At 65.5% G+C, this 111,148-nt stretch carries 109 protein-coding genes, 2 tRNA genes and 1 pseudogene (2 of these 112 only partly in view); 76 read left to right on the plus strand and 36 right to left on the minus strand.

Annotation, left to right across the window (positions count from 1 at the left end; genetic code table 11):
• The 4 genes in view from RM463_RS05520 to RM463_RS05535 are tightly spaced (each overlapping or abutting the next) and all read right to left on the minus strand, a layout consistent with a single transcriptional unit that may run on beyond the window.
• On the minus strand, positions 1-370 hold the 5' end (the start) of the coding sequence (locus RM463_RS05520) for an ABC transporter substrate-binding protein (RefSeq protein WP_311429294.1). The gene continues 731 nt to the left of window position 1, outside the view; 370 of the gene's 1,101 nt are visible here — the first part of the coding sequence; it begins with the start codon at positions 368-370; its stop codon lies beyond the left edge, outside the window.
• On the minus strand, positions 367-1,740 hold the full coding sequence (locus tag RM463_RS05525) for a sensor histidine kinase (protein ID WP_311429295.1): 1,374 nt from the start codon (positions 1,738-1,740) through the stop codon (positions 367-369). Before RM463_RS05525 ends, RM463_RS05520 begins: the two co-directional genes overlap by 4 nt.
• On the minus strand, positions 1,737-2,402 hold the full coding sequence (locus RM463_RS05530) for a response regulator transcription factor (RefSeq protein ID WP_195689385.1): 666 nt from the start codon (positions 2,400-2,402) through the stop codon (positions 1,737-1,739). The genes RM463_RS05525 and RM463_RS05530 overlap by 4 nt, the downstream gene beginning before the upstream one ends.
• The gene (locus RM463_RS05535; RefSeq protein ID WP_195689384.1) at positions 2,399-3,013 is read right to left on the minus strand and encodes a helix-turn-helix domain-containing protein; all 615 of its coding nucleotides are present in this window, start codon (positions 3,011-3,013) and stop codon (positions 2,399-2,401) included. The genes RM463_RS05530 and RM463_RS05535 overlap by 4 nt, the downstream gene beginning before the upstream one ends.
• Positions 3,014-3,257: 244 nt before the next feature.
• Here RM463_RS05535 and RM463_RS05540 point away from each other — a divergent pair, with 244 nt between their 5' ends.
• The 4 genes from RM463_RS05540 to RM463_RS05555 all read left to right on the plus strand — a co-directional run bounded on the left by RM463_RS05540 (position 3,258) and on the right by RM463_RS05555 (position 7,828).
• On the plus strand, positions 3,258-4,244 hold the full coding sequence (locus RM463_RS05540) for a tripartite tricarboxylate transporter substrate-binding protein (protein ID WP_311429296.1): 987 nt from the start codon (positions 3,258-3,260) through the stop codon (positions 4,242-4,244).
• A gap of 5 nt (positions 4,245-4,249) precedes the next feature.
• Positions 4,250-4,696 carry a tripartite tricarboxylate transporter TctB family protein gene (locus RM463_RS05545; protein ID WP_195689382.1) on the plus strand — a complete coding sequence of 149 codons (447 nt, stop codon included), beginning with the start codon at positions 4,250-4,252 and terminating at the stop codon, positions 4,694-4,696.
• On the plus strand, positions 4,696-6,225 hold the full coding sequence (locus RM463_RS05550; RefSeq protein ID WP_311429595.1) for a tripartite tricarboxylate transporter permease: 1,530 nt from the start codon (positions 4,696-4,698) through the stop codon (positions 6,223-6,225). Before RM463_RS05545 ends, RM463_RS05550 begins: the two co-directional genes overlap by 1 nt.
• A 175-nt stretch (positions 6,226-6,400) precedes the next feature.
• Positions 6,401-7,828, plus strand: a complete 1,428-nt coding sequence (locus tag RM463_RS05555; RefSeq protein WP_311429297.1) for a phospholipase D family protein — start codon at positions 6,401-6,403, stop codon at positions 7,826-7,828.
• Between the two features lie 30 nt (positions 7,829-7,858).
• Here RM463_RS05555 and RM463_RS05560 read toward each other — a convergent pair whose 3' ends face one another.
• Complete coding sequence (locus RM463_RS05560; RefSeq protein ID WP_311429596.1) at positions 7,859-8,785, minus strand: YihY/virulence factor BrkB family protein; 927 nt, start codon at positions 8,783-8,785, stop codon at positions 7,859-7,861.
• A gap of 205 nt (positions 8,786-8,990) precedes the next feature.
• Between RM463_RS05560 and RM463_RS05565 the strand changes: the two genes are divergently transcribed.
• The 5 genes from RM463_RS05565 (at position 8,991) to dcd (ending at position 13,468) form a co-directional block, all read left to right on the plus strand.
• Positions 8,991-9,665, plus strand: a complete 675-nt coding sequence (locus RM463_RS05565; RefSeq protein ID WP_195689380.1) for a hypothetical protein — start codon at positions 8,991-8,993, stop codon at positions 9,663-9,665.
• 87 nt (positions 9,666-9,752) lie between these two features.
• Positions 9,753-10,484: an RNA pseudouridine synthase gene (locus tag RM463_RS05570; protein WP_311429298.1), complete on the plus strand. Its 732-nt coding sequence runs from the start codon at positions 9,753-9,755 to the stop codon at positions 10,482-10,484.
• Positions 10,485-10,632: 148 nt separating this feature from the next.
• On the plus strand, positions 10,633-11,838 hold the full coding sequence (locus RM463_RS05575; RefSeq protein WP_311429299.1) for a hypothetical protein: 1,206 nt from the start codon (positions 10,633-10,635) through the stop codon (positions 11,836-11,838).
• 158 nt (positions 11,839-11,996) lie between these two features.
• A complete protein-coding gene (apbC, locus tag RM463_RS05580; RefSeq protein WP_409228418.1) occupies positions 11,997-12,797 on the plus strand; it encodes an iron-sulfur cluster carrier protein ApbC in 801 nt (266 codons plus the stop codon).
• A 104-nt stretch (positions 12,798-12,901) separates the two neighbouring features.
• A complete protein-coding gene (dcd, locus tag RM463_RS05585) occupies positions 12,902-13,468 on the plus strand; it encodes a dCTP deaminase (RefSeq protein WP_132042428.1) in 567 nt (188 codons plus the stop codon).
• Between the two features lie 111 nt (positions 13,469-13,579).
• Here the strand turns inward: dcd and purN are convergent, their stop codons facing one another.
• Entirely contained in the window at positions 13,580-14,317 is a 738-nt protein-coding gene (gene purN / locus RM463_RS05590) for a phosphoribosylglycinamide formyltransferase (protein ID WP_311429301.1), read from the minus strand.
• A complete protein-coding gene (gene purM / locus RM463_RS05595; RefSeq protein WP_311429302.1) occupies positions 14,314-15,378 on the minus strand; it encodes a phosphoribosylformylglycinamidine cyclo-ligase in 1,065 nt (354 codons plus the stop codon). The genes purN and purM overlap by 4 nt, the downstream gene beginning before the upstream one ends.
• 125 nt (positions 15,379-15,503) lie before the next feature.
• On the opposite strand from purM, the gene RM463_RS05600 reads away from it, so the two are divergent.
• Positions 15,504-16,583 (plus strand): AI-2E family transporter, encoded by a 1,080-nt coding sequence (locus RM463_RS05600; protein ID WP_311429303.1) that lies wholly within the window; start codon positions 15,504-15,506, stop codon positions 16,581-16,583.
• On the plus strand, positions 16,580-17,281 hold the full coding sequence (gene hda, locus RM463_RS05605; RefSeq protein ID WP_311429304.1) for a DnaA regulatory inactivator Hda: 702 nt from the start codon (positions 16,580-16,582) through the stop codon (positions 17,279-17,281). The genes RM463_RS05600 and hda overlap by 4 nt, the downstream gene beginning before the upstream one ends.
• Before the next feature lie 13 nt (positions 17,282-17,294).
• Here hda and RM463_RS05610 read toward each other — a convergent pair whose 3' ends face one another.
• Together RM463_RS05610 and RM463_RS05615 are read right to left on the minus strand one after the other, a co-directional pair.
• Positions 17,295-17,846, minus strand: coding sequence for a carboxypeptidase-like regulatory domain-containing protein (locus RM463_RS05610; RefSeq protein ID WP_311429305.1), 552 nt, complete (start codon positions 17,844-17,846; stop codon positions 17,295-17,297).
• Positions 17,847-18,018: 172 nt separating this feature from the next.
• Positions 18,019-18,396, minus strand: coding sequence for a phasin family protein (locus RM463_RS05615; RefSeq protein WP_409228416.1), 378 nt, complete (start codon positions 18,394-18,396; stop codon positions 18,019-18,021).
• Between the two features lie 204 nt (positions 18,397-18,600).
• On the opposite strand from RM463_RS05615, the gene RM463_RS05620 reads away from it, so the two are divergent.
• Positions 18,601-19,980: a lyase family protein gene (locus tag RM463_RS05620; protein ID WP_195689370.1), complete on the plus strand. Its 1,380-nt coding sequence runs from the start codon at positions 18,601-18,603 to the stop codon at positions 19,978-19,980.
• Between the two features lie 120 nt (positions 19,981-20,100).
• Here RM463_RS05620 and RM463_RS05625 read toward each other — a convergent pair whose 3' ends face one another.
• The 5 genes from RM463_RS05625 to phnD form a co-directional block, all read right to left on the minus strand.
• Positions 20,101-21,165, minus strand: a complete 1,065-nt coding sequence (locus RM463_RS05625; RefSeq protein WP_311429306.1) for an endonuclease/exonuclease/phosphatase family protein — start codon at positions 21,163-21,165, stop codon at positions 20,101-20,103.
• Positions 21,166-21,318: 153 nt separating this feature from the next.
• On the minus strand, positions 21,319-22,128 hold the full coding sequence (gene phnE, locus RM463_RS05630; RefSeq protein ID WP_311429307.1) for a phosphonate ABC transporter, permease protein PhnE: 810 nt from the start codon (positions 22,126-22,128) through the stop codon (positions 21,319-21,321).
• Positions 22,122-22,937 (minus strand): phosphonate ABC transporter, permease protein PhnE, encoded by an 816-nt coding sequence (gene phnE / locus RM463_RS05635; protein WP_311429308.1) that lies wholly within the window; start codon positions 22,935-22,937, stop codon positions 22,122-22,124. Before phnE (RM463_RS05635) ends, phnE (RM463_RS05630) begins: the two co-directional genes overlap by 7 nt.
• On the minus strand, positions 22,924-23,733 hold the full coding sequence (gene phnC, locus RM463_RS05640; protein WP_311429309.1) for a phosphonate ABC transporter ATP-binding protein: 810 nt from the start codon (positions 23,731-23,733) through the stop codon (positions 22,924-22,926). Before phnC ends, phnE (RM463_RS05635) begins: the two co-directional genes overlap by 14 nt.
• An 84-nt stretch (positions 23,734-23,817) precedes the next feature.
• Positions 23,818-24,822, minus strand: a complete 1,005-nt coding sequence (gene phnD, locus RM463_RS05645; protein WP_311429310.1) for a phosphate/phosphite/phosphonate ABC transporter substrate-binding protein — start codon at positions 24,820-24,822, stop codon at positions 23,818-23,820.
• A 103-nt stretch (positions 24,823-24,925) separates the two neighbouring features.
• Between phnD and RM463_RS05650 the strand changes: the two genes are divergently transcribed.
• Entirely contained in the window at positions 24,926-25,543 is a 618-nt protein-coding gene (locus RM463_RS05650) for a histidine phosphatase family protein (protein WP_311429311.1), read from the plus strand.
• On the opposite strand, the gene glpD is transcribed toward RM463_RS05650, so the two are convergent.
• Positions 25,500-27,026 (minus strand): glycerol-3-phosphate dehydrogenase, encoded by a 1,527-nt coding sequence (gene glpD, locus RM463_RS05655; RefSeq protein WP_311429312.1) that lies wholly within the window; start codon positions 27,024-27,026, stop codon positions 25,500-25,502. The two genes, RM463_RS05650 and glpD, sit on opposite strands and share 44 nt — an antisense overlap.
• A 164-nt stretch (positions 27,027-27,190) precedes the next feature.
• Positions 27,191-27,949 (minus strand): DeoR/GlpR family transcriptional regulator, encoded by a 759-nt coding sequence (locus tag RM463_RS05660; RefSeq protein WP_311429313.1) that lies wholly within the window; start codon positions 27,947-27,949, stop codon positions 27,191-27,193.
• Between the two features lie 182 nt (positions 27,950-28,131).
• On the opposite strand from RM463_RS05660, the gene glpK reads away from it, so the two are divergent.
• The 3 genes from glpK to RM463_RS05675 all read left to right on the plus strand — a co-directional run bounded on the left by glpK (position 28,132) and on the right by RM463_RS05675 (position 29,919).
• Positions 28,132-29,616, plus strand: coding sequence for a glycerol kinase GlpK (gene glpK / locus RM463_RS05665; RefSeq protein ID WP_311429314.1), 1,485 nt, complete (start codon positions 28,132-28,134; stop codon positions 29,614-29,616).
• 124 nt (positions 29,617-29,740) lie between these two features.
• Positions 29,741-29,817: transfer RNA gene (locus tag RM463_RS05670), tRNA-Val, on the plus strand.
• Positions 29,818-29,842: 25 nt separating this feature from the next.
• Positions 29,843-29,919 (plus strand) — tRNA-Val (locus RM463_RS05675).
• A 55-nt stretch (positions 29,920-29,974) separates the two neighbouring features.
• Here RM463_RS05675 and RM463_RS05680 read toward each other — a convergent pair.
• The 4 genes from RM463_RS05680 to RM463_RS05695 form a co-directional block, all read right to left on the minus strand.
• Entirely contained in the window at positions 29,975-30,433 is a 459-nt protein-coding gene (locus RM463_RS05680) for a GAF domain-containing protein (protein ID WP_311429315.1), read from the minus strand.
• A 125-nt stretch (positions 30,434-30,558) separates the two neighbouring features.
• Positions 30,559-31,353, minus strand: coding sequence for a MetQ/NlpA family ABC transporter substrate-binding protein (locus RM463_RS05685; RefSeq protein WP_311429316.1), 795 nt, complete (start codon positions 31,351-31,353; stop codon positions 30,559-30,561).
• A gap of 76 nt (positions 31,354-31,429) precedes the next feature.
• Positions 31,430-32,083 carry a methionine ABC transporter permease gene (locus RM463_RS05690; RefSeq protein WP_195689359.1) on the minus strand — a complete coding sequence of 218 codons (654 nt, stop codon included), beginning with the start codon at positions 32,081-32,083 and terminating at the stop codon, positions 31,430-31,432.
• Positions 32,064-33,125 carry a methionine ABC transporter ATP-binding protein gene (locus RM463_RS05695; RefSeq protein ID WP_311429317.1) on the minus strand — a complete coding sequence of 354 codons (1,062 nt, stop codon included), beginning with the start codon at positions 33,123-33,125 and terminating at the stop codon, positions 32,064-32,066. The genes RM463_RS05690 and RM463_RS05695 overlap by 20 nt, the downstream gene beginning before the upstream one ends.
• Positions 33,126-33,511: 386 nt before the next feature.
• On the opposite strand from RM463_RS05695, the gene RM463_RS05700 reads away from it, so the two are divergent.
• From RM463_RS05700 to RM463_RS05760, 13 genes are all read left to right on the plus strand, one after another.
• On the plus strand, positions 33,512-34,144 hold the full coding sequence (locus RM463_RS05700) for a riboflavin synthase subunit alpha (protein WP_311429318.1): 633 nt from the start codon (positions 33,512-33,514) through the stop codon (positions 34,142-34,144).
• A 186-nt stretch (positions 34,145-34,330) separates the two neighbouring features.
• Positions 34,331-35,632, plus strand: coding sequence for an NCS2 family permease (locus RM463_RS05705; RefSeq protein ID WP_311429319.1), 1,302 nt, complete (start codon positions 34,331-34,333; stop codon positions 35,630-35,632).
• 26 nt (positions 35,633-35,658) lie between these two features.
• Entirely contained in the window at positions 35,659-36,204 is a 546-nt protein-coding gene (locus RM463_RS05710) for an adenine phosphoribosyltransferase (RefSeq protein ID WP_132044833.1), read from the plus strand.
• A 4-nt stretch (positions 36,205-36,208) separates the two neighbouring features.
• Positions 36,209-36,688, plus strand: coding sequence for a xanthine phosphoribosyltransferase (gpt, locus tag RM463_RS05715; protein ID WP_132044831.1), 480 nt, complete (start codon positions 36,209-36,211; stop codon positions 36,686-36,688).
• 17 nt (positions 36,689-36,705) lie between these two features.
• On the plus strand, positions 36,706-37,404 hold the full coding sequence (gene ung / locus RM463_RS05720) for a uracil-DNA glycosylase (RefSeq protein ID WP_311429320.1): 699 nt from the start codon (positions 36,706-36,708) through the stop codon (positions 37,402-37,404).
• A gap of 116 nt (positions 37,405-37,520) precedes the next feature.
• Entirely contained in the window at positions 37,521-38,150 is a 630-nt protein-coding gene (gene upp / locus RM463_RS05725; protein ID WP_195689354.1) for a uracil phosphoribosyltransferase, read from the plus strand.
• Positions 38,151-38,535: 385 nt separating this feature from the next.
• On the plus strand, positions 38,536-39,624 hold the full coding sequence (locus RM463_RS05730) for an ABC transporter ATP-binding protein (protein ID WP_311429321.1): 1,089 nt from the start codon (positions 38,536-38,538) through the stop codon (positions 39,622-39,624).
• A 1-nt stretch (position 39,625) separates the two neighbouring features.
• Positions 39,626-40,726: an ABC transporter ATP-binding protein gene (locus RM463_RS05735; protein ID WP_311429322.1), complete on the plus strand. Its 1,101-nt coding sequence runs from the start codon at positions 39,626-39,628 to the stop codon at positions 40,724-40,726.
• Positions 40,719-41,600: a sugar ABC transporter permease gene (locus RM463_RS05740; protein WP_311429323.1), complete on the plus strand. Its 882-nt coding sequence runs from the start codon at positions 40,719-40,721 to the stop codon at positions 41,598-41,600. The genes RM463_RS05735 and RM463_RS05740 overlap by 8 nt, the downstream gene beginning before the upstream one ends.
• A gap of 1 nt (position 41,601) precedes the next feature.
• Positions 41,602-42,495: a carbohydrate ABC transporter permease gene (locus RM463_RS05745; protein ID WP_409228319.1), complete on the plus strand. Its 894-nt coding sequence runs from the start codon at positions 41,602-41,604 to the stop codon at positions 42,493-42,495.
• A 12-nt stretch (positions 42,496-42,507) separates the two neighbouring features.
• A complete protein-coding gene (locus RM463_RS05750) occupies positions 42,508-42,780 on the plus strand; it encodes a DUF2160 domain-containing protein (RefSeq protein ID WP_311429324.1) in 273 nt (90 codons plus the stop codon).
• Positions 42,781-42,837: 57 nt separating this feature from the next.
• Positions 42,838-44,580, plus strand: coding sequence for an ABC transporter substrate-binding protein (locus tag RM463_RS05755; protein WP_311429325.1), 1,743 nt, complete (start codon positions 42,838-42,840; stop codon positions 44,578-44,580).
• A gap of 339 nt (positions 44,581-44,919) precedes the next feature.
• Positions 44,920-46,158, plus strand: coding sequence for a uracil-xanthine permease family protein (locus RM463_RS05760; RefSeq protein ID WP_311429326.1), 1,239 nt, complete (start codon positions 44,920-44,922; stop codon positions 46,156-46,158).
• Between the two features lie 227 nt (positions 46,159-46,385).
• On the opposite strand, the gene RM463_RS05765 is transcribed toward RM463_RS05760, so the two are convergent.
• Both RM463_RS05765 and RM463_RS05770 read right to left on the minus strand, forming a co-directional pair.
• Positions 46,386-47,285 (minus strand): carbon-nitrogen hydrolase, encoded by a 900-nt coding sequence (locus tag RM463_RS05765; RefSeq protein ID WP_195689347.1) that lies wholly within the window; start codon positions 47,283-47,285, stop codon positions 46,386-46,388.
• 142 nt (positions 47,286-47,427) lie between these two features.
• On the minus strand, positions 47,428-48,483 hold the full coding sequence (locus tag RM463_RS05770) for an agmatine/peptidylarginine deiminase (protein ID WP_195689346.1): 1,056 nt from the start codon (positions 48,481-48,483) through the stop codon (positions 47,428-47,430).
• Between the two features lie 151 nt (positions 48,484-48,634).
• Here RM463_RS05770 and RM463_RS05775 point away from each other — a divergent pair, with 151 nt between their 5' ends.
• The 4 genes from RM463_RS05775 (at position 48,635) to RM463_RS05790 (ending at position 53,846) form a co-directional block, all read left to right on the plus strand.
• Complete coding sequence (locus RM463_RS05775) at positions 48,635-49,471, plus strand: hypothetical protein (RefSeq protein ID WP_195689345.1); 837 nt, start codon at positions 48,635-48,637, stop codon at positions 49,469-49,471.
• The gene (locus RM463_RS05780) at positions 49,468-51,759 is read left to right on the plus strand and encodes an EAL domain-containing protein (protein WP_311429327.1); all 2,292 of its coding nucleotides are present in this window, start codon (positions 49,468-49,470) and stop codon (positions 51,757-51,759) included. The genes RM463_RS05775 and RM463_RS05780 overlap by 4 nt, the downstream gene beginning before the upstream one ends.
• Before the next feature lie 115 nt (positions 51,760-51,874).
• Positions 51,875-53,116, plus strand: a complete 1,242-nt coding sequence (locus RM463_RS05785) for a lipoprotein-releasing ABC transporter permease subunit (RefSeq protein WP_195689343.1) — start codon at positions 51,875-51,877, stop codon at positions 53,114-53,116.
• A 28-nt stretch (positions 53,117-53,144) separates the two neighbouring features.
• Entirely contained in the window at positions 53,145-53,846 is a 702-nt protein-coding gene (locus tag RM463_RS05790) for an ABC transporter ATP-binding protein (protein ID WP_229333152.1), read from the plus strand.
• Between the two features lie 111 nt (positions 53,847-53,957).
• Here the strand turns inward: RM463_RS05790 and RM463_RS05795 are convergent, their stop codons facing one another.
• The gene (locus RM463_RS05795; protein WP_195689341.1) at positions 53,958-54,497 is read right to left on the minus strand and encodes a DUF2062 domain-containing protein; all 540 of its coding nucleotides are present in this window, start codon (positions 54,495-54,497) and stop codon (positions 53,958-53,960) included.
• Positions 54,498-54,609: 112 nt separating this feature from the next.
• Between RM463_RS05795 and RM463_RS05800 the strand changes: the two genes are divergently transcribed.
• The 9 genes from RM463_RS05800 to murB all read left to right on the plus strand — a co-directional run bounded on the left by RM463_RS05800 (position 54,610) and on the right by murB (position 63,521).
• Complete coding sequence (locus RM463_RS05800) at positions 54,610-56,892, plus strand: DNA internalization-related competence protein ComEC/Rec2 (RefSeq protein WP_311429328.1); 2,283 nt, start codon at positions 54,610-54,612, stop codon at positions 56,890-56,892.
• A 40-nt stretch (positions 56,893-56,932) separates the two neighbouring features.
• Complete coding sequence (locus RM463_RS05805) at positions 56,933-57,631, plus strand: MotA/TolQ/ExbB proton channel family protein (protein WP_311429329.1); 699 nt, start codon at positions 56,933-56,935, stop codon at positions 57,629-57,631.
• Positions 57,628-58,065, plus strand: a complete 438-nt coding sequence (locus tag RM463_RS05810) for a biopolymer transporter ExbD (RefSeq protein ID WP_311429330.1) — start codon at positions 57,628-57,630, stop codon at positions 58,063-58,065. Before RM463_RS05805 ends, RM463_RS05810 begins: the two co-directional genes overlap by 4 nt.
• A complete protein-coding gene (gene msbA / locus RM463_RS05815) occupies positions 58,062-59,822 on the plus strand; it encodes a lipid A export permease/ATP-binding protein MsbA (RefSeq protein ID WP_311429331.1) in 1,761 nt (586 codons plus the stop codon). The genes RM463_RS05810 and msbA overlap by 4 nt, the downstream gene beginning before the upstream one ends.
• Positions 59,823-59,898: 76 nt before the next feature.
• Positions 59,899-60,966 carry a tetraacyldisaccharide 4'-kinase gene (lpxK, locus tag RM463_RS05820; protein WP_311429332.1) on the plus strand — a complete coding sequence of 356 codons (1,068 nt, stop codon included), beginning with the start codon at positions 59,899-59,901 and terminating at the stop codon, positions 60,964-60,966.
• 11 nt (positions 60,967-60,977) lie between these two features.
• Positions 60,978-61,187 carry a Trm112 family protein gene (locus RM463_RS05825; protein ID WP_132044865.1) on the plus strand — a complete coding sequence of 70 codons (210 nt, stop codon included), beginning with the start codon at positions 60,978-60,980 and terminating at the stop codon, positions 61,185-61,187.
• Positions 61,187-62,035 carry a 3-deoxy-manno-octulosonate cytidylyltransferase gene (kdsB, locus tag RM463_RS05830; RefSeq protein WP_311429333.1) on the plus strand — a complete coding sequence of 283 codons (849 nt, stop codon included), beginning with the start codon at positions 61,187-61,189 and terminating at the stop codon, positions 62,033-62,035. Before RM463_RS05825 ends, kdsB begins: the two co-directional genes overlap by 1 nt.
• Entirely contained in the window at positions 62,035-62,511 is a 477-nt protein-coding gene (locus tag RM463_RS05835; RefSeq protein ID WP_311429334.1) for a low molecular weight protein-tyrosine-phosphatase, read from the plus strand. Before kdsB ends, RM463_RS05835 begins: the two co-directional genes overlap by 1 nt.
• Positions 62,511-63,521: a UDP-N-acetylmuramate dehydrogenase gene (murB, locus tag RM463_RS05840; protein WP_311429335.1), complete on the plus strand. Its 1,011-nt coding sequence runs from the start codon at positions 62,511-62,513 to the stop codon at positions 63,519-63,521. Before RM463_RS05835 ends, murB begins: the two co-directional genes overlap by 1 nt.
• 81 nt (positions 63,522-63,602) lie before the next feature.
• Here murB and rne read toward each other — a convergent pair whose 3' ends face one another.
• A complete protein-coding gene (gene rne, locus RM463_RS05845) occupies positions 63,603-66,977 on the minus strand; it encodes a ribonuclease E (RefSeq protein ID WP_311429336.1) in 3,375 nt (1,124 codons plus the stop codon).
• Positions 66,978-67,546: 569 nt separating this feature from the next.
• On the opposite strand from rne, the gene RM463_RS05850 reads away from it, so the two are divergent.
• From RM463_RS05850 to sppA, 3 genes are read left to right on the plus strand one after another with little or no spacing between them, the layout of a single operon-like run.
• Complete coding sequence (locus RM463_RS05850) at positions 67,547-68,494, plus strand: RluA family pseudouridine synthase (protein WP_311429337.1); 948 nt, start codon at positions 67,547-67,549, stop codon at positions 68,492-68,494.
• A 9-nt stretch (positions 68,495-68,503) separates the two neighbouring features.
• The gene (locus RM463_RS05855) at positions 68,504-69,157 is read left to right on the plus strand and encodes an HAD-IA family hydrolase (RefSeq protein WP_311429338.1); all 654 of its coding nucleotides are present in this window, start codon (positions 68,504-68,506) and stop codon (positions 69,155-69,157) included.
• A 3-nt stretch (positions 69,158-69,160) separates the two neighbouring features.
• Positions 69,161-70,261: a signal peptide peptidase SppA gene (sppA, locus tag RM463_RS05860; protein WP_311429339.1), complete on the plus strand. Its 1,101-nt coding sequence runs from the start codon at positions 69,161-69,163 to the stop codon at positions 70,259-70,261.
• Positions 70,262-70,506: 245 nt separating this feature from the next.
• On the opposite strand, the gene RM463_RS05865 is transcribed toward sppA, so the two are convergent.
• The gene (locus tag RM463_RS05865) at positions 70,507-71,094 is read right to left on the minus strand and encodes a Maf family protein (protein WP_311429340.1); all 588 of its coding nucleotides are present in this window, start codon (positions 71,092-71,094) and stop codon (positions 70,507-70,509) included.
• Positions 71,095-71,198: 104 nt separating this feature from the next.
• Here RM463_RS05865 and RM463_RS05870 point away from each other — a divergent pair, with 104 nt between their 5' ends.
• From RM463_RS05870 to RM463_RS05945, 16 genes are all read left to right on the plus strand, one after another.
• Positions 71,199-71,729, plus strand: coding sequence for a YceD family protein (locus RM463_RS05870; RefSeq protein WP_195687915.1), 531 nt, complete (start codon positions 71,199-71,201; stop codon positions 71,727-71,729).
• 32 nt (positions 71,730-71,761) lie between these two features.
• Entirely contained in the window at positions 71,762-71,932 is a 171-nt protein-coding gene (gene rpmF, locus RM463_RS05875) for a 50S ribosomal protein L32 (protein WP_132044772.1), read from the plus strand.
• Between the two features lie 45 nt (positions 71,933-71,977).
• The gene (plsX, locus tag RM463_RS05880) at positions 71,978-73,039 is read left to right on the plus strand and encodes a phosphate acyltransferase PlsX (RefSeq protein WP_311429341.1); all 1,062 of its coding nucleotides are present in this window, start codon (positions 71,978-71,980) and stop codon (positions 73,037-73,039) included.
• Between the two features lie 18 nt (positions 73,040-73,057).
• Entirely contained in the window at positions 73,058-74,017 is a 960-nt protein-coding gene (gene fabD, locus RM463_RS05885) for an ACP S-malonyltransferase (protein ID WP_195687913.1), read from the plus strand.
• A gap of 31 nt (positions 74,018-74,048) precedes the next feature.
• Positions 74,049-74,792 carry a 3-oxoacyl-ACP reductase FabG gene (fabG, locus tag RM463_RS05890; RefSeq protein ID WP_311429342.1) on the plus strand — a complete coding sequence of 248 codons (744 nt, stop codon included), beginning with the start codon at positions 74,049-74,051 and terminating at the stop codon, positions 74,790-74,792.
• A gap of 133 nt (positions 74,793-74,925) precedes the next feature.
• Positions 74,926-75,159: an acyl carrier protein gene (acpP, locus tag RM463_RS05895; protein ID WP_008956801.1), complete on the plus strand. Its 234-nt coding sequence runs from the start codon at positions 74,926-74,928 to the stop codon at positions 75,157-75,159.
• 213 nt (positions 75,160-75,372) lie between these two features.
• Positions 75,373-76,611 carry a beta-ketoacyl-ACP synthase II gene (gene fabF / locus RM463_RS05900; RefSeq protein ID WP_195687911.1) on the plus strand — a complete coding sequence of 413 codons (1,239 nt, stop codon included), beginning with the start codon at positions 75,373-75,375 and terminating at the stop codon, positions 76,609-76,611.
• Between the two features lie 16 nt (positions 76,612-76,627).
• A complete protein-coding gene (gene pabC, locus RM463_RS05905) occupies positions 76,628-77,440 on the plus strand; it encodes an aminodeoxychorismate lyase (protein ID WP_311429343.1) in 813 nt (270 codons plus the stop codon).
• Positions 77,441-77,455: 15 nt separating this feature from the next.
• Positions 77,456-78,460: an endolytic transglycosylase MltG gene (gene mltG, locus RM463_RS05910; RefSeq protein ID WP_311429344.1), complete on the plus strand. Its 1,005-nt coding sequence runs from the start codon at positions 77,456-77,458 to the stop codon at positions 78,458-78,460.
• 11 nt (positions 78,461-78,471) lie between these two features.
• Entirely contained in the window at positions 78,472-79,161 is a 690-nt protein-coding gene (gene tmk / locus RM463_RS05915) for a dTMP kinase (RefSeq protein WP_311429345.1), read from the plus strand.
• On the plus strand, positions 79,149-80,159 hold the full coding sequence (locus RM463_RS05920) for a DNA polymerase III subunit delta' (RefSeq protein WP_311429346.1): 1,011 nt from the start codon (positions 79,149-79,151) through the stop codon (positions 80,157-80,159). The genes tmk and RM463_RS05920 overlap by 13 nt, the downstream gene beginning before the upstream one ends.
• A 33-nt stretch (positions 80,160-80,192) precedes the next feature.
• On the plus strand, positions 80,193-80,528 hold the full coding sequence (locus RM463_RS05925) for a PilZ domain-containing protein (RefSeq protein WP_311429347.1): 336 nt from the start codon (positions 80,193-80,195) through the stop codon (positions 80,526-80,528).
• Positions 80,529-80,584: 56 nt separating this feature from the next.
• Entirely contained in the window at positions 80,585-81,433 is an 849-nt protein-coding gene (locus tag RM463_RS05930) for a TatD family hydrolase (RefSeq protein ID WP_311429348.1), read from the plus strand.
• A gap of 7 nt (positions 81,434-81,440) precedes the next feature.
• Positions 81,441-82,004 carry a DUF1285 domain-containing protein gene (locus RM463_RS05935; protein ID WP_311429349.1) on the plus strand — a complete coding sequence of 188 codons (564 nt, stop codon included), beginning with the start codon at positions 81,441-81,443 and terminating at the stop codon, positions 82,002-82,004.
• On the plus strand, positions 81,995-84,214 hold the full coding sequence (locus RM463_RS05940; RefSeq protein WP_311429350.1) for an ATP-dependent helicase: 2,220 nt from the start codon (positions 81,995-81,997) through the stop codon (positions 84,212-84,214). The genes RM463_RS05935 and RM463_RS05940 overlap by 10 nt, the downstream gene beginning before the upstream one ends.
• Positions 84,211-85,035 (plus strand): sulfurtransferase, encoded by an 825-nt coding sequence (locus RM463_RS05945; RefSeq protein ID WP_311429351.1) that lies wholly within the window; start codon positions 84,211-84,213, stop codon positions 85,033-85,035. The genes RM463_RS05940 and RM463_RS05945 overlap by 4 nt, the downstream gene beginning before the upstream one ends.
• 89 nt (positions 85,036-85,124) lie before the next feature.
• Here the strand turns inward: RM463_RS05945 and RM463_RS05950 are convergent, their stop codons facing one another.
• The gene (locus RM463_RS05950) at positions 85,125-86,807 is read right to left on the minus strand and encodes an electron transfer flavoprotein-ubiquinone oxidoreductase (protein WP_311429352.1); all 1,683 of its coding nucleotides are present in this window, start codon (positions 86,805-86,807) and stop codon (positions 85,125-85,127) included.
• A 380-nt stretch (positions 86,808-87,187) separates the two neighbouring features.
• Here RM463_RS05950 and RM463_RS05955 point away from each other — a divergent pair, with 380 nt between their 5' ends.
• From RM463_RS05955 to nrdF, 7 genes are all read left to right on the plus strand, one after another.
• Positions 87,188-87,952 (plus strand): electron transfer flavoprotein subunit beta/FixA family protein, encoded by a 765-nt coding sequence (locus RM463_RS05955; RefSeq protein WP_311429353.1) that lies wholly within the window; start codon positions 87,188-87,190, stop codon positions 87,950-87,952.
• Positions 87,949-88,875 carry an FAD-binding protein gene (locus RM463_RS05960; RefSeq protein ID WP_311429354.1) on the plus strand — a complete coding sequence of 309 codons (927 nt, stop codon included), beginning with the start codon at positions 87,949-87,951 and terminating at the stop codon, positions 88,873-88,875. Before RM463_RS05955 ends, RM463_RS05960 begins: the two co-directional genes overlap by 4 nt.
• A gap of 333 nt (positions 88,876-89,208) precedes the next feature.
• Entirely contained in the window at positions 89,209-89,820 is a 612-nt protein-coding gene (locus RM463_RS05965) for a superoxide dismutase (protein WP_311429355.1), read from the plus strand.
• A 363-nt stretch (positions 89,821-90,183) separates the two neighbouring features.
• A complete protein-coding gene (nrdH, locus tag RM463_RS05970; protein ID WP_195687717.1) occupies positions 90,184-90,411 on the plus strand; it encodes a glutaredoxin-like protein NrdH in 228 nt (75 codons plus the stop codon).
• Entirely contained in the window at positions 90,408-90,839 is a 432-nt protein-coding gene (nrdI, locus tag RM463_RS05975; protein WP_311429356.1) for a class Ib ribonucleoside-diphosphate reductase assembly flavoprotein NrdI, read from the plus strand. The genes nrdH and nrdI overlap by 4 nt, the downstream gene beginning before the upstream one ends.
• On the plus strand, positions 90,821-92,986 hold the full coding sequence (gene nrdE, locus RM463_RS05980; RefSeq protein WP_311429357.1) for a class 1b ribonucleoside-diphosphate reductase subunit alpha: 2,166 nt from the start codon (positions 90,821-90,823) through the stop codon (positions 92,984-92,986). Before nrdI ends, nrdE begins: the two co-directional genes overlap by 19 nt.
• Before the next feature lie 13 nt (positions 92,987-92,999).
• On the plus strand, positions 93,000-93,974 hold the full coding sequence (gene nrdF, locus RM463_RS05985) for a class 1b ribonucleoside-diphosphate reductase subunit beta (protein ID WP_229332923.1): 975 nt from the start codon (positions 93,000-93,002) through the stop codon (positions 93,972-93,974).
• Between the two features lie 96 nt (positions 93,975-94,070).
• On the opposite strand, the gene RM463_RS05990 is transcribed toward nrdF, so the two are convergent.
• The 8 genes and pseudogenes from RM463_RS05990 to RM463_RS17510 all read right to left on the minus strand — a co-directional run.
• Positions 94,071-94,463 carry a hypothetical protein gene (locus RM463_RS05990; RefSeq protein ID WP_311429358.1) on the minus strand — a complete coding sequence of 131 codons (393 nt, stop codon included), beginning with the start codon at positions 94,461-94,463 and terminating at the stop codon, positions 94,071-94,073.
• Between the two features lie 198 nt (positions 94,464-94,661).
• On the minus strand, positions 94,662-95,564 hold the full coding sequence (locus RM463_RS05995) for a sucrase ferredoxin (RefSeq protein ID WP_311429359.1): 903 nt from the start codon (positions 95,562-95,564) through the stop codon (positions 94,662-94,664).
• Positions 95,561-96,421: an ABC transporter ATP-binding protein gene (locus RM463_RS06000; RefSeq protein WP_311429360.1), complete on the minus strand. Its 861-nt coding sequence runs from the start codon at positions 96,419-96,421 to the stop codon at positions 95,561-95,563. The genes RM463_RS05995 and RM463_RS06000 overlap by 4 nt, the downstream gene beginning before the upstream one ends.
• An 84-nt stretch (positions 96,422-96,505) precedes the next feature.
• Positions 96,506-97,564 carry an iron ABC transporter permease gene (locus tag RM463_RS06005; RefSeq protein WP_311429361.1) on the minus strand — a complete coding sequence of 353 codons (1,059 nt, stop codon included), beginning with the start codon at positions 97,562-97,564 and terminating at the stop codon, positions 96,506-96,508.
• A 2-nt stretch (positions 97,565-97,566) separates the two neighbouring features.
• Positions 97,567-98,565: an iron ABC transporter permease gene (locus RM463_RS06010; RefSeq protein WP_311429362.1), complete on the minus strand. Its 999-nt coding sequence runs from the start codon at positions 98,563-98,565 to the stop codon at positions 97,567-97,569.
• On the minus strand, positions 98,559-99,587 hold the full coding sequence (locus tag RM463_RS06015; protein ID WP_311429363.1) for an iron-siderophore ABC transporter substrate-binding protein: 1,029 nt from the start codon (positions 99,585-99,587) through the stop codon (positions 98,559-98,561). The genes RM463_RS06010 and RM463_RS06015 overlap by 7 nt, the downstream gene beginning before the upstream one ends.
• Before the next feature lie 128 nt (positions 99,588-99,715).
• Complete coding sequence (locus RM463_RS06020) at positions 99,716-101,872, minus strand: TonB-dependent receptor (RefSeq protein ID WP_311429364.1); 2,157 nt, start codon at positions 101,870-101,872, stop codon at positions 99,716-99,718.
• 142 nt (positions 101,873-102,014) lie between these two features.
• A pseudogene (locus RM463_RS17510) lies at positions 102,015-102,154 on the minus strand (iron chelate uptake ABC transporter family permease subunit); the annotation flags it as partial.
• A gap of 258 nt (positions 102,155-102,412) precedes the next feature.
• On the opposite strand from RM463_RS17510, the gene RM463_RS06025 reads away from it, so the two are divergent.
• From RM463_RS06025 to RM463_RS06050, 6 genes are read left to right on the plus strand one after another with little or no spacing between them, the layout of a single operon-like run.
• On the plus strand, positions 102,413-103,192 hold the full coding sequence (locus tag RM463_RS06025; protein ID WP_311429365.1) for a DUF3450 domain-containing protein: 780 nt from the start codon (positions 102,413-102,415) through the stop codon (positions 103,190-103,192).
• Complete coding sequence (locus RM463_RS06030; protein WP_311429366.1) at positions 103,189-104,583, plus strand: MotA/TolQ/ExbB proton channel family protein; 1,395 nt, start codon at positions 103,189-103,191, stop codon at positions 104,581-104,583. The genes RM463_RS06025 and RM463_RS06030 overlap by 4 nt, the downstream gene beginning before the upstream one ends.
• The gene (locus RM463_RS06035; protein WP_195687706.1) at positions 104,564-105,100 is read left to right on the plus strand and encodes a MotA/TolQ/ExbB proton channel family protein; all 537 of its coding nucleotides are present in this window, start codon (positions 104,564-104,566) and stop codon (positions 105,098-105,100) included. Before RM463_RS06030 ends, RM463_RS06035 begins: the two co-directional genes overlap by 20 nt.
• Entirely contained in the window at positions 105,093-105,503 is a 411-nt protein-coding gene (locus tag RM463_RS06040; RefSeq protein WP_195687705.1) for a biopolymer transporter ExbD, read from the plus strand. Before RM463_RS06035 ends, RM463_RS06040 begins: the two co-directional genes overlap by 8 nt.
• A complete protein-coding gene (locus RM463_RS06045) occupies positions 105,500-106,270 on the plus strand; it encodes a TonB family protein (protein ID WP_311429367.1) in 771 nt (256 codons plus the stop codon). Before RM463_RS06040 ends, RM463_RS06045 begins: the two co-directional genes overlap by 4 nt.
• Positions 106,271-106,287: 17 nt before the next feature.
• Positions 106,288-107,355 (plus strand): hypothetical protein, encoded by a 1,068-nt coding sequence (locus tag RM463_RS06050; protein WP_311429368.1) that lies wholly within the window; start codon positions 106,288-106,290, stop codon positions 107,353-107,355.
• On the opposite strand, the gene dinG is transcribed toward RM463_RS06050, so the two are convergent.
• Together dinG and rhlB are read right to left on the minus strand one after the other, a co-directional pair.
• Positions 107,308-109,452 carry an ATP-dependent DNA helicase DinG gene (dinG, locus tag RM463_RS06055; RefSeq protein WP_311429369.1) on the minus strand — a complete coding sequence of 715 codons (2,145 nt, stop codon included), beginning with the start codon at positions 109,450-109,452 and terminating at the stop codon, positions 107,308-107,310. The genes RM463_RS06050 and dinG overlap by 48 nt on opposite strands.
• Positions 109,453-109,458: 6 nt before the next feature.
• Complete coding sequence (gene rhlB, locus RM463_RS06060; RefSeq protein WP_311429370.1) at positions 109,459-110,733, minus strand: ATP-dependent RNA helicase RhlB; 1,275 nt, start codon at positions 110,731-110,733, stop codon at positions 109,459-109,461.
• 132 nt (positions 110,734-110,865) lie between these two features.
• Between rhlB and RM463_RS06065 the strand changes: the two genes are divergently transcribed.
• Together RM463_RS06065 and xthA are read left to right on the plus strand one after the other, a co-directional pair.
• Entirely contained in the window at positions 110,866-111,123 is a 258-nt protein-coding gene (locus RM463_RS06065; RefSeq protein ID WP_195687700.1) for a hypothetical protein, read from the plus strand.
• Positions 111,123-111,148, plus strand: the beginning of a protein-coding gene (gene xthA / locus RM463_RS06070; protein ID WP_311429371.1) for an exodeoxyribonuclease III. 811 nt of this gene lie beyond the right edge of the window; 26 of the gene's 837 nt are visible here — the first part of the coding sequence; it begins with the start codon at positions 111,123-111,125; its stop codon lies off the right edge, out of view. The genes RM463_RS06065 and xthA overlap by 1 nt, the downstream gene beginning before the upstream one ends.

Consider the following 111,148-nt stretch of genomic DNA (forward strand, 5'->3'; position numbering starts at 1 on the left):
ACACCGGCCAGTCGTCGGGAATATGAGCTCGCAGAGGGCGGGCATGGCCGGCGTTGGCCAACGCGAACTGCCAGGGCATGGCCGAGGAGATCATCACATCGGCCTCACCAGGGTGTGCCAGGAAGCGTTCATGCAGGGCCAGGGTCGTCAGGTTTCGATAGGTGATATCGACCCCTGGGTGGCGTCGCTGGAAGGCTGCCAGCAGCGGTCGCGCCTGGGGCGGGTCGAGGGCGGCGTGAATCACCAGCGGTTGTCGCGCTATGGCGTCGTCGCTTGCGGTCAGGTGCAGGATCTGGGCGGCGAGAGCATGAAATGGCAGCAGGTAGAGCAGAGCAAGGAAGAAGCCTCGGGCGAGTAAATGACGGGTCACGATGCTGTCTCCGGAAATGTCAGTTCCACCCGCAGGCCGCGACCCGCTTCACCCTCGCTTAGCGAGAGTCTCGCGCCATGCTTGCGGGCGATCCCGTCGACGATGGCGAGTCCCAGCCCCGAGCCCTCACCGTCGTCGCGGCCACGATAGAAGGGGCGTAGTACCGCCAGTCGCTGCTCGGCCGAAATGCCCGGGCCGTCATCCTCGATGAAGAGCCGGGGAGGGTGGCTCAATACGCCGAGGGTGATACGGCGAGCGCCATAGCGGCGGGCATTGTCGATAAGATTGGTCATGGCTTCCTGGAGCTGCCAGTCGCTCGCCGCAACGAAAACCGGGGATGCCAGGCAGTCGGCACCCAGGTCGACACCCGCCTGGTGGCAGCTCACCCAGTGCGCGCGCACCGCCTGGCGTACGCAGTCGTTGAGGTCCACGGGGATGAGCTCGGGGCGCTGTTCGGGGTTGTCGAGACGGGTCAGCGAGAGTAGTTGCATGGCGAGCCGGGCGGTACGCTCGCTGGTGGTGTGAATCGTTTCCAGGGCCGCCCGCCACTGCTCGGGCTGCGTCTGGCGCAGGGCCAGCTCGGCCCGCGCCGAGATGCCGGCCAGGGGCGTGCGGAGCTGGTGAGAGGCGTCGCCGATGAAGCGCTCCTGGTTGGCGCGCACCCGCCGCATCCGCGCCAGCAGGTCATTGAGTGCCTCGCGCAGTTCGGCAAGCTCCCTGGGAAGTGCCAGGTCGAGCGGGGCCAGGGTTCGCGGGTCCCGCGTGCGGATGGCCTGGCGCAGGCGCGTCAGCGGCTTCAGCGCTCCGCGCACCGCCATCAGCAGGGTCGCTATCGCCAGCGCCCCCATGCCCAGGATGCCCGCCAGGTTGCCGCGCAGCAGCTCGAGGCGCAGGGCGTCACGTCCTTCGCGGGTGTGGGCAACCCTGACCTCGAAACGCTCCTTGCTGCGCCAGCCCTCGAGATGCGAGCGGCGAATGCCCTGGCGTAGACGCAGGCCCTGCCAGGCGATGTCACGATAGAGCAGGGGGCCTTCATCGGTGCCGTGGGTGTCGGCGATGGCAGGCAGCAGGGCATTGCCGGTAATGTGCCGGCCCTGCTGGTCGATCAGGCTGTAGAAGACACGCTCCTGGGCATCACCCGCGAGCATCTCTAGGGCCGCGGGGGGCAGGTCGAGCCAGAGACGCCCATCCTGCCACTGCACCTGCTCGGCGATGGCCAGGCTGGAGGCGTCGAGCAGGCGGTCATAGGCACGGTCGGCGGTGGCCCTGGCCTCCAGCCAGGCCTGCAGCAGCAGCAGGGCGCCCAATGTCAGCAGCGGCAGGGCCAGCCAGGCGAGCAGGCGTCCATACAGGCTGTGGGCGAGCGTCACGACCCGGTTTCCAGCAGGTAGCCCAGGCCGCGTACCGTTCTGAGGGAGAGCCGCTCGGTGGGGAGACGCTTGCGCAGGCGGTGTACATAGACCTCGATGGCGTTGTCACCCATCGGCTCGCCGCCGAAGGCCTCCTCGGCGAGTCGAGACTTCTCCACCGGTTCACCGGCGTGGCGCAGCAGGCAGGCCAGCAGCCGCTGCTCCCTCGGCGGCAGCGGAAAGGGCTCGCCGTCGAGGGTGAAACCGAGGGTGGTGGCGTCGAGCTCGAGCGGCCCCAGCGTCAGGCGAGTGGTGCGGGCATGGCGACGCAGCAGGGCCCGTACTCGAGCCTCCAGCTCATCCAGGGCAAAGGGTTTGCCCAGATAGTCATCGGCGCCCAGATCGAGGCCGCGGACACGATCGGCCACGGCGCCGCGAGCGGTCAATATCAGCACCGGCGTCTCCCGATCATGGCGGCGCAGTGCCTCCAGCACCTCGAGGCCTCCAGCGCCGGGCAGATTGAGGTCGAGCAGCACCAGATCGACGCCGTGGCCGGCGGTCGCCAGACACGCCAGCGCCGTATCGCCGTCGCTCAGGTGGTCGACCCGATGGCCCTCGCCACGCAGCAGCTCCAGCAGGGAGTCGGCCAGCAGGGCATCGTCCTCCACCAGCAGCAGCTTCATGACACCTCCTCGGCGTCGACTCCTCGCGGTCGACGCTCCAGGCTGGCGGCGGCCTTGACCAGGGCCTGGGAGGCCTGGTTGCTGTTTAGGCGCCCCTTCGGCCCCGAGAGGGCCAGCCAGCGCCGGGGGACGCCAGGCAGTTCGAGCAGTGGTTGGGTGACCATGATGCCGCCGGCGAAGGTGAGGCAGGGTGGCATGCCGGGGTCCAGGGGCCACCCCATGCCCGGATGCAGGTCATGACGCAGCGGAGTGGCGGGCAGGGAAGCGAGGCGGCACTCGACCGTCTCTCCGGTCTGCTCCAGCAGCGAGGCCGTCTCGCCGAGCTCCCTGGCCATCTCATCGAGGAGTGGCTGGACCCGGGCGGCGAGTCGTTGGGCGGGCGCCTGTCGGCGTGCCAGCCGCTCGGGGCTGTCGCCCAGTTGCCAGAGGCCATCGCTACCGCGCCGCACATAGTCGAAGCGGGCCAGCGAGCCGAGCAGCCGCAGCAGGGTGCTCTTGTAGAAGCCGGTGGCCTGGGCCAGTTCGGCGAGGCTCATGGCGGTGCGCTCTCCATCGAAGGCCTCCAGTACCGTCAAGGCGCGCTCGACGGCTTCCACGCGATCCTGGGCCATACTCGAGAATCTCCTTGGGGACGACACCGACATGTGAGGCGTTGCGGCACCGGCGGTGTCGTACTTTGGTCGCAATCCACCCGGGTGGTGTTGACGCCTCGGGTGGCGCCCACTAGCTTTCTACTCTGAAGAATGAAGTTCTGCCTTACGGAATTGTAAGCCAGATGACTGAACCCGGCAAGTGGCAGCACTCGGCAAGACGCCTGCTTTTGCTTTTACCCGACACAAGAAAGGGGACACCTTCATGTTGATCAAGACGTCGCTCAGCCTCGCCGCCGTCGCCGCACTGACCGTCGGCGCCGGAAGTGCCATGGCGTTCGAACCCGAGGGCAAGGTGGAGTGCATCGCGCCCGCGGATCCCGGTGGCGGCTGGGACTTCACCTGCCGCAGCGTCGGCAATGTCCTGCAGGACCTGGACCTGGTGCCCGGTAACGTTCAGACCCTGAACATGGCGGGGGCCGGCGATGGTGTGGCCTATGCCCATGTGGTGAGCAAGCGTGCCGGTGATGAGCAGCTGCTGGTGGCTGCCTCGACCGCCACCACGACCCGCCTGGCCCAGGGCCAGTTTCCGGGCATGGACGCCGACATGGTCAACTGGATCGGGGCGCTTGGCGCCGACTACGGCGTGATCGCGGTCGCCGCGGACTCCGAGTACCAGGACCTGCCGGCCCTGATGGAGGCGATCGACGAGGACCCCCGCAGCGTCAAGTTCGCCGGGGGCAGCGCCAAGGGCGGCTGGGACCATCTGAAGGTACTGATCGCTGCCGATGCCGCCGGTGTCGATGAGCTGCCGCGAATCCCCTACCTCTCCTACAACAATGGGGGAGAGGCGATGACCCAGGTGGTCGGCGGCCACGTGGATGCCTTTACCGGCGATATCTCCGAGGCCCAGGGTTTCATGGAGTCGGGGGATCTCAGGGTTCTCGCGGTGCTTTCCGAGGAGAGGCTGCCAGGAGAGTTCGATCAGATTCCGACCGCCATCGAGCAGGGTATCGAGGCCGTGGGCCCCAACTGGCGTGGCTTCTATATGCCCGCCGATATCTCCGACGCGTCCCGTGAGTACTGGCTCGAGGCCATGGATACCATCTATGAGAGCGACCAGTGGAAGGAGCTGATGGTCAGCAATGGCCTGATGCCGTTCCATATGACGGCCGAGGAGTTCGAGACCTTCGTCAAGGAGCAGATCGCCGATATCGAGCAGCTCTCCAGGGACATCGGGCTGATCCAGTGAGTACCATGAACGATCGTATCTTCGGCATTCTGCTGATCACCCTGGCCGTCGCGTACGGCTGGGGTGCCACTCAGCTTCCGGCGCCCTTCGGGGGCAGCGAGGCGGTGGGGCCCGAGACCTTCCCGCTGCTGCTCTCCGTGGTGCTGGTCCTCGCAAGCCTCTATCTCGTCGTGCGTCCCGATCCCGACAACGCCTGGCCCTGGAGTCGCACCGGCCTGGAGCTGGTGATTGCGGTGGTGGTGCTGGTGCTTTATGCGGCGCTGCTGCAGCCACTGGGCTTTATCCTCAGTACGACCCTGGCGGTGGGTACCCTGTGCTGGCGGATGGGTAGCGCCCCGCTGCGCGCCTTCATCACCGGGGCGATCTCCGGGGTGGGGGTGTTTCTGCTGTTCAACTTTGCCCTCGATCTGGCCTTGCCGCTGGGGCTGCTCTCTTTCCTGGAGGTGAGTTGATGGAGACCCTCGGCTATCTGATCGACGGCTTCGGCGTCGCCTTGGCGCCGCATAATCTGATGTTCGCACTGCTCGGCGCCTTCCTGGGGACGCTGATCGGTGCCCTGCCGGGCCTGGGGCCGGCCAACGGGGTCGCGATTCTGATCCCGCTGGCCTTCAGCCTGGGGCTGGCGCCCGAAACGGCACTGATCATGTTGACCGCGGTCTACGCCGGGGCCATGTATGGTGGACGGATCTCCTCGATCCTGCTCAATATCCCCGGCGACGAACCGGCGATGATGACCTGCCTGGATGGCTACCCCATGGCCCGTCAGGGCAAGGCCGCCGAGGCGCTGGCGATCTCTGCGGTGGCGTCGTTCATCGGTAGCCTGATCGCCACCATCGGCCTGATCCTGCTGGCGCCGTTGCTGGCGCGGTTTGCCTTGACCTTCGGCCCCGCGGAGTATTTCGCGCTGTTTCTGCTGGCGTTTGCCACCCTGGGGGGGATCACCGGCAAGAACCCCATGAAGACGGTGGTGGCGGCCTGTATCGGTCTGATGATCGCGACGGTGGGCATCGATAACACCGGCGTGCAGCGCTACACCTTCGGCGTGCTGGAGCTTTACGAGGGGGTGGACTTCATCATCGCCATCGTCGGCCTGTTTGCCATCTCCGAGCTGCTGTTCTTTATCGAGGAGAAGGCCGGCGGTGGCAAGGACAAGATGGTCGTCAACAAGCTGTCGCTGAAGTGGGCCGATATCCGCAATATCCTCCCGTCGAGCCTCAGGGGCGGTGTGCTGGGGTTTATCGCGGGGGTGCTCCCGGGGGCGGGGGCGTCGCTGGGCAGCTTTATCGGCTATACCCTAGAGAAGAGGGTGGTCGGCAGGAAGGGCTATTTCGGCCAGGGTGACCCGCGCGGCGTGGCCGGCCCCGAAGCCGGCAACAACGGGGCCTCCAGCGGGGCGCTGGTGCCCATGCTGACGCTGGGAGTGCCGGGAAGCGGTACCACGGCGGTACTGCTGGCACTGCTGATCTCGCTGAACATCACCCCCGGTCCCTTGATGTTCACCCAGAACGCCGACATCGTCTGGGGCGTGATCGCGGCGCTGCTGATCGGCAACTTCCTGCTGCTGCTGTTGAACATTCCGTTGGTGGGGATCTTCGTGAGGCTGCTCTCGGTGCCGCCGATGTTCCTGCTGCCGATCGTGACCATGGTCGCCTTCGTGGGCATCTACTCGATCAGCAACACCACCTTCGACCTCTACTTCATGGTGGCCTTCGGCGTGGCGGGGTATCTCTTCCGCAAGCTGGAGATCCCGCTGGTGCCGATCATCCTCGGTCTTCTGCTGGGCCCCGAGATGGAGAAGAACCTGCGTCACGCCATGGATATCTCCGATGGTGACTGGACCGTGCTGTGGGATAGTGGCCTGGCCATCGGGCTGTGGGTATTCGCCGGCCTGGGGCTGATCCTGCCCTATGTCGTTGGCCCGCTGCTGCGTCGACGCATGAAGGTCGCGTCGGCATCGTCCGGCAACCCCGAAGGGGACTGAGCCTTCCACGGGGTGGCGAAGCGGGGCGTCGACACGGTCGGCGCCCCACTCTGTCATTCGAGGGCCATGGCTCGCGCACTGCGCTTTTCGTTGTGCGCGGGTATGCTGGTCCGAGCATCAGCAGAGAGTGATTCATCGGTGAGGGCGGCAGATGGTCAGGACGAGGGCACGACGCATGGGGCTGTGGATTCTGGCGGTGCTGTTGCTGGCGTGGGGCGGCATGGGTGCCTGGCAGCGCGTTAAGCCACTCCCCGACGGGGTGGGTGTGGCCTTTCCCGAGCGGCCCGCCGAGCGGGTGCGCTTTCTGGCCGACCGTACCTGGTATGACGCCGAAGGCAGGCGCCATCTCGACCAGGCCATCTTCGACGAGGCGCTGGCGTTGATCGGGCAGGCGCGTCGGCTGGTGGTGGCAGACATGTTCCTGTTCAACGACTTTGCCGGGAGTGCCGCCGGCGAAGCGTTCCGCCCCCTCTCGGCCCAACTGACCCAGGCGCTGATCGATCAGAAGCGTGACTACCCCGAGCTCGATGCCGTGGTGATCACCGACCCGCTCAACACCCTCTACGGCGGCCTCGCGCTCGATCACTTCGAGCGCCTGCGTCAGGCAGGGGTGCGGGTGGTCGAGACCGACCTGACCCGACTGCGTGCCTCCAACCCGCTCTGGTCCGGCCTCTGGCACCTGGGGCCGCGTTGGCTCGGCAATCGTGCCGATGGCGGCTGGCTGCCCAATGTGCTGGGGCCGGGGCGCGTCACCCTGCGCAGCTATCTGGACCTGCTCAACTTCAATGCCAATCACCGCAAGACGCTGGTGGTGGATCGCGGAGAAAAGTGGGCCGGGCTGGTGACCTCGGCCAACCCCCATGATGCCAGCAGCCTGCACGGCAATGTGGCGCTGGCCTTCCAGGGGGCGGCAGCGCTGGACCTGCTGGCCAGCGAGCGGAGCGTGGCGGCCTGGTCGGGCATCACCCTGCCCGGCCCCGCGTCCGCCCCGGCATCCCCGTCGCCGTCGGAGGGGGCTCGAATGCAGCTGCTGACCGAGGGCGCGATTCGGGATGCCCTGCTGGACGCCATTTCGGCCAGTGACCCCGATGACCGCCTCGACGTGGCGGTGTTCTATCTGGCCCACCGTGGGGTGATCGAGGCACTGGAGCAGGCCAGGAACCGTGGCGTGCGGGTGAGGGTGCTGCTCGATCCCAATCGCGGCGCCTTCGGCATCGAGAAGGGAGGGATCCCCAATCGGCCGGTGGCCCTCGAGCTTCATCGGCAGGGGGTGGAGGTGCGCTGGTGCGTGACGCAGGGCGAGCAGTGTCACACCAAGTTACTGCTGCGTCGTCCGGCCGGCGGCGGTCAGGGCGAGCTGATTCTGGGCTCGGCAAACTTCACTCGACGCAACCTGGATAATCTCAACCTCGAGACCAGTGTGCGCCTGGTGGGGCCGGCCGATACGCCGGCTCTCCAGGAGGCCGGGGCCTTCTTCGATGAGCGCTGGAACAGTTCGCCCGGGCGTGTCACCAGCGAGCCGTTTGGCGCCTTTGACAAGGCGTCGCTCTGGCAGCGTCTGCGCTATCGCGTCATGGAGGCGACGGGGTTATCCACCTTCTAGCACCGGTGCCAGGCGTCGCCTCGCTGGTCATCAGTCCACATGGGTGACGGCCTGGCGACGAGCATCCAGGTGCCAGGGCAGGCCGAGACGGGCATTGCGCTCCAGCTCGGCGATCACCTGGGCACCCAGCAGCAGGATGATCGCGCCGACCTCCAGGCTCAGCAGCACCACGATCAGGGTGGCCAGGGAGCCGTAGACGGCGTTCACAAACGAGAGGTTGGCGAAGTAGTAGACCAGCAGCAGGCGAACCCCCTCCCATAGCAGGGCGGCCACGAAGCCCCCTATCAGGGCGCGACGCAGGGCGATCCTGACGACCGGGAGCACCTTGTAGATGGCGCTGAACAGCAGGAATACCCCGACGAAGCTGGTCAGGTTGAGCAGCGGCTCGGAGAGCCCGGCCAGGGGCAGACCGTGTCCCGTCAATGCCAGCATCAGGGCATTGAGACCGCTGAACAGGCTGACCACCAGGGTGAGTGCCAGCAGGCCCGCCCCCAGCACCACCATAAAGGCGTAGGGGAGCAGTACCGAGACCCAGACGCTCCTCCCCTGGTGCTGGGAGTCCGGGGTGTGGAAGATGATCGCCAGGGCATCCTCGAGCATGCGAAAGGCGAAGGAGCTGAACAGCAGCAGGATGGGAAAGCCCAGCAGGCCGATCACCTCGCGCGACTCGAGCAGGGCGCGCACGGCATCGAGCAGTACCTCGGCGTGGGCCGGTGCCAGGTGGCGGGCCTGGATCGAGAGCACCTCCAGCAGGTGCGCCCTGTCGACCACCTCGGCCAGCAGCACCACCAGCAGGGCAAACAGCGGCACGATGGAGAGCAGGATGTTGTAGCCTACCCCGCCGGCGAGCAGCATCCCGCGGTTGCGCAGAAAGGCACAGAGTACCCGCCACAGGAAACGTGTGACCCGCGGAAGCAGAGTGAGAGCAGGGGAGTGAGCAGGTGAGGGGGATGTCATCGGCATGGCGATCCGCGGGAAGTCCCTCATCATACGCCCGCTCGGCCATCTGTCGTCAACGCGACACTTCGGTGTCAACCAGGCGTCTCCGGCGGGGAGTGCGCATGGCGGCGTGTTACCGGAGGCCGCATAATGCGGTGGAACCTTTACTGGTGACTCCCCCCTTATTTCTCCGTTATTCACCTTCTTTCGACATTGAGACTCCATGGCAAAATTCGAAGAGATCGGCACCGCTTCCATTCCTGGTCAGGGCACCAGGCTGCGCCTGCTCAAGCGCAATGATGAGTTCTCCATTCGCATCGCAGGGGCTCCCGGTGAGCTGATGAATACCCGCCTGCACGGCTCCGAGGACGCCCTGGCCGAGCTGGCGTGTCGGCGGGTTGCCGAGCGTCCTGGTGCCCGGGTGCTGGTGGGCGGCCTTGGCATGGGCTTTACCCTGGCGGCGGCACTCGCCGCCCTGGGCGAGGATGCGGAGGTCGTGGTGGCCGAGCTGGTGCCCGGCGTGGTGGAGTGGAACCGAGGGTCGCTGGGTGCTGCCGCCGGCCATCCGCTGAACGATGCGAGAACGCGGGTCGTGGTGGGAGATGTCGGAGAGCTGCTGCGGGACGAGCCCGGCGGCTTCGATGCCATCCTGCTCGATGTCGACAACGGCCCCGAGGGGCTGACACGCCGGGAGAATGACTGGCTCTACTCGCCGAAGGGGCTGGCCGCCGCCCAGCGGGCGCTGCGTCCCGACGGGGTGCTGGCGGTGTGGTCGGCCGGCGAGGATCCGGCCTTCACCGAGCGCCTGCGCCGGGTCGGTCTGCTGGTCGAGACGGTCACGGTGCGTGCCCAGCGCCCGGGCAAGGGGGCCAGGCACTGCATCTGGCTGGCTTACTGAAATGCCGGCCAGGCGAGTCGAAGTGACGCTTCCTTGCCTGCCCCGGCAGCTTGCGAACAGGATCTTATTCCCAGGGAGAACCTCACGATGAATGAAACGGTTGGCGGGGAGCGACTCTCCAAGCGGCTGGCTCGTGAGCTGCCCTGCTCACGCCGCGAGGCCGAACTCTATATTGCCGGAGGTTGGGTGAGCGTCGACGGCCGGGTCGTCGAGGAGCCCCAGTTCAAGGTCGTCGACCAGGCGATCACGCTGCTGCCGGGAGCCATCCCCCGGGAGATTCCGCCGGCGACGCTGCTCTACCACCGTCCTGCCGACATGGACGCTAGCGAGGGAGAGGATCTGGCTAGATGCGTGATTCGCAAGGCCACCCACTGGTCGGAGGACCCTGCCGGAAAGGGGGTGTTGAAGGCGCATTTTCGTGGCCTGGTCACCTGCCTGCCGCTGGGGCCCGCGGAAACGGGCTTGCTGGTGTTCACCCAGGACCGTGGTGTTATCCGACGCCTCGAGGAGAAGCGCTCGCGGCTGGAGGAGGAGTGGCTGGTGGATGTGACCGGCAGCCTGGACGAGCATGGGCTGGCGGCGCTGAGGGAGGGCTCGACGCTAACCGGCCAGCGCCTGACGGCGTGCAAGGTCAGCTGGCAAAGCGAGAATCGGCTACGCTTCGCCGCCAAGGGGGTGACCCCGGGTCAGTTCGAGTCGATGTGCCGGGCCGTGGGGCTGGGCGTGGTGGCTAGCCGGCGCCTGCGCATCGGTGGCGTGTCACTGGGTGCGGTGCCGGCCGGGCGATGGCGCTACCTGCGTCGCGACGAGCGCTTCTAACGCCCGGCGACGGCACACGGCGGCCCTTTCCCCGGTCGGTGCCGCTCTGTATGCTGATTCTGAGAACTGGTCACAGCTTGACTTCGGCCATCGAGTGCCGAGCGGGTGTCGACCCTCAGGCTGAATCAATAATGAAAAGGATGCATCCATGTCGGAAACCAGTCAGACATCACCGTTCAAGGACAATCGCGTGCGTGGCCTCGCCGGGGTGGCAGCCGTCGGCATCGTCTGGGCGATCATCGCCCAGTCCAGTGCCGGCAGCCACAAGGAGGCGCGGGAGACGCTGGAGGCCGAGATGGCGGTGCTCGAGTCGCGCAACCAGGCATTGAGCACTCAGCTGGAGGAGCACAGACAGGCCGGCGAGGAGGTCGAGGCGCTGGAGGCCGAAATCGCCGAACTCGAGCAGCGTCGTCAGGCCCTGGAGGACGATGTCCAGGCGCGTGAAGCCGAGGCACAGGAGCGCCTGGAAGCCGTTCAGGCCGAGATCACCAGCGCCGAGAGCCGAATCGAGGAGCTGCAGGAGTCCCAGCAGGCCCTGGAGACCAGTATCGCGACCCTCGAAGAGGAGCAGGCGACGCTCGAGCAGGCCCTGAAGGAGCTGAAGCAGGAGCGCGATACCGTGGAGCAGGCGCGGCATGACGCCGAAGAGGCGCGTGAGTCCGCCGAGAGTGCCCGCCAGGAGGCCGAGGCCCAGCGCCAGGAGGCCGAGCAGGCGCGCCAGACCGCGGTGGAGGAGCGTCAGGCAGCCGAGGAGGCACGTCAGCAGGCGGAGTCCAGCCTGGATGGCCTGAAGGAAGAGATCGCCTCTCTGGAGGAGAGCAAGGCGACGCTCAAGGAGGAGGTCGAGTCCAGCAAGGCCGAGCTCGATGAGCTGCAGACTCGGCTGACGGAGCTTGGTGAAGAGCGTGATGCCCTGACTCAGGAGCTTGATTCACTGGGCAAGGAGCGTGATGCGGCCCAGCAGGCGGTCAAGGATGCCCAGCGTCAGCTCGAGGATACCCAGCTTGCCATCGACATCGGTCGTGATGAGCTTGCCGACGTGGAGAGCAAGGTCGAGAGTCGAGAGACGCAGCTTCAGGAGCTGGAGTCCCAGCTGGCCTCCTGGCGTCGCAAGCTCGAGTCGCTGGAGATGGGTAGCGAGGCGTCAAGCGCCGCGAGCGGCGAGGCGGCATCGCCCTCGGCCACCCAGAGTGAAACCGGCGAGGACACCGAGGCTGGAAGTGCCCAGCAGGGCAGTGAGGCGTCGAGCGAGCAGGGTGGTGATGAAGCGTCGGCCCAGGGCAAGGAGAGTGAAGCCGCCGACCCTGAGTCGGATGCCAAGGATGAAGTCGAGGCATCCACTCAGCAAGATTGAGAGGGGCCGACCTCGGCCAGGGATATGCGGTGGCGGGCCTTCAAGGCCCGCCATTCGTTTATGGCGGGTTCGGTCGTCTTGCCCCAGGGCGTATAATGGTACTTAGCCTGTCGGCCGCGAGCCGGCCCGATGAATCTAAAGAGAAGGAGCAGGACGTGATCGAAGGGGTCAAGCATATTGTCGCCGTGGCATCCGGCAAGGGCGGCGTCGGCAAGTCCACCGTCACCGTTAACCTGGCCCTGGCCATGGCGGCGGAAGGCTATCGCGTGGGCATCCTGGATGCCGATATCCACGGCCCCAGCCAGGCCCAGATGCTTGGCGTGGGAGAAGGCGTTCGGCCTCAGGGCGCCGGCGAGAATGCCATGCATCCGCTCCAGGCCCATGGCATTCAGGCCATGTCCATGGCCTTCATGGTCGATATCCGTGAGCCCATGGTGTGGCGCGGGCCGATGGTGGCGGGTGCCTTCCAGCAGCTCATGAATCAGACCGTCTGGGACGACCTGGACTACCTGTTTATCGACATGCCCCCGGGCACCGGCGATATTCAGCTGACCCTGGCCCAGAAGGTGCCGGTGGATGGCGCGGTGATCGTCACCACCCCCCAGGATATCGCGCTGCTGGACGCTCGCAAGGGCATCGAGATGTTCCGCAAGGTCAATGTGCCGGTGCTCGGGGTGGTGGAGAACATGTCGTTGCATACCTGCTCGAGCTGCGGTCATGCGGAGCCGATCTTCGGCGAGGGTGGCGGCGAGCGTATCGCCCAGGAGTACGAAACCCGTGTGCTGGGGCGTCTGCCACTCGCGCTCTCCATCCGCGAGCAAGTCGATGGTGGCCGGCCCACGGTGGTGGCCGAGCCGGAGGGCGAGGTGACCGGCACCTTCCGGGACATGGCGCGCCAGGTAGTTGCACAGCTGCAGGGGAAGAGCAGCGACGGGCCGAGCATCTCGTTCAGCGACTGAGCCTTGAACAAGCGGGGCGGCGTGACGCCCGTGCCCGGGGCCGTTATCATGGCGGCCCCGGGCACTGTCTGCCCCCGACTTTCACAGCCGCAGGATAGGTTTCGATGAGCATCAAGTCCGACAACTGGATTCGCCGCATGGCCGAGCAGGAGGGGATGATCGAACCCTTCGAGGCCGATCAGGTTCGCTATGTGAACGAGCGTCGGGTGATCTCCTACGGAACGTCCAGCTACGGGTACGACGTGCGTTGTGCCGACGAGTTCAAGGTGTTCACCAATATTCATTCGGCGGTCGTGGATCCCAAGGCCTTCGACGACAAGAGCTTCGTCGATGTGAAGGGGGACGTCTGCGTGATCCCGCCGAACTCCTTTGCCCTGGCGCGCACCGTGGAGTACTTCCGCATCCCGCGCAGTGTGCTGACCATCTGCCTGGGCAAGTCCACCTATGCCCGTTGTGGCATCATCGTCAACGTGACCCCGCTGGAGCCCGAGTGGGAGGGGCATGTCACCCTGGAGTTCTCCAATACCACCAACCTGCCGGCCAAGATCTATGCCAACGAGGGCGTGGCCCAGATGCTGTTCCTGGAGTCCGACGAGGTGTGTGCGACCTCCTACAAGGATCGTGGCGGAAAATATATGGGCCAGCGGGGTGTGACCCTGCCGCGTACCTGAGACCCGGGCTGCACCCGGGTGCTGTCAGCCACAAGCTTGAAGCCGTCAGAAAAAGCGAACCCCACCGCCGCAAGGCTGGTGAGGTTCGCTTTTGACTATCTGGCTTTCAGCTTACGGCTCCAGATCCTCGTCCAGCTCCTCGGCGGCATCGGCATGGGACATGCGCAGGCCCTGAGGCGGTAGCGGCGTGCCATCCAGCGTCGCCCCCTGGCCCGTGAACTGCAGGCGTCCCTCCAGGCACCACTTCACGGCGATGGGGTAGATCAGGTGCTCCCGGGCATGCACCTTCTCCTTCAGCGTTTCCTCGCTCTCCCCTTCGGCGAGCTCGACCACGGCCTGCATCAGGACCGGTCCGCCGTCGAGCTCCTCGGTAACGAAGTGCACGCTGCAGCCGTGCTGGGTGACGCCGTCGGCCAGTGCCCGGGCATGGGTATTGAGGCCCTGGTAGTCGGGCAGCAGCGACGGGTGGATATTGATCAGTCGTCCCATGAAGCGCTGCACGAAACGCGGGGTGAGAATACGCATGAAGCCGGCGAGGACGACCAGGACCGGCTCGTGGCGCTCGATCACCTTGATCAGGGCGCCATCGTAGGCGTCGCGGCTCTCGTACTCGCGGTGGGGCAGCACCACGGCATCGATACCCGCCTCCCGAGCACGAGTCAGCCCGTAGGCATCGGGCTCGTTGGAGACGACCGCGACGATCTCGCCACCCAGCTCGTCGTGGGTCTGGGCATCGATCAGCGCCTGAAGGTTGCTGCCGTTGCCGGAGATCAGCACCACCACCCGGCGGGTGTCAGCGGGTTCCGGGGTGAAGTCCTGCAAGGTGTCGCTCTCGTAACGCTCGCTCATCCTGCCAGGTTCTCCAGGATCACCTGTTCACCCTCGGCCTCGCCGGCGACGATCTCGCCGATACGGTAGACCGTCTCGCCCTGCGCCTGAAGGTGGGCACGCGCCTCGTCGGCCTTCTCGGCCGGCACCACGATGACCATGCCGATGCCGCAGTTCAGTACCCGGTACATCTCCTCCTCGGCCACATTGCCCTGCTCGCGCAGCCACTCGAAGATCGCCGGGCGCTCCCAGGCGGTGACATCGACCCGGGCGGCGAGCCCTTCGGGCAGTACCCGGGGCAGGTTCTCGGTGAGGCCACCGCCGGTGATATGGGAGAGGGCATGGACCGGAACGGCACTCTCCTTGATCAACGACAGCAGCGGCTTCACGTAGATGCGTGTCGGTGCCATCAGCGCATCGCCCAGCGACTCGCCGTCGAGCTCGGTATCCAGCGAGGCACCGGAGACCTCCAGGATCTTGCGAATCAGCGAATAGCCGTTGGAGTGGGGGCCGGATGAGGCCATGCCCAGCAGCACGTCGCCCTCGGCGACACGCTTGCCGTCGAGGATCTCGGACTTCTCCACGATGCCGACGCAGAAGCCGGCCAGGTCATAGTCGCTGCCGGTGTACATGCCAGGCATCTCGGCGGTCTCGCCGCCGACCAGCGCACAGCCGGCCTTCTCGCACCCGACGCCGATGCCTTCGACCACATCGGCGGCGATCTCCACATCGAGCTTGCCCGTGGCATAGTAGTCGAGGAACTGTAGCGGTTCGGCACCGGCCACGACCAGGTCGTTGACACACATCGCCACCAGATCGATGCCGATGGTGTCGTGGCGGCCCAGATCCATGGCCAGGCGCAGCTTGGTGCCAACGCCATCGGTGCCCGAGACCAGTACCGGCTCGCGGTAGCCCGCGGGCAGTTCACAGAGGGCGCCGAAGCCACCTAGTCCACCCATCACTTCCGGCCGGGTGGTACGCTTGGCGACCCCCTTGATGCGGTCGACCAATGCGTTGCCGGCGTCAATATCGACACCGGCGTCCTTGTAGCTGAGCGAGGGGCGTTTGGAGGAGTCGGTCATCGGGAGTCCTGTCGGGTAGTCGATGCAGCGAGAGTCGCCGCATGGTAGGCAAATCAGGGCCAGAATTGTAGCATCACCGCGAACGGCTGGCAGCCCGTCGGCGGTCGCGAAACAAGGAGGTAGCAATGCGCAGGCAGTGGTGGGTTGCAGCCGGGGTGGCAGCGCTGGCGTTGTGGTTCTTTATCAGTATCGAGCCGGTGTTGATGCCGTTCTTCGTCAGCATGGTGCTGGCCTATCTCGGTGATCCCCTGGCCGACCGCCTGGAGGCACTGGGACTCTCCCGTCGACTCTCCGTATCGCTGGTGTTCCTGCTGCTGATACTGGTCATCGTGGTCGCCCTGCTGCTGGTCGTGCCGGTGCTGGGGCGTCAGCTCGGCCAGCTGGTGGAGTCGCTGCCGGCGGTGCTCAGCTGGGTGCAGCAGACGATGGTGCCGAGGGTCCAGTCGTTGACCGGCCTGGACCTTACCACCGATATCGACGCCCTGCGTCAGGCGGTGGTGGATAACTGGAAGGAGACCGGCACCTTCGCGGCGACCCTGCTCTCCGGGGTATCGCGCTCGGGTCTGGCGCTGGCCGGCTGGATCGGCAATCTGGCGCTGATTCCTGTCGTCACCTTCTATCTGCTGCTCGACTGGGACGTCCTGGTGGCCAAGGTGCGTGACTGGCTGCCGAGGCGCTGGGAAGATACCGCGAAGCGCCTGGCCGGCCAGTGTGACGAGGTGCTGTCGTCGTTCCTGCGCGGCCAGCTGATCGTGATGCTGTGCCTGGGCATCATCTATGCCATCGGCCTCACGCTGCTGGGCGTGCGTTTCGGCCTGTTGATCGGCCTGTTGTCGGGGCTGGCCAGCATCGTGCCCTATCTGGGTGTCATCGTCGGCATCAGCGTGGCGGGGGTGGTGGCCTTCTTCCAGAGCGGTGAGTGGTGGATGCTGCTGGGCGTGGCCGCCGTGTTCGGTTTCGGCCAGGTGGTCGAGAGCGTGGTGCTGCAGCCCAAGCTGCTGGGCGACAAGATAGGTCTGCATCCGGTGGCGGTGATCTTCGCGGTACTGGCCGGTGGCAACCTGTTCGGCTTTACCGGAGTGCTGCTGGCGCTGCCGGCCGCGGCCGTGATCATGGTACTCTTGCGGGAACTCAATGCCCGTTACAAGAGTAGTGCCTTGTACGACGAGACCCACAATCATCGCCACGACAAGGAGTCACCATGAGCCGTGCGCCCGCGCAGCTGCCACTGGGCGTGGGGCTGCGTGACGATGCCACCTTCGCCAACTTTCACGCCGGTCCCAATGCCACCCTGGTGGGGCGCCTGGCCCAGCAGCTGGAACAGGAGGGGGAGCCCTTCCTCTACCTGTGGGGCGCGCCGGGCGTGGGGCGGAGCCATCTTCTTCAGGCGGCCTGCCACGGGGCCTCGGATCAGGATCGGCGTGCGCTGTATCTGCCGCTGGAGGAGCTTGGCCACTTCCCCCCGCTGATGCTCGAGGATATCGAGCGTCTGGATCTGGTGGCCATCGATGATCTGGAGCGGGTGGTGGGCCGGCCGCGCTGGGAGGAGGCGCTGTTTCACGCCTACAACCGCCTGCGTGATGCCGGAAAGCGACTGATAGTGGCCGCCGAGGCGCCACCACGCCAGCTACCCGTGAAGTTGCCCGACCTGGCCTCGCGCCTGATCTGGGGCGTGACCTTTCATGTCCAGGGGCTGGATGATGCGGGGCGCCTGGCTGCCCTCCAGCTACGCGCCCGGGTGCGTGGCATGCTGCTCACCGATGATGTGGCTCGCTATATCCTGCACCGCGGCCCACGCCGGCTCGACGAGCTGTTCCGCCTGCTGGAGGAGCTGGATCGGGCCTCGCTCTCCGCCCAGCGCAAGCTGACCATCCCCTTCGTCAAGCAGGCGCTGGGCTGGTAGAGCCACCGCGGTGTCAGCGTGAGAGTGACACCTCCCGCTGCTGGCCGTTACCCAGCGAGATCTGGCGGATCACCACCCTGGGCTTGCCACTCCGGGGATCGGGGCCGGCGCCCGAGACGTAGAACTCGCCGGCGGGCAGGCCGGCGAGCCGAAAATAGCCGTTGCCATCGGTACGCGTGGTGTGGGTGTACTCCCTCGCCCTGGGGTCGGCGGGCTCCACGGCGATGCCGGCCAGGGCCTTCTCGGCAGCCTCGGCCGAGTAGCTGGTGACCGGTGCCACCGAGACGCCGGCATCGGGGATGGGTTGCCCGCTCAGCGTCAGCCGACCGGATACGACTGCGCTGCCCTGCTTGTCGAGCCTGGCATACTCATCCTCCGGAAAGGCGACCTCCCTGGCGGCGCGTGGAGGCGTCGCTTCGCGTCGCTCCTGGCGAACCTCCCGGGGAGCGTCGCGCTGGGTTTCACCTCGCTCGATGACTTCGATGCGCTCTGTGGGGGCGGGGGGGACGACCTCGCAGCCAGCCAGCACCAGTGCCGCCAGAACGAGGGGGATATGGCGTTTCATGATGAGCTTCCTATCCGGTTTCATGTCGATGGGCGCCCCGTGCCTCGACCAAGGGTAGCGTAAAAGGGGCGCCGAAGGCAGGTCGTCACCAACGCAAACCGCCGCCTTGGTGGGGCGGCGGTTCAGGCTCTCGCGGAGCGCGGGGAGGGCAGCCCCTCCCTGGTGTCAGTGCTTACTGGCTGGCCTTGGTGCTGGCCGCCTGAGCCTGCTTGACACTCTCCTCGGTCAGCTTCTGGCTCTGCTGGACAAAGTCCTGCTGCAGGGAAGCGACCTTTTCGGCGTCACCCTTGAGGCGCTCGGCCAGGTCCTTGGCGACCTTCTGCTGGCCTTCCATGTAGGAGCGCAGGCCTTCGGCATCCTTCACGCTCATCAGGCTGCGAAGCTGGGCCAGGCCGGTATCGGTGTAGGCCTTGGTGGCGTCCAGCTGGGCGTGGGCCAGCTTCTCGCTGTAGTCCACCGCCAGGTTGGCATAGGCGCGTGCCGGGGCGAAGAAGATGGACTCGAACTGCTTGGTATCGAAGGCCTTGGTGTCGAAGTTGAAGGCGTTCATCATGGTGGAACCTCCTGGTTTCACTGTGCACATGGGAGCGATTTCTGCTCTGTTGCAATGCACAATAGCAGGGCGTCTTGTGCAGCGCAACATTGATATCGCCGATTATCTCGACAAGCGCAGGGAGAGGTGGGCCTTGCCGAATCCGCCCGGTGGCACCATGGTGGGAGGGAGTCATTCATTGCCCACATCAGGAGGCGAGAGATGAACGCGACACGTAGCGAACGTGACAGCATGGGAGCACTGGAGGTGCCGGCGGAGGCGCTCTATGGGGCCCAGACCCAGCGTGCGGTCAACAATTTCCCGGTCTCGGGTCAGGCGATGCCGGCCCCCTTCATCCATGCCATCGCCCGCATCAAGCTGGCCGCGGCACGGGTAAATGCCGAGCTGGGCCTGCTCGATGCCAAACGCGCGGAGGCGATCGTCACCGCCGCCGAGAAGGTGATTCGTGGTGAGCATGATGATCACTTCCCGGTGGACGTCTTCCAGACCGGCTCCGGTACCTCCAGCAACATGAACGTCAACGAGGTGCTGGCCAACCTTGCCAGCCGTGAGGGGGTGGAGGTGGGCCCCAATGACCATGTCAATATGGGGCAGTCCAGCAACGACGTGATTCCCACCGCCATTCATGTCGCGGCGGCGCTGGAGGTGACCAACCGGCTACGGCCCGCCCTGGTGCATTTGCGTGAGACCATCGATCATCGCGCCACTGAGCTTGACGGTGTGGTCAAGACCGGTCGCACCCATCTGATGGACGCCATGCCCTTGCGCATGAGCCAGGAGCTGGGTGGCTGGTCGAGCCAGCTGGGGCAGGCGATCGAGCGTTTCGACAGTGCCCTGGTCAGGCTCTGTCGGCTGGCGCAGGGGGGCACGGCGGTAGGAACGGGGATCAATGCCCATCCCGAATTTGCCACCCGTATGGCCGCGGAGCTCTCCGCCCAGACCGGTCTCGCCTTTACCCCCAATGACAGCTTCTTCGCCAGCCTGGGTTCCCAGGATGCGGCGGTGGAGCTCTCCGGCCAGCTCAGGGGCCTGGCCTGCGTGATCATGAAGATCGCCAATGACCTGCGCTGGATGAACTCCGGTCCACTGGCGGGCCTCGGCGAGATCGAGCTCGAGGCCCTGCAGCCGGGCAGCTCGATCATGCCGGGCAAGGTCAACCCGGTCATTCCGGAATCGGCGGCCCAGGCGGCCGCTCAGGTGATCGGGCTCGATACCGCGGTTACCGTTGCCGGGCAGAGCGGCAATTTCCAGCTCAATGTGATGCTGCCGCTGGTGGCTCACAACCTGCTGAGCTCGATCACCCTGATGAGCAACACCGCCTGGCTGCTCGGCAATCGGACCATCGCCACTTTCCAGGTGCGTGAAGACAAACTCGCCGAGCCGCTGTCACGCAACCCCATCCTGGTCACGGCGCTGAACTCGGTGATCGGCTACAACGCTGCGGCGGCCATCGCCAAGCAGGCCTATCAGGCCGGCAGGCCGATCATCGAGGTGGCTGAGGAGCAGACCGAACTCTCCCGCGAGGAGCTGGAGCGGCTGCTGGACCCGGCCGCGTTGACGCGAGGTGGCATTCCGCAATAGGCCCGGAGCTCGGCTACACCGAGAGCTGTAAGCTATGGTCTTTAAGCTGTAAGAAAAAAACCTGTCAAAAAGCCTGGTACCCACATACTGGCTTACGGCTTACGGCTTACGGCTTACGGCTTACTCTTGCTGCTCTTGCACCTTGCCCTCGCGAGCGGTTTTCCGAGCCTTGCGGTGCTCGGCCTGTTCGGCCTCGGGGGTGTCATGCTCATCGGCCCGGACAGGCCGGAAGCAGAGCGTGCTCAGGATCGGAAAGTGGTCCGAGCCGAAGCCGTCGAGTCGCTTCAGCTCGCGCAGGGTGAAGTGTTCACTGGTGAAAACGTGATCCAGCGGCCAGCGCAGCAGGGGATACCTGGCATGGAAGGTGCTGAACATGCCGCGACCACGGCGTGGGTCGAGCATGCCGCTGACCCGGCAGAACAGCCGGGTGGTGCGTGACCAGGCGACATCGTTGAGATCTCCGGCCACCAGTGTCGGTACCGGATCCGCGTGGATGGCCCTGCCGACCAGCATCAGTTCCGCGTCGCGCCACAGGGACTCCTTGCTCTCACCGGGGGCAGGCGGACGCGGATGCAGGGCATGGAAGCGGATTTCGTCGCCGCAGCGTAGCCGGACGCCGGTCAGAATCGATGGAATGTCGTCCTGAATCAGCCACTCGACCCGGGGTGAGATCAGGGGCAGGCGGGAGTAGAGGTGCATGCCATAGAGGTTGTCCAGCGGAATCCGCACGGCATGCGGCCACTCCTGGTTCAGGGCGTCATCCAGTTGCTCCTGCCACCAGCCATCCGACTCCAGCGTCAGCACGATATCGGGTCGGTGGTCGTGTATCTGGGTGATCAGACCCTGAGCATTGCGGTTGGGCGTGAGCACATTGGCGATCAGCAGCGTCAGGCAGCGATCATCGTTGCCCGGCTCGGCCGCCTTCACCTGTACCGGCCATAGTGGGGTCCACGGCAGCACATAGGCGAGCTGGATCGCCACGACCAGCAGGCTGGCGCCCAGGCCGACCCACGACCAGGGGCTGTCGGCGAATGCCCCGATGGGCAGCAGCAGCAGGGCGGCACTGGCCAGCTGCACGCGGGGGAATTCGGCGATGCGGATCCACCACCAGGTGACGCGCAGCCGGGCCGCCAGGGTAATGACGAGCAGCAGCAGGGCAAGCGCGGTGTAGAGAATGGAGATCATGGCGCTGGCTCTCTTGTAAGGTATGGCGCCAGCATACTCCGTCGCGTTTCCTGGCTCGACTGTTGCTGGCTCGACTGTTGCTGGCTCGACTGTTGCTGGCTCGACTGTTGCTGGCTCGGTCATTGCCGCTTCGCCTGGAGCACGCGGACTCGACTAGATGACGCGGCGGCGCAGCAGGGCGGTGATGGCCTCGCCGACCAGGACCAGCAGGATGATGGCGACCAGGATGGTAGCCACCGTCTGCCAGGCGAAGGTGTCGATGGAGCCCTGCAGGATCACGCCGATGCCGCCGGCTCCGACCAGCCCCAGCACCGTGGATTCCCGGATATTGATATCCCAACGCAGGATGACGATGGCGAAGAAGGCAGGAACCACCTGGGGAACGATGGCATAGACGATCACCTTCGCCTTCGAGGCGCCGGTGGCTTCCATGGCCTCCACCGGGCGGCGGTCGATCTCCTCGATGGCCTCACCCATCAGCTTGCCGATGAACCCCACCGAACGACACATGATGGCGAGTATTCCGGCCAGCACGCCGGGGCCGAAGATCGCCACGAACAGCAGTGCCCAGATGATGGTATTGACCGAGCGGCTCGCCACCAGGATAAAGCGGCCTAGCCACATGCAGGCACGATTGGGCGTGGTGTTCTGGGCGGCGATATAGGAGACCGGCAGGGCGATGAAGATGGTCAGCATGGTGGCAAGGGTAGCGATATGCACGGTCTCGACCATGGCATCGAGGATCTCGCCGAGTCGGCTCGGGTCCGGCGGCCACATGCGAGACCCCAGGCTCGAGATCTGGTTGGGCGCATCCCACACCCAGGGCCAGAAGATGTCGATATCGCGTACCGCCCAGACCACCAGCATCAGCGTCACCAGCATCGCGCCATAGCGGGCAAGCTGTTCCCGGGGGTTGTGGCGTCGCCAGATGCGAGCGGCCAGCAGGTCGTCGTTGTCTACCATATCCTCTTCCTTACCCAGCCGCTGACGCCCTCGCTGATGAGTATCACCGCGATGATCACCAGCAGGATGGCGAAGGCGAAGTCATAGTCGTAGCGCCCGAAGGCATTCATCAGGGTGCTGCCGATGCCCCCCGCTCCGACGATCCCGACCACCGCGGAGGCGCGCAGATTGCTGTCGAGCTGATACATCGAAAGCCCTACCTGGCGTGGCAGGATCTGGGGGAAGACGGCATAGTGGAGCGTTGCCAGGTAGCCGGCGCCGGTGGAGCGCATGGCCTCCACCTGGCCCCAGTCGATCTCCTCGATCTCCTCGGCGAGCAGCTTGCCGACGAAGCCGATGGAGTAGAGGGTCAGGGTCAGGATCCCTGCCAGGGGGCCGAAGCCGACGGCCGCCACGAACAGAATGGCGACGATCACCGGGTGGAAGCTGCGAGACACGATGATCACCGTGCGGCCCAGCAGGTAGATCGGCAGGGGGGCGATGTTGCGTGCCGCCATCACCGCAAAGGGGATCGACAGCAGGACCCCGAGCAGAGTGGCGAGAATGGCGATCTGCAGGCTCTCCGTGAAGCCGGTCAGCAGCAGGTCGAAGCGGGAGAAGTTCGGCGGAAAGCCACCGCCGAAGATGCGCGCCGCCCGTGGCAGCCCTTCGCCGATGCGCTCCCAGTTGAAGGGCAGGGTGGCCAGTGCCCAGCTCAGATAGCCTGCCAGCAGGACCAGCAGGCCATAGCGCAACAGGGGGTTGGCGATAAAGGGCGGCTTGCGCCAGGCGCGGGCGTCGCTCTTCTCGCTGGGATCAGGTCGGGTCATGATCGCTCTCCCGCTCCTCCGAGCCCGTCTCGGGTGTCGTGGTCGCGTCTTCCGGCGACTCGATGCCGCCGTAGATGGCGTCCAGTGCCTCCTTGTCGAACTCGCCGGGCGTGCCATCGAAGATCATGGTGCCATGTCGCAGGCCGACGATACGGTCGGTGTAGCTCCTGGCCTGGGCCACGTTATGGATATTGATCAGTACCGGCAGCGATAGCTCGCTGGCCAGGCTCTGCAGCAGCACCATGATCTGCTCCGAGGTGCGTGGGTCCAGTGACGCCGTGGGCTCGTCGGCCAGCAGCACCTCCGGCTCCTGCATCAGGGCGCGCACCACCCCTACCCGCTGGCGCTCACCCCCGGAGAGTTCGTCGGCACGCTTGTTGGCATAGTGAGCGATCCCCACGCGTTCCAACAGCACGAAGGCGCGCTCGATATCCTCCGCCGGAAAGCGGCGTGTCACGGCCTGGAAGAGGCTGACGTAGCCCAGCCGGCCGGCCAGCACATTCTCCATCACGGTGAGGCGGTCGATCAGGTTGAAGCCCTGGAAGACCATGCCGATCTTGCGTCGCACGCGGCGCAGATCCCGCCGGCGAAGGTTGACGATCTCCGTGCCGTTGAGCGTGATCGATCCCGAGGTGGGCTCCACGAGTCGGTTGATGCAGCGCAGCAGGGTGCTCTTGCCGGCGCCGGAGGCCCCGACGATGGCGACGACACTATTGCCCTCCACGGCCAGGTCGAGCCCCTTGAGCACGGGCTCGTCCTGACCGTAGCGCTTGATCAGGTTGGTTATCTCCAGCATCGGCGGATCCAGGCAGGCGAAGGAGCGACGGAGTGACAGAGACGCCGGCCTTGGAGCCGGCCGGCGTCGTCTTGTCAGCGAGGATTACTCGAGGTTATCGGGGGTGTACTCGACCCCGTTGGCACTCTGGATGGTGCGGATCACCTTCCAGTGCTCCTGATAGTTGATGGGGATAAACTTCTCGACCCCCTCGAACTCCTCGCCCAGCTCGGTGCCGGCGAAGTCGAAGCTGAAGAAGGCCTCCTCGATCCTGTCGACCAGGTCCGGGTGCAGGTTATGGGCGTAGTTGTAGGAGGTGGTCGGGAAGCTGTCCGACTCATAGAGGATCTTGACGTCATCCGGGTCATACAGACCACGGGCGGCCATGCGCTCGACGACCTCCGAGGCGACCGGGGCGGCGTCGTAGTCCTGGGCCACCACGCCGAGCATGGACTGGTCGTGGCTTCCGGAGTAGACCACCTCATAGTCTTCGCCAGGGACGATGCCCATCTCGGGGAACAGGGCTCGCGGCGCCTGGTTGCCGGAGTTGGAGGTGGGCGAGGTATGGGCGACCCGCTTGCCCTTGAGATCCTCCAGCTCGTCGATGCCGGAGTCGACGTGGGTGTAGAGCTGAAGGGTGTAGCCGAAACGCCCGTCGTCGGAGCCCATCAGCGCGAAGGGCACGGCCCCCGCCAGGTTGACGGCGAAGGGGGTGGGGCCGGTGGAGAAACCGGCAATATGCAGGCGACCGCTGCGCATCGCCTCGACCTGAGCCGAGTTGGACTGCACGGCGAAGAAGCGCACATCGCGTCCGGTCACCTCCTCGAGGTGTTCGATGAATGGCTGCCAGATATCGGAATAGATCGCCGGATCTTCCACCGGGGTGTAGGCGAAGATCAGGGTGTCGGGGTCGGCCCACTCGGACTCGTCGGTCGGGCGGTCGGCGACCATGTCGCCGTTCTCGTCGCAGTAGATGGCATCCAGGGCGCCGCGTTCGCACTCCTCCTGAGCCTGGGCCTGGGTCGCGGCCAGCAGGGAGAGGGGCAGCAGCGAGGAGAGGGCCAGCGTGGCGAGCGGGAGCTTTCGAGACCGGAAAGGATGGTGGATCATGGTGTGCCTCGTGAGATTATTGTTGTGTGACGCGTTCGGAAATCGACATGTGAATGATTGATTCCGAATACCATCAACCCAATCTAGAGTTCGGGATGAAAGCATGTCAACCACTTTCCCTGCCGTGAAAGGTCAGTGGCAGAACCGTTACCTGCTGATGCGCCATGGCCACAGCCTGGCCAACCAGCAGGGAGTGATCATCAGCTCGCCGGAGCGCGGGCTGGCCGATTACGGCCTCTCCCGCCAGGGGCAGCAGCAGCTCGATCGTCTGCTGTCTAACTGGCACTGGGCGGTCCCCGACCGCATCCTGCATTCGGACTTCCGGCGTACCAGCGAGACGGCAGAGCGCATCGCAGGGCACTTCGGGCTCGAGCTCGACGCCGAGCCGCGCCTGCGGGAACGCCACTTCGGCAGCCTCGAGGGCGAACAGGATGACCGCTATGCCGAGGTCTGGGCCAGTGATGCCCGCGACCCGGGCCACCACCATGCGGGGGTAGAGAGCGTGGTCGAGGTGGCGGCACGGATGCGGGCGGTGATCGCCGAGCTGGAGCGGCGCCATAACGGGGAGAGCATCCTGCTGGTCAGCCACGGAGATCCGTTGCAGATCCTGCTGACCGCCCTGGAGGGACGTGAGCTGAGCCGGCATCGCGAGCGCGAGCCGCTCAGCCCGGCGAGCATCACCCTCTTGCCGTCGGCGCCTGCTGTTCCGGGTGGCGGCTGATCCGTCGGGCCAGGTAGTGATCCAGCTGCTGTTGCTGGTCGGCCGTCAGGCTCAGTCCGAGCTTGGTTCGCCGCCACAGGATGTCATCGAGGGAGCGCGCCCACTCCCGTTCGATAAGGTAGTCCACCTCGGCGGCCGTCAGTCCGGCGCCGAATGCCTCGCCGAGGGCGGCCTGGGAGTCCTTGCCGTCGAGAAAGGTGTGGCACAGGCTGCCATAGGTGCGTGCAAAGCGCCGCGCCTGGGCGGTATCCAGAAAGGGATGGCTCGTCAGCAGGCGTGCCTCGAAGCCGGCCTGGTCGCCGATATCCCCCCCGGGCAGTGGGGTGGCGGCGGTCCAGGTGGCGGCCATCCTTGGGAGATATGGGCTCAGGGCCGTCAGGGCCGCCTCGGCGAGCTTTCGGTAGGTGGTGATCTTGCCGCCGAATACCGAGAGCAATGGGGCGCCCTGGGTGTCCAGGTCGAGAGTGTAGTCTCGGGTCATGGCCGAAGGATCCGCCGACTCGTCGTCGCAGAGTGGGCGTACGCCGGAGAAGGTGCGGATTACGTCATCACGGGTGAGCCGGGCGGTGAAGTGAGCGTTGATCACCGAGAGCAGGTAGTCGACCTCCTCCTCGCTGGCTTCGACCTTGGCGGGGTCGCCCCGGTAGCGCCGGTCGGTGGTGCCGATCAGGCTGAACCCCTCATCATAGGGCAGCACGAAGACGATGCGTCCGTCGCTGTTCTGAAGGATAAACGCCCGCTCATCCTGGTTGAGGCGGGGCACCACCAGATGGCTGCCCTGGATCAGGCGCACCCCGTAGCGTGAAGTCCTTCTGGCCTGGCGACTTATCACCTCTTCCACCCATGGGCCGGCGGCGTTGACCAGGGTGCGGCAACGCCGGGTCAGGCGTCGGCCCGAGTCGCACTCTTCCAGCTCGATCTCCCATTGACCCTCCGCCTCCTTGATCCCGATACAGCGTGTGCCGACCATGATCTCGGCGCCGTTGTCGCGAGCCTGGATGGCATTCAGCACCACCAGACGGGCGTCATCCACCCAGCAGTCGGAGTATTCGAATCCGCGGGTGATCTCGGGGATCAGGCCCAGGTCTGGGGTAAGCGTGATGGCCCGTGAGCCAGGCAGTTTCTTGCGCTTGCCGAGATGATCGTAAAGGAACAGCCCGGCACGCAGCATCCAGGTCGGACGCAGGTGAGAGCGGTGCGGGAGGATGAAGCGCAGTGGCCAGATGATATGCGGGGCCTTGGCGAGCAGCACCTCACGCTCGCGCAGGGCCTCGCGCACCAGGCGAAACTCGTGATGCTCCAGATAGCGCAAGCCACCGTGGATCAGCTTGCTGCTGGCCGACGAGGTGGCGCCGGCGAGGTCCCCCTGCTCGCACAGGCCGACCGTCAGGCCACGGCCGGCGGCATCGTTGGCAATGCCGCTGCCGTTGATGCCGCCGCCGATCACGAAGAGGTCGAGCACCTCATCGGACGTATCGTTCATGGGGCTTCCTTCCGGAGTATCCGGCGTCGCATGATGTTTGAATTCGAAAATAGACGAAAGCAAAACGAACATCAAGGCGCGGTCTTGCCCCAAGTCCAGCAGGTCAGCGTGTGCACATCGGGCAAGGGGCGTCGGGCAAGGGGTGTCAGGCGAGAAAGCGGGAGTCAGGCGATATGCAGCGTCACATCATGCTGCTCGAGCAGGCGGCAGATGGCGTCGGGTGGCGTGCGGTCGGTAAACAGGGCGTCGAGCTGGGCCAGGTTGCCCTGGCGAACCACCGGGTTGCGCTGGAACTTGGAGTGGTCGGTGGCCAGAAAGACCTTGCGGGAGTTGCGGATGATGGCCTGAGCGACCCGCACCTCCTGATAGTCGAACTCCAGCAGTGAGCCATCCTCGTCGATGCCGCTGATGCCGATGATGCCGAAATCGACCTTGAACTGGTTGATAAAGTCGATGGTCGCCTCGCCGATGATGCCGCCATCGCGGGAGCGAACCTGCCCGCCGGCGATGATCACGTTGAAGTCCTCCTTGTGCTGGAGGATCGCCGCCACATTGAGGTTGTTGGTGATCACCTCCAGCCCCTGGTGAGCGAGCAGTGCCTCGGCGATCACCTCGTTGCTGGTGCCGATATTGATGAACAGTGAGGAGTGGTCGGGCACGTGGCGGGCGAGCAGGGCGGCGATACGCTGCTTGGCCTCGAGATTGAGGGTCTTGCGGGTCGAGTAGGCGGTATTGACGGTGCTCGACTCCAGGCCAGCCCCGCCATGGACGCGGCGGATGCGCCCCTCGGCGGAGAGGGTGTTGAGGTCGCGGCGGATGGTCTGGGGCGTGACCGCGAAGTGTTCGGTGAGCTGCTCGATGCTGGCATAGCCCTGGCGACGCACCAGCTCGATGATCGCGTCCTGGCGTTGCTGTTGATTCATGGGGTCTCCTCGGCTTCCCGGATTTTTCATCGCCTTCATCGCCACGGCCGTCGCCGGCGGTGTGTCGGGGCGTTGGCGTTTGAGCGCGGTGATCGACTGGAGTAGTCTGAATGATCATAAACGAACATTGCCGTCAGGGCTTCGCCCAGGCTTGCCGTTAACCCCGTCACAGGATGCTTGCCATGGCTTCATACCTTCTGGCCATCGACCAGGGCACTACCAGCTCCCGCGCGATCCTCTTCGGCCGCCATGGGGAGTGCGTGGCCTCGGCACAGCGTGAATTTCCCCAACACTTTCCCAACGATGGCTGGATCGAGCATGACCCCGAGGATATCTGGGAGAGCGTGCTCGCCACCTGTCGCGAGGTGCTGACCATGGCGGGTGTGGACCCCCGGGCGATCGACGGGGTCGGTATCACCAATCAGCGCGAGACGACCCTGGTATGGGATCGGAACACCGGGGAGCCGCTGTATAACGCCATCGTCTGGCAGGACCGTCGCACCGACGAGGCGTGCCAGGCCTTGCGCCGGGCGGGTCATCTGGATGATGTTCAGGCGCGGACCGGTTTGCTGATCGATCCCTACTTCTCGGCCACCAAGCTGGCCTGGCTGCTCGATGAGGTGCCTGATGCCCGGGCCCGGGCCGAGCGTGGCGAGCTGGCCTTCGGCACCGTCGATACCTTCCTGATCTGGCGCCTGACCGGTGGTCGAGTGCACGCCACCGATGCCACCAACGCCTCGCGTACGGCCCTGTTCAATATCCATGAACAGTGTTGGGACGAGGCGTTGCTGGCCCTGTTCGATATTCCGGCGAGCCTGCTGCCCGAGGTCAAGGACTCCAGCGACGACTTCGGTGTGCTGGAGCGCCAGTGGCTGGGGCATGAGCTGCCCATCGCCGGGGTGGCGGGCGACCAGCAGGCCGCCTTGGTCGGCCAGGCCTGCTTCTCGCCGGGCATGGGCAAGAGTACCTATGGCACCGGCTGCTTCATGATCGTCAACACCGGGGAGAGTCCCGAGGTCTCGCGTAACCGCCTGCTGACCACGGTGGCCTATCGGCTGAATGGCAAGCCCACCTACGCCATGGAGGGCAGCATCTTCGTGGCGGGGGCCACCGTGCAGTGGCTGCGAGACGGCCTGCGGCTGTTTGCCGATGCCGCCGAGACGGAAGCCCTGGCCTGCCAGACCCGCAGTGGACACAGCGTCTATCTGGTGCCGGCCTTTACCGGTCTCGGGGCACCGCACTGGGACCCCCGGGCGCGAGGTGCCATTCTTGGTCTGACCCGAGACACCGGGATTGCGGAGATCGTGGCCGCCGGGCTGCAGGCCGTCTGCTATCAGACTCGGGACCTGCAGGAGTGCATGGATGACGATATGGCGGCATCCCCGGGCATCCTGCGGGTCGATGGCGGCATGGTCGCCAACAACTGGGTGATGCAGTTTCTCGCCGATATGCTCGGTGTGCCGGTGGACCGACCGACGGTTCTGGAGACCACGGCACTCGGCGCCGCCTATCTCGCCGGCCTGCGCCTGGGGTGGTATCGCGACCTCGAGGAGATTGCCGGACTCTGGCGGTGTGAAAGGCGATTTTCGCCGCAGATGGACGAGGGGGAGCGTGAGCGCCTCTATGCCGGCTGGAAGGAGGCCGTCGAGCGGGTGCGCACCCAGTAGCCCCGTGCCGGGCCAAGATGCTGATTCCTCGGCCTTGGTGGGAATATTGGGCTTGCATTTTCGGAGCGGATGGGTAGAATACGCATCCGTTGCCACGCATGATGCCATGCAGCCGGCGAGATGCAGGACCATAGCTCAGTTGGTTAGAGCGCCACGTTGACATCGTGGAGGTCGGCGGTTCAAATCCGCCTGGTCCTACCAGGTCTCACCTCTGGCAGCATTCCTTAGGACCATAGCTCAGTTGGTTAGAGCGCCACGTTGACATCGTGGAGGTCGGCGGTTCAAATCCGCCTGGTCCTACCAGATTTCGAATCACCCCCGCAGCCTCGCTGCGGGGGTGATTTGCTTTGCAGGGGTGCTAGGTGAGGTCGGTGCGCTCGATAAAGGTGGCGACCAGGGCCTCGACGCCCTCCCGATCGACCGCGCTGAAGCGGGCTTGCCTTGGGCTGTCCAGATCGAGTACGCCCCACAGGTCATCGTTCACGATGACCGGCACGACCAGCTCGGACCGCGATGCCGCATCGCAGGCGATATGGTCGGCCACGGCGTGGACGTCATCCACCCGCTGAGTGGTGCGAGTGCGTGCCGCGGCACCGCACACCCCCTTGCTGAAGGGGATCGGGTGGCAGGCCGGCTTGCCCTGGAAGGGGCCCAGGGTAAGCAGTTCGGGCTCGCCCTGTAGATAGAAGCCGACCCAGTTGAGGTCGGGTACCTGCTCCATGATAAAGGCGCAGGTCTGGGCGCTGTTGGTCAGCCAGTCACGGGTATCCAGCAGCGCCGCCAGTTGGCGGTTCAGCAGCGAGTAGTCGGGTGTCATCTTGGCTCCTTGAAATGCAAGGGCCGGCCTTGCGGCCGGCCCTTGCTTGTTGCTTGTCAATTCCGATGTCATGAGTCGCTAAGGATGGATATGCGTGGCGTGTAAGGCGGCATATCCTCCTGCGCTCACTTCCAGCCGGGTACCGCCTGGGCGCCAAACAGCTCCTCGGCCTTGGCCTCGACCGCGTCGGTCTGATAGGCCTTGACCAGCTGCTGGATCGCCTCACGCTCCTCGTCACCACCACGCACGGCGATCAGGTTGACATAGGGGGACTCCGGGCCCTCCTTGATCAGGGCGTCATCCAGGGTCAGGCCGGCGGGCTGGGCGAAGGTGTTGTTGATAAAGGCCATGTCCACATCGGGCAGCACCCGCGGCAGCTGGGCGGCCTCGATCTCGCGGAACTCGAAGTCACGCGGATTGGCGGCGATATTCAGCGGGGTGGCCTCGAGGTTCTCGGGATCCGTCAGCTCCAGCAGCCCCAGATTATGCATCAGGATCAGGGAGCGGCCCTCGTTGGAAGGGTCGTTGGGCAGGGCGATGGTGGCGCCGTCCGGGAGCTCCTCGATGCTGTCGTACTTGTCGGAGTAGGCGCCGATGGGGTAGACGAAGGTGTAGCCGGCGATGGCGAAGTCGTAGCCACGATCCTCCACCATGGAGCGCATGTAGGGCTCGTGCTGGTAGGCGTTGGCATCGAGGCTGCCGTCGGCCAGAGCGGCATTGGGGGTGACATAGTCGGTGAACTCGATGATCTCCACCTCGAGGCCATACTCGCGCTGGGCGATCTCGGCGGCGACCTCCATCACCTGGGTCTCGGGGCCGGCGACGGTGCCGACCTTGATGGCGTGATCATCGGCGAGGGCGGCGCCGGCACTCAGGGCCAGGGCGGAGGCGAGGGCGGTAGTGAGCAATGTCTTGTGCATGAGGCGGAATCTCCAAGTCTCGAGTCGGTGGAAATGATGATAACGAAATAAGAATAAAGATTTAAATAGCTTTTGGCTATTTGTGATCGCTCTTTCGCACCAGATAATCCCCCAGGCTCTGAAAGCCCTGCACCATGACGACCAGGATCGCCACGGTAATCAGCATGATGGTGGGGTTGAAACGGTTGTAGCCGTAGCGGATACCCAGGTCGCCCAGGCCGCCGCCGCCGACGGCACCGGCCATGGCCGAGTAGCTCACCAGGGTCACGATGGTAACGGTAAGGGCGGTGAAGATGCCGCCCCTGGCCTCCGGCAGCAGTACCTTGTGGATGATCTGCCAGGGGGTGGCGCCCATCGACTGGGCGGCCTCGACCAGGCCCGGATTGATCTCGTTGAGCGCACCCTCCACCAGGCGTGCGATAAAGGGGATGGCGGCGATGGTCAGTGGCACCGCGGCGGCGTTGGTGCCGATGGAGGTGCCAACGAGCATGCGCGTGAAGGGGATGATCGCCACCATCAGAATGATAAAGGGGATGGAGCGGCCGATATTGGTGATGATGCCCAGTGCATTATTGAGCACCGGCTGGGCCAGCACCTGGCCAGGACGGGTGACATAGAGCAGCACTCCCAGCGGGATGCCCGCCAGAGCCGAGATCACACCCGAGATGCCCACCATATAGAGGGTGTCGAGTGTTGCCTTGAGAATCAGTTCAAGCATCGCGCTGGACATGGCCGAGCACCTCCACCTGCAGGTCGTGGGATTCGAGATAGTCGAGGGCCTCGCGGGTCTTGGCCGCGGGACCCATGAGTTCGGCGATCATCAGGCCCAGGGTGCGCTCCTGGATCGACTCCACCTTGGCCTGAAGGATGCTGACGTCGACGCCGCACTCCCTGGCCAGACGCGATACCAGCGGTGCGGCCACGGCATCGCCACGGAAGGCCAGTCGCACCACCGGATGAGTGTGCGGGCCCGGTGACTCCTCGAGGCGCTCGATGAGGGCGCGGGGAGGCTCCAGCTTGAGAAAGTCATTGAGGAACTCACGTCCTAGGCGCGTGTTCGGTGAGGTGAAGAAGTCGCCCACCTCGGCCTCTTCCACCAGCTCGCCGTCGGAGATCAGGCTGACGCGATGGCAGATCGATTTGACCACCTCCATCTCATGGGTAATCAGCAGGATGGTCAGGCCGAGCTGCTGGTTGATATCGCGCAGCAGGGCGAGGATCGAACCGGTGGTCTGGGGGTCGAGGGCCGAGGTCGCCTCGTCGCAAAGCAGTACCTTGGGGCGGCTGGCCAGCGCGCGAGCGATGGCCACACGCTGCTTCTGGCCGCCGGAGAGCTGGGCCGGGTACTGGCTGGCCTTGTCGGCGAGGCCGACCATCTCCAGCAGGGGGGTAACGCGGCTGCGGATCTCGGCCCGCGGCATGCCCATCAGCTCCAGGGGCAGGGCGACGTTGGCGAAGACCGTGCGATTGGTCAGCAGGTTGAAGTGCTGAAAGATCATGCCCATGCCGTGCCGCGCCTGGTTGAGCGCCTGGCGCGACAGGCCGGTGAGCTCCCGCCCATCGACGGTGACGGTGCCTGTGGTGGGGCGCTCGAGAAGGTTGACGCAGCGGATCAGCGTCGACTTGCCGGCCCCGGAGAGGCCGATCACACCATGGATCTGGCCCGCGGGCACGTGGAAGTCGACCTGCTTGAGTGCCTGGACGCTTCGGGCGACGCCATCACGGCGTCCCTTGAGCTGGTAGGTCTTGGAAACGTTGTGGAGTCGGATCATGGATGCCACCGCTGGGGGCGCCGAGGCGGGCGGTGCAGGATGGGGGCAAAAAAAAGGCCACCCTGGCGGGTGGCCATCAACGCTGGACACACCCTTTTAGCTGCACTTCACGGCTTGATCGAGTCATGCCGCGGGCGCCCGCAAGCCGGGTTCAAATCGGCGCCATTCAATGTAGCCGGCAAGGATAGGGGTCGGCCGGGGACCTGTCAATCCTGCCGCATGGCTTCCTGCTGGATGGCGCCTTGCGCCATAACATGCTTTGTCGATGACGTGTTTTCCAGTGGATATTGTGGAACTGCACGGCGATGGACGGGGAGGGGAAGAATTTCCTACACTCATGCCTCTTTCCGCCCCGGACCGGGGGCGCCAGCAGCCAAGGAGACGCCATGTTCACTGGCATCGTGCAGGGCACCGCCGAGGTGGTGGCCATCCAGGAGGCCGAGGCCTTCCGAACCCATGTCGTCCTGTTGCCGGAAGCGCTGCGCAGTGGGCTGGAGATCGGCGCCTCGGTGGCCCATAACGGGGTCTGCCTGACGGTAACCGCCATCGCCGAGGAGGGGGTGAGCTTCGATCTGATGCGCGAGACGCTGCGGGTCACTAATCTCGGCACCCTGGCGGTGGGGGATCGCGTCAATATCGAGCGGGCCGCGCGCTTCGGCGATGAGATCGGTGGCCACGCGATGTCGGGACATATCATGGCGCAGGCCGAGCTGGTCGAGCTCGATGAGGCGCCCAACAACCGTCGGCTATGGTTCGAGCTGCCGCATGCCCTGGGACGCTTCCTGTTCGACAAGGGCTATATCGGTGTGGATGGCGCGAGCCTCACCATCGGCGAGGTACGCCAGGCCACCGGCGGGCAGGGGCCACGCTTCTGCGTCGACCTGATTCCCGAGACCCTGCAGCGCACCACCCTGGGGGAGCGTGTGCCGGGTGACCGGGTCAATATCGAGATCGATCCCCAGACCCAGGCGATCGTCGAGACGGTCGAGCGGGTGCTGGCGACCAGGGCGACCCAGTAGCGACGTCGAGAGGGCGTTGGTGGATGGACTGGCGATTGGCCCATGAGTTGCTTATACAGAGTGCAGGATTGAAGACCGCCGAATAGGCGGTCGCCTCGCATCAACGGAGGGCTTTGGGTACCATGTGCCGCTTTTCCCGCCCCCCGGGGAACTCTCATACCGTCCACGCGCGCAGGAACGAGCCCCATGAAGAGCCTGATAGACAATCATTTCAAGCTAGCCGAGCACGGCACCAGCATCAAGACCGAGGTCATCGCGGGGATCACCACCTTCCTGACGATGGCCTACATCATCTTCGTCAACCCCAGCATCCTCTCCGAGGCTGGGATGGACTATGGTGCGGTCTTCGTGGCGACCTGCCTGGCCGCGGCACTGGGCTGTCTGGTGATGGGATTGTGGGCCAACTACCCCATCGCCCAGGCGCCGGGCATGGGGCTCAACGCCTTCTTTACCTACGGTGTGGTGCTCGGCATGGGCTACACCTGGGAGGCGGCCCTGGGGGCGGTGTTCTTCTCGGGGTTCATCTTCCTGCTGCTCAGCATCTTCCGGGTGCGTGAGTGGATCATCAACTCGATTCCGCTCTCGCTGCGTCTTGGCATCGCGGCCGGTATCGGCCTGTTCCTGGCGATGATCGCCATGAAGAATGCCGGCATAGTGGTCGCCAATCCGGCCACCTACGTGTCGGTGGGGGACCTCTCCGAGCCCTCGGCACTATATGCCTTGCTGGGCTTCTTCGTGATAACCGCGCTCTCCTACATGCGGGTCACCGGCGCGGTGATGATCGGCATCCTCGGTATCACCGTGCTCTCCATGCTGCTGGGGCATAACGAGTATGGTGGCCTGATGTCCATGCCGCCCTCCATCCTGCCCACCTTCATGGCGCTGGACCTGGCCGGGGCGCTGGATATCGCCATGCTGAGCGTGATCTTCGCCTTCCTGTTCGTCGACCTCTTCGACACCTCCGGCACCCTGATCGGCGTGGCCCACAAGGGGGGGCTGCTGGACAAGGAGGGCAAGCTGCCGCGCATCGGTCGTGCCATGATGGCCGACAGTACGGCCTCCATGGCCGGCTCCGTGCTGGGCACTTCCACCACCACCAGTTATGTGGAGTCCACCGCCGGTATCGTCTCGGGCGGACGCACCGGCCTCACCGCCGTGGTGGTGGCCGTGCTGTTCCTGATCAGCCTGTTCTTCGCCCCGCTGGCGGGTTCCATCCCGGCCTATGCCACCGCCGGCGCACTGCTCTATGTGGCGGTGCTGATGGCCAGCAGCCTGGCTCACGCCAACTGGGATGACCCCACGGATGCCGCGCCGGTGTTGATCGCTGCCCTGGCCATGCCGCTGACCTTCTCCATCGCGGAAGGGATTGCGCTGGGCTTCATCAGCTTCGTTGCCATCAAGACGCTGTCGGGCCGCTTCCGCGATCTCAACCCCGCGGTGATCGTGCTGGCCCTGCTGTTTGCCGCCAAGTTCCTGTTCCTCGACTGAACGAACACTCACTACCGAGAACCGTCATGAGCATCTACGGCGACTATATCAAGTCCGTCATTCGCACCGTTCCCGACTGGCCCAACCCAGGGGTGAACTTCCGCGATATCACCCCGCTGCTGCAGAACAGTGCGGCCTTTCGCAAGCTGATCGACAGTTTCGTGCATCGCTACCAGGAGATGGATATCGATGCCGTGGCGGCCATCGATGCACGCGGTTTCATCGTCGGTGCACCGCTGGCCTATGAGCTGGGATGCAGCTTCGTGCCGGTGCGCAAGAAGGGCAAGCTGCCGTTTCGTACCATCAGCGAGACCTATACCCTGGAGTACGGCGAGGCCGAGGTGGAGCTACACTCCGACGCCTTTCAGAGCGGTGATCGCATCCTGATCGTCGATGACCTGATCGCCACCGGCGGTACCATGCTGGCCGCGGCCAAGCTGATCAGCCGCAGCGGTGGCCAGGTGGTGGAGACCGCCACCATCGTCGATCTGCCTGATCTCGGTGGGTCGCAGCGCATCCGCGAGGCCAAGTACAGCGTCTTCGCCGTCTGCTCCTTCACCGAGGACGAGTAACGTCATGAGCACCAACCGCTACCACCAACACTTCACCGTCTCCTGGGATCAGCTGCACCGCGACGTGCGCGAGCTCTGCCGCCGCCTGGTGGAGCGCGACTTCAAGGGAGTCATCGCCATCACGCGCGGCGGCCTGATTCCCGCGGCGCTGATTGCCCGCGAACTCAATGTTCGCGTGATCGACACCGTCTGCATCAAGAGCTATGACCATATGGAACAGGGCGGACTCGATGTCCTGAAGGGGGTCGACCATGACGGCGACGGCTGGCTGCTGGTCGATGATCTGGTGGATACCGGCAAGACCGCACGCAAGGTGCGCGAGATGCTGCCGCGTGCGCACTTCGTGACCGTCTACGCCAAGCCCGAGGGCAAGCCCCTGGTCGACCAGTATCTGACCGAGGTGGCTCAGGAGTGCTGGATCCAGTTCCCATGGGATATGGGTGTGGCCTATGTCGAGCCGCTGGTCGATCAGGTCAAGCGCTGAGGCGAGGAGGGCCGGGGATGGCTGCACCGTTACCCGCCAGCTGGCGGCAGTGGCTCGAGGAGGAGTTTCAGGCGCCCTACATGCAGGCGCTGCGCGACTTCCTGGCCGCCGAGAAGGCGGCCAGGAAGGTGATCTACCCGCACTCCTCGGAGTGGTTTCGAGCCTTCGAGCTGACACCGCTGGAGAGGGTCAAGGTCGTGATCCTCGGCCAGGACCCCTATCACGGCCCCGGCCAGGCTCATGGACTGTGCTTCTCGGTGAAGCCTGGCGTGCGCACGCCACCCTCCCTTGTCAATATCTACAAGGAGCTCGAGGCAGACGTCGGTTTCATTCCCGTGTCGCACGGTAACCTTGAGCACTGGGCGCGCCAGGGCGTGCTGTTGCTCAACACCTCGTTGACGGTGGAGCAGGGCTGCGCCGGCTCGCATCGGGGACGCGGCTGGGAGGCCTTCACCGACCGTGCGATCGAGACGGTCAGTGCCCACGCCGAGCCCTCGGTATTCCTGCTGTGGGGCAGCCATGCCCGTCAGAAGAGAGCGCTGGTGGATCGCTCGCGCCATCTGGTGCTGGAGTCGCCACACCCTTCGCCGCTCTCGGCCTACCGCGGCTTCTTCGGCAACCATCACTTCTCCCGGGCCAATGCGTTTCTCGCCGAACACGGTCGTGAGCCCATCGACTGGCAGCTGCCCGAGCGCATCGATGAGAGTACGCCTTAACCTCAACGCAGGATGCGAGTAGAATGGCGCGCAATTTGTCGCCCGGGTCCATGCGACCAAGGTCGACGGGTTCCGCCACCCGCTACTCCCGCTGTACTACCTGAGAGGTTCCGCCCATGAGCGTCCATGCCATCCAGCACCCCCTGGTCCAGCACAAGCTGGGCCTGATGCGTGAAGCCGGCATCAGCACCAAGAGCTTTCGTGAACTGGCCGGCGAACTGGCCAAGCTGCTCACCTACGAGGCGACCCAGGATCTGGAGCTTCAGATCCAGGATATCGATGGCTGGAGTGGCGAGAAGATCCCGGTTCAACTGCTCAAGGGCAAGAAGGTCACCATCGTGCCGATCCTGCGCGCCGGGCTGGGCATGCTTGATGGTGTCACCGACCTGATTCCCAGTGCCCGGATCAGCGTGGTAGGCCTCTATCGGGATGAGGAGACCCTCGAGCCGGTGCCCTATTTCGCCAAGTTCGCCAAGGGGCTCGACGAGCGCATGGCCATCGTCATCGACCCCATGCTGGCCACCGGCGGCACCATGGTGGCAACGCTGGACATGCTGCGGGAGCGGGGCTGCAAGCATATGAAGGTGATCGTGCTGGTGGCCGCCCCCGAGGGCATCAAGCGGGTACAGGACGCCTACCCCGATATCGAGATCTATACCGCCGGGGTGGATGAGCGCCTCGACGAGAACGGCTATATCGTCCCGGGACTGGGCGATGCCGGTGACAAGATCTTCGGTACTCGTTGAACGACCTTACGCCTCTACCGAGTTACCCCTGATGCCGACCCCCGTTACCCGTCTGTGGTAGCGGGCGTCGTGTGTGTCGCTTCCCGCCTATTGCGCTTCGCTACGTTCTCGATGCTGCAAAGTTCTCGATGCTGCGAAATGTTCGTTTTCGATCATGTCGCGGAATCGACGGCCCCGCCTTTTCTCCTCTAAACGTCTATTGGACGAAAGTTTAGCGATTAAAAAAAGCATGCACTAACAGAGTGTTCTTCGCGCGTCCCGGCCTACCGGTGGGTCGGTGGCGTCATTTTCGGTTGGTGACATTTGTGTTTGAAACCGAATTTCGGCTACGTTGTATACAGCAGACACTGAAAACAATCGATAACAACGAACGGTCGAGATCTGTATGTCATTGATTTTAGAAAACATCGATCAGGTGATCGGTGGTGCCACTCATATCTCGGGCGTGAACTTGGAGCTCCAGCCGGGCTCGTTCAATGTCCTGTTGGGACGAACGCTGGCGGGAAAGACCACACTGATGCGGCTGATGGCCGGGCTGGATACGCCTGCCCGGGGTCGCATCCTGATGAACGGCGAAGACGTGACCGGGCGCTCTGTTCGCAAGCGTAACGTCTCGATGGTCTATCAGCAGTTCATCAACTACCCGACCCTCACCGTCTACGACAATATCGCTTCTCCCCTCAGGCTGGCCAGGGTCGCCACCGCCGAGATCGATCGGCGTGTGCGGGAAGTCGCCGAGATGTTGCATATCGAGCACCTTCTCGATCGCCTGCCTCTCGAGCTCTCCGGCGGTCAGCAGCAACGGACCGCCATGGGGCGGGCGCTGGCGAAGGATGCCGATGTGGTGCTCTTCGATGAGCCGCTGGTCAACCTCGATTACAAGCTCCGAGAGGAATTTCGCGACGAGCTGCGTGCGGTGTTCAGCGAGCGCAACTGTATCGCGGTATATGCCACGACAGAGCCCGGAGAGGCCCTGGCTCTGGGTGGCAATACCGCTGTCCTGCATGAAGGACGCCTGGTGCAGTATGGTCGTACAGAAGATGTCTATCATCGTCCACGTGACATCCTGGCCGCAGAGCTGTTTTCCGAGCCCCCGATCAATATCGTGAAGGGGGTAATCTCTGGCGGGGAGGTGACCTTCGACAAGACGCTGCATTTTCCCATTAATGATGATCTGCGCGGTCTTGCCCCGGGGGAGTACCGTTTTGGCGTGCGTGCTTCCCATATCTCTCTCCTGCCTCGGGCCGAGAGTGATATCGAGCTGAAGATGACAGTCGACCTGGCGGAGATCAGCGGGTCCGAGACGTTTCTTCATGTGCACAACGATCTGTATCACATGACGGCGCACCTCGAGGGGGTTCTCGAGTTTCGTGTCGATGCGCCCGTGACGCTCTATTTTCCTACCCACAAGATCTATGCATTCGATCATGAGGGTGCGGTGGTGCATATACCGAGCCACCTGGGAGGAGTCTGACATGGCCGAGATCACCTTGAAGTCCCTGGCACATACCTACCTTCCTGATCCTCGCTCGCCGGAGGACTACGCCATCCGCGAGATGGACCATGTTTGGCATCAGGGGGGCGCCTATGCCCTCCTGGGGCCTTCGGGCTGCGGAAAATCGACGCTTCTCAATATTATTTCGGGCTTGCTGGAGCCCTCCAGCGGCGAGGTTCTCTTCGACGGGGAGGTGGTCAATGACCTGCCTCCCGAGGCGCGCAATATCGCTCAGGTTTTCCAGTTTCCCGTGGTCTACGACACCATGACGGTCTACGACAACCTGGCCTTTCCACTGCGCAACGTGAAGACACCGGCACGGCGTATCCATGAGCGTGTCATGGAGGTCGCCGAGGTGCTGGAGCTTACGCCACAGCTCAAGCGCAGGGCCAGGAACCTTACCGCGGACGAAAAGCAGAAGGTCTCCATGGGCAGGGGGCTTGTGCGAGAAGATGTCTCCGCCATCCTCTTCGACGAGCCGCTCACCGTTATCGACCCACAGCTCAAGTGGAAGCTGCGTCGCAAGCTGAAGGAGATCCATCAGCGTTTCGAGATCACCATGGTCTACGTGACCCATGACCAGCTCGAGGCCTCTACCTTTGCCGACAAGATCGCCGTCATGTACGAGGGGCAGGTCGTGCAGTTTGGAACCCCAAGGGAGCTGTTCGAGAGGCCTAACCATACCTTCGTGGGTTACTTCATCGGCAGCCCTGGCATGAACTTTCTGGAGGTGGAGGCCAGGGGCGGGAACGTGATGGCCGGAAGCGTCGAGCTGGCGGTCGAGCAGGCCGTCCATGATGCGGTGGTCCATGCCACGTCCACCAACATCAGGCTTGGTATTCGCCCGGAGTTCATCGAGGTGCATGCCGAGCGGGTCGAGGGGGGGATGGAGGCGAGGGTGAATCACGTTCAGGACTTCGGGACCTATTCGATCGTCTACCTGACATTGGGCAGGATAGAGCTGAAGGCGCGTATCGAGGAGGATCAGGTTGCGCCGACCGGCCAGGCCTGGCTGCGTTTTCCCAATGAGCGACTCGGCCTTTACATCGATGAATACCGCGTGGAGGTCGGCCATGAATAAGGTTTACAGCAACCGCGCCTGGTGGCTGATTCTGCCGATGCTCCTGCTGGTGGCCTTTTCGGCCGTTATTCCCCTGATGACGGTGGTGAACTACTCGGTACAGGACGTCTTCGACGCCAATACGCGCTTCTTCACGGGCACCGAATGGTTCAGGGAGATGCTCAATGATCCGGCGCTGCAGGCCGCTGTGTTGCGTCAGTTCGCCTTCTCGCTGACCGTGCTGGCCATCGAGGTGCCACTGGGGATCGGCATCGCCCTGATAATGCCCAGGAAGGGGTGGCAGGCCTCGGCCGTGCTGATCCTGGTGACCATGCCACTACTGATTCCATGGAACGTGGTCGGCAGCATCTGGCAGATTTTCTCGCGGGGGGATATCGGCCTGCTGGGCTGGAGCCTGCGGGAGCTTGGCTATGGCTACAACATCACCTCGAGCCCGGTAGATGCCTGGGCGACCATCATCCTGATGGATGTCTGGCACTGGACGCCGCTGATCGCACTGCTTTGCTACAGCGGTCTGCGTTCTATCCCCGATGCCTACTACCAGGCGGCGCGTATCGACCGTGCCTCGAAATGGTCCGTGTTCCGCTACATTCAGCTGCCCAAGCTTACCAATGTGCTGGTGATAGGGGTGCTGCTGCGTTTCATGCACTCCTTCATGATCTATGCCGAACCCTTCGTGCTTACGGGGGGAGGCCCCGGCAGCTCCACGACCTTCCTGAGCCAGTCGTTGACGACCATGGCGATCGGACAGCAGGACCTGGGCCCGTCGGCGGCGTTCTCGCTGATCTATTTCCTGATCATCCTGCTGGTCACCTGGGTGTTCTATACGGCGATCATGAATATGCAAAAAGATGATAACAATAGGGAGGCATGATATGCGCGATTCAGTGCCCACCACCCCGGATGCGGTACGCCAGCAGGCAGCGGCCGCCAACAACCGTCGGCGTCGCAAGGCGCGTCCGGCCTCTCGCCAGTGGCGCCGTCGGGCACTGATGACCGCCTATATCATTTTTGTTCTGCTGCCTATCTACTGGCTACTCAATATGTCCTTTCAGTCCAATACCGAGATCCTGGGTGGACTGACCCTGTGGCCCGACAACTTCACCATCGAGCATTACGCCAAGATTCTGACCGAATCCAGCTGGTATATGGGCTACGTGAACTCGATCACCTATGTGTTGATGAACATGTTGATCAGCATTGCGGTCGCGCTTCCAGCCGCCTATGCCTTCAGCCGGTACCGGTTCATCGGCGACAAGCATCTCTTCTTCTGGCTGTTGACTAACCTGATGGCACCACCGGCAGTTTTCCTGTTGCCCTATTTCCAGCTCTACTACACGGTCGGGCTGTTCGATACCCATATTGCGGTGGCACTGGCCCATTGCCTGTTCAATATTCCATTGGCGGTATGGATTCTCGAGGGCTTCATGAGCGGGGTGCCCAAGGAGATCGACGAAACGGCCTTTATCGATGGCTATAGCTTTCCAGCGTTCTTCGTGAAGATCTTCATCCCCATGATCAGTTCGGGTATCGGCGTGACCCTGTTCTTCCTGTTCATGTTCTCCTGGGTCGAGCTGCTGCTGGCCAGTACGCTGACCTCCACCGGGGCTCAGCCCATTGCCTCGGTAATGACTCAGACCAAAGGGGCCTCGGGCATCGACTGGGGGGCTCTGGCGGCGGCCGGTGCGCTGACGATCGTGCCGGGCATCGTGGTGGTCTATTTCGTTCGCAACCATATTGCCAAGGGCTTCGCCCTGGGGCGGACCTGAGAGGGGCGAAACATGGAGTGGATGGTCTGGACCACGCCAACGACGATCTTCTTTACCGTGATTGCCGCCATGCTGGCGGGCATGACGGCCTGGGAGGTCATTTCTCCAACGGTGGAGCGGAAGGGGTTCCTGCCCATTTCGACCACACGTGGAGATCGGCTCTTCATCGGGCTGCTATCGGCGGCCTATATTCATCTGATGGTAGTGGGCTTCACCCCCTTCAGCATCTGGCTGGCTCTGGGAGCATCGGTGCTCTGGGTGTTGATCCTGATGCGCTGGGGCTGACAGAAACGCACGGAGCCGAGTGTCCAGGGACGGACGACGACAACCAAAGAGGTCAATATGACAGCGATAACAATGCGACTCTCTCTTCTGGCTGCCAGCATCACGCTGGCCAGTACGGCCTTGCATGCCGATGATCATGATGCACGCGCCATTGCCGAACGCCTTGTCGATGAGCATTTCCAGAACTCGACGCTATCCCGTGAGGAGCAGATCGAAGAGCTACTGTGGTTCGCCAGGGCGGCCGAACCCTTCCGTGACATGGAGATCAACACCGTCGCCGAGGGCCTGACGACCCATATCTACGAGCGGGATGTACTGGCCGAGGCATTCAGCGAATTGACGGGTATCGAGGTCACCCATAACATCATCGGTGAGGGTGATGTGGTCAATAACATGCAGACCCAGATGCAGTCAGGGCGAAATATCTACGATGCCTATGTGAATGACTCCGACGCTATCGGGACGCATATTCGTTACGGCACCACCATCAATATCTCCGATGCCATGCAGAATGAGTGGGCCGACTATACTCTGCCGACCCTGGACCTGGACGACTTTATCGGCCTGCAGTATGGCACTGGTCCAGACGGCAGCATCTACCAGCTACCCACGCAACAGTTCGCCAACCTCTACTGGTTCCGCCATGACTGGTTCCAGCGGGAGGACCTCCAGGCGCAGTTCCGTGACATCTATGGCTATGACCTGGGGGTGCCGACGAACTGGACCGCCTACGAGGATATCGCCGAGTTCTTTACCGAGCATGTCGGTGAGATCGACGGTACCAAGGTCTATGGGCATATGGATTATGGGCGCCGTGATCCATCGCTTGGCTGGCGCTTCCATGACTCCTGGCTCTCCATGGCGGGCATGGGCAGTCCCGGGGTGCCCTTCGGCAATCCCGTGGATGACTGGGGGATTCGCGTCAACGAGGAGAGCCAGCCGGTCGGCGCCAGCGTGTCACGTGGAGGCGCCACCAACTCGCCGGCATCGGTATTCGCCGTGACCAAGATGGTGGAGTGGCTCAAGAAGTACGCACCTCCCGAAGCCAGTGGCATGACCTTTGGTGAAGCGGGGCCGGTGCCTGCTCAAGGCAATGTCGCCCAGCAGATGTTCTGGTACACCGCCTTCACTGCCGATATGACGGACCCGGGGCTGCCGGTCACCGATGACGAGGGCAATCCCAAGTGGCGCATGGCACCGTCGCCCACCGGCCCCTACTGGGAGGAGGGCATGAAGGTAGGTTACCAGGATGTGGGCTCCTGGACGTTCTTTGACTCCACACCGGAGGAGCGTCGCACCGCGGCCTGGCTGTTCGCCCAGTTCACCGTCTCCAAGACGGTGTCGCTGGAGAAACTCATGGAGGGTCTCACGCCAATCCGCGAGTCGGATGTCTTCTCGCAACAGATGACCGAGATGGCGCCCAGACTCGGTGGTCTGGTGGAGTTCTACCGCAGCCCGAATGAGTCGAACTGGACGCCTTCTTCCACCAACGTGCCGGACTATCCGCGCATGGCTCCGTTGTGGTGGCAGAATCTGGCACCGGCCGTCAGCGGTGATATCGCGCCGCAGGAGGCGCTCGACAACCTGGCAGGTGACCTCGATGGCATCATGGCCCGCCTGGCGCGAGCCAAGGTCTTCACGACCTATGCTCCCAATCTCAACGACGAGCAGGACCCGCAGTACTGGCTCGACCAGCCAGGCTCCCCCAAGGCGAAGCTCGACAACGAGATGCCACAGGGTACGACGGTGCCTTACGACGAGATGATGGAGGCCTGGATGGCCGCGGGGTCTCGCGAGTGACCAGGGGAGGAGTCGCCTGACGCGTATTGCGCCTGCGCTGGCCTAGACTGAGGCACCCGGCACCCTGTCACTGCTTGTCGGTACCCACGACCTTTCAACCAGGAGCGAGCCCGGCTCGGCGTCTGCCGAGTCGGGCTCATTGCCTTTCTGAAGACAACGGCGAGCAACAGGCGACATGCCGGCTCGATATCCAGCTCTCGGTACGTGGCCTCGTCGGGTTCATGGTGGAGGGCCGTGATGCCAATGGGGGATGGCCGGAAATGGTCGTCCCCCAAGCGGGGACAGCCTGCTAGAATGCCGCGCGAGCTTACGCTAGCCACCCATTCCAGGAGCCTTGTCATGCTAAATTCCGCGGCCTCGCGACCCGCCACCTCCCTGCCACGCACGTTGCTGACCGGCGTGCAGATGCTGTTTGTCGCCTTTGGCGCCCTGGTGCTGGTGCCCCTGCTCACCGGCCTGGATCCCAGCGTGGCACTGTTCACCGCGGGTATCGGGACGCTGCTGTTCCACGGTGTGACAAGAGTGACGGTACCGGTCTTTCTGGCTTCGTCGTTCGCCTTTATCGCGCCGATCCAGGGCTCGATCGCCAACTTCGGGGTATCGGCGACCCTGGGCGGGCTGATGGCTGCCGGCTTCGTGTATGTGATCATCTCCCAGGCGGTACGCCTCAAGGGAACCGCCTGGCTGCATCGGCTGCTGCCAGCGGTGGTGGTGGGGCCGGTGATCATGGTGATCGGTCTGGCCCTGGCGCCGGTGGCGGTGAGCATGGCGACCGGCGAGACCAGCGACCATATCGACTATGGCCCGGCGCTGTTTCTCTCCATGGCCAGCCTGCTGGTGACCCTGGTGCTGGCGGTCTTCGGCCGCGGGATCGTGCGCCTGATACCGATCATGGGAGGCATCGTAACCGGCTACGGACTGGCGCTGCTCATGGGGCTGGTGGACTTCACGCCGGTGCATGAATCGGCCTGGCTGGCGATCCCCGAGTTTACCGCGCCGAGCTTCCACTGGGCGGCGATCCTGTTCATGATTCCGGTGGCGATCGCACCGGCGGTGGAGCATATCGGTGACATGGTCGCCATCGGGTCGGTGACCCGCAGGAACTACCTGGAGAAACCCGGTCTGCACCGTACCCTGCTGGGCGATGGCCTGGCCACCGTCGCGGCGGCGCTGTTTGGCGGCCCGCCCAATACCACCTATTCCGAGGTCACCGGAGCGGTGACCCTGACCCGGGCCTTCGACCCGCGCATCATGCTGGTGGCGGCCTGCACCGCCATCGCCCTGGCCTTCGTCGCCAAGCTGGGGGCGCTGCTGCAGACCATTCCGGGGCCTGTGATGGGGGGCATCATGACCCTGCTGTTCGGCTCCATCGCCGTGGTAGGCATGAATACCCTGGTGCGCGCGGGCCACTCGCTGACGGCGCCGCGCAACCTGGTGGTGATTTCGCTGATCCTGGTCTTCGGTATCGGCGGGATGCAGGTGGGGGGCGGTCAGTTCACCCTGCAGGGGGTGAGCCTGGCCGCCCTGGTCGGCATTGCCCTCAACTGGGTGCTGCCCCGGGCCGAGGAAGAGGAGTAGGAGCGCGATTTATCGCGCGATAAATCGCGCTCCTACGAGTCGGGTTGCTCTGGCATCCTCTGATATAGGCAGTTAGCGGCCTTCAGCCCCGATAGCGGCGAGTCAGGTCCCCATAGGCGCCGATGCAGCGGTCACGGCTTTAATCCCGGTAACGACGAGTGAGATCTCGATAGGCGTCAACGCGGCGGTCACGGCCAGCTAGAGAGTGGCCAGATACGCAGGCGTTCTTAATCCCGGTAGCGACGGGTGAGATCTCGATAGGCATCAACGCGGCGGTCACGGAGATACGGCCAGATACGCCTCACCTCCTCGCCGCGCCTCATGTCCAGGGTGACCATCAGGCGCTCGGCCTGGCAGCCGGCATGAGCCAGCAGTTCCCCCTGGGGGCCGGCGATAAAGCTGCCGCCCCAGAAGTCGATGCCACGACCGACGCCGGAGTGGTCGGGTTCGTGGTCGACGCGGTTGGCCACCATGACCGGCACGCCATTGGCGACGGCATGGCTGCGCTGGATCAGTGTCCAGGCATCCTTCTGCCGCTTCTTTTCGTCATCGTCATCGGCAGGGTCCCAGCCGATGGCGGTGGGGTAGAGCAGCAGCTCGGCTCCGGCCAGGGCCATCAGGCGCGCCGCTTCCGGATACCACTGATCCCAGCACACCAGCACACCGAGCCGGCCGATCGAGGTATCGATGGGCGCGAAGCCCTGTCCGTTCCCGTCGGCGTCTCCCGGAGTGAAGTAGAACTTCTCGTAGAAGCCCGGGTCGTCGGGGATGTGCATCTTGCGGTAGTGGCCGACGGCGCCGAGCTGGCGGTCATAGACCACGGCGGTATTGTGGTAGAGCCCGGCGGCGCGGCGCTCGAACAGCGAGCCGACCAGCACGATGTCGAGCTCGGCGGCGAGTGCCGCCAGTCGGCTGCCGGTAGGGCCGTCCAGGGGTTCGGCCAGATCGAACAGCTCGGTCTCTTCGTACTGGCAGAAGTAGTGGGTGGCATGCAGCTCCTGCAGCATCACCAGCTCGGCGCCGGCGGCGGCCAGCTCACGAATGCCGGCCTCGCTCTCGGCGAGGCTTCTGGCCTTGTCGGGCCAGCCGGGTTGCTGGACCAGGCCGACTTTCAGATGGCGGGACATGGCGATTTCTCCTCGTTACTTGTTTCTCGAGGCTTCCCCGGTGACAGTTTCCGAGGGGGCGCTGTGAATACTTCCCTGTACGCTACCGACGCCATCCCTGGCGTAGGACCCCCTCTTCAACCTATCCCCGGCGCCTCTCGCTTCAGATCTCTACGGTCGCCTGGATGTTTAGGCTGCCGCGGGGCAGCTGCATGGTCAGGCAGTGCAGGCTGCCGTGCTGACGGATCACGCTGCGACAGTCGATGGGCACGATATCGCGGCCCGGAAATGCCTCGGCCAGGGCGGCGAGGGCCCGGGTGTCGGCGGCGTCGGCGTAGGTAGGCACCAGCACGGCGCCGTTGAGGATCAGGAAGTTGGCATAGGTGGCCGGCAGCCGATGGCCATCCTCGGGGTCCCGGCAGGGGGCCGGCCAGGGCAGGGGCACCAGCCGGTAGGGCTGGCCGTCGGCGCGCCTGAGTGTCTCGAGCTCAGTCTCCATGGCCGCCAGCGCCGGGTAGTGTGGGTCCTGCTCGTCGTCGCAGCGTACATAGGCGATGGTGCCGGGGTCGCAGAAGCGTGCCAGGGTGTCGATGTGGCTATCGGTATCGTCGCCCTCCAGGTGGCCGTTGGACAGCCACAGGACCCGGGTGACACCGAAGTCCCTATGGAACCACGCCTCAATGCCGCCTCGGTCGAGACCGGGGTTGCGGTTGGGATTGAGCAGGCAGGCCTCGGTGGTCAGCAGGGTGCCTTCTCCATCGCTCTCGATGGCGCCTCCCTCCAGTACCAGCCCGCATTCGCTGATGGGGCAGGCGAAGGTGCCGGCCTCGGCAAGGCGACGGGTCAGGGTATTGTCCCGGACGGCGGGAAACTTGCCCCCCCAGCCGGTGAACGCATAGTCGTGCAGCACCAGCTGGCCATCGCGCTCCACCGCCAGGGGGCCATGGTCACGGGCCCAGGTGTCGTCCGCCTCGGCGACCACCAGCCTCAGGCGTTCGTCGGGAACACCGAGAAGGGCGAAGCGTCGCGCGAGGTGCCTGCGGGTCTGGGGGGAGGGTACGCTGATCAGCACCCGCTGGTAGCGCGCGATGGCGACCACCATCGCCTCCAGCGTGGCCTCGATACGCTCCAGCATCGAGGCCCAGTCGCTCTCGGGGCCAGGCCAGGTCAGTTGGATGGCATCCTGAGGATGCCATTCGGGGAGCAGGCGTGTCGCCATCGATCGTGTCCAGGTCAATTGGGGGCAGGACGCGAATGTAGGTGGCCTGGTCCCGCTATGCAAGAGCAGCAGAGCCGCCGTTGATATCCTTTTCGACGAGGGTGGTATCCTTAACTTACCAACCACTGCTCTCGGGTGGTCAAGGAGTGGCATGCGCGCCCATTTCTCGTTTTCAGTGATACTCCTGTCTGGCCTGATTCTCGCCGGCTGCTCCATGCTTCCCGGCGGTGACGGGGTGGCGGCTTCCACTAGTGAGTGGCTGGCCCGTGCGGGGGAGGCGGTCAGTGCACGGAGTCGGCGACTGGCAGAGTGGTTCGGGCGTGAAGAGGCTTCGGACGACGAGGCGATACGCTCTGCACTCCTCGAGGAGCGCCAGGCGCTGCTAGATCAGCCCTATATCGACCCGTTGACCCATTACCTGGAGGCTCATGCCGAGGATCCTCGGTATGCCGATGTGCTGACCGACCTCTCCCGGGAGCGTGATCGACGTTGTGCCGCGATCGCCGACAAGTATGCCGAGCGTCCCGCCAATCGTGAGAATCTGGCACTCTATCGGCGTGGTTATCTGTACTCCTGTCCTGCCCAGGTTAACGCCTTCTATGCACGTGTACGACAGGAGGAAGCGAATCGTCCCGTTGCCCGCTCCCGGCCCGAGAGGGCGCCGGAGCCCGAAACGGTCGATGCACCTCTGGCAGAGCGCGATGAGCAGGTCGAAGAGGCGCTGAGCCGGCGCAAGAGCAACGACTGCTACCTGCTTTTCACCATACGCAACCTGGGTGAAGCCCAGGAGGTCTGCCGCATGTCCGCCGAGGAGGGGGATACCCGCGCCCAGCGTCATATGGGTAGCATGGCCGAACTGGAGGGCCAGCTGGAGGAAGCGATGCGCTGGTATCGGCGTGCCGCCGATAGTGGCGATGCCCAGGCCCGCGAACGGCTCGAGGCGGTCGCGGCCGCGATACGCGACGCCGATGACGAGGATGCCCGATGAGGCGTCGGCGCGCTTTTCTTGGGCGCCGGCCCACGATCATGCTGCTGCTGGCGCTGTTGGTACTGCTGTTCTTTGGCGGCATGTGGCTGCTCTCTTCGCTTAACCTGCGCTATGCCGAGGGAGCCCTCACCAAGCTGCGTGAGCGGCAGGTCATGGAAACCTTCAATGCCAACCTCGACCGGATCGATGCCCATCATCGACGGATGGAGCAGAATGGCTGGGGGTTGTCCCGGGCCGCCGCGCTGCTGACCGGGATGGAGGCAGGAGAGGCCGAGGTCTCCGGCATCCTGAAGCAGACCCTGGAAGAGTTTACCGACGCCAGTGGGGCCACCCTGTGGCTTCCGCGGTTGTCACGGCCGGTCGCCATGTTTGCCCATCGTGATGGCGAACAGGTGCTCGTCGAGCCCCTGAAGCGGGACTGGTTGCAGGCGGAAGCGTTACAGCCTCGCCTCGATACCTGGCGTGAAGGCAGCCGACAGCCCCACTGGACCGGGGCCTACTTCAAGCCGCATATCAACGACGCGGTGGTCAGTGTCAGCGTGCCGGTGCGTGATGCCGCCGGGCGAGTGGTGGGCATGGCTGCCAATGACTGGATCGCCGACGATATCATCCGCATGGTCAGCGGCGTGAAGGTCACGCCGAATACCTTCGCCTTCCTGGTGGACAAGGAAAATCGAAGCCTCACCAGCCTCGCGGTTGCCGAGGATCTGCAGCGTGCCCAGCGACTGATCGACGAGGTATCGGCCCTGAAGCTGCATCGAGAGATTGGTGCCCTGTCGGCGGGAGAGGGCATGAAGCGTCTTGATCTCACCCTGGCGGGCCAGCGCTGGTCGCTCTATCACGACGCGACCCGTGCCGGGATGGTGTTCGGCATTGCGGTGCCCCAGGCGGAAATCGATGCCGTTCTGGCGCCCATGCGCGGGGTCAATCTCCGTCTGCTGGCCGGCATCGGGCTGGCTCTGCTGCTTCTGGCCGGAGTTATCCTGTTCCTGGTGGCGGGACTGCTGCGCCAGTTACGCACTCTCTATACCGATCCGCTGACCGGGCTACCCAACCGGGCACGCCTGCTGACCGATCTCAGGGGCGCGCGCAAGGGCTCACTGATGTTGGTCAATGTCGACGGCTTCAAGCAGATCAATGATCTGTTTGGCCATCAGTGTGGCGATCGCGTGATCCAGCGCCTGGGCGCGAGTCTTCAGGCGTTGCTGGAGTCGCACAACTGCCATGATTGCCAGCTGTATCGCATGCCGGGTGATGAGCATGCGGTCTGGCTACCCGGCACCATGACGGACAGCTCCCTGCGTAGCATGGTTGAGGCTCTGCACCAGGCGCTGAGCGGGCTGCGGGTCGATTGGCGAGGGCAGGAGCTCCCGGTGCAGTTATCCCTCGGGGTGGCCTCGACCTGGCGGCTCGAGGCGGGTCAGGACACCCTGTTGTCATCGGCCAGCATCGCCCTCAAGCAGGCGCGTGTCGAGTCACGCCCCTATGTCTTCTATGACCCGGCCGTACAGGTGCGGCGCAACTATGGGCGCAACCTGGCCTGGGCCAACCGGCTGGGAGAGGCACTGGATGAGGGCCGGGTCGTCTCCTATTTTCAGCCGATCATGGATGCGGTGAGCGGGCGTGTCGAAAAGTTCGAGTGTCTGGTGCGCATGCTGGACCGGAATGGCGAGGTGGTCGGCCCCGGTGCCTTCCTGGAGGTGGCCCGACGCAGTCGACTCTATCATCGCCTGACACTGACCATGGTCGATCGCTGCCTGGTCGCGCTGGACGAGACGCCCCATGAGTTCTCGCTGAACCTTTCCAGCGAGGATATCGTCGACCCGGAGATCAGCGAGGCACTATTGGCCCGGGTGGCCGAGAGTGGCGCCGGCGATCGACTCATCTTCGAGATCCTCGAATCCGAGGGGATCGACAACTACACCGCCGTGAGCGCCTTTATCGTTCGTGCCAAGGCACTGGGGGTGCGGGTCGCCATCGATGACTTCGGCAGCGGATATTCGAACTTTGAGCACCTGCTGCGCCTCGACGTGGACCTGCTCAAGATCGACGGTAGCCTGGTGCGACAGCTCGACATCGACAGCGATGCCGAGACCCTGATCCGGGGCATCGTAAGCTTTGCCCGCGAGATGGGCATCGTCACGGTAGCGGAGTTCGTTCATAACGCCGCAGTACTGGAGAGGGTGCGGGCATTGGGCGTGGACTTCGCCCAGGGGGCCTGCATCGGCATGCCCGAGCCTCACCCGGAGTTCGCGCCCCCATCGACGGAGCCCGTGCAAATCCTGTGAATTAGCTCCTGTCGGCGATGCAGGGGCTGCGCAAAAGCCTTACCATGAGCGCCCGCCGCCTTACAGCAGGCTCACCCGCCTTGCCATGGGGCCCTCGCCGACAAGGAATGCCATCATGCTGGATAGACTGCCCTTCCTGATCGGGTTGCGCTATGTGCGCGCCAAGCGCCGCAACCACTTTATCTCCTTTATCTCGCTGACCTCCATGCTGGGGCTGATGCTCGGCGTGGCCGTGCTGATCCTGGTGCTTTCGGTGATGAACGGCTTCGATCATGAGCTGCGCACGCGCATCCTGGGCATGGTGCCCCATACCAAGATCGAGTCGCGCACCGGCATGGTGGAGTGGGAGGCGCTGGCCGAGCGGCTGATGGAGCGCGAACGGGTCATCGGCGCCGCTCCCTACGTGGAGCAGCAGGGGATGTTCTCGGTGGGGGGGCGCAACGAAGGCGCCATGGTCAACGGTATCCACCCGGAGTGGGAGGACAGGGTATCGATCATCGGCGAGCACATGCGCCAGGGCAGCCTCGCCGACCTCGAGCCCGGCGAATGGAATATCGTGCTCGGCTCGATCCTGGCGAGGCGCCTGGGGGTCGGGGTCGGCGATCGCGTCACCCTGCTGGTGCCCGAGGCCTCGATCACCCCGGCCGGCGTCTTCCCGCGCCTCAAGCGCTTCACCGTCAGCGGTATCTTCAGCGTCGGGGCCGATCTCGACGCCGCCCTGGCCTATGCCCATATCGAGGACATGCAGACCCTGGCGCGACTGGGGGATGCCGTGGGCGGGCTGCGCCTGGAGCTCGATGACCTGTTCGCCGCCAGTGCCGAGACACGCGCGATCGTCAACGAGCTGGGGGCCGGCTACCGCGGCTACGACTGGACCTACTCCCACGGCAATCTCTTCCAGGCGATCCAGATGGAGAAGCGCATGATCGCGCTGCTGCTGACGGTGATCATCGCCGTGGCGGCCTTCAATATCGTCTCGACGCTGGTCATGGTGGTCACCGACAAGCACGCCGACATCGCCATCCTGCGCACCATCGGGGCCACGCCTCGGTCGATCATGGGCATCTTCGTGGTCCAGGGCCTGGCCATCGGCATCATCGGCATCCTGGTAGGGGTGGGGCTAGGCGTGCTGCTGGCGCTGACCATCTCCGACATCATCGACTGGGTCGAGACGGTGTTCGGGATCCAGTTCCTCGACGCCGGGGTCTACTTTATCAGCAACCTCCCTTCGCGACTCCACTGGGACGATGTGGGCAATATCGTCGCCTCGGCCCTGGTGCTGACCTTCTTCTCCACCCTCTATCCGGCATGGCGGGCCGCCCGCGTGCAGCCGGCGGAGGTGTTGCGCTATGAGTAACGCTTCGAGCCTCAATCAGGAGATTTCCATGCAACGTACCTTCGGGCAGACGATGCTGGAGTGTCACGACCTGACGCGTATCTACCGCGAGGGTCCCCAGGACATCACCGTGCTCGATGGTCTTTCCCTTACCGTCAATGCCGGTGAGCGGGTCGCCGTCGTCGGCAGTTCAGGGTCGGGCAAGACCACCCTGCTCAACCTGTTGGGGGGGCTGGACCGGCCGAGCCGCGGTGAGGTGCGCATCGCCGGAGCGTCGCTGTCGAGCCTCGGCGAGGCGGCACTCGGGCGTTTTCGCAATCAGCATATCGGCTTCGTCTACCAGTTCCACCATCTGCTGGCCGAGTTCACCGCCGTCGAGAATGCGGCCTTGCCCCTGATCGTGCGGGGCCAGCGCAAGAGGGTTGCCGAGGCCGCTGCCCTGCAACTGCTGGAGAAGGTCGGCATGGCATCACGCGCCGACCACAAGCCCGGTGAGCTCTCGGGCGGCGAGCGACAGCGGGTGGCGATAGCCCGGGCGCTGGTCACCGACCCCAGCCTGGTGCTGATGGATGAACCCACCGGCAATCTGGATCAGCACACCGCGGCCGGGATCCTGGCATTGATGGATGAGCTGGCCCGCACCGCCGCCTGTGCCTTTGTCATCGTCACCCACGACCCGGCCCTGGCGGCCCATCAGGACCGTGTCCTGCGCCTCGATGAAGGACGCCTGAGCGAGCAACCACGCGGGTAGGCGACTCCTCAGAGTCCAGCTTGTCCAGGGTCACGGCGGCCGCCTCTCGAGGCGGCCGCTTGTGTTGGGGTGCAGAAGGCGGTGACCCCGGGGACTGAGGGGTTTACACCGCTAGAGGGTGTCGTCACAGCCGGTCCTGCGCCGGCGCCGGTGGCGAGCCTTCCAGCTTCGCGAGACCTGCCAGCGCCACAGTAGCCGCACCGCCAGGTTGCCGGTGAGGGCCAGCACCACCGCCATGACCACCGACCCGACCGCCAGGGCGGGCAGGATATCGCCGAGACGCTCGGCGACCCAGTGGGGGGAGAGGCGCTCGGGGGCTTCCCGGCCGGGGGTGTTCATCAACCAGGCCCCGAGGCGGTAGTTGGCATAGAAGATCAGCGGCATGGTCAGCGGGTTGGTGACCCATACCAGCCCTACCGAGAGGGGCAGGTTGCAACGTGCCAGCTTGGCACCACCGGCGGCGATGGCCATCTGCAGGGGGATCGGCAGCATGGCGCTGAACAGGCCCACCGAGAAGGCGTTGGCCACGCTGCGACGGCTCAGCACCCAGAGAGCGGGGTCGCCGATCAGGGCGCTCATGAAGCGTAGCGAGCGCTGACGCCTCAGGGCGTCCGGGTGTGGCATATAGCGCTGTAGCAGGCGGCGCGGCATGGGCACTGGTTCGTGGCATCGTGACCTGGCCTATTATCCATACAAGACTGCGGGGCCGCACCTGTGGTCTTCCTCGTCATGGGGCCTCGGCCCCGATTGCCGGAGCCGGGCAATGCCAAGAGGATGGGCCCTTCCCCTGGCCCTTGCCGTGCTGTCGGGTATCGGGCTGGGGGCCAATCCGCCGCCGGGACTCGCCGAAGGGTTGGGCCTGGCGCTGCTGGTGGCGCTGGCCCTGCGCCGGCGAGGTGCGGTGGCGGGCGTGTTGATGCTCGTCTGGATGGCGAGCGCCGTGCTGATCGTGCAGGGCGGGCAGCTTCCCTCCGGGCTGGGCGGGGTCGACCTGATGCTGGAGGGTCGGCTCGAGTCGGTGGTCGAGCGGGGCAGGGTGACACGACTCGGCGTCAGCGTGGAGCGTTGCCAACCCCTTCACTCACACCGGCTGCCCTGTCGGCGCCTGAATCGGGTTCGTCTCAACGTCTATGCGCCGCCTCCCATGATGACCGGTGAACGCTGGCGGTTCACCGTCAGGCTGAGGCCGCCCGGTGGGCTCGCCAATCCCGGCGCCTTCGACTATCGCGCCTGGTTATGGCGTGAAGGCATCCAGGCCACCGGCTATGTTCGTCAGTCCCCGGCGCCGCAGCGACTCGCGGCGGCCTCTGGCGATCCGCGGCAGATGGCGCTGGCGCTGCTCGATCAACAGGAGCTTCCTTCCCGGGCGGGCCGCTGGCTGGCCGCGCTGACCCTGGGAGCCAGCGAGCGACTCTCCGATGGCGATTGGGCGCTGCTCAATGCCAGCGGCACCACCCACCTGATGGTGATCTCCGGGCTTCATGTGAGCCTGGTGGCGGGTGTCGTGCTGCTGCTGGGGCGAGGCGTGGCACGCCTGCTGTCACCGGGGCGCTGGCGCCTGGCGGTGTGGCCCTGGTGGCTGGCGGCGCTGGGGGCGAGCGGCTATGCACTGCTGGCCGGGCTCGAGCCGCCGGCGCTGCGAGCCCTGGTCATGGCCCTGGTGGGCCTCTGGGTGGCGAGCGGGCGCCATGCACCGGGACCCTGGCAGGGGTGGTGGCTGGCACTCGCCGTGGTGCTGCTGCTCGACCCACTCAGTGCCTGGCGACCGGGACTGTGGCTCTCCTTCGCGGCGGTGGCCATGCTGATTCTTCTCTGGCAGGGCAGGCCGCGCCCGCGGGGAGTGCGTGGCTGGTTGTGGGGGCTGGTGCGCACTCAGCTGATGCTGGCCCCGGCGATGGCGGGTGCCGTGCTGCTGGCCTTCGAGCGCCTGGCGCCGGCCGCGCCGCTGGTCAACCTCATCGCGGTGCCGCTGGTAAGCAGCCTGCTGGTTCCCCTGGGGCTTCTGGGCTGGCTGTTGGCGCCCCTGCCGGGCGTGATGGTTGCCTGCTGGTGGCTGTTTGCCCGGCTGACGGATGGCCTGGCCCGGCTGCTGGAAGCGATGGTCGCATGGCTGCCGCTCTGGTATCCCGAGCCAGGGCAGACATTGTCGGTGGCGCTGTCGCTGCTGGTGTTGGCCATGCTGTGGGGAGTGCCCGGCCTCGACAGGCGCCTGCGGATTGTCGCCACCCTGCTGCTGGGGCTGGTCCCGTTGCTCTGGCAAGCCCCACGCCTGCCGCCAGGGGAGGTGGAGGTCAGGGTCCATGATGTGGGTCAGGGGCTGCTGGTGGAGCTGCGAACCCGGGACTATCGGCTGCTCTATGATACCGGGCCACGTTTCGCGTCGGGGTTCACACCGCTGGAGACCCTGTGGCCAGGGGCGCAAGCCTTCGACATGGTGATCCTCAGCCATGACGACAACGACCATGCCGGCGGGGTGGCGACGCTCCATACGCTGCACGACGTCGAGCGCTACCTGGGGCCGCCGGCCGCGATGCCGGGGGAGTGGGTCGAGCCCTGTCTCGCCGGTCGTCAGTGGCGGCGTGATGACGTCGACTTTCGTCTGCTATGGCCGCCGGCCTCAGCCCAGGGCCTTCCGGACAATGAACGCTCCTGCGTGCTGGAGGTCACGGCGGGTGATCATCGCCTGCTGCTCAGCGGCGACCTGGGCAGGGAGCACGAGCGTCGCTTGCTCCACCAGGTAAGCGGCCCCGTGAGCGTGCTGCTGGCCGGCCATCATGGCAGCGCAACCAGTTCAGGAGCGGCGCTGGTCAAGGCGCTCGCGCCACGCCACCTGGTGTACAGCGTGGGGCGGCATAACCCCTTCGGCCATCCCGCTCCCGAGGTGGTCAGGCGCTTTCGGCGTGCCGGGGCCTGCCAGTGGAGTACCGGCCTTGACGGTGCCCTCACGTTTCGTCTCGGTGGGGGAGAGCTGGCGGGGCCGAATGCGGCACGCGCCGGCATCCGGCCCGGTGTCGATTGCGGGCCGCTTGCGTTAGAATCGCCGTAAAAGCGGTGGGATGACCGCGGCTACCGGAGAGGATGTGCGCATGGACATGATGGAGGCCCTGATCGCCGGGGGCTGGCTGATGCTGCCGCTGCTGGGTTGCTCGTTGCTGGCCACGGTCATCATCATCGAGCGTCTGTGGACCCTGCGCGCCGGGCGCATCGCCCCGCATGGGCTGGGCCAGGAGGTGTGCAGCCTGATTACCCGTGGCCAGGTCAACCTCTACTGGCTGGAGAGTCACTCACCCCTGGGCGGCGTGCTTGCCGCCGGCCTGCGCAACGCCGGACTCGGCCATGAGCAGGTCAGGTCGCGACTGACCGAGGCCGCCACCGCGGTGATTCACGATATGGAGCGTTTCCTCAACCCGCTGGGTACCATCGCGGCCATCGCTCCGTTGATCGGCCTGCTCGGTACCGTGGTCGGCATGATCGAGGTCTTTGCGGTGATCGTCGCGGGTGATGGGGCGAGTCGTACCGCCGATCTGGCCGGTGGCATCTCCCAGGCGCTGGTGACCACCGCCGCGGGCCTTACCGTGGCGATCCCCGCGCTGATGTTTCACCGCTACTTCCAGCGCCGGGTCGAGGACATCACCGTACGCATGGAGGAGCAGGCCGGCCAGGTGGTGGAGTTCCTGGCCCACCATGGCGGCGCCATCAGCCTGGCCGAAGGCCAGACCCCGACCCGCGATGCCGAGCGCGTGGAGGCCGATGGTCGCCTGGCGCCAGAGGTGAGGCACCCGTGAGGTTTCCGCGACGACGGCGTGACCCGGTGGAGGTGAACCTCACCCCACTGATCGATGTGGTGTTCCTGCTGCTCATCTTCTTCATGGTATCGACGACCTTCGAGACGCGCCAGGCGCTCGAGCTCACCCTGCCGGAGTCGCTCTCCGGCAGTGCCGCCGAGCCTTCGCCGTTGACGCTGGTGGTCACCGCCGAGGGGGACTATCGGCTGGGCGCGCGCGACCTGAACGCCGACTCCCTGGGGGCGGCCCTGGCCGACGAGGCGGATCAGGGACGCGAGCATGGCCTGGTGATAGAGGCGGATGCCCAGGCCCGCCATGCCGACGTGGTGCGAGCCCTCGACCAGGCTGGCCTGAACGGTATTCAGCGCGTACGTATCGCCACCACGGAGCGTGCAGCGCACAACACCTCACCCAGACCAGCGGAGACACCGTGACTTCTCAACACGCTTCCCAGCAGTCGAGCCTGTCACTCTATCGCCGTCTGCTGCGCTATGTGCGCCCCTACTGGCGCTCCTTTGCCCTGGCCATCTTCGGCTACGCCATCTATGCTGCCTCCAGTACCGCCCTGGCGGAGATGATGAAGCGCCTGATCGACGGGATTCAGGAGCCCGACGCCGCCTTTCGGCTGTTCCTGCCGCTGTTCGTGGTGGGGATGTTTGCCGCGCGTGGGCTGGGGACCTTCCTCGGCACCTACTTCATGAGCAATGTGGCACGCAACGTCGTGCATGTGTTGCGCTGCAATGTCTTCAATCACATGCTGCACCTGCCGGGGCGCTTCTTCGATAGCCACTCCAGCGGCCACCTGATCTCGCGGGTGACCTACCACGTCGAGCAGGTCACCGGCGCGGCCACCAAGGCGGTGACCATACTGCTTCGCGAGGGACTCTTCGTGATCGGCCTGGTCATCTACCTGCTGTGGACCAACTGGATGCTGACCCTGCTGTTTCTGGCAGTGACGCCCTTGATCGGCGGGGTGGTGAGCTATACCAGCAAGCGCTTCCGGCGCCTCTCGGGGCGTATCCAGGCCTCCATGGGCGAGGTGACCCATGTGGCGTCAGAGGCGCTCTCGGGCTACCGGGTGGTGCGTACCCATGGCGCCGAGGCCTATGAGAAGGCCCGCTTCGCCAAGGTGAGTGACTACAATCGCCAGCAGAGCCTCAAGGAGGCGCTGACCAAGGCGGTCAGCACCCCGGTGATCCAGCTGCTGGTGGCCCTGGCCCTGGCGGTGCTGGTGTGGCTGGCCATGTCGCCGGCGCTGATGGCCAACATGACCGCCGGCGAGTTCGTGGCCTTCATTACCGCCGCCTCGCTGATGGCCAAGCCGGTGAGACAGCTCACCGAGGTCAACAGCGAGATCCAGAAGGGCCTGGCCGCCTCGTCGGAGCTGTTCGGCCTGCTCGAGGAGCCGGCCGAGCCCGACGAGGGGACCCATGAGCCCGCAAGGCTTGCCGGTCGAGTCACGCTGGAGGGGGTATCCTTTCGCTACGCCGAGGGGCAGCCGGAGGTGCTGAAGGGCATCGATCTCGAGGTGGCCGAAGGCGAGATGGTGGCGATCGTCGGCCGCTCGGGCAGCGGCAAGTCGACTCTGGTGGGCCTGCTGCCACGCTTCTATCGCCCGAGTGTCGGGCGCGTGCTGATCGATGACGTTCCCCTGGATGCGTACCGCCTGGCGCCGCTGCGCCGCCAGATCGCGCTGGTCTCCCAGCAGGTGACACTGTTCAACTCAAGCATCGCCGCGAATATCGCCTATGGGGTGGAGAACCCCGATCCGGCGGCCATCGAGGCGGCGGCCCGCTCTGCCCATGCCCATGAATTTATCGAGCGCCTGCCCCAGGGGTATGCAACGGTCGTCGGTGACAACGGCGTGATGCTCTCCGGCGGGCAGCGTCAACGGCTGGCCATCGCCCGGGCGATCTTCAAGGATGCGCCGCTGCTGATCCTCGATGAGGCCACCTCGGCGCTGGATACCGAGTCCGAGCGTCATATCCAGGCGGCACTGGAAGAGGTCTGCAAGGGGCGCACGACGCTGGTGATCGCCCATCGTCTCTCCACCATCGAGCGCGCCGACCGTATCCTGGTCATGGAGCAGGGCGAGATCATCGAGCAGGGCAGTCATGCCGAACTGCTGGCGCGTGATGGCGCCTATGCTGCTCTGCACCGCCTGCAGTTCCAGGAGGCCGCCCCGATATGAGGATCTTGCAGGACGGCGCGATGGCGACCATTGTGGCGGCCCTGCACCGCCTGCAGTTTCAGGAGGCCGATCCGGCATGAGCCAGCTTGGCGAGCGCTGGCTCAGGGCCGCCTACCGTGGAGACGCCTGGCTGGCGGCACTGAGGCCACTGGAGATGCTCTATCGCTGGGGGGTGCGTCGGCGTGCCGCCGCCTATGCCAGTGGTCGCAAGCCGGTCTGGCGGGCGCCGGTGCCGGTGGTCGTGGTGGGCAACCTGACCCTGGGTGGAACCGGCAAGTCGCCGCTGGTGGCCTGGCTGGTGGAGCACCTGAACGGGCATGGCTGGCGGCCGGGTATCCTGTCGCGGGGCTATGGCGGGCAAGGGGCTGAGTATCCGCAGCTGGTCGAAGCAACGACCCCCGCCGCCGTCTGCGGAGATGAGCCGCGCATGCTGGCCGACCAGACCGGGGTGCCGGTGGTCGTTGACCCCGAGCGTCCCCGCGGTGCCCGACGCCTGCTCGAGGCCGGCTGCGACATCCTGGTCAGCGATGATGGCCTGCAGCACCTGGCCCTGGGGCGTGATCTGGAGCTGGTGGTGGTGGATGGGGTGCGCGGCTTCGGCAACGGTCGCTGCCTGCCGGCGGGGCCGCTGCGCGAGCCGCTGTCGCGGCTGGAGAGCATCGATGCGATGCTGGTCAATGGCGACCCTCGGGTAGCGTTGCCCCTGGATGGCCGGCGCATGACGCTGGTGCCATCCGGCTGGCGCCGCCTCGCCGATGGCAGGCGCTACCCCATCGATGAGACGCCCTTTGCGGGGCCGGTCCATGCGGTGGCCGGCATCGGTCGGCCGGCGCGTTTCTTCGACACCCTCAGGGGGCTTGGCGTCGAGGTGATCCCGCACCCGTTCGGCGATCATCATCTCTTCCGCGCCGATGAACTCCATTTCGAGGATGGCCGCCCGCTGGCGATGACCGCCAAGGATGCCGTCAAGTGCCGTGACCTGGCGCCCGATGACAGCTGGGTGCTGGAGGTCGAGGCCTTGCCCGAACCAGGCTTCGTGGACTGGTTCGACGCCTGGCTGGCCGGTGCGGCTGCCATGCCGCCCCGGCAGCCGGGGCGCCACGAATTCGCGAGACGAGCCGATGTCGGCTCGCCACAACAGTGAAGGGGAAAACGATGGACAAGGAGCTGCTGGCTTTGCTGGTCTGCCCGATGTGCAAGGGTAAGCTCAAGTATCGTCGCGAGGAGGAGGAGCTGCACTGCCTCTATGATGGCCTGGCCTATCCGGTCCGCGACGGCATTCCGGTCATGCTGCCCGAGGAGGCGCGACAGCTCTCCGTCGACGAGAAGCTGCATGACTCTCCCGGACGCACGGGGGAGCGCTGATGGCCGAGGCCAGGAGCAAGGCTGACCGGGAGTTCATTGCGGTCATTCCGGCACGCTTTGCCTCGTCACGACTGCCCGGCAAGCCGCTGGCCGAGATCGCGGGCGAACCGATGGTCGTGCATGTCTGGCGGCGTGCCTGTGAGAGTAGTGCCAGCCGGGTCGTGGTGGCGACCGACGATCCGCGCATCGCCCAGGCCATGGCGCCGCTGGGTGCGGAGGTGGTGATGACGCGGGCGGACCACCCCTCAGGTACCGACCGGCTTGCCGAGGTGGCCGAGCAGCTGCGGCTCGATGGGGATGCCGTGCTGGTCAATGTTCAGGGCGATGAGCCGCTGATCCCGCCGGCATTGATCGACCAGGTCGCCGAACGGCTGTTCGATGATCCGGGTGCCTCGATCGCCACGCTGGCCGAGCCGATCACCGAGGCGGCGGTCCTGTTCAACCCCAATGTGGTGAAGGTGGTGCATGGCCAGGATGGTCGAGCGCTCTACTTCTCGCGCGCTCCCATCCCATGGGATCGAGAGTCCTGGGATAGGGAGTTTTGGGGTGGGAAATCCGAGGGGGGCGAGGCCATCGCGGGGGGGGCCGGGGCGCTAGAGGGTGACGCCTGGCTGCGCCATATTGGCCTCTATGCCTACCGGGCCGCCTTCCTCGCCGAGTATGGTAACTGGTTACCGTCGCCTCTGGAGCGTCTCGAGCAGCTGGAGCAGCTGCGAGCACTACATCATGGGCATGCCATCCAGGTGGCGCTGGCCCGTGAATCCCACCCTGCCGGTGTCGATACCGCAGAGGATCTAGCCCGGGTACGGGCATTGCTGGAGCAGGAAAAACCCCAAGGAGGAGTCTGATGCGCGTCCTGTTCGTTTGTCTGGGCAATATCTGTCGTTCGCCTACCGCCGAAGGGGTGTTTCGGCGCCAGCTAGAGGCTCAGGGCCTGGACCAGCGTGTCGACGTCGACTCCTGTGGCATCGCCTCCTGGCACGAGGGCAAGGCGCCGGACTCCCGGTCGCAAGAGGCGGCGGCAAGACGCGGCATCGACCTCTCCTCACTGCGTGCCCGGCAGCTGAAGGGCGACGATTTCCACGCCTTCGACTATCTGCTGGCCATGGACCATGACAATCTGCGAGCCATGCGTGAGCAGGCGCCCGAGGGACTCGAAGCTCATATGGGGCTCTTCCTCGAGTTTGCGGGTCATCCGAATGTTGCCGTCCCGGACCCCTACTACGGCGGCGAGGATGGCTTCGAGGAGGTGCTTGATCTGATCGAGCGCGCCGCCGATGGCTTGCTCGAAGACATCGTTGCGCGCCTGGAGTCACGCCCTTGATGTCGACCATCAGGAGGCAATGGGATCTTAGCCATGCCAATACGCTGGGGCTGCCCTGTATCGCCGAGCGCTTCGTGGCACCCGACAGCGTCGAGGCGCTCAGGGGCGCGCTGGCCGGGGCGCGTGAGCAGGGTTGGCCGGTGACGTTGCTGGGTGGGGGGAGCAATCTGATCCTGCCCGAGCACCTGCCGGGCCTGGTGGTGCAGCCTGCCATGGCCGACTGGTGGCAGGAGGAGGAGGGCGATGGGCGCGTGCGAATCCATGCCGAGGCCGGCGTCAACTGGCATCGGCTGGTGATGGCGCTGGCCGCTCGTGGCCTATGGGGCATCGAGAACCTGGCGTTGATTCCCGGTCACTGTGGCGCCGCACCGATCCAGAACATCGGTGCCTACGGGGTCGAGCTGGCCGATGTGCTCGAGGCCGTGGAAGTGCTTCATCTGGCGGATGGCAGCCTGACCTGGCTTTCCCCCGAGGCGTGCGAGTTTGGCTACCGTGAGAGCATCTTCAAGGGCGCGCTGGCAGGGCGGGTGGTGATCACGCGCCTGGTGATGCGCCTGTCGCGTCAGGCAGAGCCTCGCCTGGGCTATGGTGACCTGTCGAGCCGTGTCGGGGTAGCGCCCTCGCCTCAGGAAGTGGCCGAGGCGGTGTGTGCCATTCGCAGCGAAAAGCTGCCCGACCCCGCAGAGCTGTGCAATGCCGGCAGCTTCTTCAAGAATCCCCGGGTAGCGGCCGAGAAAGCCGAGCGCCTGCTGGGCGAATACCCCGAGATGCCACATTTTCCTCAGCCGGATGGCCGGGTCAAGCTGGCCGCCGGCTGGTTGATCGATCGCTGTGGTCTCAAGGGGTGGCGCGATGGCCATTTCGGCGTTCACCAGCGCCAGGCGCTGGTGCTGGTCCACTTCGGTGGTGGCAGCGCTCGAGAACTGCTCGACTTCGCGGCCCGGGTGGCGGGTAGCGTTCGCGAGCGGTTCGGTGTCGAGCTCCAGCGTGAGCCGCGTCTGGCCGGCTGAGCCTTCGTCTCAAGCCGAATAAACGACAGCGCCCGCAGCCAAAGGCTGCGGGCGCTGTTCGTCAGGCCTGGGGTTAGGCGGCTAGCCCTGCTTGCCCTCCTGAGACTTGGCCTCCTGCTCGCGACGCCGGATCTCGCGCGGGTCATTGTGGGCACGGCGACGACGGCGGCTGGGACGATCGGCTGCTGCACTCTCCTTGGCCTCGGCTGCGGGCTTCGCCTCGGCGGCAGGCTGCTTGGCTTCTAGCGGCTTGGCGTCGGCCTTGGCGGGCTCCTTCTTAGCCGGCTCAGTGTCGGCCTTGGCGTTCGGCTTCTCGGCAGGCTGGCTCTTGGCCGGCTGGCTGTCGCCCGTTGCCTTGGCGGCCGGCTGCTTGGGTACTACCGGCTCGGCCTCTGCCGGCTTGGTGTCGGCCTTGGCGGGCTGCGCCTCGGCAGGCTGGCTGTCGCTCGCTGCCTCGGCGGTCGGCTGCTTGGCTGCTACCGGCTCGGCTTCTGCCGGCTTGGGGTCGGCCTTGGCGCTTGGCGTCTCGGCAGGCTGGCTCTTGGCCGACTGGCTGTCGCCCGCTGCCTCGGTGGCCGGCTGCTCGGCTTCTGCCGGCTTGGCGTCGGCCTTGGCGGGCTGCGCCTCGGCAGGCTGGTTCTTGGCCGGCTGGCTGTCGCCCGTTGCCTCGGCGGCCGGCTGCTTGGCCTCTGCCGGCTTTGTGTTGGCCTTGGCGCTTGGCGTCTCGGCAGGCTGGCTCCTGGCCGGCTGGCTGTCGCCCGCTGCCTCGGCGGCCGGCTGCTCGGCTTCTGCCGGCTTGGCGTCGGCCTTGGCGTTCGGCTTCTCGGCAGGCTGGCTCTTGGCCGGCTGGCTGTCGCTCGCTGTCTCGGCGGCCGGCTGCTTGGCTTCTGCCGGCTTGGTGTCGGCCTTGGCGTTCGGCTTCTCGGCAGGCTTGCTCTCAGCGGGCTTGTTGTCGCTCGCTGCCTCGGCGGCCGGCTGCTTGGGTGCTACCGGCTCGGCTTCTACCGGCTTGGTGTCGGCCTTGTTGCTAGGCTTGCCCTGGGCGGTCGGCTGGGCCTCGGCTTCGGTGGTGGCCGGATTGGCTTCCTCGGCCTTGGCGGCCTCGGCCTGCAGGCGCTGTTGCTCCTCTAGCGCCTTGGGGCTGATGGCATGCTGACGGCTACGCTTGCGCGGATTGTTGCGGGTGCGCTTGGGCTTGCCATCATCCACCGGTGCCTGCGCGCCAGTCTCGGCCGACTGCTGCTTTTCGGCCGACTTCTGAGCCTCGCCTTGCTTACGAGCCTCGGCCGGCTTCTGGGCCGCACGCGGGTCGCGCTTTTCACCATTGTTCTGGCGGCGGTTGTCATCGCGTCCCTTGGCGCCATCCTGCTGGCGGCCCTTGGTGCTCTCCTGCTGACGGCGATCCTCCTGACGATTGCTCTCCTGGCGATTCCGGCCGCGGTTCCCGCGATTGTTGCGGTTGTCGGAGTTGTCGGAGTTGTCGCTGTCGCTCGCCTTGCGGTCGTTCCGGTCGCTCTCCTGACGTGATGCACCACGCCGCTCGTCGTTGCGCTGGCGACGCTGACGATTGTTGCGTCCGCTACGCTCTTCTTCGCGACTGTCAGTCTTGCGCTCGCCCTTGTCACTGCCCGAGGGGCGGGTGCCGCTGCTCGGCTTGCTGCTGGAGGCATCGCTCGATGGGACCTCGTCGCCCCCCAATAGCTTGCTCAAGCCCTTGACCAGGCGGCCGAACACGCCACCCTGGGGCTCCACGCTTACCGGTGGGGTGCTGCGAGCGGGAGCACTGGCCTTGCGGGAGACGGGAGCCTCCTTCTGTGCCGCCGGGGGCTCCTGCTGCAGTGAGGCGGGTGCCGGTTCGTGGTGTATCACGGTCTTGACGGCAGCTTCGGCACGCTGTGCCGGCTTGCCGAAGGAGGCCTCGGGCTCCTTGCCGACATCGGTCTCCAGGGAGAGCTCGAAGCTGGACTTCTTGCTGCCGTCCTCCTCGACATGGTCGTCGCGCAGGCGCTGGACGTCGTAGTGTGGCGTGTCCATGTCTGGGCTGGGCAGCAGGACAACGCGGACATCCTGGCGGCGTTCGATGTCGGCCAGCACCCTGCGCTTCTCGTTGAGCAGGTAGGTGGCCACCGGTACCGGCAGGATGGCGCGGATCTGGGCGCTACGCTCCTTCATCGCCTCCTCTTCGATGAGGCGCATGATGGAGAGCGAGATGGAGCGCACGTCACGAATCGTTCCCTGGCCCTTGCAGCGCGGACAGACCACGCCGCTGGTTTCTCCCAGCGAGGGGCGCAGACGCTGACGCGACATCTCCATCAGGCCGAAGCGCGAGATGCGGCCGATCTGTACCCGGGCACGATCGAGCTTGAGGGCATCGCGCATGCGATTCTCGACTTCACGCTGGTTGCGCGCAGGGCTCATATCGATGAAGTCGATCACCACCAGGCCACCGATATCACGCAGGCGAAGCTGGCGAGCGGTCTCGTCGGCCGCCTCCAGGTTGGTCTGCAGGGCGGTCTCCTCGATATCGCTGCCGCGAGTCGCCCGCGCGGAGTTGATGTCGATGGAGACCAGTGCCTCGGTATGGTCGATGACGATGGAGCCACCGGAGGGCAGCTTGACCTCGCACTCGTAGGCGGTCTCGATCTGTGACTCGATCTGGAAGCGCGAGAACAGCGGCACCTCGTCGACGTAGAGCTTGATCTTCTGCTGGTAGGAGGGCATCACCTGACGAATGAAGGCGAGGGCTTCCTCGTGCACCGCGGGGCTGTCGATCAGCACCTCGCCGATATCCTGGCGCAGGTAGTCGCGCATGGCGCGGATGATGACATTGGATTCACGGTAGATCAGGAAGGGAGCGGAGCGCTTGCTGGCCTCGGTGGTGATCGATTCCCACACCTGTACCAGGTAGTCCAGGTCCCACTGCAGCTCCTCGGGGCTACGGCCGATACCGGCGGTGCGCACGATCAGGCCCATGCGGTCCGGCACGCTGAGCTGGTTCATGGCCTCCTTGAGCTGGCTGCGCTCCTCGCCCTCGATACGGCGCGAGATCCCGCCGGCCTTGGGGTTGTTGGGCATCAGCACCAGGAAGCGTCCGGCCAGGGAGATGAAGGTGGTCAGGGCCGCGCCCTTGTTGCCACGCTCCTCCTTGTCGACCTGGACGATCACCTCCTGGCCTTCCTTCAGCACCTCCTTGATGCTGGGACGCCCGTCCGGGTCCTTGACGAAGTAGTCGCGGGAGACCTCCTTGAGGGGCAGGAAGCCGTGGCGGTCGGCGCCAAAGTCGACGAAGGCGGCTTCGAGGGAGGGTTCTATGCGGGTGATCTTGCCGCGATAGATGTTGGCTTTCTTCTGTTCTCGGGCGCCGGACTCGATATCCAGGTCGTAGAGGCGTTGTCCATCGACCAGCGCGACGCGCAGCTCTTCGGGCTGGGTCGCATTGATGAGCATCCGTTTCATGTTGACTCGCACTGATAAAGTGCCGGCGAGCGCGACGTGGCGAACCGCTGTGTGCTGCGTGCCTGTGCTCAGCGCATGTCGCGGATGCGCAGCTGCGTCCGACCGCGTCGCTCCCGATGGGGCAGCGCCGCGGCATGAGCCTGTTGAGTACGGGGCGGGGGCAGAACGTGTCTCGGTGGGTGTCACCCATCCGGCCCTGCGGTCACCGCCAACACCTGGCATTCATCGATTCGCCAACGCCGGCCTCCGGCACGCTGTTGAACGTGTCCCGTGGCCTGCCGCCGCTCCGTGACTGAGGACGCGGTGGGGGATACGGGCGTGGCGCGGTTATCGCGATATCACTTGTCTATTGCATTCTTGCAACCGGCGGCGAGACGCACTGGCGCCGTCGCGGCCTGATGTCTCGCTCCGGCCTGCGTGTCTGTCGGGCAGGCGCTGTGGGGCACGATTTTGCCCATTGGAGCGATTCCGCAATATAACAGCAAGCGCTATAAGCAGCAATTGGCGCGGCGGGGCGAACACTGCGTTAGAATGCGCCTTTCGCAGGTTCTGAGCAGTGGAGTCTCGGCATGGCCGAAGGGCGCGACGTACAGTGGGTTGAGGTAACGGAAGGGCAGGACGGCCAGCGGGTCGACAACTTCCTGATGACGCGTATCAAGGGAGCGCCGCGGGCACTGATCTATCGCATCGTGCGCAAGGGTGAGGTGCGCGTGAACAAGAAGCGCGTCAAGCCCGGCACCCGGCTGGCGACGGGGGACCTGGTGCGGATTCCGCCATTGAAGCTGACCCCCCGGGAGGCGGTGCGTGAGGTGAGTGACAACCTGCGCAACCTGCTGGCAGGCAGCGTGCTGGTGGAGGGGGGCGACTGGTTGGTGATCAACAAGCCGTCGGGATTGGCCGTTCACGGTGGCAGCGGCGTCAAGATCGGGTTGATCGAGGCGTTGCGTCAGGTGCGCGAGGATCTCGACTTCCTGGAGCTGGTGCATCGGCTGGATCGCGATACCTCGGGCTGTTTGCTGCTGGCCAAGTCGCGTCCGGCGTTGCTGGCGCTCAATGCCTCACTCAAGCAGCAGCAGATGGACAAGCGTTACCTGGCGCTGGTGGCGGGGCGCTGGCCCGTGCGCCGCGACTTCGTGGCGGCTCGCCTGGATCGTTACACCCTGGCCAACGGTGAGCGCCGGGTGCGTGTCGATGCCGAGGGCAAGGTGGCTCGCACGCGCTTCGCGGTGCGTGAGGCGCTGCCGAAGGTAACGTTGCTTGAGGCCGAGCCGGTTACCGGCCGCACCCACCAGATCCGTGTGCACGCGGCCCACGCCGGGCACCCGTTGCTGGGCGACGACAAGTATGGCGCCCGCGAGAGCCAGCAGCTCGCCGCCCGGCTGGGCCTCTCACGGCTCTTTCTGCACGCCGAGTCGCTGGCCTTTCCCGAGCCGACCAGCGGTCGCGAGGTGCGGATTCGCGCGCCGCTTCCCGATGATCTCGAGGCGGTGCTGGGCCACGCACGCCAGGGTAACTGAGGAGACGACATGCGCTATCGACTGGTGATCTTCGACTGGGATGGAACCCTGATGGACTCCGTGGCGCGAATCGTCGCCTGCATGCAGGCGGCGTCCCATGATGCAGGGTGGGGACATCTGGAAGAGGGTGCCATCCGCGATATCATCGGCCTGGGGCTTCCCGAGGCCATCGCCACCCTGTGCCCGGGGATCGATCCCGAGCGGGCCGAGCTGCTGCGCAGTCGTTATGCCTGGCACTTTGTGGAGGGCAATGACACGCCCATGAACTTTTTTCCCGATGTGAAGGGCGGGCTGTCCGAGCTGCATGTCCGGCCCGGTCAGCGCCTGGCGGTGGCCACCGGAAAGAGCCGGCGAGGGCTCGATCGTGTATTCCATGAGAGCAGCAGCGGGCACTGGTTTCATGCCAGCCGCACGGCCGACGAGACCCGCTCCAAGCCCCATCCGCTGATGCTCGAGCAGCTGCTGGCTGAGCTCGCCATACCGGTGACGGAGGCAGTGATGGTGGGAGACACCGAGTATGATCTCGAAATGGCGCGGGCCATCGGCATGGATCGTGTGGCGGTGACCTGGGGAGTGCATGCGCCCGTCAGGCTGGCGACGAGCCGGCCGGCCTTCACAGCGGAAACGGTGCCCCAGCTATTCGACTGGCTACAGGGAGGGTAGGCAATGACCGATAGGCGCAATGAGCACGATGCAGATCTCGACCCATGGACCCAGGGGCCGGAGCTAAGCCGCGACGAGGCGAGGGCGCGGCGCCAGGCGAGCGATCCGGATGCGGTGTCGCCCGGAGAGGATGCCGAGACCCTGCGTGAACGCCAGCGACTCGAACAGATGGCGATGATGGGACGCTGGATAGACGGTGTGCTGGTGGAGCAGCGCCGTTCGCGGCGCTGGAAGCTGTTCTTTCGCTTCCTGTTCGTGGCGCTGATCGCCTCCTCGCTGTCGGTGACCCTCTATGGCCTGCTGGCGGGTCCTGCCCCGGTCGGTGGGGCGGATGGCCCGCACCTGGGCGTAGTCAAGGTAGAGGGCGTGATCGAGGCCGATGGCACCGCCAGTGCGGAGCGTATCAATGCCGGGCTAAGACGCGCTTGGGAGTCGGAGACGAGCGCGGCGGTGGTGCTGCATATCAACAGCCCCGGTGGCAGCCCGGTGCAGTCCCAGCGGATCTTCGACGAGGTCATGCGACTGCGCAGCGAAGGCGATAAGCCGATCATCGCGGTGATCGAGGATATCGGGGCCAGTGGTGCCTACTATATCGCCGCGGGTGCCGATGAGATCATCGCTGCACCGGCGAGTCTGGTGGGCTCCATCGGGGTCATCTATTCCAGCTTCGGCTTTCAGGAGGCGATCGACCAGCTGGGCGTCGAGCGGCGCGTCTATACCGCCGGCGACAACAAGGCGTTCCTGGACCCCTTTTCCGAGGTGGCCCCACAGCAGCGCGAGTTCTGGCAGTCGGTGCTGGACAGCACCCACGAGCAGTTTATCGCGGCGGTGCGCGAGGGGCGTGGGGAGCGCCTCGGCGATGATGACGCCCTGTTCAGCGGGCTCGTCTGGAGTGGCGAGCAGGCGCTGGAGCTGGGGCTGGTGGACTCCCTGGGGAGCCTCGATACGCTGGCGCGGGAGCGCCTCCAGGAGCGCAGGCTGCATGATTACACGCCGCGACTGGACCCCTTCGAGCGGCTATCTCGCCAGTTTGGTCGTGTGGCCATGGAGTGGCTGGGGCTGCCCCGGGCCGACTCTCCGGTGCGCTATCAGCTCGCCCCCTGAAGTAGCTGTAAGCGATAAGCTTTACGCTGTAAGAAAAAACTGGCCGGGGTTTGCACGGAGTTGTAGAAGCCGGATTTATCCGGCGATTGCTTATCCGGCGATTGCTTATCCGGCGATTGCTTATCCGGCGATTGCTTATCCGGCGATTGCTTATCCAGCGATTGCCGCCGGCCGGTGCTCCAGTTCGCAGGATGCAGCGCGTTGTTGTGGGCGAGGGCTCTTCAATCGCGCGATAAATCGCGCTCCTACGGCTCGCCTAACGGATCCAGGCCCGCCTCGCGCAGCAGCGCGCAGAGGCGGATCAGCGGCAGCCCGATCAGGGTGTTGGGGTCGTCGCCCTCGAGTCGCTCGAACAGGGTGATGCCCAGGCCCTCCATGCGAAAGCTTCCGGCGCAATCCAGTGGCTGCTCCCGTTCGATATAGTGGGCGATCTCGTTGTCGGTCAGCGTGCGAAACACCACATCGTAGGTCTCGTGACAGACGCGATGGCGGCCGCTGCGGATATCCAGCAGCGCCAGGCCGGTGAGAAAGCGCACCCGGTTGCCCGAGAAGCGCGCCAGCTGCTGGCGGGCGGCGGTCGTGTCGGCTGGCTTGCCGAGGGCCTCGCCATCGAACTGCGCCACCTGGTCGGAGCCGATGATCAGGTGGTCGGGCCACTCGTCTGCGAGCTGTTGCGCCTTGCCGAGTGCCAGTCGGTGTACCAGGGCGCTGGGCGACTCGCCGGGGCGGGGTGTCTCGTCGATGTCGGGGCTCTGCCAGGCATAGGGAAGTTCCAGGCGGTCGAGAAGCTGGCGCCGCCAGCGTGACCCGGAGGCGAGAACGAGGCGTGGCATGTGGGGGCTCCAGGTTATTGATGGAGGCACAGGGTATCACGCGGCCCGGTGTGTGCGTCGGCGGCTTTGACAGGGGCAGAGGGAGTGCCTATCATTGCGCGCCTATGTTGACCACACGACTCCCTGGCAGGGTTGAGCCCTATAAGCTCGCCGCCCGTGCCGAGCATATGGAAGGGCTGATGGCCCTGGACGCCTTCACGCGATTGACCGAAGCGGTCGGTCCGCAGCAGGGTGATGTCGAGGTGTGGCTGGATTTCACCATCGATCCCCAGCGGCGCCACGAGATTCATGGCCGTCTGCGTGCGACGCTGCAGCTGCCCTGTCGGCGTTGTCTGCGTCCCATGGCTCAGGAGGTCGAGAGCGAGTTTCTGCTCGGCATGGTCTCCAGCGACGCCCTGGCCGCCGAGTTGCCCAGCACCCACGAGCCGGTACTGGTGGAAGACGAACAGCTGAACCTGCTGACGATGGTCGAGGATGAGTTGATCCTCAGCCTTCCTCAGGCGGTTTACCACGATGAGGCCGACTGTGCGGTCTCACGCGACCAGCTGACCAGCGGGGAGGATGTCGCGGCATCCCGCGAGCCCGCAGCCAGCCCCTTCGATGTGCTTCGGCATCTCAAGGGCAAAAAACACTGATTCATCATCGATTCACTCTGGAGTGACATCCCATGGCAGTTCAAAAGAACCGCAAGACACGTTCCAAGCGCGGCATGCGTCGCAGCCATGACGCCCTGAGCGCCCCGACCCTCTCCCAGGACAAGGAGACCGGTGCCACCCATCTGCGTCACCACGTCTCTCCGGACGGCTTCTACCGTGGCCGCAAGGTCGTCGACGCCTAAGTCGACGACGCGACCTGCGGTGATCCCCGGCCCCTGATCTCACTCATGCGAATCGCCATCGATGCGATGGGAGGAGATCTCGGGCCACGCGCGACTGTGCGTGGTGCCGCCGGGGCGGCCCTCCAAGATTCTCGTCTCACGCTGCAGCTGTTTGGTCCGCGGGCCTGCCTGGAGCGTGAGATTGCCAGCCTGCCGCGGCGTCTCGCCGCGGCGGGTTCGCGTATGGAGGTTGTCGACGTCCCGGACGAGATCGCTCCGGGGGTGCGTCCCTCCGACGCCCTGCGCCACGGTGGCGATAGCAGCATGGCGCTGATGCTCGACTGCCTGGCGTCGGGGCGCGCTTGCGCCGGCGTCAGCGGCGGCAATACCGGGGCCCTGATGGCCCTGGGGCGGCGTGCCATGGGCACCGTGGGCGGTATACCCCGCCCGGCAATCAGTACCGCGATCCCGACCCGTGAACAGGGGCGTTGCTATCTACTCGACCTGGGCGCCAATATCGAGGCCTCCAGCGAGCGCCTCGTGGATTTCGCGCGCATGGGCGAGGTCATGGCTCGCCATGTAGACGGCCTGTCGCGACCGCGGGTCGCCCTGCTCAATGTGGGAGCCGAGGGGATCAAGGGGAGTGCCAGCGTCCGCCAGGCGGATGCCCGGTTGCGTGAGCTGCCAGGGCTCAACTACTGCGGCTATGTCGAGGGGGATGGCATCTTCGCCGGCAGTGTCGACGTGGTGGTCTGTGATGGCTTCGTCGGCAATGCCGTGTTGAAGGCCAGTGAAGGGTTGGCGCGCATGCTGGTGGCCCGTGTGCAGGCCACCTTCGAGGCCCACTGGGGGAGTCGTCTGGTAGGGCTGCTCGCCAGGCCTGCCCTTCGACGCCTGCGTGGCGAGCTTGATCCGGTCCGGTACAACGGCGCCAGTCTGCTGGGACTGGCCGGTATCGTGGTGAAGAGCCATGGCGGTTCCGATGCCGATGGCTTTCGCTACGCCGTGCTGCGTGCCGTGCAGGAAGTGGAGCATGACCTGCCGCGACAGTTGGCGCGGGAGCTGGGCGAGGTTCGAATGGATTCAATTTCTCGCGTCGGCGCGACCGGCGGTGATGACAGGCAATAAAGGCAAAGGTGAACCAATATGACTCAACCGCTCGCCCTCGTGTTTCCCGGGCAGGGCTCCCAGCAGGTCGGCATGCTGCGGGAGCTGGCCGAGCGCTACAGCGTAGTGGGTGCGACCTTCGAGGAGGCCTCGGAGGCGCTCGGCTACGATCTCTGGAAGGTGGTCCAGGAGGGGCCCGCCGAAGCGCTCAATGCGACCGCCTGCACTCAGCCCGCGCTGCTGGCCGCCAGCGTGGCGATCTGGCGTGTCTGGCAGGAGCTCGAGGGGCCGCGACCAGGCGCCATGGCCGGGCACAGTCTCGGAGAGTACAGCGCCATGGTCTGTGCCGGGGTGATGCCCTTCGCCGAGGGGGTCAGGCTGGTCAAGCTGCGTGGTGAAGCCATGCAGGAGGCGGTGCCGGCGGGGCAGGGGGGCATGGCGGCCATCCTGGGTCTCGAGGATGCCGTGGTGGAGCAGGCCTGTGCCGAGGCGGCCCAGGGCGATGTGGTCTCGGCGGTGAACTACAATGCCCCGGGTCAGGTCGTGATTGCCGGCAGCAAGGCCGCCGTCGAGCGCGCCATCGCCGCCTGTCAGGCGGCGGGTGCCAAGCGTGCCATGCCGCTACCGGTCTCCGTGCCTTCGCACTGTGCCCTGATGGAGCCTGCCGCCGAGCGGCTGTCCGCGGCCATGGACGAGGTGACACTCAAGGCGCCGCGCTATACCGTGATCCAGAATGTCGACGCCCAGGCCCATGCCGATGTCGAAACGCTGCGCACCCGGCTGATCGAGCAGCTCTATCGTCCGGTACGCTGGACCTCCTGCGTCGAGGCCATCGGCGAGCGTGGCGCAGAGGTGTTCATCGAGTGCGGGCCGGGCAAGGTGCTGACCGGGCTGGGCAAGCGCATCGTTCGGGGCAGCAAGGGGCTGGCGGTCAACGACCCCGACAGCCTCGATGCGGCCCTGGAGCTGGCGCGCGGCGTGGCTGCCCGCAACGATTGATCTCTTTCCAAAGAATGAAGGCATACTTTTCATGACTAGCGAAACCAGAGTTGCCCTGGTCACCGGGGCCAGTCGCGGCATCGGTCGGGCCATCGCCCATGAGCTGGGTCGCCAGGGGCGCATCGTGATCGGCACCGCGACCAGCGATGCCGGCGCCGAGAGGATCGATGCCGACCTCAGGGTTCAGGGTATCCAGGGTGCCGGTCGACGCCTGGATGTCACCGATCAGACCAGCGTCGACGAGGTGGTCAAGGCGATCGGCGAGGAGTTCGGTGCCCCGACCATCCTGGTCAACAATGCCGGCATCACGCGTGACAACCTGTTGATGCGCATGAAGGAAGGGGAGTGGGATGACGTCGTCGATACCAACCTCAAGTCGCTCTATCGTGTCAGCAAGGCCTGCCTGCGTGGCATGACGCGGGCGCGCTTCGGTCGCATCGTCAGCATCAGTTCGGTGGTGGCGAGCATGGGCAATCTGGGTCAGACCAACTATGCTGCCGCGAAGGCGGGCATGGAAGGCTTCACCCGTGCGCTGGCCCGGGAGGTGGCGTCGCGCGCCATTACCGTCAATGCCGTGGCGCCCGGCTTTATCGCCACCGACATGACCGAGGCGCTGCCCGAGGAGCAGCACAAGGCGCTGCTCGGCCAGATTCCGCTTGCGCGCCTCGGCCAGCCCGAGGAGATCGCCGCGGCGGTAGGGTTCCTTACCGGCGAGACGGCCAGTTATATTACCGGCGAGATCGTGCATGTTAACGGTGGCATGAACATGCGTTGAGAGGTGCCGGGTCCGGTGGTTGCGCCGGCCCCGGGGGCTCTATACACTACCCCGCAGCTTCCGGCTTGCGGATCTGGAACCCCAAACGGCTGGTCTTCTGGACGGCCAATGTGAACGACTGGAGTACGTCATAATGAGCACCATCGAAGAGCGTGTTAAGAAGGTTGTGGCCGAGCGCCTGAACGTCAAGGAAGAGGACATCCAGAACAGCTCCTCCTTCACCGAGGACCTGGGCGCCGACTCCCTAGACACCGTCGAGCTGGTCATGGCGCTTGAGGAGGAGTTCGATACCGAAATTCCCGACGAAGAAGCCGAGAAGATCACCACCGTCCAGGAAGCCATCGACTACGTTAACGCCCACCAGTAAGCCTGGTGGCGGTCGATACCGCTTGCTGATGCTCGGGGCCGCCTTCGCCGGAACGGCCCCCAGGAAAGCCGCCCTCAGGGCGGCTTTTTCGCACCCGAACGACATGCGAATACCCTCTCGGGGCGGCATGTCGAAGGGAGAGCCGTTATAATGCGCCTGATATAGGCGGCCCGCAGAGGGTCGCGATCATCCTGGACGCCTGGAGGAACGCTGATGACACGTAGACGAGTAGTGGTGACGGGCCTGGGCCTGGTCACGCCGGTGGGAAATACCGTGGAAGAGAGCTGGCGCAATATCGTGGCCGGCAACAGCGGCATTGCCCCCATCGAGCACTTCGATGTCAGCGGCTTCAACACGCGCTTCGGCGGTTCGGTGAAGGACTTCGACATCAGTCCCTATCTGAACCCCAAGGATGCGCGCAAGATGGACCTGTTCATCCAGTACGGCATGGCGGCCGGGGCTCAGGCGATCCAGGATGCCGGCCTCGAGTGCAGCGACGAGAATGCTCACCGCATCGGCGTAGCCATCGGCTCGGGCATCGGCGGGCTGCCGATGATCGAGCACAATCACAATGCCCTGACCAAGAGTGGACCGCGGCGCATCTCGCCGTTCTTCGTGCCCGGTTCGATCATCAACATGATCTCCGGCAACCTGGCGATTCGCCACGGCTTCCGTGGCCCCAATATCGCGATCACCACCGCCTGCACCACCGGCACCCACAACATCGGCTACAGCGCGCGGACCATCGCCTACGGAGATGCCGACGTGATGGTGTGCGGCGGTGCCGAGATGGCCACCACTCCGCTGGGGCTGGGTGGCTTCTCGGCGGCGCGCGCGCTCTCCACCCGCAACGACGACCCCGAGGCGGCCAGTCGCCCCTGGGATCGCGATCGTGACGGCTTCGTGCTCTCCGACGGTGCCGGTGTGCTGGTGCTGGAGGAGTACGAGCACGCCAAGGCGCGCGGAGCCACCATCTATGCCGAGATGGCGGGTTTCGGCATGAGCGATGACGCCTACCACATGACCGCCCCCCCCGAGGACGGCAGCGGCGCTGCCCAGTCCATGGCGAATGCCGTGCATGACGCGGGGCTCGACCCGGCAGCGATCGACTATATCAACGCCCACGGCACCTCGACGCCCGCAGGGGATCTCGCCGAGAGCCGCGCCGTACAGCGTGTGATGGGGGAAGCGGCAAGGTCGGTGGCGGTCAGCTCCACCAAGTCGATGATCGGCCATCTGCTGGGTGCCGCGGGAGCCGTCGAGGCGGTGTTCTCGATTCTCGCGATTCGCGACCAGGTCGCGCCGCCCACCATCAACCTGGACAACCTCCAGGAGGGTTGCGAGCTCGACTATGTGCCGCATACGGCCCGCGAGATGAAGATCGACGTGGCGCTGTCGAACTCTTTCGGCTTCGGTGGTACCAACGGCACCCTGATCTTCACACGGGTCTGAGCATGGCGGCAGGCGAGTGAGGGAGCAGGCCGGCTGGCCGCTGGATGATCGCGGCGCCGCCTACGGCGACGGTCTCTTCGAGACCATCCTGCTCAGGGACGGGCGTCCGCTGTTGTGGGATGAACACCTGGCGCGGCTGGCCCGCGGCTGTCATGTGCTGGGTATCCCGATGCCTGCGGAGCATGATCTGGCGCTTCCGCTGGCGGAGGCGGGGAGTGGGCTCGAGGTGCTCAAGCTGACCCTTACCCGTGGCAGTGGCGGGCGAGGCTATCGCCCCCCGGCAGCCCCCGAGCCGCGCCTGCGCTGGCAGCTTGCCTCCTTTACCCCTGCCGAGTCGCGCTGGCGGAAGGGCGTCAGGATTCGCCACTGTCGGCTCCGCCTCGCCAGCCAGCCTGTGCTGGCGGGAATCAAGCACCTCAATCGCCTGGAAAATGTGCTGGCGCGCGCCGAGTGGGATGACGACGCCATCGCCGAAGGCGTGCTCAGCGACGATTCCGGGCATCTGATCGAGGCTACCGCCATGAACCTCTTCTGGCTCCGCGCCGGCCGCCTCGAGACGCCGTCACTCGCCCGCTGCGGAGTGGCGGGGACGCTGCGGGAGGCGCTGATATCCCGCGGCGAGATTCAAGAAGTCGAGGCGGGAGAAGAGGCGCTGGCCCAGGCTGATGCGGTCTGGCTGGGCAACTCCGTACAGGGGGTCTGGCCGGTGGTCCGCCTGGATGATGTGACGGGCCGGGTACGTCGTCGCTGGACGCTTGGAAGGCGGCATCGTAGCTTCCAGGCCGAGGCCCACGGCCTGCTGGGTTACGACTACCCCTCAACCTACTGAATCAAGAGGATACCGATGCGGCGAGTGCTGTTCATCCTGCTGCTGCTGGTCGTGATGGCCGTGGCGGCCCTGTTCGGCGGCTATCGCTACTGGCAGTCGCGTCTGGAGGCCCCCATCGCGATCAGCGAGTCGACGCTCTACGAGGTGCCGCGGGGTGCGGGCTACCATCAGGTGGTAAGCGAGCTGGTAGCCCGGGGCGTGATCGAGGATGCCTGGGCCTTTCGGGCACTGGCCCGCCTCGAACCCCAGAGCCTACCGCGGTTGCGACCCGGGGAGTTCAGGCTGGAGCCCGGCATGAGCGGTCGTGAGCTCCTCGAGCGTCTGGGTAGCGAGCAACTGGTGACCTACCCGTTGACCATCCCCGAAGGCTGGACCTTTCGCCAGATGCGTGACGCCCTGGAGGCGGCACCCAAGCTGGAGCATCGCACCGAGGGGCTCACCGACGATGAGGTCATGGCGCTGCTCGACCGCGAGGGGGAGCACCCGGAGGGGTGGTTCTTTCCCGATACCTACCTCTATCACAAGGGCATGAGTGACCTGGAGCTGCTCGAGCAGGCCCACTCACGCATGCGGGCCACCCTCGATGAGGTCTGGGCAGAGCGTGCCGATGACCTGCCCTTCGAGACACCCTACGAGGCGCTGATCATGGCCTCGCTGATCGAGCGTGAGACGGGGGCCCCCGAGGAGCGGCGCGAGATCGCGGGCGTGTTCAAGCGTCGCCTGGAGCGCGGCATGCGCCTGCAGACCGACCCCACGGTGATCTACGGCATGGGAGAGCGCTACGCGGGCAATATCACCCGTGCCGATCTGCGTGAGTCCACGCCCTACAACACCTACGTGATCGACGGCATGCCCCCCACCCCGATCGCGCTGCCGGGCAGGGAGGCCCTGGAGGCCGCGGTCGACCCGCTGCCTGGAGAGACGCTCTACTTCGTGGCCAAGGGCGACGGCACGCACCACTTCTCGCGCACGCTGCGCGAGCACAACAATGCGGTCAATCGCTATATCCGCAACCGCTGATTGGAGCAGGCATGGGTAACAAGCACCCCGAACGGCCAGCGAGGAACACCGGGGACACTCCGGAGAGGGGCCGCTTTATCACCCTGGAAGGCAGCGAGGGGGTCGGCAAGAGCACCAACCTCGCGCGGGTGGTGGCATGGCTGGAGGCGCGGGGCCTGGAGGTGGTCCAGACTCGTGAGCCGGGAGGAACACCGCGGGCCGAGGCCATACGGCGCCTGCTGCTCGACCCGGATGAACCCGAACCGCTGGATGATGACGCCGAGCTGCTGCTGGTATTTGCCGCTCGTGCCCAGCATCTGGCGCATGTGATACGCCCGGCCCTTGAGCGAGGAGCCTGGGTGGTATGCGACCGCTTCACCGACGCCACCTTCGCCTACCAGGGAGGAGGGCGTGGCCTCGACAGCACACGCATCGCCGAGCTCGAGGCCTTCGTTCAGCAGGGGCTCGCCCCCGACCTGACCCTGCTGCTCGACATGCCCATGGGGGCGGCTCAGCAGCGCCTGGAACAACGTGGCGAGCGGCGAGATCGCTTCGAGCAGGAGCGTGCCGAGTTCTTCGAGTCGGTGCGTCAGGCCTATCTGGTCCGTGCCGCCCAGGCCCCGGAACGCATCGCGATCATCGACGCCTCCCGCACGCGCGAGGCGGTGGGCGAGCAGATCGAGGCGGTGCTCGAGAAGAGGGTGGTGGCATGGCGGAGCTGAACCCGACGCCTGTCACGACCCTGGAGCCACTGCCCTGGCTGGGCGAGCGCTTCGCTGAGCTCGGTCGCCTGGCCGATAGTGGACGACTGCCCCATGCGCTGTTGATCTCGGGCCCCCGCGGGGTCGGCAAGCGCTCGCTGGTCGACGCCCTGGCCGCCCGCACGCTGTGTGCCAATCCCGGCAGGGTGGCCTGTGGCCACTGTCATGGGTGCCATATGCTGGCCTCGGGCTACCATCCCGATCTGATGAGTGTCGAGCTCGAGGAGGGCAAGCGCCAGATCCGCATCGATGCGATCCGCGAGATCAACCATTTCGTTGCCCAGACCGCCCAGCAGGGAGGCTATCGGGTCATTCTTGTCGCGCCGGCCGAGGCGCTCAACGTCGCCGCCGCCAATGCCCTGCTCAAGAGCCTCGAGGAGCCTGGGGCGCGGACCCTGTTCCTGCTGCTCTCGGATATCCCCTCCCGGCTGCTGCCGACCATTCGGTCGCGTTGTCAGCACTGGAGCCTGGCGATTCCCGAGCCGGCCGATTGCCTGCCCTGGCTTGCCGAGCGTCTCGGCGATAACGAAGAGGCGACATTCTGGCTGAGAGTGGCCGGCGGGCTACCCCTGCAGGCAGTGAGCCTGTCGACCCCCGAGGCACGGGCCCTGCGTCAGCAGCTGGTGGATACCTTCGAGGCCCTGGTAAGAGGAGGCGAGCCGGTGGCCGAGGCGGCTCGGCTTGACCGCCAATCCATCGATGCCATCCTGTGGTACGGTATCGCCTGGCTCGAGGACCTGATTCGCCTTGGGCTTTCCGGTGATGCCTCCGGACTGTGTAACCCGGACCTGCTGCCCCTCTATCGCCAGGCGGTCAAGAATGCCCGGGTGCGCGACTGGTTTCGCCTGCTGGATTACGCCCGCGAGGAGCGTCGGCTGCTGGCGGCGGGCGGTAACCCCAATCCACAGCTGGTGCTGGAAGCCTGGCTGGTGCGCTGGTCGGCACTGCTGCGCTCGTGACGTGTCCCCCGCAAGCACATCGAGGAGAGAACCATGGCCGCTCAGAAGGCGTTGTCGCTGAATATCCAGGATACCCAGACCCTGCTGTCGGCCTATATGCCGGTGCTCGAGCGGGGCGGCATCTTCGTTCCCACCCGTGAGCGCTACGAGCTGGGCCAGCAGATCTATCTGCTGCTGACGCTGCCCGGCGAAAGCGAACGGGTACCGGTCACCGGTCAGGTCGTCTGGGTCTCGCCGGAAGGTGTCAGCGGCCGGCGCATTCCCGGGGTCGGTATCCACTTCAGCGCCGCCGACCAGGTCGTGCGCGACCGTATCGAGAGCCTGCTTGCCGGTCATCTCGACAAGGGTACGCCGACCTATACGCTCTGACGCGATTGGCATCATCCACCCTATCGGCACCATCCACTCTATCGGTACTTCACTGCATGTTCGTTGATTCTCACTGCCATCTCGACCGCCTCGATCCCGCCACTCATGGTGGAGATCTCGCTGCGACGCTGGACGCCGCCCGAGCCCGCGGGGTGAAACAGTTCCTGGCCATCGGCGTTACCCTCGATGAGGTACCCGGCGTGGCCGCCATCGCCCGCGAACACGACGACGTGGTGATCTCCGCCGGGGTTCATCCGCTGCACCGGGTGGCCGAAGAGCCGACCATCGAGGCCATCAAGGAGACCGCCGACCGCTATGGTGCGGTGGCCATCGGCGAGTGTGGACTGGACTATCATTATCTGGAGAAGGCCCCCGATAAGGTGCCGTCGCGAGAGGTTCAGCGCGAGCGCTTCCGCCGCCAGCTGATCGCTGCCAGCGAGCTTGCGCTGCCGGTGATCATTCATACCCGCGAGGCGCGGGACGAGACGCTGGCGCTGATACGCGAGCATACCAACCCGGAGGTCGGAGGCGTGCTGCACTGCTTCACCGAGGATCTCGAGATGGCTCGGGAGGCGGTGCGCCACGGCTTCTATATCTCGCTCTCCGGGATCGTGACCTTCCACAGCGCCAAATCGCTGCGTGAGGTCGCCAGGCAGGTGCCGCTGGACCGGCTGTTGATCGAGACGGATAGCCCCTACCTGGCCCCGGTGCCCCATCGTGGCAAGCCCAATGAGCCGGCCTGGGTGGTGGAAGTGGCGGAATGCATCGCCGCCGAGCGCGGAATCAGCGTGGAGGAGGTCGCCATGCAGACCACCGCCAACTTCTACCAGCTGTTTCGTGCCGCAAGCCCGGAGGTCTCCGAGGAGATGCGCGGCATCCTGCAGGGCGCCGGCCTGGTCAAGTAGGAGCACCATGATGGATCTGGAACCGCTGGTGGCAAGGCTCGACCCCGAGGGGGATATCCCCCCGGTGGATGACTGGCATCCCGAGCGCGCGGGAGAGATGGACCTGGTGATCGCGGCCGATGGTCGCTGGATTCATGAGGGCACCGTCATGTCACGGCCGCGGCTGGTTCGTCTGCTCTCCACCATCCTGCGACGTGAAGCCGATGGTCGTCATGCACTGGTCACGCCGGTCGAGAAGCAGCTGATTCGGGTCGAGGATTGCCCCTTCCTGATCGTCGACGCCGAATATGGCGACGACGGTCTCTGGTGGCTGACCACCAATATGGGGGACCGGCTGACGCTGGATGCTCAGCACGTCTTTACCCTCAGCGAGACCCCCGCCGGCGAGTGTGTGCCCGAGGTGACAGTACGCTTCGGCCTGGCCGCCCGGCTGGGGCGCAATGTCTTCTACCGCCTGGTCGAAGAGGCGAGCCCCTTCACACTGGAGGATGGTCGCGAGGCACTGGGGCTGCGCAGTGGGGGCGCCTGGCATCCGCTGGGCCTGGTCGACGGCGAGGCGGCGTGCGGCTGACCGCGGAACAGCGTGCCGTGGTCGAACATGGCGCCGGGCACGCGCGTGTGGCCGCGGTCGCAGGCTCCGGCAAGACCACGACCATGGTGGCGAGGGTGCTCCGGCTTCTCGATCGGGGGGTTCCCCCTCAGCGTATTCTGGTGCTGATGTTCAACCGTTCGGCACGAGCGGACTTCCAGGCCCGCCTGGCGGCCATGGCCCCAGCAGGCCAGCGGCTGCCCGATGTGCGCACCTTCCACTCCCTTGGGCATCGATTGACTGGCAGCCTGACACGCTGGGGGGCACTGGTGCCCCGTCAGCTGCTGACCGCCGACTGGCAGCTCGAGCGCCTGCTGCGTCAGGCGACCCAGCTCGCCCTCGGCGATCAGGACAGCGAGGCGCGTGAGTCGGCGCTGGATGCCGAGCGTCTCGAGGCGCTGGCGCACTTCTGTGGCCTGGTGAAGGCCGAGATGGTGAGTGCCGCCGAGTTGCATGAGCGGCTGGATTACGGTGAGGAAACCCGATACTTTCCGGCCGCCTTCGAGCAGGTCGAGGCACTGCTGGAGCAGCATGGCCTGATGGGTTACGCCGATCTGCTGTATCGCCCCCTGAAAGCCCTGGAAGCCGATGCTGGCCTGCGCGGCCGTATCCAGGGATATCTCGACCACGTCATCATCGACGAGTATCAGGACATCAATGTCGCCCAGCAGCGTCTGTTGGCGCTGCTCGCCGGCGAGCATGCCGAGGTGATGGCGGTGGGGGATGCCAATCAGTGCATCTACGAGTGGCGTGGGGCACATCCGGAGACCATGCTCCAGCGTTTCACCGCCACCTTCGGTGTGGCGGTGGACTACCCGCTCTCCACCACCTTTCGCCATGGCCATGCCCTGGCGCTGGCCGCCAATCACGCCATCGACGCCAACCGTCGGCGCCCCGACCAGCAGTGCCTGGCGGCTCCCGGCAACCCGCATACCCGGATTGTGGCGGGCCAGGGGTGTCGTGGCCTGCTGGAGGGCCTGGTCGCGTGGCGGCGAGAGGGGAGAGCACTCGACGAAGCCTGTGTGCTGGTGCGTAGCTGGGCCCTGTCGGTGCCGCTGCAGCTCGCGCTGCTGCGCGAGGGGGTGGCGTTTCGTCTGGCGCGGGAGGACCGTTTCGTCTTTCGCCTGCCCCTGGTGCAGGCACTGGCCGGCTACCTGAGGCTGGCATGTACTCCCGAGCTGCTGCGCGACCCTGGCCACCTGGCTCTGCTGTTCGCCCAGCCGACACCCTTCGTGGCCCGTGAAAGGCTCGAGGCGCTGGCGCGTCGGCTGGCGGAGGATCCGCGCTGGCCCGCGCCTCAAGACCCGCTGCTGGCATCCCTGAAACCACATCAGAAACGCACCCTCAAGAAGCGTTGGGCGCTGCTCTGTGAGTTGCCGCGGTTGGCGACCCGTTCGCCGGCCGAGCTGCTCGACCATGTGGTGACCGAGGTCGATGCGGAGAGGGTCCTCAAGCGGGCCGCGGCGCGGCGCGACAAGGGCGAGGAGGATGTTCGCCTGCTTGACGTGCTCAAGGAGCAGGCCATAGAGCTTGGCAATGACACCGAGGCCTTTGTCGAGCTGCTCAGTCGGCCGGTGGAGAGCCGTGATGACGGGGTGTTGATCAACACCGTACACGGCGCCAAGGGGCTGGAGTGGCCCTTGGTGGTGCTTGCCGGCGTCAACGAGCAGGACTTTCCCCACTACACCCGCGACAACCCGCTATCCCCTCAGCGTCTCGAGGAGGAGCGCAGGCTCTTCTATGTGGCCATCACGCGTGCCCGAGAGCGGCTGCTGCTGCTCCATGACGGTGGCGATCATCGTCCCAGCCGGTTTCTCGCCGAGAGTGCCTGGCAGGAGTGCGATCGACTGGCCCAGCGACTCGAAGCGGATGACGCCAACGCTGCCGCCGACGCGGAGAAAGCGCCACTGGCGGTATCGCGCCCGGACCTGGTGAAGCGCTATCTGGAGGCCCTGGGGCGTGAGTTGTCGCTGGCGCCCGTCACGCCGGAGGCGACCGATCAGATGGTCCCATCACAGGCCTTCGGCGTTGGGCAGCGCCTGCGTCACGCCGTATTCGGCGAGGGCGAGATCGATCTGGTGGAGGGGGACCCCGACAACCCCGTGATCGAGGTGCGTTTCCGGCATGCCGGGCGACGACGCCTGATCGCTCGACGAGCGCCCATCGAACTGCTGCAAGGAGATCATGCATGAATCAGCCCCTGATCACTGCCGGGGAGTTGGAAGACGCCCTGGAGGGCACCCGGCCACCACGTCTGCTGGATTGTCGGGCGCGTCTCGGTGACCTCGATGCCGGCCATGGCCTGTGGTGGCAGGCGCATCTGCCGAATAGTCGGCACCTCGACCTGGATCGTGACCTGGCGGGTCCCCCGGGGGCAGGGGGACGGCATCCGTTGCCGGACCGGCAGCGATTCACCGAAGTGCTTCAGCGTCTAGGCGTGACGCCGGAGGTGCCGGTGGTGATCTATGACGATATGGGCGGCCAGCTGGCCGCCGCTCGCGCCTGGTGGATGCTCGCCTGCTGGGCCGGCCACCCCGAGGTGCAGGTACTGGACGGCGGCATCCAGGCCTGGTTGGCCCATGGTGGCGAGCTGCATGAGGGGGATGATGTGGCATCGAGCCCTTCCGGCTGGTGCCCGGATTATCGTGACGACACCTGGACGACGGCGGATGCGCTGCAGTCGAGCGGCGTGCTGAGAGTGGACGCTCGCAGCCGCGAACGATTCCGCGGTGACGTCGAGCCCATCGACCCGGTGGCGGGCCATATCCCGGGGGCGGTATGTCGCCCCAGTGCCGACAACCTGGAGGAGGGCGGGCGCTTCAAGAGCCCCGGACGTCTGGCCGAGGAGCTACCACAGGCCGACGAGGTGGTGGCCTACTGTGGTTCCGGGGTCACCGCGTGCCATAACATCCTCGCCTATGCGATAGCCGGCAAGCCGCTGCCCAGGCTCTACCCAGGCTCCTGGAGCGAATGGGTACAAGATCCGACCCGCCCGGTGGCAACCGGAGGTTGATCGCCGTTAATCGCCGTTAGCAGCCGATAGAAAGTAAAACGCCTCCGCGAGTCTGTCGCGGAGGCGTTTTCATGAAGCGGCGAGGCTTCTTACATATTCGGATAGTTCGGCCCGCCGCCGCCCTCGGGTGCCACCCAGGTGATGTTCTGGGCCGGGTCCTTGATGTCACAGGTCTTGCAGTGCACGCAGTTCTGGAAGTTGATCTGGAACATCGGCTTGCCGTCATCGCCCTCGATCACTTCGTAGACCCCGGCCGGACAGTAGCGCTGAGCCGGCTCGGCATACTCCGGCAGGTTCTCGCGGATCGGCAGCTCCGGGTCGGCCAGCTTCAGGTGACAGGGCTGGTCCTCCTCATGGTTGGTATTGGAGAGAAATACCGAGGAGGGCTTGTCGAAGGAGAGCTTGCCGTCGGGCTTCGGGTATTTGATCTTCTCGAACTCGCCGGCCGGCTTGAGTGCGGCATGGTCCGGGGTGGTGTCGTGAACATTGGGCAACTTGCCACCCAGCAGCTGGTTCACGAAGTTGTAGGCGCCGCCGCCGACGGTGCCGTACTTGTGGATCGCCGGGCCAAAGCTGGCGCTCTCCTTGAGCTCGGCATATGCCCAGCTCGCTTCCCACTTCTCGTTGAAGGCGCTCAGCTCCTGGCCACCCTCGTCGCCCTTGGCGACCGCCTCGAACACCGCCTCGGCGGCTACCAGGCCGGACTTCATGGCGGTGTGCAGCCCCTTGATCTTGGCGAAGTTCAGGGTGCCGGCATCGCAGCCGATCAGCAGGCCGCCGGGGAAGGTCATCTTCGGCAGGCAGTTCAGCCCACCCTTGGTGAGAGCCCGGGCACCGTAGGCGACGCGCTTGCCACCCTCGAGATGCTTGGCCAGCACCGGGTGGTGTTTCATGCGCTGGAATTCATCGAAGGGGGAGAGCCAGGGGTTCTGGTAGGAGAGATCCATGATCAGCCCCACCACCACCTGCTGGTTGTCGCCGTGATAGAGGAACCAGCCGCCGTGGGTGTGCTTGTCCAGTGGCCAGCCGGAGCCGTGCAGGATCAGGCCGGGTTCGTGCTGCTCGGCGGGCACGTCCCACAGCTCCTTGAGACCGATGCCGTAGTGCTGGGGGTCCTTGCCGGCGTCGAGGTCATACTCCTGGATCAGGCGCTTGCCCAGGTGACCGCGGGCGCCTTCGGCAAACAGCGTGTACTTGGCGCGCAGCTCCATGCCCGGCATATGGCCATCCTTGGGCGTGCCATCCGCGGCCACTCCCATGTCGCCGATCAGGATGCCCTTGACCACGCCCTCTTCGATGATGGTTTCCTGGGCGGCGAATCCCGGGAAGATCTCCACGCCCAGTGCTTCGGCCTGTTCGGCCAGCCAGCGGCACAGGTTGCCGGCGCTGATCACATAGCGGGTCAGGTCGCCACCGGTGTTATGCATGGACCGGGGCACCAGGGCATTGGGTAGCTTCTGGCTCTTCTCCGCGTCCTTGAGCAGGTAGAGCTCGTCGCGGCTGGCCGGGGTGGTCAGCGGGGCGCCGCGCTCCTCCCAGTCGGGGAACAGCTCCTGCAGCGCACGGGGCTCGAAGATGGCGCCGGAGAGGATATGGGCGCCGACCTCGGAGCCCTTCTCCACCACGCACACCGTCAGTTCCTGCTCCGCCTCGTTGGCCTGCTGCATCAGCCGGCACGCGGCGGCCAGCCCCGAAGGGCCGGCGCCCACGATAACGACATCGAACTCCATGGAATCGCGTTCGACTTGTTCTTCCATCTGCTCTCTCCTCACTGCCCGTGTCGACGTTGAGCGCCATTACACTAACATCGATAAGTTCCACTAACGTCGATAAGATTTAAAACGGTCGTTTGCTTCTAGCCTGCCCTCATGATAGGCATAATAGAACAACAAGGTCACCCCCTGCGATCATGCGACTTTGGCGCCATGTTGATCAGGTGCCTCGCCCAAGGGGCAATAATGGGATTGTTGCCCTGTGTATGGGTGTGGCACATTGAGAGAGTTTTTTCGATGCGGCACCTATCAAACGCTCGCATGAAATCGATAAGAGCATGCCACGCCGTTCCGAGCGGCCAGTGACAGGAAGGTGCTGACGGCAGTGTCGCACCATTGGATTCAAGACGGTTCAACACCGAGAACCAAGCGAGGAAATCATGAAAGTACTCGTCGCGGTCAAACGCGTCATCGACTACAACGTCAAGATCCGCGTCAAGCCGGATAACTCCGACGTCGACCTCACCAACGTCAAAATGGCCATGAACCCCTTCTGCGAGATCGCCGTGGAAGAGGCGGTTCGCCTGAAGGAGAAAGGCGTGGCCAGCGAGGTGGTCGCCGTCACCGTGGGGCCCAAGGCCGCCCAGGAGCAGCTGCGCACCGCCCTGGCGCTGGGCGCCGATCGGGCTATCCATGTCGAGAGCGACGAGCGTGTCGAGTCGCTGGGTGCCGCCAAGGCGCTGGCCAAGCTGGTCGAGGAAGAGCAGCCGGGCCTGGTCATCCTCGGCAAGCAGGCCATCGACACCGACAACAACCAGACCGGCCAGATGCTCGCCGCGCTGACCGGCCTGCCCCAGGGCACCTTCGCCTCCGAAGTGGTGATCAGCGGTGACGGGGCCGATGGAAAGCTGCAGGTAACCCGTGAGATCGACGGCGGCCTGCAGACCGTCGAGCTCAGCCTGCCGGCCATCGTCACCACCGACCTGCGCCTGAACGAGCCGCGCTACGCCAAGCTGCCCGATATCATGAAGGCCAAGAAGAAGCCGCTGGACGTCAAGCGCCCGACGGATCTCGGCGTCGAGGTGGCGACCCGGACCAAGCTGCTCAGGGTCGAGCCGCCGGCCGAGCGTCAGGGTGGCATCAAGGTGGGCTCCGTGGACGAGCTGGTCGACAAACTGAAGAACGAGGCGAAGGTGATTTCATGAGCATCCTGGTACTTGCCGAACATCATGACGGCGCCCTGGCCGGCGCCACCGCCCATGTGGTCGCGGCCGCCAAGGCCATCGGTGGTGATATCGACGTGCTGGTGGCAGGCGAAGGCGTCGCCGCCATCGCCGAGGCCGCCGCCAAGTTGGAGGGCGTCAACAGAGTTCGCGTGGCCGACAACGCCGCCTACGCCCACCAGCTGGCCGAGCCGGTGTCGGCGCTGATCAATGAGCTCGCCGGCGACTACAGCCACGTGCTGGCCGCCGCCTCCACCACCGGCAAGAACGTGCTGCCGCGGGTCGCCGCGCTCAGAGACGTGGCGCAGATCTCCGAGATCATCGCGGTGGAGTCGCCCGATACCTTCAAGCGTCCCATCTACGCCGGCAACGCCATCGCCACCGTGCAGAGCGAGGACGCCCTGAAGGTGATCACCGTGCGTACCACCGGTTTCGACGCGGTAAGCGAGGGCGGCAGCGCCGGCGTGGAAGCGGTCGACTTCGTCGCCGACAACAGCCAGTCCACCTTTATCAAGGAGGAGCTGGCCCAGTCCGATCGTCCGGAGCTAGGGGCGGCCAAGGTAGTCATCTCCGGTGGCCGCGGCATGGGCAACGGCGACAACTTCAAGTTGCTCGAGGGCATCGCCGACAAGCTGGGCGCCGCCGTGGGCGCCTCGCGCGCCGCCGTGGATGCCGGCTTCGTGCCCAATGACATGCAGGTGGGGCAGACCGGCAAGATCGTCGCGCCGGAGCTCTATATCGCCGTGGGCATCTCGGGTGCCATCCAGCACCTGGCGGGCATGAAGGACTCCAAGGTGATCGTGGCGATCAACAAGGACGAGGAGGCGCCGATCTTCCAGGTAGCCGACTATGGCCTGGTGGCTGACCTGTTCGAAGCCCTGCCGGAGCTCGAGCAGAAGCTCTGATAACGATCGTGATCTTCCAGGTCGCGCTCCCGATGAGCTGCGGCCTGGTGGCGGATCTGCTCGACGCCCTGCCGGAGCTCGAGCAGAAGCTCTGAGACTCTGCTTGTAGCGGCTCGGTAAAACGCCGGCTCCATTAGGAGTCGGCGTTTTGCTACTGGGGCTCCTGCTGGACGGCTTCACATCGTCTAGAGTAGGGTGAGTTGACGTACTGGAGCTGCTGCTCAAGAAAAATCTGGTCGAGGTGGTTGAAGTTACCGACCGATGGCCGCACCTCTAGTCATTGCAGGACAAGAATTGCAGTGTCTGCAAAGCCACCAAAAGGAGATGATCAACATGGCACATACCCTCCCTGACCTTCCGTATGCCTACGATGCGCTCGAGCCGCATATCGATGCGTTGACCATGGAGATCCACCATTCCCGTCACCATCAGACCTACGTCAACAACCTGAACGGTGCTCTCGAGGGCACCGGTCTGGAAGAAGTGTCGGTCGACGAGCTGCTTGCCGATCTGGACAAGGTGCCGGCCGAGAAGCGTCAGGCGGTCATCAACAACGGTGGCGGCCACTCGAACCACTCCATGTTCTGGCAGATGATGTCACCCAATGGTGGCGGTCAGCCCAAGGGCAAGGTAGGCGAGGCCATCGAGAGCGAGCTGGGTGGCTTCGAGGCGTTCAAGGAATCCTTTACCAAGGCTGCCCTGGGTCGCTTCGGCAGCGGCTGGGCATGGCTCAGCGTGACCCCCGCGAAGAAGCTGGTGGTGGAAAATTCCCTCAACCAGGACAGCCCGATCTCCAACGGCAACACGCCGGTGCTGGGGCTGGACGTGTGGGAGCATGCCTACTACCTGAAGTTCCAGAACAAGCGTCCGGACTATATCGCCGCGTTCTTCAACGTGGTGGATTGGGATGAAGTGGAGCGTCGCTACCAGGCTGCCACTGCCTGATCGACCCCTTTCCGGTCTGACAAATAGCGCCGCGGCCCCTGGGGTCGCGGCGCTGTTGTATGGGTACCTTGCCGGGCAGGAGTATCGCCCTGCCTCCCTATCACTCTCATCTCTCTATCTCCTTGAGCCCTTGTGGGCCTTGCTATGCCTCTCGCCCCTCACTCCTCGCCCTTTATTCCTTGCCACCCACTCCTCGTCATCCATTCCTTGCCACCCGAGGCGCTATCGAGCCTGTTAGTCACTTGTGTTTGATATCTCCATATAACACAACATATGGTATTTCAAGGGTGACAGTTTCTATATATGGTGTATCCTTGCCATCGCAATCACCATATATAGTTTCCTTCCTCAGGGAGTGTCGCCATGGAGATCAAGGTCTATACCCGTCCAGCCTGCCCGCAGTGCACGGCCACCTGCCGCACCCTGGAGCGCCGGGGAATCGATTACCGCCTGATCGACCTGGAGCAGAATCCGGAGGCTCGCGATCGCGTCATGGCACTGGGGCACCGCCAGCTGCCGGTCGTGGTAGCCGGCGATGAGCACTGGTCCGGTTTTCGCCCGGACCGACTCGGCGGCCTGACGCCGGCATGAGCGAGGCACCGTTGGAGGGTGTGCCGCCGGAACTGATCTATTTTTCGACACGCTCCGGCAACACCCATCGCTTTATTCAGAAACTGGAGCTGCCGGCCCGGCGCATTCCCCTTGAGCGGGGTGCCCAGGCTCTGTCGGCAACACGTCCCTTCGTGCTGGTGACGCCTACCTATGGCGGTGGTGGGACGAAGGGGGCGGTGCCGGCGCCGGTGATCCGTTTTCTCAACGATTCCGACAACCGGGCGCTGCTGAAGGGCGTGATCGCCGCTGGCAATACCTGTTTTGGCGCCGCCTATGGACTGGCAGGGCGCATCATCGCCGAGAAGTGCGGTGTTCCCCTGCTCTATCGATTCGAGTTGCTGGGCACGGACGATGACGTGACCCGGGTTCGCAAGGGAGTGAGAGAGTTTTGGACACGACAATCCTGACCCAGCCGCCTCGTCAGGCGGAGAGTGATGCGGGGCGCAAGCTGGATTACCACGCCCTGAACGCCATGCTCAACCTCTATGACGATGAGGGACGGCTGCAGCTGGCGCGCGACCGCGAAGCGGTACGCGAGTACTTTCTTCAGCACGTCAATCAGAACACGGTGTTCTTCCACTCGCTGAAGGAGAAGCTCGACTATCTGGTGGAGAACCAGTACTACGAGCCTCAGGTGTTGGCGCAGTACGATGCCGGCTTTATCAAGGCGCTTTTCGAGCAGGCCTATGCCTGGAAGTTTCGCTTCCCGAGTTTTCTCGGCGCCTTCAAGTACTACACCAGTTATACGCTGAAGACCTTCGACGGCCGCCGCTACCTGGAGCGCTTCGAGGATCGGGTCTGCATGGTAGCCCTGGCCCTGGCTCGTGGTGACGAGACGCTGGCCAGGTCGCTGGTGGACGAGATCATTGCCGGCCGCTTCCAGCCGGCCACCCCGACCTTCCTCAATGCCGGCAAGCGCCAACGTGGCGAGCTGGTATCCTGCTTTCTGCTGCGCATCGAGGACAACATGGAGTCCATCGGCCGGGCCATCAATTCGGCCCTGCAGCTCTCCAAGCGTGGGGGAGGGGTGGCGCTGCTGTTGAGCAATATCCGTGAGGCAGGCGCACCGATCAAGCATATCGAGAACCAGTCGTCGGGCATCATCCCGATCATGAAGCTGCTCGAGGATGCCTTCTCCTACGCCAACCAGCTCGGTGCACGCCAGGGGGCCGGGGCGGTCTATCTCAATGCCCACCATCCCGATATCCTGCGCTTTCTCGACACCAAGCGCGAGAATGCCGATGAGAAGATCCGCATCAAGACGCTGTCGTTGGGGGTGACGATCCCCGATATCACCTTCGAGCTGGCCAAGCGCAACGAGCCGATGTACCTCTTCTCGCCCTATGATGTGGAGCGGGTCTACGGCATGCCCTTCGGTGACATTGCCGTGACCGAGAAGTACCGCGAGATGGTCGACGACTCACGGATTCGCAAGACCAAGATCAATGCCCGGGCCTTCTTCCAGACCCTGGCCGAGGTGCAGTTCGAATCCGGCTACCCCTATGTGATGTTCGAGGATAACGTCAACCGCGCCAACCCCATCGCCGGGCGCATCAATATGAGCAACCTCTGCTCGGAGATCCTGCAGGTCAATACGCCCAGCGAGTTCAACGATGACCTCGGCTACCGTCGGGTGGGGGAGGATATCTCCTGCAACCTGGGGTCGTTGAATATCGCCCGGGTGATGGATTCAGGCGATATCGGCGGCAGTGTCGAGGTCGCGGTGCGCGGCCTCACCGCGGTGGCCGAGATGACCGAGATCACCTCGGTGCCCTCGATCGCCAACGGCAACGCCCTGTCCCGGGCGATTGGCCTGGGGCAGATGAACCTGCACGGCTTTCTGGCCCGCGAGCATGTCCATTATGGCACGCCGGAGGCGTTGGACTTTACCAGTGTCTACTTCGCCTGTGTGGCCTATCACGCCCTGCGTGCGTCCAACCGCCTGGCCATTGAGCGCGGTGAAAGCTTCGCCGGTTTCGCGGCGTCGGACTACGCCAGCGGAGTCTTCTTCGACAAGTACACCGAGCGCGACTGGCTGCCGCAGACCGAGCGCGGCCAGGCACTCTTCGCGGATGCCGGCATCGCGCTGCCGACACGCGAAGACTGGGCGGCGCTCAAGGCGTCGGTCATGGCCCAAGGGCTCTATAACCGCAATCTTCAGGCGGTGCCGCCCACCGGCTCGATCTCCTACATCAATCATGCCACCTCCAGCATTCACCCGGTGGCCTCGCCCATCGAGATTCGCAAGGAGGGCAAGCTCGGTCGCGTCTACTACCCGGCACCCTATCTCGATGATGACAACCTGGCCTACTACCGGGACGCCTACGAGATCGGCCCCGAGGCGATCATCGATACCTACGCCGCCGCCTCCGAGCACGTTGATCAGGGGTTGTCGCTGACGCTGTTTTTCCCCGATACCGCGACGACCCGGGATATCAACCGGGCTCAGATCACAGCCTGGCGGAAGGGCATCAAGACCCTCTATTACGTGCGCCTGCGCCAGAGTGCCCTGGAGGGCACCGAGGTTGAGGGCTGTGTCTCCTGCACACTCTAAGGGATTGCTTAACATGACGATGACTGCCAAACGACTCACCCGAGTGGATGCCATCAACTGGAATCGCCTGCAGGACGACAAGGACCTGGAGGTATGGAACCGTCTGACCAGCAACTTCTGGCTGCCGGAGAAGGTGCCGCTCTCCAACGACATTCCCTCGTGGAACACCCTGACGGAGGCCGAGCGACGGCTTACCATCCGCGTCTTCACCGGCCTGACCCTGCTCGATACCATCCAGAGCAGCGTGGGCGCACCGATGCTGATGCCAGACTCCCGTACCCCCCACGAGGAGGCGGTCTACGCCAATATCACCTTTATGGAGGCGGTGCATGCGCGCTCCTACAGCTCGATCTTCTCCACGCTCTGCACCACCCAGGAGGTAGACGATGCCTTCCGCTGGAGCGAGGAGAATCCGGCGCTGCAGCGCAAGGCGGAACTGGTGCTGGAGCGCTACTGGGCCGAGGACCCGCTGATGCGCAAGGTGGCCAGTGTCTTCCTGGAGTCGTTCCTGTTCTACTCGGGCTTCTACCTGCCGATGTACTGGTCCAGCCATGCCAAGCTGACCAATACCGCCGACCTGATTCGCCTCATCATTCGCGACGAGGCGGTGCACGGCTATTACATCGGTTACAAGTTCCAGCAGGCCATGGCCGAGGCGACGCCGGAGCGCCAGGAAGAGGTCAAGGCCTACGCCTATGAGCTGATGCTGGCGCTCTATGAGAACGAGGTGGCCTATACCGAGCTGCTCTACGATGAGGTCGGGCTCACCGAGGACGTCAAGAAGTTCCTCCACTACAACGCCAACAAGGCGCTGATGAACCTGGGCTTCGATGGGCTCTTTCCCCAGGAGGTGTGCGACGTCGACCCGACCATTCTCGCCGCACTCTCTCCCGGCGCCGACGAGAACCACGACTTCTTCTCCGGTTCGGGCTCCTCGTATGTCGTCGGCCGCACCGAGGCCACCGAAGACGAGGATTGGGCCTTCTAGCGCGACTGCCTCGCTCTTCCTGGGTTGGAGGGGTGGGGCTATCTCCCGCGGCTGGCCGGATAACGGTGTGCCTCGGATGGCTTTCGAGAGCGTGACTTACCCGGCATTGAGCCAGTAGCGCAGCCGCTGCATCGGACCCGGCTGTGAGGGGGCCTGGCGCCCCTCCAGCCTGGCAATGGTCTCCTGCAGCGGCTTTCGGATGGCCTGCAGGTGGTGCTGACAGAGGCGCTTGCCGAGGGCACCTGGGCACTGCGCCATCAGCAGCCCGGCGTGATAGACCGCCGTGCCCAGTGATTCGGCCACGTCGGGAGCCCCCTGGGCATCGCGACGGCAGCGCTCCAGTTCGCTGGTGAGCAGGGTGAGGGTACGGGAATCCAGCCAGCAAGGCGTATCATCACCCTGCGTCTGTGCACTTACCCGCTCCAGGAGTTCCCGAAAGGAGACCTCCAAAAAGATGCAGTGGTAGCGGAGCTGAGGGGAGGGTGGCATGACTGATCCTTGTGATATTAATTCTCAATATCATTCTTATTCGGGAGTCGTCTCTTGTCAATGCCAAAGCCAGGGCTGTGGTTAGCTCGGGTTGACATGCAAGTTAATGCCACCCAAACCAGTCGCCAGTAGCGATTACCAGTTGTATTTCATAGTGAGGAAAGAGATGCCGAAGGGTCTGCATAAAGAGATGCAGACCTATTCTGCCGTTAGCTTGATGACCCGCCAGACCCTGCTATCGGAGGGGCCTTCATCGAGGTCGGCGCAGGTATCGACGCGTCTGATCGCGGTGGCCTCGCAGACGATGTTCAGATGGCCGTGGTCTTCCTCCAGCTTCCAATGCCATCGCTGATGTCGCCGATGCTCGCTGCCGCTCTCTTCCAGCAGCGTCAACCGGGGCATGTGCCGCGGCAAAGTCAGATGGGAGAGCGCCGCGAGTTGGGCGCACTGCTGCGCGGGTGTCAGCCGGGAGTCGCCGCGGTAGCCGGGGAGGAAGCGTTGGCCTCGCGCTTCGGCCTGGAGCAAGGGTAGTGCCTGCTCCGGCGTGATGCGGCCATACTTGCGTACCGGCGAGAGCAGGATGATGCTGGCAGCGAAACGGCAGCCGCCGAGGTGGCTGCTCTCCCACACATCGAAGGGCAGCCGGTGTGCCGCGACCTCCCGGGCCAGCCGCTGGTAGGTCTGGTACCCATACTTGGCGCAGCACTTATCCTTCTTGCCGTGGGTGCAGCACAGCAGCAGGTGATGCTCGACCGGCGCCTCTTCCCAGGTCGTCAGTGGCTCTCCCGATTGCCAGGCGGCCAGGAAGGCCTCCAGTGCGTTGCGCGGTACCATGAAACTACGGCGTTCGGGCATCAGGAACACTCGATGGACATCGCCATCCTGTTCACGACGGTGGATCAGGTTGATCCGCCGCCCCTCGGCGGCGATGGCATCGAGCGTCCGTACCAGGCTGTCCGGCATGTCGCTGGCATGACGCAGGTTGCGGGTCCACTTGGCGCGTGGCCAGCTGATCAGCAGGTTACGCTCGGCATGGGCGGCGCTGCCGGCCAGCGGATCAAGCTGCTTGCGGCTGAGGTCCGTGCAGAAGACATGACTCATGAGACACAGCACCGGTCGGCGGTGGGGGAGACGGGCCGAGCGGGTGGCAGCGCTCCCTGCCGGGTGTATGGCACGCAGATCGGGCTGCCGGTCTCGGGCTCCACGAGCACCCGGGCGTCGAGATCGAAGACCCGCTTGAGATGGGCGACCGTGAACACCTCTCGCGGCGTGCCACTGGCGACGATGCCTCCGTCGCGCATCATCACCAGCCGATCCGCATAGGCCGCGGCCAGGTTCAGGTCATGCAGCACCAGCAGCAGGGTGCGGCCCTGCTCATGGGCCAAGCGAGACAGCAGTTCCAGCAGGTCCACCTGGACCTTGAGATCGAGAAAGGTGGTGGGCTCGTCGAGCAGGATCAGGTCCGTTTCCTGGGCCAGCACCATGGCGATCCAGCAGCGTTGCCGCTGCCCGCCGGAGAGGGTATCGACGCTGCGCTCGGCGAGGGCCGCGACATCGGCATAGGCCATCGCCTCGCGCACGGCTCGGGCGTCCCGCTCGGCATCCTGCCGCCACAGCCGCTGGTGGGGAAAGCGCCCCATGCCGACCAGCTGCCTGACCGTCAGCCCCTCCGGGGCGGTAGGGCCTTGGGGCAGGATGCCCAGGCGCCGAGCCACCTCCCGGGTGCTGCGGCGGTGGATATCCTGTCCATCCAGGCAGACTCGCCCGGCGCTGGGTGCCAGGGTGCGCGCCAGCGTCTTCAGCAGCGTCGACTTGCCGCTGCCGTTGGGGCCGAGCAGCACCGTCAATTGGCCCTCGGCCACCGACAGGTCGACGCCGTCCAGGACGCGGCGAGACTCGTACCCGGCGTGCAGGGCTTCGCCCGTCAGTCGCGGTGGTTTGGCAAGTGTTGGCGGCATGGGAGGGACTCGCGGATGTCATGGCTGGGCCAGGGTAACGTAAAGCAAAGAATTCTCATTTTCAATGCCGGGCGTTTCGGAGATTTAACCACGGCGGTAGCGGGTGCGGTGCAGTAGATAGACGAAGAAGGGCGCGCCCACCCCCGAGACGAAGATACCGGCGGGCAGGTCCTTGGGCAGGAAGGCCACCCGGCCGAGCAGGTCGGCGTAGAGCACGATCAGGGCTCCCACCAGGGCGGCGGCGGGCACCAGCCGGGCGAAGCCCCGCCCCACCAGGCGGGACGCGATATGCGGCGCGACCAGGCCCACGAAGCTGAGCCCCCCGGCGAAGGCCACGGCTGCGCCGGCCAGGGCCACGCTGCAGGCCATCAGCACCAGACGGCTGCGCAACAGGTTCACACCCAGCCCCTGGGCCACCGCGTCGCCCAGCGCCATGGCATCCATGTGCCGCGCCTGGGCCAGGCCTAGCGGAATGGCCACCAGCAGCCAGGGCAGCATGCCCAGCACGTCCTGCCACTGGGCGGCGTAGAGGCTGCCGGTCAGCCATACATAGGCGGTCATGGCGGCGGCATCGTCGCTGATCACGATCAGCAGGGTAGTCAGGGCCCCCATGGCGGCGGAGAGGCCGATGCCGACCAGCACCAGGCGCGAAGGGGAGACGCTGCCCTTCCAGGCCAGCAGGAACACCAGCAGGGCGGCCAGCAGCGCACCGAGCTGCGCGGCGGCCGGCAGCCAGTTGGTGCTCAATGTGGTGCCGAACAACGCCAGGAAGGTCACGGCGGCCAGTGCAGCGCCGCTGGTGATGCCGATCACGTCCGGCGAGGCCAGCGGGTTGCGTACCATGCCCTGGAGGATGGCGCCGGCCACGGCCAGGGCCGCCCCCACCAGCACGGCCAGCAGGAGGCGCGGCAGGCGCAGTTCCCAGGCGATAAAGGCGATATCGCTGTCCTGGGGCGCGGCCAGGGCGTGCAGTATCTCCCCGAACGAGGTGGGGAAGCTGCCGAGGCCAAGCGACAGGCCCATGCTGGCCAGCAGCACCAACCAAAGCAGCCCCAGCAGGCTCGCATAGCGCGCCCGGCCGGCATCGGCGGTGGCTGCGCTCGCGGGGTCCAGGCGTTGGCTCAGGGAAGGGGTATGGGTCATGGTCAGGCCGATTTCCTGCGCGCCAGGTGAATGAAGAAGGGGGTGCCGATCAGCGCGGTCATCACCCCCACCGGCACATCCTGAGGGGCCATCAGGAAGCGCGAAGCCACATCGGCCAGCAGCAACAGGCTGGCGCCCAGCAGGGCGCAGGCCGGCAGCAGCCAGCGATGGTCGACGCCGAAGATCCCCCGGGCCATGTGGGGCACGATCAGTCCGACGAAGCCGATCATGCCGGCCAGCGCCACCGAGCTGCCGGCCAGCAGGATCACCGCCAGGCCCAGCAGCAGCTTGATGGTGCCGGCACGCATGCCCAGCCCCTTGACCATGTCGTCGCCCAGCAGCAGGGCATTGGCGTGGCGCACCAGCAGGGCACACAGTAGCAGGGCGCCGCCGAACAGCGGCAGCAGCGGCACCACCAGGGACAGCTCGCGGCCGGCGACGGAACCGGCCAGCCAGTACAGCACGCTCTCGAAGCTCTGGCGGTCGATGATCAGCAGGCCCTGGCTGAAGGAGACGAACATGGCGGTGACGGCCACCCCGGCCAGCACCACTCGCAGCGGCGACAGCTCCCCGTGACGGCCGCGGCTCAGCAGCACCACCAAGCAGGCCGCCACAAGGGCCCCCAACAGCGCCGCCCAGACCACCTCGCCCGGGGCGTGGAGGGGCAGCAGCGAGACCGCGATCACCACGAAGAACATGGCCCCGGCGTTGATGCCCAGGATGCTCGGCGAGGCCAGGGGATTGCGGGTCAGGGTCTGCATCAGGGCGCCGGCGATGGCCAGGCTGGCGCCGACCAGGGCGGCGATCACCGCCCGGGGCAGGCGCTCGGTGGCAATGATGATATGCGCGACCCGGCCGGGGTCGTACTGGATAAGCGCCTCGACGAAGGTCGGCGGGGCGATCTCGGTGGTGCCCAGCATGACGCTGGCCGCGAAGGCCGTGACGAGCAGGGTCATCCCCAGCAGCAGCCCCGCGGCCCGTGTCAGGCGGTGATTCAGCATGGGGCGGATTCCTCGTCCTGCGCGGTGGTATCCCGGCCGCAGTCAGCGGCGGCTGCCGCGGTCAGCGCCGGTGTCGAGCGCTCGTCGGGATTATCCAGCCCATAGTGAGCGTAGAGGTCATCGAGCATGGCATTGGCGGCCAGGATGCCGCCGCCCATGATCCAGTTCACCGCATCCACCTCGAAGACCCGCTCGCTCTCGACGGCGTCCAGCCGCTGCCAGAGGGGGTGGGAGCGCCAGTGTCGGTAGTTCCTCGCGATGGCGGGGTCATCAGGCTCCAGCAGCACGAAGATCACGTCGGCGTTCAGGACAGGAATGTTCTCCTCGCTGGTCAGCTTCATGCCCCAGCCCTGGTCCTGCACGGCGTCCGGCTGTTCGAAGCCCAGTTCATCGAGGATCGAGCCGGCGAACCCGGTGGAGTAGAGACGCACATGGTCGCTCTTGAAGCGGACCACGGCGGCCTTCTGAGGCCAGGCGTCGCCTAGTTGGTCGGCGATCTGGCGGCGAAAGTCCGCCACGCGCGCGTCCCAATCCTGCATCAAGGCGTGGGCGCGGGCCTCGCGGCCGGTGGCCTCGGCCAGCAGCGCCAGGCTGGCCTTGAAGTCGAAGACGGTGCCGGTGGCGACCGTCGGCGCGACCTGCTCCAGCAGCGGCTTGACCCGCTCGTGGCGAAAGCGCGTGGCCACGATCAGATCGGGATCCAGCCAGGCGACCTTCTCCAGGTTGGGCTGGGTCTCCAGGCCAACGTGCTCGATGCCTTTGAGCGCGTCGCGCAGGTAGCGGTACATGGGCTTCTCCAGCCAGGAATCGACGACGCCCACCGGGGTGATGCCCAGCGCCACCGCGCTGTCCGTCGCCCCCTGGTAGAGGGTGACGACGCGCTGCGGAGGGGCGGGAATTGTCGTGTCGCCGAACGCATGGGCGACGCGGCGCCCGTCGCCGGCATCGGCGGCTCCCAGCGGCAGAAGGGCCGCCAGCAGCGCCGCCAGCCAGCGGCGCGGTTGTCTGTCGCGGGCGATCATGGTGGCTTGCCGACGGGGCCGGCGAGTATAGCCTGCGCAGTGGAATGAGAGATCGAGCATCGTCCTCGAGCTACCAAAGAAACAGGGGGAAGCGGCCCTCGGGGGGCCGCTCATGCGGACGTGATGCCTCAGAAGTCGACCTGGTAACCCAGGGTCAGGGTACGACCGCGACCCTTGAAGTACAGGTCGTCTTCCAGCGCGGACGACTGGGGGAACGACTGGGAGTAGTAGGTGAAGTAGTCCTCGTCGGTGAGGTTCTCGATGCCCAGGCTGGCGCGACCCACCGGCAGGCGATAGGCCAGGGAGGCGTCGACCAGGCCGTAGCCGTCGAACTCCAGGGCCGGATCGTCGAAGCTGCGGTCGAAGTAGCGGCTGTACTGCAGGTGCGAGGACAGCTTGTCGTTCCAGGCCGCGCTCCAGCCGAGCTTCAGGGTATCCGGCGCGATGTCGCGGCCGGTCAGCTTGGTGTCGACCTCGCCGTCGCCATCCTGATCGGACTCGCCCTCGGCGTGGGTGTAGGTCAGCCGCAGGCGATGGGCATCGGTGGGGCGAGCCTCGCCGGTGATCTCGTAGCCCTGGATCTCGGTCTTCTCCCGCTGGACCCGGTAGTTGCCCTGGGCATCGGGCTGGATGCGCTGGCCGAGGTCGGAGTCGGACTCGTAGTAGCTCAGCTCGAGGCTATAGCGCTCCCAGTCGAAGCGGGCGCCGACCTCTCGGTTGTCGGTGACGATGGGCGAGAGGTCGACCAGGGTGTCGACGTCCTGGCCGGGGCTCTTGACCCCACGCAGTACTCTTCCCACGTCGGGCATGCCGAAGCCTTCCGAGTAGTTGGCGTAGAGTTGGGCCCAGTCGGTGGCCTGGTAGACCAGGCCGGCGTTGAGCAGGGTCTCGTCGAAGTCGGGATTACCGCCGGCTACGGATACAAGGTCGTTCTCGACGCTGGTGCCGCGGTCCACGGTCGCGTAGTCGTCGACGTTCAGCTCGGCATGCTCCTGGCGGGCACCGGCATGCAGGCTCAGCGAGTCGGTCAGGTCGACATCGCCCTGAAGGAAGGCGGCAACATTGCGGAACTGGGTCTCGGGCACGTAGTTGCGGCCGGTCTGCACCAGCACCTGCTGGGTCTCGTCCTGCAGCAGGTCGACGCCGGTGGTCAGCCTGAGGCGGTCGTCGAGCAGGCCGTCGCGGGAGAGGGTGAACTTGCCGCCGACCTTGTCGGATTCGTTGCGGGTCTGGTCGAACCGCGTCTCGCCGTTCTCGTCCTGGTAGGGGAAGGAGCCGAGGCCGGTGGCACCAAACTGGGCGCGGAAGCGCTGGGTGTAGAGCTGGGCATCCAGCTCGTTGCCGAACCAGTCACCGTGGGAGTAGGCCAGTTGGGCCTTGGTCACCTCGTTATAGCCGGGCTCGCCCTGCAGGTTGCCCTTGCGTGCGGTGGTGGCGATGCCCTCGGAGCGATCGCCGGCCACCGGCACATAGTCGTCATTGACGTCGAGGTCGAAATGGTTGAGGGAGAGCTCGAGGTTCTGCTCCGCGTCGATCCAGTAGCCGAGCTTGCCGAAGAGGTCGTAGCTCTCGGAGTTCTGGACCTCGCCGTGGTAGGCGATGCCCACTTCCTCGTCGTTGCCGTCGAAGAACACCCCGCGTTCCTGACGGCTGGCGGCGGCCAGGTAGTCCCAGTCGCCGCTCTGGCCGCTGATGCGGTAGTCCAGCTTGTGGCCGAAGCCCTCGGACTCGAAGTCGTCGTCGCTGGTCAGGCTGATCCCGGCGTGCTGGTTGACGGTACCGGCCTCGGCGCGCTTGGTGACATAGTTGATGATGCCGCCGGTGGCGCCCAGGCCATGCTCGGCGCTGGCGCCGTGGATCACCTCGATGCGCTCGACCATGGACAGGTCGATGGTATAGCTGTCGCGACCGCCGTCCCGCAGCGCGTTGGTCTGGGGAACGCCGTCGACCATGAACAGCGCCGAGCGACCGCGCAGGGTCTCGCCGGTGTTGTTGAGCTTCTGGCGGCTGGGCGAGTAGGAGGGAATCAGGTTGCTGAGCACCTGGCCGGGATCGTTGGTGATGGCCAGCTGCTGCTCGATCTCCTCGCGGGTGATGATGGTGACCTTCTGGGGCGTCTTGCCGGCCAGGCTCTTGTTGCGGGTCGCGGTGACGACGAGCGGGTCCAGCTCATCGGCGGCCTGTGTCTGGTCCGTCGAGGCAGATTGAGCGAGGGCGATGGTGGGTAGAGCAGTGCAGAGCAGGATGGGCAGGCACTTGGCGACGGTGGGCTGTCGATATGGCATGAAGAAACGAGTCCCTAGGGTGATGATCCGAGCCCGGTGTCTGGCCGGGCGCTGTGTCGACACAGTCTATTAATGCGATTGAGTGAGTAAATGATAATTCTTTTCATTTAAAGTTCGCAAGAAGAAGGAGGTCCTCTCTGCATTACCTGCGCCTCAATCCCTGCATGAAGTAGGCCCCACCGAGCAGTGAGGCCACCAGCCCGGCGGGAATCTCCTGCGGGAACAGCGCTGGCGGCCCACCCCGTCGGCCAGCACCATCAGCAGGGCACTGGTGAGTGCGGCCTCGGGAGCTGCCGTGATCCGCGGAGGAAACAAGGATTTCAACGGGCCAATATAGAGCGGCGAGAGGGTGTGAGGCATGGTATCCATCGGGAAGGTTGTCGACCATGTCAGGGGTATATCGGTCCTGACAGGCGTAGCGAGACAGCGACACATTTGAGACTTATTATCATTATATTTTAAGGGTTTTCAATGATTGATAACTATTATCACTTGTGAGAGCATCCGTTCGCCATTCGTCACGGAGCCAGGGAGCCTGACGTGAAGAGGATTCGATCCACTCTGTTATTGGGGGCTGCTGGCCTTCTGCTCGTCACCACACCCCTGATGGGGCAGGAGCTGATAGAGGAAGCCAGCGAGGCACAGCGTGTTCAGGCCGAGTTGCAGGTGCGCATCGATGCCGCCGATGACGCCAGTCGCGAGATGCTGGCCGAGCTGCGTCGCCTGGAAGCCGAGACGCGACGCCTTCGGGCGGACAGCGAGAGCCTGACGCCGCGTCTCGAGCGCCAGGCCGAGCGCCTGGCGACCCGCGAAGCGGCCCTGGATGCCCTGGTCGAGACCCGTGAAACCTTGCCGGCGGTTGAGCAGGGGTTGTTGTCGCGGTTGAGGGCCTGGGTGGAGGGTGATCTTCCCTTCCTGAAGCAGGAGCGTCTGGCACGGGTCGAGGGACTCGAGAATGGCATGGCAGATCCCGACCTTTCCACGTCGCAGCGCCTGGACCGCACCCTGGCCGCCTGGCGCGCCGAGCTGAACTATGGCCGCGAGCTCGATGCCTGGCGCGGCACCCTGGAGGAGGGGGAGGTGCGCCGAGAGGTGGACTTCTTCCGCCTGGGTCGCGTGGGGCTCTATTATCTGACGCCCGATGGACATCAGGGCGCCGTCTGGCGCTCCGACGAGCAGCGCTGGCAGCCACTGGCTGAGGCCGAGCGAGTCGAGCTGCGCCATGGGCTGCGTATCGCCCGCGACCAGCGGGCGCCGGAGTTGCTTACCCTACCGGTCTCCCACCCGGTGACGCCGGTCGACGCGGAGCACGTCTTATGAATACCAGCATCAAGAGCAACCCCAGTCTGAAGCGTGTCGTGGCACTGGTTCTGGGAGCTGTGCTATTGGCGACGGTGCTGCCCGCGGCGGCCCAGAGCGATCCGTTGACCACCCTGCGCGCCGAGCGGGAGGCCGCGGAGGCGCGGGATGCCGCGCGGCTGGCCGAGCTGGTCGAGGACCGTGATGCACTGGAAGCGGCCCTGGAGGAGGCGCGGCAGGCTTATGCCGAGGCCGAGTCGCGACATGCCGAGCTCGAATCCCGTCAGGCCGAGCTGCAGTCTCGCCGAGAGGCCCTCGATAGCCGCCAGGCCGAGCAGGGCGACGACCTGACGGCGGTGCTGAAGGTGCTGGCCCGCCATAGCGGAGAGCTGCGTGATGCCCTAGCCGAGAGCTGGCTTACCGTGGGCGGTGCCGAGCTGCCGCCGCGACTGAATGACGTCGAGGTGTTGCGCCCCGAGCACCTCGAGAGTCTCGCCGATTCCCTTATTGCCCTGACGGTCGAGACCGGCCGCATACGCGCCTTCGAGGCTCCGGTGGCCGCCAACAGCGGTGAGATCGCACCCCGCGAGGTCGTGCGGCTGGGGGATCTGGCGGCCTTCGCCGCCGGGGATCTGCTCGAACGTGGCGCCGAAGAGGGCGCACTGGCCACGGTGACGCGTACGCCCAACGAGGTGGCCCAGCAGCTTGCCGCCTTCCAGGCAGGCGAGGGCGAGCGCATCGCCCTGGACCCGACCGGAGGGCAGGTGATCGAGGCCCTGGCACAGCGCCCCAGCCTGCAGGAGCGTTTCCAGCAGGGGGGCGTCGTCGGTTATGTGGTGGTGGGCCTGGGCGCCTTTGGCCTGTTGGTGGCGCTCACGCAGTATGGCTACCTGCTCAGGGTCAGTGTGGCGCTGCGTCGTCAACTGACGACGCTGGATCAGTTGCGTGATGACAACCCCCTGGGCCGTGTGTTGCTGCGCTTCCGGGCGCTTTCCGATGATCCCATGCCAGAAGCGCTGGAGGCACGTCTCGACGAGGCGATGCTGGCCGAGCTGCCGCGTCTAGAGAGGGGCCAACCGCTGGTCAAGCTGCTGGCCGCGGTGGCTCCGCTGCTGGGGCTGCTGGGCACCGTCACCGGGATGATCGTGACCTTCCAGGCCATCACCGTCTTCGGCACCGGCGACCCACAGCTAATGGCGGGCGGCATCAGTCAGGCACTGGTGACGACCGTGCTGGGGCTGATCACCGCGGTGCCCCTGCTGTTTGCCCACACCGCCCTGGCCGGCCGCAGTCGTCAGCTGGCCGGCGTGGTGGAGGGGCAGGCCAGTGCCGCCCTGGCCGAGCGACTGGAGCATCGCCGCCCCGCCATTACCGCCAAGGAGAAAGGGCCGCATGCTGCCGCTATGGCTTGAGCCCCTGGCACGGCTGATTGACGCCGGTGGCGTCGTGCTGGTGGGCATCGCCGCCGTGGCGGCGCTGCTGTTCAGCCTGGCGCTGGAGCGGGTGCTGTTCTTTCGACTCACTTATCGGCGTGCTCGGCGCAGGCTGGTCCGGCGCTGGGCACAGCGCGCCGACCACCATAGCTGGAGTGCCCTGACCGTTCGCGAGGTGTGGGCCAGCGAACTGATCGCCCGGCTGCGTCGGCCGCTGCCCTGGCTCAAGCTGCTGGTGGCGCTCTGCCCGCTGTTGGGTCTGCTGGGCACCGTCACCGGGATGATTACCGTCTTCGACAGCCTGGCGCTGAGTGATACCAGCCAGGCACGCGCCATGGCCGATGGCGTGGCTCGGGCCACCCTGCCGACCCTGGCGGGCATGGCGGTGGCGGTGGTGGGGCTGCTGTTTACCACTCGGCTGGAACAGGTCATTCGGCGCGAGGATCAGCGGCTGCATGACCGACTGGCCCGTGCCGTGGAGGAGAACGATGCGTAGACGCCGTACGCTTGCCGGTGACGCCGGGGATAGCGGTGAGATCAATCTGACCCCGATGCTCGACGTGGTCTTTATCATGTTGATCTTCTTTATCGTGACCACCAGCTTTATCAAGGAGAGCGGGGTGGAGATCGACCGCCCCGAGTCGAGTGCCGCCTCGCCCCGGCCGGATGCCCAGCTGATGGTGGCCATCACTCCCGAGGGAGCGGTGTGGGTCGACGGTGAGCCGGTGGATGCCCATCGCGTCGGCGACGCCGTGGCCGGCCTGGTCAGCGATGAGGGGGGCGTGGTGATCCAGGCCGACCGCGAGTCGACCACCGGGCTGCTGATCGAGGTGATGGATCGTATCCGCCAGGCCGGTGTGGACAATGTCGCCGTGGCGGCGACTCGAGGGTCGTCATGAGGCGAGTTCTGCTCTCGGTGCTGGCCGGTGCCGGCATGGCACTGCTGCTGTTCTGGCTGCTGGCGCTGCTGGTCTCGCCCCCTGAGCCGGATATCGAGGTACAGGAGATGCGCCTGACGATGACAGAGCTGGCGCCGGCGCCGGAGCCCGAAGCGGTTGAACCTGTCAGCGAGCCCCCTGCCGTGATGCCGCCTGCCGCCACGCCACCGCCACTGCCGGAGCCGGCACCCGTGCCGAACACCGCTCTGGCCCTGCCCGAGCCGGAGTTGCCGGCCGAGGAGCCGGCGCCAGTCGAGCTGGACAGCTCGCTTCCCGAGCTGGCCGAAGTGTCCCCTGAACCGCCGCCCGAGCCGCGTCAGGAGCCTCGAGCGGAGCCGGCCCCAACTCCGGCCCCAACTCCGGCCCCGACATCGGCCCCCGCGCCTGCCCCCACTTCGACGCCCTCCTCGGCGGCAGCGAGTCCCGCCGAGGCGGTGGCCAAGCCCGTCAGTCGCGAGCCGGTCGACGTGGGCCAGATCGCCCCCACCAGTCGCGTGCCACCCGAGTATCCGTCTCGGGCCCAGCGCCGTGGTCTCGAGGGGTATGTCGAGCTTGCGTTCGTCATTCGGCCCGATGGCAGCGTGGATCCGGGCAGCATCAAGGTGCTCTCGGCGCGACCCACCAGCGTCTTCGACGAGGCGGCGCGCCGGTCGGTGTCGCGCTGGCGCTTCGAGCCGGCCCAGGGGCTTCGGCGGGCACGCCAGCGCCTGGAGTTCAAGCTGAGATGAGTCGCGAGGAGACTCCCATGCGCTACACCCTGCTCTCTTTTTCCGCTTTGCTGTTCTGCTGGCTGGTGGGCGTTCCGCTGGCCCAGGCTGCTCCTCCGCTCAAGGCCAGCTTTATCGACGACCTCCTGCAGCTGGAAGTGGCACTCCAGGAGGGGGAGGCCGTGGCGGTGGAGGCGCGTGCCCTGGCCCAGGCACGGCGCCTGGCCGGGGGCAATGCCGGCGACCGCTGGGCGCGGGCCCTCTACCTGCAGCTAGCCGCCGGCGCGATGATGCAGCAGGAGGAGTCTGTGGCGGCAGCGAACTACCTCGCCGAGGCGCGCGGTGTCGAGGGCATCGAGGCGCAGCAGCACGATCGTTGGCTGCGCGACGAGGCTCGCCTGCGGCTGGCCGCCGGCGATCGCGAACGGGGGAGCGAGCTGTTGGCGGAGTGGCTGGGACGTCACGCGGGCGAGCCGCGCGATCACTGGCAGCTGGCGCGCTCCCTGGCACACCTCGAGCGCTGGGAGGAGGCCGCCGATCGGGTGCAGCAGGCGCGGGAGCTGGCGCCGCAACTCGACGATCGCCAGCGTGCCCTGGCCAGTGTCGTGCTGCGCCGCGCCGGCCGGGACGAGGCGGCGCTTTCCCTGCTCGCTAGCGGGCTGACCGAAAGCCGCGACCCGGCGCGCTGGCGCGAGGCGGCGGCCCTGGCTCAGCGGCTGGGCGATGCCGGGCGAGCGGCCGCCATCTGGGAGGCGGGCTGGCGTGCGGGCCTGTTGAGCGGTGAAGAGGATCTGCGCCGCCTGATCGAGCTGCACCTCGCCGGCGGTACCCCGGCGCGTGCCGCCGAACATCTCGAGGCGGCACTGGCGTCGGGCGAGCTTGCGGACAGCGAGGCGAATCGACGGCTGCTGGCCCAGGCCTGGGAGCGGGCTCGCGATCGCGAGCGGGCACTGGCCGCCTGGCGGGAAGTGGCGAAGCGCAGTGGCAAGGACGACGACTGGTCGAGGCTCGACCGGCTGGCCCACGCCTGGGGGCATGACGAGGCGGCGGAAGAGTCCTTACGGCTCCTGCCGCACCCCATCGATCTCGCGTACGAAGGGCGGTAGGGAGTCGAGCAGGGCCCGGCCGTAGCGGCGGGTCAGCACGCGACGGTCGAGCAGGGTGATGCGGCCGTGGTCCGATTCCTTGCGGATCAGGCGGCCACAGGCCTGCACCAGCTTGATGGAGGCATCGGGCACGCTGATGCGCATGAAGGAGTTGCCGCCGCGACTCTCGATCCACTCCGCCAGGGTGGCACCCACCGGATCATCGGGCACCGCGAAGGGCAGCCGGGTGATCACCACATGGGTGAGGTAGTCCCCCGGCAGGTCGATGCCCTCGGCGAAACTGGCCAGCCCGAAGATGATGCTGCCTTCACCGGCATCCACCCGCTTGCGATGGCGGTTGATCAGTTCGCGCTTGGGGAGGCGGTCCTGGGCCAGTATCCGTTCGGCCAGATTCTTGGGCAGTGCCTTCTCCACGGCGCGAAGCTGGGCTCGGGACGAGAACAGCATCAGCACCGCCTCCTGGCGTTCGAGACCGTTGACGAAGTCGACGATGGCCCGCTCGTGGCCTTCGCGATCGGCCGGGTCGACGGCCTCCCTGGGGACGCTGAGCACCGCCTTCGAGTAGTCGAAGGGGCTGGGGAGTCGCTGGTAGCGGTAACGATTGGCGAGGCCGGCGCGCTCCTGCAGGCGCTCGAAACGCCCCAGGGCGGTGAGCGTCGCGGAGGTGACCACGGCGCCGAAGGTGGTGCCCCACAGGCTCTTGGCCAGGGTGTGGGCGGCCGAGACGGGACTCGCCGAGAAGGTCAGCTCGGGCTCGCCGCCGAAACGCTCGAGGGTCAGCCAGCGGGCCCGCGGCGGTTCACCCTCGGGGTCCACCTCGGTAAAGGCCTGCCACAGGGCGTGGGCCTCCAGGGCGCGGCCATGCAGCAGCGCCACCAGCGGTAGCCACGCCTCGGCCGCCTCCCGCGGCAGTCCGGTGTGCTTGTCGGGGTCGAGGCTCTCGCGCAGGATATCGGCCATGCTCTCGAGGGTGCGGGAGAGCTCGGCAAACAGCGTGACCAGTGCCGCGGCATGCTCGCGCAACGCCTCGGGAGCGCGCCCCATCTCGAAACGGTGCTGGTGAAACTCCTCGCCGTCACCAAGCCCCTGAGGGCGTCCGGCCAGCTGGTGGCCCAGGGCGAAGGCCTCCCCCAGCCGTGGTTCGGCGGCATCCATCGCCTGGGGGAGGCTGGCCAGCAGCCGCGCCAGGGTGGCTTGCCCCCCCAGGGCGGCATTGAGCTCGGTGAGCGACTTTCTGAGATTGCGGAGCCAGCGCAGGCCCGCGTTCACGCCGAAGCGATAGGTAAAGTGGTTGAGGGCCTTGTCGGGCAGGTGGTGGCCTTCGTCGAACACATGGATGCAGTCACCCGGGTCGGGCAGCACCACACCGCCCCCCAGGGAGAGGTCGGCCAACACCAGGTCGTGATTGGCGACGATGATGTCGGCCTGCTCCATGTCGCGCCGGGCGCGGAAGAAGGCGCAGGCCCCGAAGTGACCGCAGCGACGGTTGGTGCACTGGCGATGGTCCACGGTGAGGCGACGCCAGTGCTCGTCCTTGATCGCCTCGGGCCAACTGTCGCGGTCACCCTCCCAGCGGCCATTGCCGTAGGCATCGCCCATCGCCTTGACCAGCGCCTGGAAGTCGTCGCCACCGCTGTCGAGCGCCTGCTCGAACATCGACAGGGTGGGGTTCTCCTCGCCGCCGTCGAGCGCCTGGTCGAGGCGTGCCACGCACACATAGCGGCCACGCCCCTTGGCCAGGGCATAGCGAAAGTCGATACCGCTATGGGCCTTGAGTGCCGGCAGGTCCTGGTGCAGCACCTGCTCCTGGAGCGCCACGGTGGCGGTGGAGAGCACCAGTCGCTTGCCGCGGGCCTTGGCCACCGGCAGGGCGGCCAGCAGGTAGGCGAGGGTCTTGCCGGTGCCGGTACCGGCTTCCAGTACACAAACATGCTCGTCGCTGACGCGCTTGCCGGTCTCATCGGCCTCGATGCCCGCCAGGGTGCGGGCGATCTCGGCGATCATCAGTCGCTGACCGTAGCGGGGCGTGAGACCTAGGCCCTCCAGCGCATGGCGGTAGGCGGTCTGGATCTCGCCTTTCAAGGCCTCGTCAAGCATCGTGAGTTACAGCAGCCCTTCGGGCGGATGCTCGCAGGGCAGCTTGTCGTCGATATAGCGCTCGATCTCGGGCAGTGAGAAGGCGTCCTCTTCGCCCACGAAGCTGATGGATACCCCCTTGGCGCCGGCGCGGCCGGTGCGGCCGATGCGGTGGACGTAGTCCTCCGGATCTTCCGGCAGGGTGTAGTTGATCACGTGGCTGACATCCTCGATATGGATGCCACGGCCGGCCACATCGGTGGCCACCAGGACCTGGATCTCGCCGGCACGGAACTTCTCGAGGGTCTCGATGCGCTGGTTCTGGGGGACATCGCCGGAGAGCATGGCCACATCGATGCCCGCCTTGCGTAGCAGCTCATCGAGCTTGCGCACCAGGTCGCGGCGGTTGCCGAACACCATCACCCGGTCAAAGCTCTCCTGCTGGAGCAGCTTGACCAGCAGGCGCTGCTTCTCCGCATCGCCGACCATATAGACCCGCTGATCGATGTCGGCGGCGTTGTCGACGGTGACGGCGATCTCGACATGGGCCGGCTCATGGGTCCACTGGCTGGCCAGCTGGAGGATATCCTCGGTGAAGGTGGCCGAGAACAGGAAGGTCTGGCGCTCCTCCTTCTTCGGCGTATGGCGAATGATCCGCTTGACGTCGGGGATAAAGCCCATGGAGAGCATGCGGTCGGCTTCATCGAGGACCAGCACCTCGACCTGGGTGAGGTCGACATCGCGCTTCTGATGGAAGTCGAGCAGGCGACCCGGGGTGGCCACCAGGATATCGAGCTTGCCGTCGAGGGCCTCGCGCTGCTTCTGGTAGTCCATGCCGCCCACCACGCTTGCCACCTTGAGGTCGGTAAAGCGTGCCAGGGCCTTGGCGTCCTTCTCGATCTGCAGGGCGAGCTCGCGGGTCGGGGCCACGACCAGCGCACGGGGTGCGCCCGGCTTCTGGCCGTTGGGGCGCTCCTCCTCGAGGAAGTAGGCCAGGATCGAGATCAGGAAGGCGGCGGTCTTGCCGGTGCCGGTCTGGGCCTTGCCGACGATATCACCGCCGAGCAGGGTGTGGCCGAGGGCCTCGGCCTGGATCGGGGTGCAGTACTCGAAGCCCAGCGCGTGGATGGCACGCATCAGTGGCAGGGGCAGGTCGAAGTCGTGAAAGCGCCACTTGCCGGCCACCGGGGTGACCTGGAACTGGCGCAGATCCCAGTTCGACTGGCGACGGCGCGGCTTGCGACGACGACGCTTGGGCTTGCGGTTCTCGGCCGGGGCCGTGGTCTGTTCCGACTCGCTCATAGGCTTGCTGTCTTTCCGTGTCGATAGGGTAGTCATGTCATGCAAACGGGTATTGTACCAGTCTATGCGACGAAGGGCGCGTCTCACCGCGCAGGGCTGATAGAATGCGCGTCACAGCAGAGGAGTATGCCCATGACACGTCGCAAGAAGACCCGTTCGCTGGCCGACAAGGTGCAGATTCGTACCGGTCGGCGCAAGGACTACAAGAAGTGGCGCCACGAGAATCCCGACCAGGTCACCTCGTCGACCCGCTACACCCAGAAGAAGCGTCAGCAGCGCAAGCTTCAGGCTGCCCGCAAGCAGGCTCGCCAGGAGGCCGGCCAGGAGATCGCCATTCATCCCGAGCGCGAAGGCGGCGAGGGGCCGGAGCCGGGAGGAACGTCGAGCTGATGCATCTGGTATCGTTCAATATCAA

Source organism: Halomonas sp. LES1, assembly GCF_031846005.1.
Classification (GTDB): Bacteria; Pseudomonadota; Gammaproteobacteria; order Pseudomonadales; family Halomonadaceae; genus Halomonas.

What these genes read in the sequence shown, in the direction of transcription:
- RM463_RS06035 (WP_195687706.1), top strand. Translation starts at nt 104,564, where the DNA reads ATGCTGCCGCTATGGCTTGAGCCCCTGGCACGGCTGATTGACGCCGGT.
- RM463_RS05865 (WP_311429340.1), bottom strand. Translation starts at nt 71,094, where the DNA reads ATGCCACGCCTCGTTCTCGCCTCCGGGTCACGCTGGCGGCGCCAGCTT.
- RM463_RS05680 (WP_311429315.1), bottom strand. Translation starts at nt 30,433, where the DNA reads ATGACACCCGACTACTCGCTGCTGAACCGCCAACTGGCGGCGCTGCTG.
- RM463_RS06040 (WP_195687705.1), top strand. Translation starts at nt 105,093, where the DNA reads ATGCGTAGACGCCGTACGCTTGCCGGTGACGCCGGGGATAGCGGTGAG.
- RM463_RS05955 (WP_311429353.1), top strand. Translation starts at nt 87,188, where the DNA reads ATGAAAGTACTCGTCGCGGTCAAACGCGTCATCGACTACAACGTCAAG.
- RM463_RS05530 (WP_195689385.1), bottom strand. Translation starts at nt 2,402, where the DNA reads ATGAAGCTGCTGCTGGTGGAGGACGATGCCCTGCTGGCCGACTCCCTG.
- phnE (WP_311429308.1), bottom strand. Translation starts at nt 22,937, where the DNA reads ATGACCCGACCTGATCCCAGCGAGAAGAGCGACGCCCGCGCCTGGCGC.
- rne (WP_311429336.1), bottom strand. Translation starts at nt 66,977, where the DNA reads ATGAAACGGATGCTCATCAATGCGACCCAGCCCGAAGAGCTGCGCGTC.
- RM463_RS05700 (WP_311429318.1), top strand. Translation starts at nt 33,512, where the DNA reads ATGTTCACTGGCATCGTGCAGGGCACCGCCGAGGTGGTGGCCATCCAG.
- RM463_RS05545 (WP_195689382.1), top strand. Translation starts at nt 4,250, where the DNA reads ATGAACGATCGTATCTTCGGCATTCTGCTGATCACCCTGGCCGTCGCG.
- RM463_RS05800 (WP_311429328.1), top strand. Translation starts at nt 54,610, where the DNA reads ATGCCAAGAGGATGGGCCCTTCCCCTGGCCCTTGCCGTGCTGTCGGGT.
- RM463_RS06050 (WP_311429368.1), top strand. Translation starts at nt 106,288, where the DNA reads ATGCGCTACACCCTGCTCTCTTTTTCCGCTTTGCTGTTCTGCTGGCTG.
- RM463_RS06030 (WP_311429366.1), top strand. Translation starts at nt 103,189, where the DNA reads ATGAATACCAGCATCAAGAGCAACCCCAGTCTGAAGCGTGTCGTGGCA.
- RM463_RS05690 (WP_195689359.1), bottom strand. Translation starts at nt 32,083, where the DNA reads ATGTCCAGCGCGATGCTTGAACTGATTCTCAAGGCAACACTCGACACC.
- RM463_RS05695 (WP_311429317.1), bottom strand. Translation starts at nt 33,125, where the DNA reads ATGATCCGACTCCACAACGTTTCCAAGACCTACCAGCTCAAGGGACGC.
- RM463_RS05535 (WP_195689384.1), bottom strand. Translation starts at nt 3,013, where the DNA reads ATGGCCCAGGATCGCGTGGAAGCCGTCGAGCGCGCCTTGACGGTACTG.
- RM463_RS05660 (WP_311429313.1), bottom strand. Translation starts at nt 27,949, where the DNA reads ATGAATCAACAGCAACGCCAGGACGCGATCATCGAGCTGGTGCGTCGC.
- RM463_RS05745 (WP_409228319.1), top strand. Translation starts at nt 41,602, where the DNA reads ATGCGCGATTCAGTGCCCACCACCCCGGATGCGGTACGCCAGCAGGCA.
- nrdI (WP_311429356.1), top strand. Translation starts at nt 90,408, where the DNA reads ATGAGCGAGGCACCGTTGGAGGGTGTGCCGCCGGAACTGATCTATTTT.
- ung (WP_311429320.1), top strand. Translation starts at nt 36,706, where the DNA reads ATGGCTGCACCGTTACCCGCCAGCTGGCGGCAGTGGCTCGAGGAGGAG.
- nrdH (WP_195687717.1), top strand. Translation starts at nt 90,184, where the DNA reads ATGGAGATCAAGGTCTATACCCGTCCAGCCTGCCCGCAGTGCACGGCC.
- RM463_RS05620 (WP_195689370.1), top strand. Translation starts at nt 18,601, where the DNA reads ATGAACGCGACACGTAGCGAACGTGACAGCATGGGAGCACTGGAGGTG.
- dcd (WP_132042428.1), top strand. Translation starts at nt 12,902, where the DNA reads ATGAGCATCAAGTCCGACAACTGGATTCGCCGCATGGCCGAGCAGGAG.
- RM463_RS05870 (WP_195687915.1), top strand. Translation starts at nt 71,199, where the DNA reads ATGTTGACCACACGACTCCCTGGCAGGGTTGAGCCCTATAAGCTCGCC.
- RM463_RS05780 (WP_311429327.1), top strand. Translation starts at nt 49,468, where the DNA reads ATGAGGCGTCGGCGCGCTTTTCTTGGGCGCCGGCCCACGATCATGCTG.
- RM463_RS05805 (WP_311429329.1), top strand. Translation starts at nt 56,933, where the DNA reads ATGGACATGATGGAGGCCCTGATCGCCGGGGGCTGGCTGATGCTGCCG.
- RM463_RS05750 (WP_311429324.1), top strand. Translation starts at nt 42,508, where the DNA reads ATGGAGTGGATGGTCTGGACCACGCCAACGACGATCTTCTTTACCGTG.
- RM463_RS05990 (WP_311429358.1), bottom strand. Translation starts at nt 94,463, where the DNA reads ATGCCACCCTCCCCTCAGCTCCGCTACCACTGCATCTTTTTGGAGGTC.
- RM463_RS05570 (WP_311429298.1), top strand. Translation starts at nt 9,753, where the DNA reads ATGAATGAAACGGTTGGCGGGGAGCGACTCTCCAAGCGGCTGGCTCGT.
- RM463_RS06015 (WP_311429363.1), bottom strand. Translation starts at nt 99,587, where the DNA reads ATGATCGCCCGCGACAGACAACCGCGCCGCTGGCTGGCGGCGCTGCTG.
- dinG (WP_311429369.1), bottom strand. Translation starts at nt 109,452, where the DNA reads ATGCTTGACGAGGCCTTGAAAGGCGAGATCCAGACCGCCTACCGCCAT.
- RM463_RS05835 (WP_311429334.1), top strand. Translation starts at nt 62,035, where the DNA reads ATGCGCGTCCTGTTCGTTTGTCTGGGCAATATCTGTCGTTCGCCTACC.
- RM463_RS05705 (WP_311429319.1), top strand. Translation starts at nt 34,331, where the DNA reads ATGAAGAGCCTGATAGACAATCATTTCAAGCTAGCCGAGCACGGCACC.
- RM463_RS06065 (WP_195687700.1), top strand. Translation starts at nt 110,866, where the DNA reads ATGACACGTCGCAAGAAGACCCGTTCGCTGGCCGACAAGGTGCAGATT.
- RM463_RS05795 (WP_195689341.1), bottom strand. Translation starts at nt 54,497, where the DNA reads ATGCCGCGCCGCCTGCTACAGCGCTATATGCCACACCCGGACGCCCTG.
- glpD (WP_311429312.1), bottom strand. Translation starts at nt 27,026, where the DNA reads ATGAACGATACGTCCGATGAGGTGCTCGACCTCTTCGTGATCGGCGGC.
- sppA (WP_311429339.1), top strand. Translation starts at nt 69,161, where the DNA reads ATGACCGATAGGCGCAATGAGCACGATGCAGATCTCGACCCATGGACC.
- RM463_RS05790 (WP_229333152.1), top strand. Translation starts at nt 53,145, where the DNA reads ATGCAACGTACCTTCGGGCAGACGATGCTGGAGTGTCACGACCTGACG.
- RM463_RS05785 (WP_195689343.1), top strand. Translation starts at nt 51,875, where the DNA reads ATGCTGGATAGACTGCCCTTCCTGATCGGGTTGCGCTATGTGCGCGCC.
- RM463_RS05960 (WP_311429354.1), top strand. Translation starts at nt 87,949, where the DNA reads ATGAGCATCCTGGTACTTGCCGAACATCATGACGGCGCCCTGGCCGGC.
- fabD (WP_195687913.1), top strand. Translation starts at nt 73,058, where the DNA reads ATGACTCAACCGCTCGCCCTCGTGTTTCCCGGGCAGGGCTCCCAGCAG.
- RM463_RS05965 (WP_311429355.1), top strand. Translation starts at nt 89,209, where the DNA reads ATGGCACATACCCTCCCTGACCTTCCGTATGCCTACGATGCGCTCGAG.
- fabG (WP_311429342.1), top strand. Translation starts at nt 74,049, where the DNA reads ATGACTAGCGAAACCAGAGTTGCCCTGGTCACCGGGGCCAGTCGCGGC.
- RM463_RS05565 (WP_195689380.1), top strand. Translation starts at nt 8,991, where the DNA reads ATGGCAAAATTCGAAGAGATCGGCACCGCTTCCATTCCTGGTCAGGGC.
- RM463_RS05650 (WP_311429311.1), top strand. Translation starts at nt 24,926, where the DNA reads ATGTCAACCACTTTCCCTGCCGTGAAAGGTCAGTGGCAGAACCGTTAC.
- RM463_RS06020 (WP_311429364.1), bottom strand. Translation starts at nt 101,872, where the DNA reads ATGCCATATCGACAGCCCACCGTCGCCAAGTGCCTGCCCATCCTGCTC.
- RM463_RS05755 (WP_311429325.1), top strand. Translation starts at nt 42,838, where the DNA reads ATGACAGCGATAACAATGCGACTCTCTCTTCTGGCTGCCAGCATCACG.
- nrdF (WP_229332923.1), top strand. Translation starts at nt 93,000, where the DNA reads ATGACGATGACTGCCAAACGACTCACCCGAGTGGATGCCATCAACTGG.
- RM463_RS05615 (WP_409228416.1), bottom strand. Translation starts at nt 18,396, where the DNA reads ATGAACGCCTTCAACTTCGACACCAAGGCCTTCGATACCAAGCAGTTC.
- RM463_RS05610 (WP_311429305.1), bottom strand. Translation starts at nt 17,846, where the DNA reads ATGAAACGCCATATCCCCCTCGTTCTGGCGGCACTGGTGCTGGCTGGC.
- RM463_RS06005 (WP_311429361.1), bottom strand. Translation starts at nt 97,564, where the DNA reads ATGACCCATACCCCTTCCCTGAGCCAACGCCTGGACCCCGCGAGCGCA.
- RM463_RS05575 (WP_311429299.1), top strand. Translation starts at nt 10,633, where the DNA reads ATGTCGGAAACCAGTCAGACATCACCGTTCAAGGACAATCGCGTGCGT.
- phnD (WP_311429310.1), bottom strand. Translation starts at nt 24,822, where the DNA reads ATGATCCACCATCCTTTCCGGTCTCGAAAGCTCCCGCTCGCCACGCTG.
- RM463_RS05765 (WP_195689347.1), bottom strand. Translation starts at nt 47,285, where the DNA reads ATGTCCCGCCATCTGAAAGTCGGCCTGGTCCAGCAACCCGGCTGGCCC.
- rhlB (WP_311429370.1), bottom strand. Translation starts at nt 110,733, where the DNA reads ATGAGCGAGTCGGAACAGACCACGGCCCCGGCCGAGAACCGCAAGCCC.
- RM463_RS05735 (WP_311429322.1), top strand. Translation starts at nt 39,626, where the DNA reads ATGGCCGAGATCACCTTGAAGTCCCTGGCACATACCTACCTTCCTGAT.
- RM463_RS05995 (WP_311429359.1), bottom strand. Translation starts at nt 95,564, where the DNA reads ATGAGTCATGTCTTCTGCACGGACCTCAGCCGCAAGCAGCTTGATCCG.
- RM463_RS05730 (WP_311429321.1), top strand. Translation starts at nt 38,536, where the DNA reads ATGTCATTGATTTTAGAAAACATCGATCAGGTGATCGGTGGTGCCACT.
- hda (WP_311429304.1), top strand. Translation starts at nt 16,580, where the DNA reads ATGAGCCGTGCGCCCGCGCAGCTGCCACTGGGCGTGGGGCTGCGTGAC.
- fabF (WP_195687911.1), top strand. Translation starts at nt 75,373, where the DNA reads ATGACACGTAGACGAGTAGTGGTGACGGGCCTGGGCCTGGTCACGCCG.
- RM463_RS06010 (WP_311429362.1), bottom strand. Translation starts at nt 98,565, where the DNA reads ATGCTGAATCACCGCCTGACACGGGCCGCGGGGCTGCTGCTGGGGATG.
- RM463_RS05740 (WP_311429323.1), top strand. Translation starts at nt 40,719, where the DNA reads ATGAATAAGGTTTACAGCAACCGCGCCTGGTGGCTGATTCTGCCGATG.
- kdsB (WP_311429333.1), top strand. Translation starts at nt 61,187, where the DNA reads ATGGCCGAGGCCAGGAGCAAGGCTGACCGGGAGTTCATTGCGGTCATT.
- glpK (WP_311429314.1), top strand. Translation starts at nt 28,132, where the DNA reads ATGGCTTCATACCTTCTGGCCATCGACCAGGGCACTACCAGCTCCCGC.
- RM463_RS05540 (WP_311429296.1), top strand. Translation starts at nt 3,258, where the DNA reads ATGTTGATCAAGACGTCGCTCAGCCTCGCCGCCGTCGCCGCACTGACC.
- phnE (WP_311429307.1), bottom strand. Translation starts at nt 22,128, where the DNA reads ATGGTAGACAACGACGACCTGCTGGCCGCTCGCATCTGGCGACGCCAC.
- RM463_RS06045 (WP_311429367.1), top strand. Translation starts at nt 105,500, where the DNA reads ATGAGGCGAGTTCTGCTCTCGGTGCTGGCCGGTGCCGGCATGGCACTG.
- RM463_RS05930 (WP_311429348.1), top strand. Translation starts at nt 80,585, where the DNA reads ATGTTCGTTGATTCTCACTGCCATCTCGACCGCCTCGATCCCGCCACT.
- phnC (WP_311429309.1), bottom strand. Translation starts at nt 23,733, where the DNA reads ATGCTGGAGATAACCAACCTGATCAAGCGCTACGGTCAGGACGAGCCC.
- RM463_RS05770 (WP_195689346.1), bottom strand. Translation starts at nt 48,483, where the DNA reads ATGGCGACACGCCTGCTCCCCGAATGGCATCCTCAGGATGCCATCCAA.
- RM463_RS05710 (WP_132044833.1), top strand. Translation starts at nt 35,659, where the DNA reads ATGAGCATCTACGGCGACTATATCAAGTCCGTCATTCGCACCGTTCCC.
- murB (WP_311429335.1), top strand. Translation starts at nt 62,511, where the DNA reads ATGTCGACCATCAGGAGGCAATGGGATCTTAGCCATGCCAATACGCTG.
- purN (WP_311429301.1), bottom strand. Translation starts at nt 14,317, where the DNA reads ATGAGCGAGCGTTACGAGAGCGACACCTTGCAGGACTTCACCCCGGAA.
- RM463_RS06000 (WP_311429360.1), bottom strand. Translation starts at nt 96,421, where the DNA reads ATGCCGCCAACACTTGCCAAACCACCGCGACTGACGGGCGAAGCCCTG.
- RM463_RS05625 (WP_311429306.1), bottom strand. Translation starts at nt 21,165, where the DNA reads ATGATCTCCATTCTCTACACCGCGCTTGCCCTGCTGCTGCTCGTCATT.
- plsX (WP_311429341.1), top strand. Translation starts at nt 71,978, where the DNA reads ATGCGAATCGCCATCGATGCGATGGGAGGAGATCTCGGGCCACGCGCG.
- RM463_RS05825 (WP_132044865.1), top strand. Translation starts at nt 60,978, where the DNA reads ATGGACAAGGAGCTGCTGGCTTTGCTGGTCTGCCCGATGTGCAAGGGT.
- RM463_RS05600 (WP_311429303.1), top strand. Translation starts at nt 15,504, where the DNA reads ATGCGCAGGCAGTGGTGGGTTGCAGCCGGGGTGGCAGCGCTGGCGTTG.
- rpmF (WP_132044772.1), top strand. Translation starts at nt 71,762, where the DNA reads ATGGCAGTTCAAAAGAACCGCAAGACACGTTCCAAGCGCGGCATGCGT.
- RM463_RS05550 (WP_311429595.1), top strand. Translation starts at nt 4,696, where the DNA reads ATGGAGACCCTCGGCTATCTGATCGACGGCTTCGGCGTCGCCTTGGCG.
- RM463_RS05685 (WP_311429316.1), bottom strand. Translation starts at nt 31,353, where the DNA reads ATGCACAAGACATTGCTCACTACCGCCCTCGCCTCCGCCCTGGCCCTG.
- gpt (WP_132044831.1), top strand. Translation starts at nt 36,209, where the DNA reads ATGAGCACCAACCGCTACCACCAACACTTCACCGTCTCCTGGGATCAG.
- RM463_RS05855 (WP_311429338.1), top strand. Translation starts at nt 68,504, where the DNA reads ATGCGCTATCGACTGGTGATCTTCGACTGGGATGGAACCCTGATGGAC.
- RM463_RS05555 (WP_311429297.1), top strand. Translation starts at nt 6,401, where the DNA reads ATGGGGCTGTGGATTCTGGCGGTGCTGTTGCTGGCGTGGGGCGGCATG.
- upp (WP_195689354.1), top strand. Translation starts at nt 37,521, where the DNA reads ATGAGCGTCCATGCCATCCAGCACCCCCTGGTCCAGCACAAGCTGGGC.
- purM (WP_311429302.1), bottom strand. Translation starts at nt 15,378, where the DNA reads ATGACCGACTCCTCCAAACGCCCCTCGCTCAGCTACAAGGACGCCGGT.
- RM463_RS05560 (WP_311429596.1), bottom strand. Translation starts at nt 8,785, where the DNA reads ATGACATCCCCCTCACCTGCTCACTCCCCTGCTCTCACTCTGCTTCCG.
- RM463_RS05935 (WP_311429349.1), top strand. Translation starts at nt 81,441, where the DNA reads ATGATGGATCTGGAACCGCTGGTGGCAAGGCTCGACCCCGAGGGGGAT.
- RM463_RS05775 (WP_195689345.1), top strand. Translation starts at nt 48,635, where the DNA reads ATGCGCGCCCATTTCTCGTTTTCAGTGATACTCCTGTCTGGCCTGATT.
- acpP (WP_008956801.1), top strand. Translation starts at nt 74,926, where the DNA reads ATGAGCACCATCGAAGAGCGTGTTAAGAAGGTTGTGGCCGAGCGCCTG.
- RM463_RS05925 (WP_311429347.1), top strand. Translation starts at nt 80,193, where the DNA reads ATGGCCGCTCAGAAGGCGTTGTCGCTGAATATCCAGGATACCCAGACC.
- RM463_RS05945 (WP_311429351.1), top strand. Translation starts at nt 84,211, where the DNA reads ATGAATCAGCCCCTGATCACTGCCGGGGAGTTGGAAGACGCCCTGGAG.
- tmk (WP_311429345.1), top strand. Translation starts at nt 78,472, where the DNA reads ATGGGTAACAAGCACCCCGAACGGCCAGCGAGGAACACCGGGGACACT.
- RM463_RS05760 (WP_311429326.1), top strand. Translation starts at nt 44,920, where the DNA reads ATGCTAAATTCCGCGGCCTCGCGACCCGCCACCTCCCTGCCACGCACG.
- RM463_RS05850 (WP_311429337.1), top strand. Translation starts at nt 67,547, where the DNA reads ATGGCCGAAGGGCGCGACGTACAGTGGGTTGAGGTAACGGAAGGGCAG.
- mltG (WP_311429344.1), top strand. Translation starts at nt 77,456, where the DNA reads ATGCGGCGAGTGCTGTTCATCCTGCTGCTGCTGGTCGTGATGGCCGTG.
- RM463_RS05920 (WP_311429346.1), top strand. Translation starts at nt 79,149, where the DNA reads ATGGCGGAGCTGAACCCGACGCCTGTCACGACCCTGGAGCCACTGCCC.
- lpxK (WP_311429332.1), top strand. Translation starts at nt 59,899, where the DNA reads ATGAGCCAGCTTGGCGAGCGCTGGCTCAGGGCCGCCTACCGTGGAGAC.